Consider the following 111,635-nt stretch of genomic DNA (forward strand, 5'->3'; position numbering starts at 1 on the left):
CACCCCAACGAACAGGTCGAGACAGTGCTCGACTCGCTCTCTGAGGCAGTGTCGCTGCCGAATCCCTGATGCTGACGTCACTCAACTGGAGACGACAGGTCTTCCAGAGCGGTGATTCGATGCTGCCAGATTCGCCTGGTGTCACTCCGATTCGTGTCGCTAGTCGGCCGGTTGGACGACGACGATCCCATTGCTCTGAACAGTTACACCATGGCCAGCGAACTCGAACGAGACGGTAGTGACTCCGTCAGTCGAGTGACACCCACTGGAATCAAAGAGCGCATCGAGGGCGTCTGGGTCGACCGTATTGTATAACAGTTCGAGCGCCGTGGGCTCACGATTTGCCGCGATTGCGACAGTCTCGATAACCGCTGTACTCGGGGCCTGCGTCGACCAGTCGTACTCGGCTCGAATGACACCGTCCGCATCCGTACCCGGGCTGTGGTCGTCTCTCCTATCGAAGCCAGTCATGAGTGATACCGCCAGTACGTCGGTGCAGGCGTCTGGCCATGCAGATTACGGTAGTACAGGTTCACGCTGTCGATGGTCGAGTTGTTCTAGTGAATGCAGTCAATTTGGATTCTCCGTGTCGAGTCGCCAGGTGAAGATAGCCTTCAGAACCACGACCAGACTGTTCGTGTCACCCTCGCCCCAGATGGCGGTTTCCGACCGCGGGTCAGACGGACTCGCGTCCTCACCGTTGACGAGCGCGCTCACGAGAGTTTTTCGCCCGTCGACCATCATGAGTCGTCCCGCCGACGTGTCCGACCAGACCCACAGCGATTCGAACATCGTCGCGCCGGGAATCTCCTCTTGAATGTGTTCTTGGACCTCCGCCGACACCCCGGCGAGATGAATCGAAACACCCCGCTCTGCGGCCTCGCCCAACCCGTCGATTAACTCGTCCGTGAGGAGGTCCTCGACGGTCATGTAGACGAGTTCCTCTTCCGCGCTCGCGATGAACTCCAGAACTCGCTCCGTGACCGCCGTCTGCCCGTCTACCGTCCAGACGCCGCGTTGTTCGGCCCGTCGTTCGGTGGGTTCGAGTTCACTGAGCGCCGTCTGGAGGAGTTCCGCGCGGTGTTCTAGCTCGTGTACGAATGTCCCACTCGCGGTTTCGGCGGAGATTGCCCAGAACTGCTTGGGCGACGATTGGAGGATATCGACGAGTCCCCGGTCGTGTAACTCGTCGATTGCGTCGTATACTCGAGTGCGTGGCACCTCAGACACTTGGCTGACGTCTCTGGCTGTCCCCGTGCCGAGGCTCGCAAGCGCGACAAATGTCCGCGCGGCGTAAGCACTCAACCCGAACCGTTCGAGTTGCTGAATCGCGACGGACTGTGGGTCCTCGTCTGGATTGTTACTCATCGGTCAGGCGGATGTGGGTCATTGTGAGTCCAGCCACGGAGAGCGTCCGAGCGGAACGAAGCAGTGCGGTGGGTGGGACATAGAATTGGCCCGCGTACAGGTACAATGGTTGGCCTTCACCCGGTATACCTCTTTTGTGATTAAACGGGTGACACTCTATACTCTCGTGTATTCATGGTTCGATGCTGAGAAACCCAGAGCCGCCTCTTGTCACTAATATACTCACAAAACGGTTTTGCTGAATCCGCATATGAAGCGGTTCCAGACGCTTACACCTCCCATCTCACCTCTCGTCCACATTCTCTGTCCAAAACTGAGTGACAATACCTATCCGTATCGGGAGCAAACTAATTTGAGAATCACTGGGGAACACCCCGTGAGGTTGGGACACATGACTACTACTGACAGTTTGGAGGACGCAATCGAAGTCCTCCAGCAACTTGGCTTGAAAGAATACGAGGCGCGATGTTTCGTCGGCCTGTCCCGTCTCCACACGGGAACAGCAAAGCAATTGAGTGAGATGACGGAGGTTCCCCGAACGCGGGTGTACGATGCGATTAGAGTGCTGGAGGCGCAAGGCCTGGTCGAAATCCAGCACTCGAGCCCGCAGCGGTTCCGGGCGGTTCCGCTCGACGAGGCGACCGAGACACTGCGCGACCAGTACGAAGGTCGCGTCGAGCGACTCCACAATGCGCTGGACTCGGTCGAAATCATCGACGGAGACGAGGAGAAATCCGTCCAGCAGGTGTGGGCGATGTCCGGGCGCACCGCGATTGAAAATCGGACGGACCAACTCATCGAGAAAGCGTCCGAGGAGATTGTGCTGGTACTGGGCGACGAGTCACTGCTGACCGAGGAGCTCGTTGCCAGACTCAACGACGCCGTTGCCGACGTCGATCTTCTCATCGGCGCGCTGACGGAGTCGCTTCAAGACCAGATCCAAACGGCGGTGCCGGACGCCACGACGTTCATCTCTGGTCTCGAGTGGCTACACGGCGAGAACGCTTCCGAAGACGAGACGGCAATCGGCCGACTCCTCCTGACTGACCGCTCGACGATCCTCGTGAGTTCTATCATGCCCGGCAGCAAAGAGGAACAAGCAATCTTCGGCGAAGGGTTCGGGAATGGTCTCGTCGTAATCGCTCGGCGACTCATGGCTCAGGGGTTGTTGACCGCTCGTGACCCCAAGCAGTGATTTCTAGGGACGCGGCCATCGGCTGAGCCGTCACCAGATGCAACTATCAGAGGGTTCTTGATCACGTTCGTCGCAGAAACGGTCTTCTAGCAACTGGAGAGTGAGATACTCGCCATTGTCGATCGTGATGTAACACTCGTTGTAGACGAACGAGAGACGCCCACCCGTCCGAGGTGTTCCGTCGTATCGCGGGTCGAACAACGTATCTAACGCAGCGGGATCAACGACATCTGCCAGCGGTCGGAGGGAACGTGGTTCACGGCCTTCGACTGCGCTCACCGCGCGTACGACAGCCGTGCTGACCGATTCGTCCGGTCCGAGTTCGTACTCCACAATATAATGTGGTGCTGGACGATAAAAGACTACGTAGTATTTCACCCGGTTTATCAAAACAGGTTTCGGGAAGGCGGGCTTGATGTGCGTGTTGGCACCGTTCAGGGAGATGGGGTTCTACGTGACTCGCCAGACTGGGGCGACCCCCGTGATGTGGCATTACGAACTTGAATCGCGGGACGGTAACAGTTCGTTTCTCTCCTGTCTCGGGGTGGTGTACTTCAGAATCGCGTGGTCACCACGGGACCGGTCGTGCCGATAGCCGAACTTCTGGAGGACCTTGACGATTTCCCGGCCGGAGAAATCCCGCGAAACCATCACTCAGGAGTCGAACCACGGTGCGTCGGGTTCCGGGGCCGGCGTGTCGTCGTCGTCACGGGCCTCGTTCGTCAATTCGACCGCCTCGTCGAGGTTCGCTAACGCCTCCTGTCGGGTAGAGCCTTGACTTGCGACGCCTGCTTCCTCGTCGATGGCCGACCACCAGCCGTCGTCTTCCTCGATGAGGCGTATCTCGCGCCCGGTACTCATACACCAGTGTGAGTGGATGCACGGCGAAAGCGTTCGGCCGTCTTCACAAGTGAGCGTGTGACTATCTAAATTGCCCACGTCCTACTCGGTAGAATCACGTGAACCGAGTCCGGTACGAATCGAAACGAACTCTACGAGAGTTCGTGATTCGAGGGGGTACAATCCTACGCTGTCGAGCGATTAGAACAGCGACGGACCCGACGGGATTTGAACCCGCGACATCTTGGTCCGGAACCAAGCACTCTGTCCACTGAGCTACGGGCCCTCAGCGAACAGAGGTACACGACACCGACGTAAAACCATTGTGGAACCCACGCTGGCGGTCGATTACGTACCGGAAGCGTCGGCGTCGATGACGCTTTCTTTCCACGTACCACGGGTGAACCACGCCGTCGCTGCGATGGCTCCGAGAATCTGGCCGGTCGCCATCCCGAGCCAGATTCCCGTCTCGGCGAACCCGAGTTGGAACGACAGCAGGTAGACGATCGGGACGCGCCCAAGCCAGAGTGCGAGGAGCGAAAAGCCGAGTGCAGTCTTCGTGTTTCCGGCCCCGCGATAGGCACCGAGGACGACCTGCAACACGCCGATGAACCCGAACTCGAAGGCACGGATTCGGACGTACTGCACACCGAGGTCGATGGTCTGTTGTGCCGACGCGGTGCCAGTCGAGATGAAGAACCCGACGATAGGTTCGGCGAAGACGTAGGCGAGGACGCTGATGACGACCATCACACTCGCACCGACTTTCGCCGCCAACCAGACGGCACTCTCGGCGCGGTCGGGTTTCTGTGCACCGAGGTTTTGGCCGACGATCGTGTTGGTCGCACGGCCGAGACCGAGTGCAGGGAGGAACACGAGTGACGTGAGGCGGTTCCCGAGACCGAACGCGGCGACGACCTCTGGTGCGAAGGTGACGACCATCGCGGTGAGGGTGATGAACCCGAGTGCCGTCGCGGACTGTTCGATAGCACTCGGGACGCCGATATCGACGATTTTCTTGATGTATTCGAACTGCGGGCGGAAGTCGGCGAGTTGGACGTCGGGGCCGGCGGAGGTTCCGAAGATGACGTAGATGCCGATGACGGTGGCGACGCCACGCGAGAGAACTGTCGCGTAGGCCGCGCCCGCAACTTCGAGCCCCGTGAAGCCAGTCGCGGCGAGGAGGCTCGATTCGACCTCACGGAGACCGAGCATGCCGAACAGCGGATTCGACTCGAAGCCGAAGATGAAGATGGGGTCGATGACGACGTTGATGACGACGCTGATGAACATCACGACCATCGGTGCTCGAGTGTTGCCGTAGCCACGCATGAGCGCCGAGAAGACGAAGAAGCCGAAGAGGAACGGCAAGCCGAGGAAGAACACACGCATGTAGTCGCCGGCGAGGGGGACGACCTGTCCGGCCGTCGCGGGTGAACTCGGGAGGACGCCGAGCATGGCGTCGGTGGCGAAGAAGCCGATGATACCGACGGTGATGGCGATGAGGGTGATGAACGTGAGCGTCTGGCCGGCGACGGTTCCTGCGGAGCCTTCACTCTTTGCGCCGGTGTACTGTGCGACGAGCGTACTCCCAGCGACGGTGAATCCACCGCCGACGGAGATGAGGAGGAAGATGAGCGGGAACGCGAGGCTGATTGCGGCGACGGCGTCGGTCGAGAGTCGACCGAGCCAGACCGTGTCGGCCAGATTGTACGCCACTTGGAGGAGTTCGGTGACGATAATCGGCCACGCGAGTTCGAACATCGGGCGTTTGAGGTCACCTTCGGTGAGGGAACCTCCTTCGGGGACAGACACTGAACCTGTGAAACACGCGGCGTGCGTTTCAACCCGTCGATACCTGTCTTCGGCTACTGGACGTCCAGACGCGCCGTATCAGGAACCACGTACGGTATCAGGAACCACGTACGGTATCAGGAACCAATACCGTAGACGAGGGTCTCGACTCAGTCGGTGAGGAGAGGAAAAACGAAGTGGTGGGTCCGAGTCGTTACGGCGCTTCGCCAGTCTCGATGGAGAAGTCGGCCTTCGGGTAGGCCACACAGGTCAGGGTGTACCCGTTGTCCATCTCGCCTTCGGAGAGCGTCTCCTGCTTGAAGTGCGTCACGTACTCTTCGGCCGGGCCGTCCGTAATCTTCGCGGCACAGGAGACACACGAACCTTGGCGGCACGCGTACGGGAGGTCCATCCCAGCGTCTTCACCCTGGTCGAGGATGGTCTCGTTGCTCGCCAGTTCGATGGTCTCGCCTTGCTTGACGAACTCGACCTCGAAGTACTCGACTTCGTCTTCGGGCATGTCGGCGGGACTCGGTTCTTCTTCTGCCGCTTCCTCGCCTTCGAGTTCGGCACCTTCTTCGCCACCGGCGATTGCACCAGCGACCCCGCCACCACCGATGGAGCGGTTCATTGGTTCGGGGAAGTCGGTCTCCGGGACGGTCGCCGCACGGCGCTCGAGGACCTCTTGCGTGATGTCGGCGGTTGGTTCCCAACCGGTGCCCTTCGAGAAGTGCAGGGCGACGGTGAGGAGTACCAGGACTAATCCGGCCCCGACACCCACCAGACTGATGACTGCCATGAGGGCGGATATGGAGGGAGGGGTTAAGGAAATTGTGATTGTGTCGCCGTCTCGTGACGGGTGATTCTGCCACGGAGACGCCACGTTGGATGATATTCCCGAAATATTGTGGGGTGTCTCCCCTCGTGTCGATTCACGCGACTGTTCGTGTGCGTCGTTTACTCGTCTTTCCGCACGACTTCGTGACGACCGAAGCCGTACCGAAGCCGGTTGGCGAGACGACGCGAGAAACGGTCGTCGGCGCGCGACCCGAAGCGCTCTGCGAGTGACTGGTAGATGAGCGGAACGGGAACTTCCTGTTCGAGCGCTTCTTGAACCGTCCAGGTACCCGTCGAGCCACCGGAGATGTGGTCGTCGACGTCGCCGAGGTCAGTTCCTTCTTCGCGGAACGCTTCCTCACAGAGTTCGAGGAGCCACGACCGAATGACTGCGCCGTTGTTCCACGTACGGGCGACTGCTTCGAGGTCGAGGTCGTAGCGACCCTCTGCGAGCAGTTCGAAGCCCTCACCGTACGCCTGCATCAGCGCGTACTCGACGCCGTTGTGGACCATCTTCACGTAGTGACCGGACCCTGCTTCGCCCATTCGGTCGTGACCGGCGGGGCCGGTCGCGACGGCGTCGAAGACGGGCGTCATCTCGTCGTAGGCCCACTGTGGGCCACCAATCATGAGCGAGAAGCCGAGTTCGGCACCCGCGGGGCCGCCCGAGGTTCCGCAGTCGAGATACGCCGCGGAACACGCTTCGGCGCGACGAACCGACGCTTCGAAGTGCGAGTTCCCGCCGTCGACGACGACGTCGTTCTCGTCGAGGTGTGGGTCGAGGTCGTCGAGCGTCGCGTCCACCGCGTCGCCTGCGGGAACCATGAGCCAGATTCGCTTGTCGTCGCCGAGTCGGTCGGCGAGGTCTGCGACGCTGTCTGCGGGTTCGGCCCCCGCGTCGGCCGCTGCTGCGACGGCCTCTTCGGAGAGGTCGAAGGCGACGACGTCGTGCCCGGCATCGAGCACTCGGTCGACTACGATGCGTCCCATCCGGCCGAGGCCGATGACGCCTAGTTGCATACGACGGAGTCGTCTGCGGGGGGAGGTAGTGGTTGTGGTTTGGCCCGTCGGGCGGCACCGACGGGGCGACGGTGCACCCTCGGCCACGCCGTCGCCAGACGCCGACGTTTTTATTCCACCACGCGAGGTGCGCGTATGGACGAACGTATCTACGAACACGCCGAGGTGCTCGTCGATTGGAGCGCACGAATCGAAACTGGCGACGACGTCGTCGTCTCGGTCGGTGAGGGGGCCCACGACCTGGCCGTGGCCGTCGCTGCCGCACTCGGTGACCGTGGCGCGAACGTCGTCACGACGTACGCCTCCGAAGAGGTTCAGCGAGCGTACCTCCGCGCACACGACGGTGACTTCGAACTCCCCGACCACGAACTCGCGCTCTACGAGGCCGCAGACTCGGTGTTGTTCCTCGGCGGGACACGAAACTCGGCCACGTCGGCCGACGTGTCCACCGAGAAGCGACAGGCGTACGGCCGCGCCACGGAAGCGGTTCGTGAAGCACGCATGGACACCGACTGGGTCTCGACGGTTCATCCGACGCGCGCGATGGCCCAACAGGCCGGCATGTCCTACGAGGAGTACGCCGACTTCGTCTACGACGCCGTCCTCCGCGACTGGGAGGAACTCGCGGACGAGATGGCGAACATGAAAGAGATTCTCGACGCGGGGTCCGAAGTTCGAATCGTCAAAGAAGACACCGACCTCACGATGTCTATCGAGGGCCGAACCGCCGTCAACTCCGGGGCGTCAGTCGTCTACGACTCGCACAACCTCCCCTCTGGAGAGGTGTTCACCGCACCCGTCGAAGACGCCGTCGAAGGCGAGGTGTTCTTCGACGTGCCGATGACGCTCGAAGGCCAGCGTGTCGAGGACGTTCACCTCACGTTCGAAGGTGGTGAAGTCGTCGAGTTCAGCGCGGGACAGGGTGAAGACGCGCTGGCAGGCATCCTCGACACCGACGACGGTGCGCGCCGTCTCGGAGAACTCGGTATCGGGATGAACCGCGGTATCGACCGCTTCACCGACAGTATTCTGTTCGACGAGAAGATGGGCGACACCATCCACCTCGCCGTGGGGCGCGCGTACGACGCCTGCCTGCCCGAGGGCGAAACAGGGAATCAGTCTGCGGTTCACGTAGACATGATTACCGACATGAGCGAGGATTCGTTCATCGAAGTCGACGGTGAAGTCGTCCAGCGCAACGGTATCTTCCGGTGGGAATCGGGGTTCGAAGCGTAGTCAACTGCCACGTAGCCAACTGTGGCGCTCGGTCGTTCGAGAGCAAGTGCTCTATAAATAACAAAACGCAGTCATATCAGAGTAATAGACTACTATTCTGATTTGTTACACGGTAACTCGGTGCTTACTGAAGTCCGTCGACGGGGTAGTTTACGTATGACCGTATCTGGCCGAACGAGGCGGCGGTTCCTTCAACTGGCAGGGAGCGGGGCTGTGATTACGATTGCAGGCTGTCTCGGTGGGGGTGGTGGTCAACAGGGAACGGAGACGACCACTGAGGAGATGGAAGACGAACACGAGGAGGAACTCCCGGAGGGCGTCTCCGAAGAAGAGTTCGAGCGCGGGCCGGTCCCGGAACCCTATCGGATGGCACTGTCGCAAGCGAACGAACAGCGCGACCCCGAGATATTACTCTCCAAAGCAGACGTTCAGTTCCAAGAAGCCGACGACGCTTTCGAGGCAGGACTCGCGGTAGAAGGGACGAACTGCGGGAACTGTGCGGAGTACATCCCGGATATAAACGGCGACGGCTTCGGTGCCTGTGCGAAAGTCGAGGGGTACGTCGACCCAGAAGACTGGTGTGTGCTCTGGGAATCTATCGAAGAAGCGGAGGCAGAAAGCTAGTCTGGTATCTCACTCTTGTGCCACGCCGATGTTCTTCAACATCCCGCCACAGAGTGGACAGAGCTGTTCGTGGACGCCGTGGCCGGAGCGGTAGCCACAGACGATACACTCGTACCAGTTGCGCTCGACGAGTGCGACTGTCGGCCGTTCGACGAGTTCTTCGGTCCGCCGTTCGACCAGTTCGGTTGGCTCCGGTTCGACTAGTTCTCTCGTCTCGGCTTCGACGAGGTCTGCAGGCTCACGAGTGACGATATCTTCGGTCATGGGTCTCCCTATGCTGTGCTAGGAGTTAACTGTTGACATAGCCGCTCGAACCGGTGACCGTTCCGAAATCGGGCGTTTCGCCCCGATTCACTAGGACTGGTCCCCAGACGCGCTTTCGACGTACTTTTTATTGGCGAACGTTTTCATCCGCGCATGGCAGAATTCATGGTCGTCGTCGCCGACCCCGACTCCGGCGAGACCCACCAGTTCGACGTTGAAGGACAGGACGCAAACCGATTCCTCGGCCGCGACCTCGGTGACGAGGTCGACGGCGGTGCCGTCGGCCTCGACGGATTCACGCTCGAACTGACGGGCGGTTCCGACAAGGCTGGCCGTCCGATGCACCCCGAAGTGCCCGGTACGAGTCTCAAGGAAATCCTCAGCGAGGGCGGCATCGGCTACGCGCCGTCCCGTGACGGCGAGCGCAAGCGCGTCACCGTCCGTGGCCGCCAGGTCTCCGAAGAGACCGTCCAGATCAACGCAAAGGTCGTCGAAGGTGGCGACGTCGCCGCCGCACTGGCCGACGACGAAGACGAAGAAGCAGACGAATAAGCCTTCTCGCTTCTCTCTGTTCGTGCCTGAGCAACTACCCTCCGACCATCCGTCGGTCCAGACGTTCCGAGCGCACATCGCCCGTAGCGGCGGGACTCGCCGTCCCTGTCTGCGTGTCCCCGACGACGTCCCCGCCGAAGAAGGGGACTTCATCCGTCTTCACCTCGACGGGACGGCGTACCACGCCCGGCTCGCTTCTGACGCGTCTGGGTTCGTGATTCGTGGCGCGTACGACAACAAGCGACTCGCGCGCACGGCCGGCGAAGGTGAGAACCGACTCGTCGAGTGGTGTCGCGAGAACGACCGCGGGCCGGACGATGCAGTCGAGTTCGACGACCTCGACGGCGGGTATCAGTTCGGCCTCCGGGTGCCCGGTGTTCGAACAGTCTATCGCATCACAGAGCGTCCGAACGACTCGCTTTCGAGTATCGCCGAGAAGTTCGGGTTGTCCGACGAGTAACCGGACACTGGTCGGCACCTGAGCGCCCCCCACCCGAGAACGACGAGCGGATGCGCTATCGTGAGTGTCACTGCCGTTAGCGGCGCTTTGGTCTCTCTGTGTCCGGTCTCTCTTCTTCCATTCTGCTGCCTCTCTTCTTCCATTCTTCTCTTTCTGTCCTCTCTTCCTGTCGTGTGCCGAATCGCCGCCGAAACGTTCACAAAGTGATTAACAGTGTCATATATAGTCTATAGAGAATACTTATGTGGGGGTAACGACGAGTGGACAATCGACCGATGGTCTCTGAAAAACACCCAACGTCACGAGTGTGCACCGCTTCGTCACGCACCACTCACGCAGGAGGGCGGTGGTGAGTCGATGACGCAGGTCGACGTGGCGTCAGTCCCGATTAGCCCACAGATTACACGACTGTTCATCGCGGCCGCGCTCGGCATGTTTCTTGGCCTCGAACGCGAGTGGTCACAGAAATCTGCCGGGATTCGAACGTTCGCGCTGATGAGTCTCATCGGCGCGATCTCGATGACGGTCGGCAACGACGTCCTTCTCGCATTGGGTGGCATCCTCGTCTTGTTACAGACGGCACTCCTCGGTGCCGACGGACTCCTCGACGAGGAGAAACCCCGAAGCCTCTCGTTGACGACGTCTGCGTCGTTGTTCGTCGCCTACAGTTCGGGGGTGATGGTCGCTGCCGATTACGTTCTCGAAGGGGTAGTTCTCGTCATCATCTCGTCGCTCCTGTTGGTGCTGCGGCGCGAACTCCACCAGTTCGCGTGGGGGCTGTCGAAACAAGAAGTCAAGAGCGCCGCCGAGTTTGCGATTCTGGCCTTCGTCATCTACCCGCTCTTGCCCTCGGAACCTGTCGGCCCGTGGGACGCGATTCAGCCTCAACTCGTCTGGCTACTCGTCGTTGCCGTCAGTGGCCTTGGGTTCGTCAACTACGCGATCATGCAACGGTACGGGAGCAAAGGTATCGCGATTACGGGCTTCTTCGGTGGCTTAGTCAACTCGACTGCGGTCATCGGGGAGTTCGCGAACCGTGCCGAACGAAACACGGATATCCTCACACTCTCGGTCGGCGCAGTTCTGCTTGCAGACGCAGCGATGGCCGTCCGCAACCTGTTCCTCGTCGGTGTGTTCATCCCGGACGTCGTTCCCGAAGTAGGGACACCACTTGGCGTCATCGCAGTCGTCGGCATCGCGTCGTCGGTGTACCTCACCGACTGGGACACCGAACTGCACCTCGACTTCGACTCGCCGTTTAGTCTCTCGAACGCACTCAAGTTTGGAGGGCTGTTCCTCGTCATCCTCGTCGTCTCTGCGGGGGCACAGCAGTTCTTCGGTGCGGCAGGGTTGATTACCACGAGCTTCTTGGGTGGTCTCGTTTCGAGTGGGTCGACGACGACGACTGCCGTGACGCTCTATCTCGCCGGGCAGGTGTCAGCGAAGGTCGCCGCGGCCAGCGTCCTCGCCGGGACCACTGCGAGTATCATCGTCAAAATCGTCTTGGCTGCGAGTATCAATCGGTCACTGTTCAAACCCGTCGCAAAGATGAGCACGCTGCTCATCACGGTTGGAATGGTGAGTGGCGGGCTGTTATATCTGTTCTAACAAGATTTCTGTTGATTTCGATTAAGGGGAATAATTGAACTTTGGTACCGTATATATCGCTATATACTCATTCATAACGTTTATTAAGAATGTACCTTGTTGTGACGGTATAGCTATGGAGAAACGAAACATCAGTCGACGGTCTATCCTTTCAAGTAGTGCAGTTGCAATGACAGCAGGTCTCGCTGGATGTATCACTGGCGATACGAGCGAGAGTTCCGGCGGCGACTCCGGATCTGAGGGTGGCGACTCGTCTGGCGATTCGTCCGGTGACTCCGGGTCCGAACAGTCCTACGACTTCGACCCAGCGAACCCGACGTTCCCACAGCCGATGCAGGCGCTCATCCAGACGGGCTTCGAAACTGGCTCGCTCTCGGACCTCGAGAACATGGAATCGCGCGACGAACCCCGGTACGGCGACCCAGTGCAGGAGACGCCGTCTGACGAGGGCGAACTCCTCGACCCCGACAAACTCGCGTTCGCGATGACGCCGACCGAAGACCCGGCGGCGTACCGAACGACGATGCAACCGCTGATGGACAACATCGCGAAGGAGACGGGGAAAGAAGTCGAGTACTTCCCGCTTCAGTCCTACGCGTCCCAGGTCGAAGCGATGCGCTCCGAGCGACTCCACGTCGCAGGATTCTCGACGGGCCCAACCCCGTTCGCTGTCAACCTCGCGGGTGCCGTTCCGTTCTCGCTGCAGGTCTCCGAGGAAGGCGACTTCGGCTACCGCCTCTGGCTGGCCACGCAGGCTGACAACGACGAAATCGACGCACTCGAAGACCTCGAGGGCATGCGCGTCGCGCACTCTGAACCCTCGTCGAACTCCGGCAACCAGGCACCGCGCGCACTCTTCGCCAACCAGGGCGTCGTCCCCGGCGACGATTACGAAGTTGCGTACTCCGGCGGCCACGAACAGAGTGTCCTCGGCGTCGCCAACGGTGACTACGACGCTGCACCGGTCTGCAGTACGTGTGTCACGCGTGTCGCGAACTCCGGTAACCTCGACCCCTCGAAGATCAAGGTCGTCTGGGCGTCCAACCCGTTCCCGACGACCAGCTTCACGTACCGCTACAACCTCACGCCTGAGATTCAAGAGGGCATCCGCGCTGCGTTCCTCGACTACGACTACTCCGACACGCAGATCGCAGAGACGTTCGAAGGCCGTGGCAAGTTCACTGAAATCGACTACGCAACCGCGTACGACATCATCCTCCAGATTCAGGAGAACAACGGCGTCGAATACGAGACGGGCAACCTCGGCGAATAAGGCGCAGTCCGCAAAATCGAATTCACGCACCTCAAAATTTTATGCTGAACGTCAAAGACGTAGAAAAAGTATACGACTCCGGTGACCGTGCCCTCAAGGGCCTCTCGATGGAGGTCAGTGGCAACGAAATCGTCTCGATTATCGGCCCGAGTGGTGCCGGTAAGAGTACGCTCATTCGTTGTATCAATCGGCTCACCGAACCAACGTCGGGCGAGATTTGGCTCGACGACACCGAGATGACTGGCCTTTCGAGCAAGGAACTCCGTAAAACCCGCCGAGATATGGGGATGATTCACCAGGAGTTCAACCTCGTCGAACGCCTGACCGTGATGGAGAACGTTCTCTCCGGGCGACTCGGCTACATGAGTACCTGGGACGCGTTCCGACGAAACTTCGATAGCGAAGACATCGCCACCGCACGTGAAGTGCTCCGCCGTGTTGGCCTCGAAGGCGTCGAAAACAACCGCGCAGACGAACTCTCGGGTGGACAGCGCCAGCGTGTCGGTATCGCTCGCGCCGTCATCCAGCGGCCGAAGATTCTCCTCGTCGACGAGCCAACCAGTGCACTCGACCCCGAAACGTCGGTCGAAGTGATGGACCTCCTCACCGAGATTGCCCGTGAAGACGATATTCCCGTCCTCATCAACATCCACGAAGTCGACCTCGCGACGGAGTACGCTGACCGCGTCGTCGGTCTGAGCGACGGCGAACTCGTCTTCGAGGGTGCTGCAGACGAACTCGACGAACGCGCAAAGGACGTCATCTACCGTGGTGGCGAGACGCGAGAAGAGCGCGACGCCGCGAAGGCAGCGGCCAACCGGTCTGCAAGCGCGGGGGAGTAAGCGATGGCAACCCAATCCGGATCGATGGACGGCAGTTGGGAACGTCCAACTGCGTTCTACAACCGGACGACGAAGTACATCGTCTACGCCCTGATTACGGGGTTCGTCCTCTACAGCTTCTGGGACATTCGCGTCTCACCTGAGCGGTTCGTCCGTGGTATCGGCGCGGGTATCACCCTCGTCTCGAACATGCTGCCACCGGCAGTGACGCCGATGCAGTTGGACTTGATGGTTCAGGGGATTCTCGAGAGTATCCTCATGTCGATCATCGCGACGACACTCGGCATCATCGTCAGCGCACCTGTCGCGTTCATGGCGGCCAACAACCTCGCTCCCCGGCCAATCTACTTGGCTGGTCGGAGTATCATCGCCGTTACACGGTCGTTCCACGAACTCATCGTCGCCATCGTCATGGTGAAAGCGGTTGGTTTCGGTCCGCTTGCTGGCGTTCTCGCGCTCGCGTTCAAGACGGTCGGCTTCTTCGCGAAACTCCTCTCTGAGGAGATCGAAGATATCGACACGGGGCAGATGCACGCCATCGAAGCAGTCGGTGGGAGTCGGATGCAGGTGTACCTCTTCGGTGTCCTGCCGCAGGTCATCCCGCGCATCATCGGCTTGTCCATCTACCGTCTGGACATCAACCTCCGACACAGTACGGTCGTCGGCATCGTCGGCGCAGGTGGGATTGGGATTACCCTTCTCAACTCCTTCCAGAAGTACGACTACCAGTACAGTTCGATGATTATCCTCGTCATCGTCGCCATCGTCATGGTCGGCGAAGCGGCGAGTGCGTACGCCCGCCGGAGGGTCCAATAGATGTCGAACGAATCAGAACTGTCCCGGTCGAGTGGGACCGCAGAGTGGGAACGTTTCGATTCGCGCGAGCGACTTGTTCGCTATCTGCTCGTCTTGGGCACGCTCGTCGTCCTCGCCGTCTCCTGGCGGCAGATGGAGATCAACTACTCGTACGTCGCGTCTGCACCGACTGAAGTGATGGACCTCGTGACGCGGATGTACCCACCGAACGTCATGTACACCCGCGAGATCGTGGGCCCACTGCTCGAGACCATCAACATCTCGATTCTCGGGACGGCACTCGCGATCGTCCTCGCAATTCCGGTGGCGTTCCTCAGTGCGAGTAACACGACGCCCAACCGGTGGACGTACTTCCTCGGCAAGTTCATCGTCTCGTTCACTCGCTCTGTCAACGTCATCATCTGGGCGCTCATCTTCGTCGTCCTGTTCGGACCGGGTGCCCTCGCAGGCGTGCTGGCTATCGCAGTCCGCTCTGTGGGATTCACCGCGAAACTCCTCGGAGAAGCAATCGAGGAGATCGACCACGGTCCAGTCGAGGCAATCTCCGCGACTGGTGCATCGACGCTCGACACGTTCGTCTACGGCATCGTGCCGCAGATTAAGCCGGCGTTCATCAGTGTCGCCACCTTCCGGTGGGACATCAACGTCCGTGCGTCGACCATCATCGGATTCGTCGGTGCGGGTGGCATCGGTGTCGCCCTGCAGACGAACATTAACTACTTCAAATGGGACGCTGTGCTCACCATCCTCATCGCGATTCTCGGAATCGTCCTCGTGAGTGAGGGCATCTCCGCGTACCTCCGCGGAAAGGTGAGTTAAGACAGATGTTCGAGAGCGCACTCCTCGACCTCGATGGCACGGTCTACCGCAGCAACGACCTGCTTCCGGGGGCCTCCGAGGGAATCGACGCCCTTCGGGACGCGGGGGTGCGCGTCCTCTTCGTCTCGAACAACCCGACGCGAACCCGGTCGGCGTACGTCGAGAAACTCACGAACCTCGGCATCGAAGTGACCGTCGAAGACATCATCACCTCTGCGTGGGTGACTGCGACCTACCTCGCGACAGAACACCCCGAGAAGCGAGCGTTCGTCGTCGGAGAAGACGCCTTACGTGACGAACTTCGACGGGCGGGCGTCGCGATGACCGACGACCCGGCCGACACTGACGTCCTCGTCGCGTCGATGGACCGGTCGTTCGACTACGAGACGCTGACCGCCGCCCACGACGCACTCGACGACGAGACGCTCTTCGTCGCGACCAACCCCGACCGAACCTGTCCGGTCAGAGACGGCGAAATCCCCGACGCTGCAGGGATGATTGGTGCTATCGAAGGCGTCACTGGACAGTCACTCGACGCAGTCATGGGGAAGCCATCGTCGATTACCGCCGACGCGGCGATGCACCGACTCGATTCGGGGACGCCCGAGTCGTGTCTCATGGTGGGTGACCGCCTGGAGACAGACATCAAGACGGGCCTCGACGCAGGGATGCAGACGGCACTCGTCCTGACTGGCGTGACGTCTCGGCACGAACTCGACTCGGCACCGTACACGCCGGACTACGTCTTCGACTCGCTCGGAGACGTTCGCGAGTTGGTGTAAGAGCGTCGGCGCACGCAGTCTGGAGATACTGGCGCGTACCGACTCGAACGCGTCGCTGACGCGTACCGACCCGAAGACTACGCCGGTCGCACGTCCGCGAGAACTTCGAGAACCCCGTCTGCGTATTCGTTCTCGGTCACGTAGTCTGCTGCGTTGCGGGCCTCGTCGGCGGCGTTCGCTACGGCAGCAGCGTGGCCGGCAACTTCGAACAGTTCGACGTCGTTGGCCGAGTCGCCGATTGCGACGACCGATTTGGGGTCGATGTTCAGCGTCGAGCAGGCCGCTTCGAGTCCAATCCCCTTGTTCACGGTGGCCGATTTCACGTGATAGGCGTAGCCTGTATCGACGACAATCTGGTCGTTCGCAGTGGCGATATCTTCGAGTTCGTCGAGGGGAGTGGTACGGTTCACCGAGAGTTCCGTCTCTCGCCATCGGTTGTGGGTGTCGACGTCGCCCCACCCGGTTCCGTACCCCGCCTCGTCGAGTTCTTCTGTGACGCGCCGTGCGGCCGCGTCGTCGCCGACGATGGTCGCTTCGTCGTCGACGAGGACGACACCCCCGTTCTCGGCGATGACTCGCTCTGGGACGCCGATGAACTCACAGAGTGCGACGGGGTAGGGAAACGACTTCCCCGTCGCGATGATGACCGGCGCGTCCCACTCTCTGAGTGGGTCGAAGACGCGCGGGTCGATACCGCCGTCAGGGCGAGTGAGTGTGCCATCGATGTCGAGGGCGAGTGGCGGCGTCATACTGGCCTCGTCTGCGTGGTCGTGTGGTGGCGAATCGTGAACATGAGTGGACCCACGAAGTGGTGATATTTGACTGTCCTGTCTGTGGATTACGACGCTCGGACTCCACCACAACCTATCCCGCCGCAGATACATGCCGCTTTTACGGCGTGATTTCCCTAGACGGGATATGAGCAAGGTAACGGAGTACCTCGCGGGCGAGCGTCTCGACGACGTGGCGCTCTTTCTCACGCACGAGTATCTCGACAGTGAAGGCAAACTCCCGAACATGGGCGAGGAAGTCGAAAACGGCTACATCCTCGTCGTCCCCGGTGACGATGGCCGTCGCGCGTTCGCGGCGGGGACCGGAATGGACGCGATGCAGTTCGCCAAGACGGCGATGGACAACGACGGCGACATCGACCGTGACATGAGCGGTGGCGTCTGTCCCGACGCGGAACCCGACGAGAACCACGAGACGAAGTTCATCTTCTCGTTCGCAGAGGCACAGAACGAAGAAGTCGGCGGCATCTACGAGGAGGGCGACGTCATCCACGCCTACGCGAAGTGTACCTGCGGGACGGCGTACTCCGACCGCTGGGTCGTCGAGGAGTAATCCACCAGACGGCGGACTCGACAGTAACGTAGCCTACCGTTCCGTCTCGATATCTTCGTCTTCTTCGGGCATCTCGGCGACGCGTTCGAACGCGTTGAGGATGACTCGCTTCGTCGTCGCGCCCTGCGTCGTCCAGTGGTGAGCGTAGTCGAGCATGTCGTCGTAGATGTCGGGTTTGCACCCGGCGGCCTTCGGGTGGCCACCGCCGTTGACGAGGCCAGCGACTTCGTGGCAGCGTTCGAAGTCGTCGGACCCACGGATACTCGCACTGCCGGCGGGTTTGACGACGACTGCGGCGTCGGCGCCTTTCTCGCGAAGTGCGTCCGCAACTTCGTTTTGCGAACAGCGGCCGTAGGTGATGCCGATAGTCCAGTCTCCGACCGTCTTCATGTCGGCGCGGTCGACGGCCGCTTCGATGAGGTTCTCCTTTTCGACGCGTCGGTGGGCGATGTACTCCTCGACGACCGGCGGGAGGTCGGCACCGTAGGCACCGACGATAGCGACGTACTCCTCTTTCGAGGTCCAGTACGCGTAGTCCGCGAGGTCCTGACTTCGCTCGTCTTCGTTCAACCAGAGGTCGTGGTCGCGGGTGACTTCGGCGAGTTCGACGAAGCGCTCGTCGAAGTCGTAGTCGAGTTCGCGGAGTGCGACGTCGGTCGAACACTCTTCGTCGGACTCACCGACGACGAGTTCGACACCTGCGTCGCGGACCTTCTTCTCTACGTCGGGTTTCCACTGGTGGTGGTCGAACCACCGAATCTGGCCTGCTACCTCGGCGAGGGCTTCGAGTTCGTCTTCGACGTACTCGTATCTGTCCGGACAGAGGTCACAGACGAACACGTCGATTCCTTCGGGCGCGTACTCCGCGACGCGGAGCAGGTCGTCTTCGAGCGAGTACGGACTCGACCCGACGAGTGCGACCGACGATTTGGGCCGTTCTTCTTCCTCTTTTTCTCCCTCGTCGAGTTCGAGCGCGGCGTCTTCGTCGTCTTCGTCGTCGTCGGTTTCATCCTCGTCGCCGAGTCGCTCTTCGATGCGCGCTTCGAAATCTTCGACGTCGAGTGCGGCGTCGTACACCTCACGGATGAGTGCGACACACCCGAGGCCGTCGGCGTCGGTGTCGGTGACGACGGCGACCGACGCCTCTTCGAGTTTCTCTCTGGCGCGTTCTTCGGCACGCGATTCGTCGAGCGAGTCGGGATAGAAAAACCCTGCTCCTGGGAGGACAGATTTGCGGGGGAGCGAGAGTCGAGAACTGTCGATAAGCTCGTCTTCCATACCTGGGGGTCGGACGCGACGGGGAAAACTCCTGCCGATTGTCTCGCTGCGCGCCCGTGTGACTCAGTCGTGGCCGAGTTAGGCGGTTTCGTCTTCGAGCCCTTCGAGGAGCGTGTCGGTCGAGCCTTCTTCGAGTTGTCGGACCGTCAACACCGGCACCGGACAGGTGCGGACGACTCGCTCGGCGACGCTCCCGATGAGGAAGCGATTTTCGCCGTGTCGGCCACGCGTCCCCATCGCGACGAGGTCGGTGTCGACTTCGCGGGCGTAGTTCGCAATCTCGGCGGCAGGTCGGCCTTCCCGCACTGCGAAGGTCACGTCTCGTTCCGTCTCCGCCTGCACGTCTGCCAACGCCTCCTCGCTGCGTTCGTGAAGCGCCTCGCGCATCTCGTCGCGGAGTCGCTCCGGTGCAGTCTCTACGTCGCCAGCGTCCACGACGTACAGTGCGTGGACCGACGCGTCGAAGCGCTCGGCGAGGTCCACAGCGACGCGAATCGCCCGGCGAACGCTCGCAGAACCGTCTGTGGCGATGACGATGGTGTCGAACATATCCACGGATTCTGCGTGCGACGGTATAAAACCCGTCCGGGTCGGTGGCGCTGGCTCCGTGGAGTGAGTTTTTTGTCGTCCCCCGACGGAGGTGGGGACATGCCATCGCGCCCGCTCTCTATCGACCTCGTCCTCGTGCCGGTCGACCAAAGCGAGGAAGCGACGCGTGCAGTCAGATACGCCGTCGCAATCGCGGCCAAATACGACGCCGCAGTCCACGCTGTGCACGTTCTCGGAGAGGACGTCGTCCGTGCCATAGAGCAGGGCGTCGTCGACCAGGACGCCGTCGCCGAAGACAGCAAAGTCGTGACCGATACGGTCACCGACCTCGCCCACGAGACGGGCGTCCCTATCACGACGTCTGTCGCCTACGGATTCTCGCCGACGAGCAAACTTCGCCACCCTGGAAGTGTCGTCCTCGACACCGCAGAAGAAATCGACGCCGACTTCGTGGTCGTCCCGCGCGAACCCGTCTCGGGCGACCCCGGCGAAGTGCTCGCGAAGGCGGCCGAGTACGTCCTGTTGTACGCAAGCCAACCCGTACTGTCGGCCTGACGACGATTCCTACTCGTCCGGTTCGGCGAGGCGAATGGTCATCTCTAACTCGAAGCTCTCGGCGTCACTCGTCTCGAAGCCAACGTTCTGATAGAGGTTTACCGCCGCGCGGTTCCACCGTTCGACCGTCAACCACACCTTTTCGACGCCCGAGACGCGCCCGTGACCGAGCAGCGCCTTGATGAGTCGCGTCCCGATACCCGAGCGCTGGTAGGACTGGTGAACGAAGATGGCGAGTTCGTACGCATCACCGTCGGGGACGAGTGTCGCATGACCGGCCACTTCGTCGCCATCCCACGCGACGACGTTCAGACAGTCGTCGCCGAGGATGTTGTCTAACCAGTCGCGGATGCGGTCTTCTCGCCCCGGTGGGATACCCTGTGCCCGGTCTGCGGGGTCGAACGAATCGTACATCTCGACGAGTGCTTCCATCTCTTCGTCCGACCCATCGTAAGCTCGCACCGCTATGGTCCGCTCTTCTTTGTCGGTAAACGAGAGCGGTGGTGCTTCGTAGGGGTCCGCGACGGCGTCTGAGTAACTTCGGGTACTCATCGTACTAGAGTTACGGTCACGTGGGAGTTGAGGAGGACGAACTCCGCGATACTCCCGATCTGAATCTTCCCCATCGGACTCGTCTCACCGCCGCCCAGCACGATTTGGTCGAAGCCTTCGTTCTCTGCGAAGTCGACGAGTTCGCTTCCGGCGTCGCCTTCGAGGTGAAGGACGTCCGCCTCGATTCCGAGGTCGTCGAGGACGTCGGTCACTTTCGATTCGATGTCGTCTCGCGAGCGTTCGACAGACGGGTTCTCGACGATAGCGATGGTGAGGTCGTCGTCTGCGTCCGCTGTTCGTTCGACCGTCTTTTCGAGCGCTCGGATGGAATCGTCGCTGCCGCCGATTCCGAGCAGTACCTTCATGATTCCCACTGTCGCACGGGCGATAGAAAACGCTTGCCCGAATTTTCCACGCCTCACCCTGAGGCGGTGGTGTCCTCGTCGTCGCGGAACGCTTTTCGGCCCGGCCACGGTACCCCGCGGTATGACAGACGAGCACGGCGAATCCGACGGGATTCCCGCAGGCGAACGCGAGCGGGAAGACGTCGAGGGAGTGGGTGACGCGGGCGAACCCGACGACGATACGGTCGGCACCGACACGGTGGAAGACTCGGTCGAATCAGTCGGAGACGCCGAAGACGCCGAAGACGCCGAAGACGCCGTGGAATCCGATTTCGAAGCGGAAGCAGAAACAGAGTCAGACACCGAAGCGGGAGCAGAGTCAGACACCGAAGCGGGAGCAGAGTCAGACACCGAAGCGGGAGCAGAGTCAGACACCGAAGCGGAAACAGAGTCAGACACCGAAGCGGAAACAGAAGCAGAATCGGACACTGAAGCACAACCTCACGTCCCCAAAGACGTCCAGAAGTACGCCCGATTCAAGAAGGTCGATGGCGCGCAGTACGACCGCGTCAACGACTTCCTCCGCGACCGGACCTACGTGACTGCGCGCGAGTGGGCTATCGCACGGTTGTGTGCCGACTTCCGCACGGAGACGGGCGTCGAGATGACCAAAATCGGTGAGAACCTCCCCGAACTCGTCCCGTTCATGACCGACACCTACACCCCGCAGGCGGTCAACCAGGCACGGTCTGCGTTCCGCGACAAGGTTCGCAAGTCGGGTGCGACGTTCCTCTACGGCGCGATGTCCGGCTTTTTCACGGCCGAGGAACTCGACGAGATGATGTACGAGGTCACCGAAATCGCGAAGTTCCTCCTCGAAGTCGAGGGCGTCGACCTCTCGGTCGAAGAAGAACTGGAAGCCGAAGAGCGCATCTCCAGTGTCATGCGCGAAGTTCGCGAAGCGAGTACGGAACTGCGGAACGAAGAACTCTCGAACGACGATTAAGGGAACAACGGGTCGGGGTCGGACTGCACGAGTTCGACGCGCTGGTCGGCCTCGACGGGTCGGACGTACAACCGTAACTCGCTCTGTTCGCGGGCTTTCTGCGCCATCACGTCCACCGAGTCGAGCGCGTAGTAGAGCGGAACGACCACGGCTTTTCCTTCGTCGGCGGCCTGGACGACCGAGACGGCGAACACCGTCCCACCCTCACGGGCGCGATAGACGTCGTACCTGTCGAACGCGGCGCTCTCGGCCCACTCGGAGAGCGTCTCGAACTCCCGCCCTGGGACGAGTACGTCGAACCCGACGCGGTCGGTCGCGTCCGGAAGGTTCGCCGGCGGCAACACCGTCACGTCACCGGGGTGGAGGACGAGCGTCTCCCACCCTTCAGACTCGTACTCCTCGGCCGTCGATTCGGCGTCGTCGACGACTGTCTCCCAGAACTCGAGTACGCCTTCGAGTGCGTGCGGTTCGCCCGCGTTCGGACCACGACTCCGTGGCGGCGTCTGCTCGTCGGTCATGTGTGTCGTTCTCTCGGTGTGTCCGACGGGAAAAGGATTCGTTTGTCTCTCTGTGCGATACCGAACCCGGACCGCGGGTCAGTACCCCTACGCCCGAACGTTCTCGCCGGTGACGTCGCCGAACGAGTCGCCGTCCCAGACCAGCTCGCCGCGGAGCATCGTCCACTCGGGGAAGACGCCGGTGAACCCTTCGAACGGCGTCCACCCGCACTTCGAGTGGAGGTCCTCGCCGCGGATGTCGCGGGCGGCGTCGAGGTCGTAGAGGGCGAAATCGGCGTCTGCGCCCTCCTCGATGCGACCCTTCTGCGACAGGTCGAAGATATCCGCCGGATTCGTCGCGACCACGTCGCGGACGGTCTCGAGCGACAGGTCGCCTTCGACGGCCGCACCGAGGAGGAGCGGAACCATCGTCTCGACGCCGGGGACGCCACTCGGTGCGTCGAGGAGTGACTGGTCTTTCTCGTCGACCGTGTGCGGTGCGTGGTCGGTCGCAACCACGTCGATACGGCCGTCTGTGAGGCGCTCGAACATGGCTTCGCGGCGTTCTTCGGAGCGGAGTGGCGGGTTCATCCGGCCGTAGGTTCCGAGGTCCGAGAGGTCGTCACGCGAGAGGAACAGGTGGTGCGGCGTCACCTCACAGGTTGCACCGCCGTCGCGGGCGGCGTCGACGCCCTCGGGCGTGCTCGTGTGGGCGATGTGAATCTGTGCGCCCGTCTCGCCACCGACACGGACTGCACGTTCGACTGCCGCCGCTTCGGCCTCGGCACGGCGGTAGGCGCTCCACGCGTCGGCGTCGGCGTCGCGGCCGATTCCACCGAGGTCACCCTCGATAGCCGATTCGTCGAACAAGTCGGCGTCTTCGGCGTGGACGGTCACGGGGACGCCCGCTTTCCCCGCACGTTCGGCAGCGGTCGCGAACAGGTCGGCGTCGATGCCCATGTCTCCCGTCGAGTCGGCGAGGAACACCTCACCGAGGGCGAACAGTGGCCGGTCGAACAGACTCTCGGGGTCCCAGTCCGGCGTGACGCCACCGTTGATGCCGTAGTCGATACACGAGTTCACGGCCCTGTCGGCCTTCGCGTCGAACCCTGCACCGGTCGTCGTCGTCGGGTCGGTGTTCGGTTGGTCTGCAACCGTCGTCACGCCGCCTGCTGCGGCGCTCTGCGACCCGGTTTCCCACGTCTCTTTCTGTTCGAATCCCGGTTCTCGGAAGTGGACGTGGACGTCGATTGCACCCGGCAGAAGGAGCTTTTCGTCGGCGTCGATGGTGTCTTCGTCGGCGACCGAGTCGAGGTCACCGACTGCGTCGATGCGTCCGTCTTCGACGCGGACGTCCACCACGCGTCCGTCGGCCAGCGTCGCGTTCGCAATTCGCATAGGTTGGGGTGCCACGCGCCGACTCGTAAGTGCGGCGGTTCGGGAGATACACCCGAACGCTCATGGCTGGATATCGCTCGCGTCTTCGATTCGGGTCTCTGCGTCGCCGACGAAGACTGATTCGAGCGCCTCGCAGACCGCGTCTGAATCCCCTGGCCCACCAGCGGTGTCGACGCTCCCGACCGAGTCGGGGTCGAACGGCATGTCGATTCCCTCGTAGATTGGAACGAGAACGTCTGCGATTTCGTCGCGGTCGGTGACGACGACGACACCGGAGACCAACGCGGACGACTTTCTGACGCGCTGAGCGATGCCGCAGAGTTTCCCGCCGGCTTGGACCGAGTGGTCACCGGGACAAAACGAGTGAGGTGGCTCACCGCGTCGCGCAGGGACGCCGAGGGTTCGAAGCGCACGGACGACTGCCGTCGTGGCCGCCTCGTATCGCTCGTCGAGGCCGACACGGGTGTCGTCGATGGGGACCGCGTGGGCGAACGCGACGGTGGTTCCAGTGTAGGCGACGGCGCGTCCGCCGACGGAGCGTTCGAGCGCCGGGAATCCTCGTGATTCGGCGGCGGCGACTGCCTCGTCGTAGCGGGGTGCACGGGTGTCGCGCCGACCGAACGCAATCTGTCGGTGTGGCGTCCACGCACGGAAGGCGGGTTCACCCGTCTCGCCTGTCTCTCGGAGCATCGTCGCCGTGACCGCTCGGTCGGTCACACTGTCTCCTGCCCGGCCGCGGATGACGCGCATACGTGGCAGAAACACCCCGACGTACCTAAGAACATCCGTCCCGTCCCGACGACCATGCTGGGTCTCCCACGGTCGGTTATCGCCCCTTTCGAGCGGTTTTCGCTCTACAACTCGCCGTACCCTGCCCACGACAGCGGGTGCGCCATCGACCTCTACGTCGACGCCGACGACTCGGTTGCTCGGTCCCCCGTCGCGGGTGTCGTCCGCGAGACGCGAACCGTGCGCGCACCCGACAAACCGTACGCGCACGACGACGAGTATCTCGTCCTCGTCGACGTCGACGCTGAGGCGACCGGACTGCAGTGGACCGGCCCTGCCGACAGCGACCCACGCGAGGACCTCGTCGCCCGGATGCTCCACGTCGAACCGAGTGTTTCGGCAGGCGACACCGTCGAGGTGGGCGACCCACTTGGCCGACTCGTTCGGTCGGGGTTCTTCGCGCCGTGGGTCACGAACCACGTCCACCTCGGGTTTCGCCCGACGACGGCGAACCACCACCGCGCTCGTGGGTCGCTCCCGCTCTCGGTGGACGTGGCCGTCTCGCCACTCGACTGGGACGGCCGTGGAACCGTCGTCGAAGTCGGTGAGACGTACGTCGTCCTCGACCGACCGAGGCGCGAGGGCGACGCCGACACAGAGACGTTCGTCGGTCTCGGAAGCGACGAAGGCGTCGTTCTGGACGGTGGTCTCGCTCACTACGCACACGGCGGGACACTCTCACCCGTCACCGCCGACCAGTCGCTCTCGTTGCTCGGTGCCACCGTCGGCCGGGCGAGGGGGCGCGACGTTCCATGGGGTGAGTTCGACGTACTGGCGAACGGCGACCGAGCAACTGGGCTGTCGCTTTTTGCGTCACGCGGGACGTTCGGAACGAAAGTCGTCTATCCCGGTCACGATTTCACCCTCGGTGACGACGTTTCGGTCTCGATTCGACCGAGTGACGACCCGGTTCGACTCGGCTAACCTCTCGGTGTCGGACCTGTTCGGGAGTCGGTCTCTCGTGTCGACTGCGTGTGCCCGAACCCCGAGTTGGTATTCAACTGAGACGAATTCACTGTCGAACCTGAACTTAAGCACCTTGATAATGAAAGACATCGCCTCCGGAACCAATATGTTGCAATTTCCCTTACGCACCTGCGGTCGTGAGATACAGTAAGGCTCCCCAAAGAGAAATGTGGGAAACGAACAATGCCCCTTACAGTTGGGACGATGGGTGACGCCCCTCCCGTCACTGGCTACGAAGTCGAACTCGGGTGTCCACTCGACGGTTCGTATCTCGGTGCTGCGTTGGAGGACTCGGACCTCGAGATCGTGTTCGTTCCGGGCGTTCAAACCTCGGAGACGCCAGTTCCCTACTTCACCGCTCAGGGGCCAGACGTCGACGTCGTCGACGACCTACTCGAGTCACACGCTGGTGTCGAGGAGTACGAACTCGTCGCCGATGGACGAGAAGAACGACTGTATCGATGTCGGTGGGTGATAGAAGAAGACGGTATCATCTCGACGATTCGGACGCACGACGGAATCGTCAGACAGATGGAAGGGTCGAGCGATGGGTGGGTTCTGTCGGTCTTCTTCCCGACGAACGAACACGCCGCGCAGTTCCACGACGCGTGTCTCGAACAGCAGATAGCCATCGACATCCGTCGCGTCGAACGGTCGCGTCTCGACAGGCGACAACTTCCCAACTACGGACTCTCGGAAAAGCAACTGACTGCGCTCGAACTCGCGTTCGTTCGAGGCTACTTCGAGACGCCCAAAGAGAGTTCGCTCACCAACATCGCAGCGGAGATCGACATCTCCGAACAGGCGTTGTCACAACGACTCCGCCGCGCCCTCAACCATCTGGTCGAGTCGGCTATCGACGGCGGCGAATACGAGTCCACGAAAGAGTGAGACGCTGTGATGTTTGGGACGCAACGAATCACAGGGCGTGTCAGTAAGACGAATACCACAGAAGACGGTTCGTAAGCCGTCTTCGGTCGGCATCGCGTCTATTTTGGTGCCTCTGACGTGTAGAACATCTCACATACTTGGAATATAGATGTCTCTTGTCAGAGCAAGGGTTATTTAACCAACCGATGGTGAGCGGGGGGAGACGCTACGTCGGTACCGAACCAGTCGACGACGTCTCGGTCGGGATTACGCGTCGTCGAAGTAGTCGAGATACTGCTCGACGAACGTTCGGACGTCCTCGTACGTCGGTGGCGTTCCGTTGCGGACGAAGTAGCCTGCGACGGCGTTTCCAACGACGAGCGATTCTGCTCGCCCGAGGCCGAGAACGTGCCCGAGTGCGAGGCCAGCGTTGAAGTGGTCACCAGAACTCGTGGTCAACACAGGGTCGTCGGTGCGAGGGACGCCCACACGTTCGACACCCTCGTCGTCGACGAGGTACGCCCCGTCGATACCGTGACCGACGAACCGGGTAACTCCGAGGTGGTCGAACGCGGCGCGTGATTCTCGTTCGAACGTCTCTTCTTCTGTGCCCGCAAGTTGCGCGAGATAGCGCGTCTCGTACCGGTTCGCAGAGACGACGACGTCCACCACGTCGTCGAGTGCAGACACCTGGGCGACGCCTTCGGAGACGACGTCGGGTTCGCGCTTCCGGAGGTCACCGGGGTCCAAGAGAAGCGTCTCCGGTGGATTCGAGAGCGTCGGCCAGAGCTCTTCGCGGATTCCACGTGCGACGTCGGGGAGTTCGGGCATCTCTGACCAGTACCCCATCCCGAACAGTTCTGTCCCATCGACGAGTTCGGACAGTCGGTCGACTCCGACCTGCGATTCGAGCTGTGCCCAGTCGAGTCGAATCTGCACGCCAATCTCGGTGAGCATCAGTTTCCCGTCACTGAACTCGACGGCATCGGTGTATCCCGGCGACCCGAGCGTCTCCAGCGGGAACGCTCCGAACTCGTCGACGAACGGTTCTTCTGGTGGGTCACCGAGACACCCGACGATTGCTGGGTCGAACCCCATCTCTCCGAAGGCCCGAGCGAGGTGACTCACGTGTCCGCCGGTACGGACGCCCTCCTGAATCCACTCGAACGAGAGCGAACTCTCGGCTTCTACCGACGCGTTGACTCGGTCGGCGAACGCTGCCAACGTCGGGACTCGGTCGAACTCGTCTGCAGACTGTCGCTCGGAGACGACCTCGCGAACTCGGTCGATGTATCCGTCGAAACCGAACACGACGCGTCCGCCGTCGACCGACGGCGGGAGCGCGTCACGACAGGATTCGACCGCTCGTGTCGTCGTTTCGTCTGGTCGGTCCATACCCCGGAGTTGGCAATGGCCCGAATTAGGTTTTTACTCTGCTGGCGAGGTTCGCACCGGTTACGACTTCGGTTGCGTCGTGATTTCGAACCGTGCACCGCCGTCGTCACTGTCGGAAAACCAGACGCCCCACCCGTGGGCATTGACGACGCTCTGGACCACGTTGAGGCCGAATCCAGTTCCGTCGTCGCTCGTCGTGTACCCCGCTTCGAAGATTCGGCGCCGGTCGTCGGGCGAGATTCCGGGCCCGTCGTCTTCGACGTAGAACCCGATTCGGTCGTCGAGTGGGCCGATTCGAACTCTCACGTCGTCGCCACCGTGTCGAACCGCGTTGGACACGAGATTTTCGAGCAGTTGTTGTAGGCGTCCCTCGTGGGCGTCTATCGGTACGTCTCGTTCGATTTCGAGCGTCGCCTTCGGGGCGTCTGCTGCGGCAGTCTCCCACGCGTCTCTCGCGACTGTTTCGAGTGATAATCGCTCGACTTCCTCCACAGTCTGGCCATTTTGAGCCAACGCCAGCACGTCTTGGATGATTGCGCCCATCCGGTCGTGGGCGCGAGCGACCCGCTGGAGTGCGTCGCTGTCGTGTTCTTCGCGGGCGAGTTCGAGATAGCCCGTCGCGACGTTGAGCGGGTTCTGTAAGTCGTGGGAGACGGCCGACGCGAACGATTCGAGCTGTTCGTTCTGTCGGGCGAGTTCGCGCTCGCGTCTTCGGAGCAGTTGTTCGCGTTCGACTCGGTCGAGTGCCGCACGAGCGTTCGACGACAACACTTTGGCGAGCGCCACTCGCTGGTCTGCCAGCGTCCCTTCGGTTCGCGCCCCGACGAAGAAGACACCATAGTCGGGGATGGGGACGATGAACTCTTCTACCACGTCCTCACTCGGGTTGTACCGGCGTGGGTCCGAGTCGACCTCACCGTAGAACCGAACGTTCCCGGACTCGAACACCTCCCACGAGAGGCCTGTCCCCCGCGGTAACGTCGGTATCTCACCAAACACGTCTTCGGCCTGTTCGGTGAACTTCGTCGGAACGAGCGCATCGCGGGACTCGTCGTAGAGGAGCACCCCACAGAGGTCGTACTCGAGGACGTCGACGCCCGCCTCACAGACGACCTCGGCCACTTCTTCTTTGCTCGTCGCGGCGCTCAACCGCCGGGTCGAGGCGTGGAGGGCGTTGAGTCGTTCTTCGTATCGCTTTCGTTCCGTGATGTCCGACGAGAGGCCGACTACACCGGCGACCGCTCCCGTGTTGTCGAGGATCGGTGTGATGGCGAACTCGATGACGAACTCTCCGGTGGTGAGAGAGAGAGTCAACTCGAGTCGTTCGCCATCGCTCTCTCCCGCGAAAATCTCTTCGAGTACGTCGATGAGTCGTGTGTACTGGTCGTCGTCGAGGAGCCCATATTCACGTGCGACAGAGACGTGTTTGCCCACGAGTGCGTCGCGAGAGAGTTCGATTCGCTCCGACGCCGCTTCGTTGATGTACTGGATGACGCCGTTCTCGTCGCCGACGTAGGCACCCTGCTGGATGGACTCGACTATCGTCTCGTAGTGCTGGAGTCGCTCTTCGTAGGTCCGCCGTTCGGTGACGTCCCGAGAGGTGACGACGAATCCACCGGCCGACATCCCAGTGTGACTGGCACCCACCGACTCTAACCATCGCCACGACCCGTCTGCGTCTCGGTGACGATATCGGAGCGGTTCGTTGGCACCGTCTTCGCGTTCTACCGCGTCTTCGAACGCCGACATGACCATCTCCCTGTCGTCTGGGTGGACGAGGTCTTTGATGTGCGTACCGACCAACTCGTCTTGGTCGAATCCGAGGACGTCTTCGATAGACGGACTCTGGTATTTGATTCGCCCGTCGGCACCGACGAGCGTCACGACGTCTCGCGCGAGTTCGACGAGGCTCCGGAACTGGGCCTCGGTCCGTCGCTGGTCGGTCAGGTCACGAATCGCGACGAGGACGCCGTATCCGCCGCGATAGTCGATATCTTGGACGTTAGCCGAACACTGGTGAACCTGACCGTCTGTATCGACGATTCGAACGTCGTAACTTTCCGGGGCGTCGTCGCCACGTCGCCGACGCTCGGAGATATCGCTGACCTCCTCTCGGTCGTCGGGGTGAATGACGTCCAACACCGTCGTCCCGTCGAGTTCCTCGTCGGTGCGGCCGGTCAGGTCGGTGAGTCGGCGATTCCAGAACTGAAACTCGCCGTCCTGTGCGACGAAGATGGCGTCGTGGCTCTGCTCGACGATGGTACGGTACAGTGACTCCCCTTCTCGGGTCGAAATCACCTGCTCGGAGAACGTGATAGTCGACTCGACCCGACAGGCGAACGACTCTGCGTCTTCGACTACGCTCGCCCGCTCGATTCCGAATACACCGCCTCCGAGGTGCGCTGGAGTCGCGTCGTCCGGGTCGTCGACGAGGACGTACACTGGAATCGACCCGACGTGGTCGCGGAGGCTTGCCGCAAACTCCGTGTTCGAGTTCTCCTCGGGGACGTCGTCTACGACGATGCCTCCAACTGCATCGTCGAGCGTCTCGAAGACCACCGGTTTGCTAGCGGTGATTTCGACGTCGAACCCGCGTCGCTCGAGAGCGGCGGCGAGGAACGCGACATCTTCACCGACGAGGATGACGCGGGATTCGTTCATACTTCTACGAAATTCGGGTGTGGTATATATCTCACGCCCACTCTCACGGCACGTCGCCTCGCGACGAGATGCGGACCGTCGGTTACATGCAGTCCGGTCTACTGGTTCGAGATATGACCGACGAGTTCCCTGCCGAGGCGGCGGCCATCGTCCAACGGCATATCGAGGAGGAACACGGCTACCTCTCGTGGCTCAACACCCGCGTCGACGCCATCGAACGCGGCCGACTCGTGATGACGATTCCGTACGACGAGAAACTCACGAACACGGTTTCACCGCCCACGATTCACGGCGGCATCGCCGCGACGCTTATCGACACGGCAGGCGGTATCGCCCTCCGAACGATGCTCGACGACCCACTCACTGGCGGCGTCGCCACCATCAACCTCAACGTGAACTACCTCCGTCGCGCGTCTGGCGACTTGACGGCCGTTGCCGAAGTCATCCGTGCAGGTGGCAGCGTCGGCGTCAGCACTATCACCGTCGTCAGCACCGACCCGAAAGAAGACGCCGACATCGCGAGACGGCAGTCGCCTTCGACAGAGTGGGACGACGCCGTCGCCACCGGACAAGGCGCGTACCGACTGTTCAGAGAATAACGCGACTCCGCTCGCAGGGTTGGCCGCTCACTCGAACTCGATTTCGTCGAGCGTCGTCGTCTCACCGAACAACCAGTCTGCGTGGTCGACGGCGTACGTTTTGTGCGCTGGTTCGATGTACCCGAGGGCGTCCGTGACGAGGACAGGCCGATAGTCTCTGAGACCGGCACTGCCCGCAGTGTGGAGGACGCAGACGTTCGCGAGCGTCCCACAGATGAGCAGGTCGTCGACACCGTGCGCGTCGAGCCAGCCGTCTAACTGCGTCTGGTAGAACGCGTCGTAGGTGTGTTTCTCCAGGACGAGGTCGTCGTCGTGCACGTCGAGGTCGTCGTGTAACTCGGCGTCCCACGTCCCTTCGACGACGTGTTCACCCCACCGCTCGAACTCGTCGTAGTAGTGGGCGTCGTCGAACTGCTCCGGTGGATGTACGTCTTGCGTGTAGACGACGCGAGCGCCGGCCTCGCGGGCCATCGAGACGAGGTCGGTCACGGTGTCGATAGCCGTCTCGCTCGCCGGCGCGAACAGGCTCCCGTCCGGGTGGCAAAAGCCGTTCTGCATGTCGACGACGACGACGGCCGTTCGTGTCGGGTCGAGTCTCATAGCCGACTGTTTCGTTGGAACGACCAAAACAGTACACACCGTGCGGACTCGCCGCTTACGACTCGGCCATCGTCGCGGGCGCTGTCGGTTTCGGTACCTGAATCGGATAAGGTACTTCCCTCCTGAGGCTAACAGTACGGTATGCGAACGACTGGCTTACGCGCCATCTTTGTCGCTTTCCTCTTGCTTCTCGCTGGGTGCGCCGCTCCGACGGCGACACCCGGTGCGGCGGGGAGCGACAACGCTCCCCCCGCGACTCCAGCCCCCGACCGAGACGGGTTCGAAGACCCCGACACCGACGTGCTCGGGTGGGAGGACGGCTACTGGTACGACGAACCGATTGCAGTCGACCAATCTGACGGGCTGAACGACTCCGAACTCGAAGCCTACGTCGCCCGTGGGATGGCCCGTGTCGAACACATCCGGGAACTCGAGTTCCAACAGTCGGTCCCCGTCAACGTCATCTCTCGCGAAGACTACCGAAGCAGCAACGCAGACCGGTCTGGCTCTCCCGACTCGGAGTTCAATCGCTGGAACGACCAGGTGTGGGAAGCGCTGTTCATCACCGGCGAATCGACCGGGAGCGGAGAGGCTATCACCGAGACGACAGGCAGCGCTGTCCTCGGATTCTACTCACCGACAGACGACGAGATAAAGATCGTCACCGATTCGACTGGTGCGCCGACGATAGACAACGCCACGCTGATTCACGAACTCGTCCACGCGCTGCAGGACCAGAACTTCGACCTGACCGACGAGCGCTATCGCGGACAGACGCAGGACGGTGAGCTCGCAGTCAGCGGCGTCGTCGAAGGCGACGCGAAACTCGTCGAACTCATGTACACCGAACAGTGTGCGTCCGGCGCGTGGGACTGCGTGAGTACACCTGCTGCCAACGGTGGCGGCGGTTCGTCCGGAGACGGTGGCGGACCGAACCTCGGTATCCTCCTCACCATCTTCCAACCCTACTCCGACGGCCCCGTCTACATGAACGCGCTCTACGAGGACGGTGGCTGGGAGGCGGTCAACGACGCACTTCGCAACCCACCGGTGTCGTCCGAACAGACCATCCACGTCACCGACGAGGAACCGGTCCCCATCGCGTTCGAAGACGAAGGGACGAACGGGTGGGCGACGTTCCCCGAACAGGGTGTCGAAGGCTCTGACACCGTCGGTGAGGCGTCTATCTACGCCATGTTCTGGTACCAAGCCCGCGTGTCCGGTGCCGAGACGGTAGACCCGCGGTCTATCGTCGACACGAACGCGCAGTACGACACGTACAACTACGACGCTGCGGCCTCCGATGGCTGGGGGAACGACCGACTGTTCCCGTACCGCAACGAAGCGGGCAGCGAGACGGAGTATGGCTACGTCTGGGTGACGCAGTGGGACTCCGACGGTGACGCTCAGGAGTTCGAGGACGCGTATCTGAACATCCTCGATGCGAACGGTGCGACCCAGCAGGCAGACGGCATCTACGTCATCGAATCGGGTGAGTTCAACGACGCCTTCCGGGTCGTCCGAACCGGTGACCGTGTCGTCGTCGTCAACGGACCAGAACCCGCCGACATCGACGAGATTCGGCCGAGTCTCGCGTCGTAACCCAACTCCACACTGCCGGGACGCTTTTCTCTCCTCGCGTTCCGTCTCTGTCTATGAATCGGCCTCGTCTCGTCGCGATTTTCTCCGTGTTCCTCGTCGTCGTCTCGGGGTGTGCCGCACCCGTGGCGAACCCGGATGCGACGACCGGTTCCGAGAGCGACTGGTCGTGGCCGGACGACCCGCCGACGGACCGACTCGGGTGGGAAAACGGCTACTGGTACAACGAGTCTATCGACGTGAACCAGTCCGACGGCCTGAACGCGACCGAACGCGCGGCGTTCGTCAACCGGACGATGGCCCGCGTCGAGGTCATCCGCGAACTCGAGTTCACCGACCCGGTTCCAATCGAGGTCATCTCTCGCGCCGAATACCGCAACCAGTCTCGGTTCGACGGCGACGAAGACGACGAGTCGGAGGCGCTCCACGCCGACTGGAACGACCAGGTGTGGGAGTCCATTCTACTGGTCGGCGAAGACCGCACCATCGACGACGTGTTCGACGAACTCTACGGCGGCGCAGTCCTCGGCTACTACTCTCCTTCGGAGGACCGAATCGTCCTCATCAGCGACGATGGCGACCCTGCCATCGACCGCCGGACGCTCGCCCACGAACTGCACCACGCGTTGCAAGACCAGCAGTTCGGCCTCGACGGGTCGCCACCGACACAGGACGAACAACTCGCCGAAAACGGTCTCGTAGAGGGTGACGCCCGCTACGTCGACCGACTCTACGAGGAGCGCTGTGCAGACGACTGGGAGTGTGTCGCCCGTCCATCGAACACCGGGTCCGTCGGTGGGCCGTTCGACTACTCGGTCTTTTTGGTCATCTATGCACCCTACAGCGACGGGCCGACGTTCGTCTCGGCCCTCCGCGAACGCGGCGGGTGGGCGGCCGTCGACGACGCCTACGCGACGCCGCCGGTGTCCACCGAACAGATAATCCACCCAGAGGCGTACCCCGACGAACGACCCATCGAGGTACGTATCGAAGACCGGTCGTCTGCCGAGTGGGTCCGGTACGACCACGACCCGGTCGGTGACACCGTCGGAGAGGCGTCTATCTTCGCGATGCTCTGGAAACACGGGGCTATCGACCGAACCGACCTCAACCGGAACACGGGCGCCTACTCGGCGTACAACTACTCGGCAGGTCCCTCGAAGGGGTGGGGCGGTGACCTCGTCGTCCCGTATCGCCCGGCGTCTGACGCCGACGCCGCGGCGAATCCGAACCAACGCGCCTACGTCTGGCGAACCGTCTGGGACTCCGAGGCCGACGCCGAGGTGTTCGAGACCAAGTACGTGAAGACGATACTCCAACTCCGCCTCGGTGCGAAACGAGTCGCGCCGAACACCTACGTCCTCGAAGACGGCCCGTTCGCCGACGCATATCGCGTGAGACGGGACGGGGACACGGTCACTATCGTGAACGCGCCGACTGTCGAGGCGCTAGACGAAGTCCACCCTGACTGAGTCGTCGAAGAAAATCACTCTTCGACCCTCAGAACCGATTATGTACCTTTTTCATCGCGCGGGCGGAATCGTGGACAATGACTGAGTTCGACATCGTCGGTTCCGAGGCCATCCGCGAAGGCGTCGCGACCGACGCCTACTTCCAGCGGACCGAGGACACCCTCCGATACGCGGGAAAGAATCCGCGCGTCGTCGCCGAGGTGACCGCGGACCAGTTCCCCGACGGTGAGTTCGAGGTGTTCGCCGGTGTGAAAGACGCCGCGGCACTCCTCGAAGGTCACGACGTCGATGTCGATGCGATGCACGAGGGCCAACTCTTCGACGGCGGCCCAGTGATGCGCATCGAGGGTGACTACCTCGAATTCGCACGACTCGAAACCTCGCTTCTCGGGTTCCTCTCGCACGCCTCCGGCTGTGCGACGGCCGCCCTCGAAGCACGGGTCGCCGCACCCGAGACGCCGGTTTACTCGTTCGGTGCGCGGCACGTCCACCCGTCTATCGCCGCCATGGTCGAACGAAGCGCACTCGTCGCCGGCGTCGATGGCTTCTCGCACGTCGCCGCGGGCGAGATTCTGGGCAAGGAAGCGGTCGGGACGATGCCACACGCCCTGCTCATCGCCTTCGGCCGTGGGAATCAGGCCGACGCCTTCCGCGCCTTCGACGAGGCGGTTCCGGAAGACGTCCCACGAATCGCGCTCTGTGACACGTACGGCGACGAGACCGAGGAAGTCCTCCGCGCAGTCGAGACGCTCGGTGACCGCCTCGACAGCGTCCGCCTCGACACGACGTCGTCACGCCGGGGGAACTTCCGGCACATCGCCCGCGAAGTTCGCTGGGAACTCGACGCCCGCGGCCACGACGACGTCGGAATCTTCGTCAGCGGTGGCCTCGGCCCCGCAGAACTGCGGAACCTCCGTGACGTCGTCGATGGCTTCGGCGTCGGTGGCTACATCTCGAACGCGAACCCCGTCGACTTCGCGCTCGACATCGTCGAAGTGAACGGCGAACCGGCGGCCAAGCGCGGAAAACTCTCGGGCGTCAAAGAAGTCTACCGCACTGCTGACGGCGGCCATCACGTCGGCCTGCGGGGGACGCCTGGACCGACCGACGGCGACTCGCTGCTCGAACCGCTCATCCGTGATGGCGAACTCGTCCGCGAGTTCGACCTCGACGCGGCGACGAGACGGGCGCGTGAGGACGCTGAACGCGTTGGATTTGGCGACGAGTAGGTTCCTCAGTCGAGTATCTCTGTAATCTCCGCAGCGATGGCGGTTCCCCGCTCCTGATAGGTTTCGCTTCCTGGTTCGTACCAGAACGGCAGTCCCACGACAGACCGACCCATCGCAATCAGTCGATAGAGGTCGCGGCCGGGCATCTCTGCCGAGAACGGAAGCGGGTCGTAGAGCGCTTCTGTGACGGCACTCGTGTCGGGGGTGAACCGGGTCAGGAGGTACTCTACGTTCACTGCCGCGAACTCTGCGGGTGCCAGTTTCGCCCGCTCAAGGTCGATAACGCCCGTTAACCCGTCGAGGTGGTCGGGCGGAGTGCCATCGTGACTCAACAAATTCTGTGGGGAGAAGTCCGTGATGACGACGGACTGGGCGGGCGTCGCCGGGAGGCGGTCGGCGTTCGCACGAAGATACGCCCTCACGTCTGGAACCACTGATTGAATCCCCTCGTGTGAAGGTGGGTCCGAGTACAGTTGTGAGGCGTAGTCGAGGAACCACGACCGACAGTTGTCGTACTTTCCCACTGCACATGGTCCCCCTTGGCGCTGTTCGTGGCTGCGAATGTATCCGTATCCTTCGGCAGCGTGGTCGGGGATCGTCGCGGATGCGCCGATGACTTCCCCGAGCAGTCGAACCGCATCTAGGTCAGTGACGCGTGCTGTATCGAGGAATCCTTCGGCGAGTTCTTCGCCCGGCAGAAACTCCATGACGATCGCTGGCGGTCTGGTCTCGTCGTTCAGCTTGGCTCCGTACAGGGTCGGAACCGGAAGGTCGGTGTACGCTTCGAGCAGGCGATACGCTGCGATTCCAGCGCGAAAATGTGCTCGCGTCGAGTACGTCCCAAATTTGACCACAAATTTCGGTCTCCTCGAGTGGCGAGGGGTGACGAGATACACCTCGTTGAACCCAGTAGAGACTGACTCGATGGTCCACGCGCGTAGCAGTGAATCGTCGCGTACGGGAAGCGAATCGAGTTCCCGAAGGACGTGAACGACGTCCGACCGGTCGGTTGTCAACTCCTCATTCTCCATGGCGAGCGGACTCCGTGGGTGTGGATGGTCGATGCGTGCTGGCTGTCTTCGTCGTGTGACTGTGTTGTCCGTTCATCGTGGCGTATCGTGTCGATGTCGCTGTTCGGTCAGCAATCGGTTCAGAACGAGTCGGTCGGTTTCGACGGCCAGCGTCTGACTGCTATCTTACCAGCACACCAAACGTGAACGGGTCCACCCGACGCTGTGGAGTCGTACACGCATCGGATTGACCACTCGGAACACGATTCCGTCTTGAAAATCAACTGGTAAAAATATTGGGGTGGTGACAGTAGGCCTCACCGACCCCGAGAAAAGCGCACTTGCGCCGCTGTGTCGTAAGCGATGTACCACTCACTTGGTGAGTTAAAACTGCTCGCTGGATTTACAGCGCTTCGACGCTGCCGCCGTCGTGGCGCTCGCGGAAGACCTGCCCTTCGAAGAGGGTTATCATCGTGTCTTCGTCTTGCCACGCGAGTGGGGAGAGGCCCGACTTGCGACAGGCGTTCGTGAGGAACTCTTCTTTCGACCACCCGAGCTCGAGGGGGAGCGTCGGATACATCCAGCCGTGGGTGCCACCGGCGTCGATAGCGATGCCGTGTTTCCCGAGTTCGAGGTCTGCAACCGGGTCGTTAGTCAATGTGTAACTGTTGACGATGCAGACCGAGATGTTGAGGTTCGGTAGCTCCGGTGCCTCGATTTCCGTTTGGCACGAGTCGCCCGACGACGCTTTTATAGCGGCGTCGACGATCGCGTGGCCAAGTTGGTCTTTCCCACGATACGCGCCTGCACAGCCCCGGAGTCGTCCACGCCCACGCGTCGACTTGATACGAACGAACGCCCCAGTTCGTGCGTAAAACGCGTCACGCATACTGCCCGGTTGTTCTCTTTGCCCGTGAAGAACGTACGATTCGACCGATTCCCGCGCCAGTTCGACCGCCCGCGCCCCATCCTCGTAGGTGAGGTGTACGGTCTGCGCCTCGGACATACTACCAGTCACGGCCTGTACTGACTTCAACGCTTCCCTCGCGTGTTAATCAGTTGTTTGGTAGATTAACACTCCCATAATACTGCGGGCAACCATCACCGACCACCCCAATCGAACCGCTTATCCGGGGGACGAGACTAGAATAACCCGGCAGAGAGAGCCCAGTTCCCGTGCCCACAATCGGGCATGAGGAAAGTCCCCCCACCGTCTGGACAGGTGACCGGGCGCAAGCCCGGAGTCGGAGACGGCTGGCTCTGGAACAGAAACGACACCCCTCGACCTGACCGATGATGTGCGTGTGGCGACTTCGGTCGTCGCCGGTACGAACGAGGTAACTCGCCCGTACGCGAACCGACCCGTAAGGGAAGGGAGATAACCCACAGAGGGAAGACGGTCGAGAATGGATGGAACGGTGAATCCTCACCGGTGCAAGTCCGCGCCGTGAAGGTAGTCCGGACGGCGCGTCGGGTTCGCCCGGCGTGCCCTCGGGGGTCGCCCCGAGAAGGACGCGGACGCTTAGCCGAATGCTGGGACGAACAGAAGGGGGCTTACTCCTCTCAGCCGATTCTGAACGACTGAGCGACTGCGCTGCCCGGTCGTCGGCCCTCGAACCCCGCGAATTCTGTGCTGTGGACAAACATTCTTGCCGACTCGGCTCCCCCTCTCGTGTATGCGTGGTCTTCGGATTCTCCTCGTCTTCCTCGTCGCACTCGCCGGGTGTACGGCACCAGTCGTGCCGGACGACTCTCCGACAGTCACGACTGGGGCCGAGACGACGACCGACGCGCCTTCTGCGACGACGCCTGAGACGACGGCTGAGACGACCACCTCGACTGCGACTACGACTGAGACAGTGACGGTAACCGAGACAGCGGCTGTGACCGAGACAGCGACACCGGAACAGACGACCCGAGAGACGACCACGTATCCGCCTGCGTCGGGGTACGGCCCGTGGGGGTCAGACCCGGTCATCGTCGACGTGGAGGCTCCGAACGACGGCCGAGACTACGAGACACTCGTCCGTGAGGCGACGGTGTTCTGGGAGCAGAACGACGCGCGGTATCTCGGCTACGAAATCGAATACGCGGTGACCTCGGACGCTCGGAACCCCGACATCATCGTCCAGTTCTCCGACGAGATTCCAGAGTGTAGTGGGCAGGCAGACGCCGTCGGGTGTGCACCGTATATCACAGACAGACGGCAGATAGACCGCCCCGTCACGGTCTACGTCCGGACCGGATTCGGTGACGACTCGACCGTCGAAATCACCGAACACGAGTTGGGGCACACGCTCGGCCTCGCCCACGGTGACGAACCAGCGTCCCTGATGAACTCGTCGGGGATTCTCTACACGCTCCCGCGAACCAATGCCACTGAGAAGGCGTTCCCGTGGGACGACCCCGACTTTACGGTCTACGTGAACGACTCCGGTGCGAAAGACCCCGAGGCGGCACGCGACCAGATTCGACACGCCTTCGACTACTTCGCCGATGGTGCGCCGGGGATGCCCGACAATCTGACCTACACGTACGTCGACGACCCCGAGGCGGCGGAAATTCGGATTTCGTTCACTGAGGAGTCACCGTGTGGCGAAGGTGCTGCTTCGTGTGCCGCCGTCAGCGGGTACGACCCGGACGGCGACGACGCGGTGGAGACGTACGACCACTTCGAAGTCATACTCGTCGACTTGGACAGCGACGCCGTTGGCTGGCACGTCGGCTACTGGACCGCTCACTATCTCGGCGCAGAAGACGACGCCGACAAACCCGAACCCTTCCGAGACTCGACGTACTCCGAACGACGAAGCGAGTGGTGGACGTAAGGTGTCTCTCCTGTGGCCGAGCGATTCTTTGGGATAGGACGCGTAGCATGTGGTGTGATTCCCACCGACAGGCACGGCAACTCCCATCTCTCGTTCGACGAGGAGGTGTTTTACGAGGCACTCGCCGAGTTCGGCGGCACTCCCGGAGAGCGCCGCGTCGTCGCCCGACAGGCCCGCGACCTCGCTGACTCGGGGCAAGCAGAGGCAGACCGGGGTGCGGCGCTCACAGCAGACGAGATAATCCGAAACCTTCGCGATGCACCAGAGGGCGGCCCTGCAACGCGATGGAACTGGTGGCTCGGAGCGCTCGAAGCAGCCTACGGAAGCTACCGCGAGTTCCAGGTTCGTCGTATCCCCGAAACCTGACCCTGCCGACAGTCGCTGTTCTGCCCGCCTCACGAAGGCCGTGAAGTGGGCTCTTTGTTTTCTCTCACTCCCGACTGCCGAGCGTCGCGAGCGCATCGTCGAGGGCGTCGCGTGCCGCTTCGACGTGTTCGTCGGCGTCGGCGTCTTCGGTCTCGTCGACGTGTTCGAGAAGGTGTTCGACGTGTCCGAGGCGAGTCCGTACCACGTCGTCCGGAGGGAGTGGGCCGGACACGAGGTCGGTAGCGACGGCCTCCGCTTCGCCGAGCCATCTGCTGGCATCTTCTCGGACAGGGAGTGTCGCCGTCGCAGCGAGGTGTTCGTAGAGAGTCTCGACGAGCGACCGGAGGTCAGACGTTGCCATGGTCACGGGATGGTTCTGTGGCCGGAAAAACTGCCGTGCCGCCGAGACCGACGGGCAAAAGCCCCTCCAGTCGGTACGAACCAGCAATGAACCTCCAGTTCCTCGGCGGGGCCGGGGAAGTCGGACGCAGCGCGATACTCGTCAACGACTCGCTGCTCCTCGACTACGGGATGCTGACCGGGAACCCCCCACAGTTCCCCGTCGGGTCCGTCGACCCCGACGCAGTCGTCGTCTCCCACGGCCACCTCGACCACGTCGGGACAGTCCCCGCTCTCCTCTCCGGTTCCGAGTGGCCGGCAGTCCACTGGACGCCGCCGACCTACGAACTCGCACTGACGCTCGCACGAGACACACTCAAACTCCACGGTGGGACGTACGACTGTCCGTTTACGGAGACCCACATCAGGCGGATGACCCAACAGTCCGAACCGCACGACTACGGGGAGACGTTCGAGGCCGCCGGACACGAGGTCACGTTCTACAACGCCGGCCACATCCCCGGAAGCGCCCACGTCCTCGTCGACGACGGTGAGACGCGACTGCTCTACACCGCCGACTTCCACACAGACGACCAGCGGTTAGTTAGCGGGACCACCGGCCGGCCCAACGCGGACGTCGTCATCTGTGAGTCCACCTACTCCGACGTCGAACACGAGGACCGGTCGACCGTCGAAGAACGATTCGTCGAGTCCGTTCGGACGACTATCTGGCAGGGTGGCACCGTCGTCGTCCCCGCGTTCGCAATCGGCCGAACACAGGAGCTACTGATGGTGCTCGACGCCCACGACATCGACTGCTACGTGGACGGCATGGGCACACGCGTTCTCGAGATGCTCCGAAACCACCCCGAGTACGTCCGAGACCCGACGGCGCTCAAGCGGGCGAAGTCGAACGCGAGAATCGTCTCGGGGCGTGACGGCCAACGGCGACGCATCGCCCGGCAAAACACCGTCATCGTCACGACGAGCGGGATGCTCTCGGGCGGTCCGGCGATGACTTACATCCCCGAGATTCGGCGGGACCCGACGAACAAAATCTGTCTCACCGGCTATCAGGTCGAAGGAACGCCGGGTCGGGAACTCGTCGAACGTGGCCGGTGCGAACTCAACGGCGGTGTCGTCCCCGTCGCCGCGCGCGCCGAGATGTACGACTTCTCCGCTCACGCAGACAAACACGGCCTCCGTTCGTTCCTCGCAGCGTATCGAGAGACGCCCGTCTTCGTCAACCACGGCGACCGTTGTGCAGCGTTTGCTGAAGAGCTCCGAGCGGACGGATACGAAGCGACAGCGCCCGAGGTCGGTGCCGTCGTCGAGGTCTGAGGCGCACTCCTCCGTCCGAAGAATCAGTACTCTTCGCTCCGCGTCTTCGTCTGGCGCGTCTATTCCGCGTCTTCGTCTGGCACGTCTCGCATCGACCGACTCGCCGCGACACACGCCGAGACGCGGAGTCGCGTTCGCTGTGGGTGGAAGCGCTTGAGTACGGCCAAGGGCCCTCCTGATGGCGACTTTGAGTCCATACTTTTAGGTGGCCCTAAACAAGCATAGGCGTTCCGGTCGGAATCGCTCGACGAGAATGCCTGGATGTGGTCTCGTCTGGTCGGTCGAAGACGGCCACACGACCCCTCGACCCGTCACACCTCCTGTTCGGTGACTGTTCGTTACTGCCGATTTTCATTCTCTCACTGCCGTCTAGGCTGTGGCTAATGTTGTCACCCATTCTATAACTATGACCACTCACGGCGTCTGTTCTGTCAACCTTCCAAAATCACCTGAAACCACAAAAAATCAAATAAAACGACAATCGCCGTGACCGCCCGAATCGACCGCCCTACTGCCCGCACACCCGATGGTTCCAATCCGCCTCATCGTCATCGTCTCGCTCCTCGTTCTTCCAGTGATGGCGAGTGCAACCGTCGCGTTCTCTCCTGCGGCGGTTACCTCGTCTGCGAGCTTCGACAGTGGTGTGCACCTCTCAGATGAGGAACTCGCGTCTGAAGTGACAGAGACACCTGTCGGTCCGGAGTCCGGAATCTACGTGACTCCGACGACGGACGCTGTAGATAGGCCGCCGCTGAAGTCAGAACCTGTGTGGTCAGACTCCGACGGCGACGGTCTCGACGACCGGCTAGAATCGTCGGTCGGAACTGACGCATTTACCACCGATACCGACGGTGACGGCCTCGACGACTGGGACGAAGTGGTCAGATACCCAACCGACCCACTCAACCCCGATACAGACGGCGATGGCTTCTCCGACAGCATCGAGTACCGACTCGGACTCTCTCCAACCATCTCGGACGTGACCGACTCTCCAGACACAGACGGCGACGGCCTCTCCGACAGTGTCGAACGTCGAATCGGGACCGACCCGACAGTCCAAGACACCGACGGCGACAACCTCGGCGATGGCGTCGAAGTGTACGGGTCACCGCAGCAGTTCCCCGACGCGAACCCTCTCCGGAAAGACCTCTACTTCGAAGTCGACGCGTACTACACCGCCACGATAAACTGGACTGCGCTGAACAACACTGCCGCGTTCTTCGCGTCTGCACCCGTCGAAAACCCAGATGGTTCGACCGGGTTCGCGGTCCACTTCGTCGTCGACGAGACGGATTTGACGGCACTCCGGGTAGCCAACGTGAGCCATCCCGACAGGGTCGTCGCGGACTTCGACCGAGCGGGCCGTGGCTATCAGTACATCTTCGTCGCTGAGTCCGTCTTCATCGAGGACCGTCAGGTCCGTGCTTCAGCCAACATGGGTCGAATCGCCATCGACGGCCCCGACCAGACCGACCGACTCTACGTCCACGAAATCGGTCACTTGCTCGGTGTCCACGGGAGCGACAGTCCTGGCGTCGACTCCCACGCGTTGTCGATAGCGGAGTATCCGAGCATCATGTCCTACGAGTATCTCAACTCGAATCACCCGATTCAGATGGCTGCGGGGACCGAGTCCGCGGAGTCGAACGACGACTGGGACGACATCAGACGACGGTTCACCCGGTGGGTGGATACGAGCGAACTTGACCCTCCCGGCCACCGAGGGCAGGAAATAGCTGACGACGGTCGCTAATCGTTAGCCGGTCGTCGTTAGTCGCTAGTCGTTCGTCGAATCTCCTTCGAGGCGAGTCCGGCGCCGGTCGAACTCGTCGTCGTCGATGTCGCCTCGGGCGTAGGCCCGCCGGAGTTCTTCGAGTGCGTCGTCACCGCTTCCACCACTGTTCAGCGCGCGGAAGAGCCAGATACCGCCCCCGACGAGGACGGTGAGGACGAGTAGTTGACCGAAGAGACCCATCCCCCACATCCACCACGGGCTGGTCCCGCCGGTGCCGCCGTGCATCCACGTGTCGTGCATCCATCCGCCGCCCCACCCCATCGGGCCGCCACCGAAGACGCCCGACATCCCGAGGAGTGCGGGGAAGACGAACAGTGCCGCGAGCGCGAGCAGTACGATACCGATGAGTCGTGTCGAGTCGCGTATCGTCGTCATAGGTAGAATCACGGACGGCACTCCGCCGTCCACACATCGACATACGCCTGCAAGGTTTACGTCTCTTTTCGTTCAGCCAACCGTGTTATCTCTCAGTTCCTACTTTCGAATCCAAGGAAACCGAGTTCAAGAATTTTGGAATCGAGTGTCTCATCCCTACCCGTGCTGACCATTCGCGTCGCCGACGACCACGAGAGTCGTGACTCGACGAGCGGTCCAAGAGGACCGTTGTGCGTCAGTCACGACCCGTCACTGCTGTGTCGTAAGCCGTACAGGGAGTAGAGGACAGAGAGCATCCCGACCGCGACGACACCTGTCTGGATGGTTCCAGCCTGAAAGAGCGACAACCCGACGACTTCGAAGAGGACACCCTCTATGACCGCACCGAAACTGATGAACAGAAACCCGATTGCGACGAAGAGCATCGGCTTGCTATCGTACTCGGTGTATCCCTTGTACGCCTGGTAGGCGATGAGGAACCCGAGTGCCATCGTGACGACTTTCGCGACGACGAGTTCAATGTGCACGCTTACTTCCTCCTGATATCGTCCCAGAGACGTGTGAACCGCTCCGCCGCCGACTCGTCGTAGTCCAACTCGATTCGGAGTTCGCCGTCGGCCACGACCATCTCGAGGTGTGTGAGCTTCGCCTCGTAGACGCTGTGATGACTCCCGTCAGCGACGAGTTCCGTCTGTTCTTCGAGGAGGCGATGGTCCACCATCTCGTCCAGTCGCCGGTATATCGTCGACTGGGCGACACCGAACTCGTCGCTGAGTTCTCTGACCGACTGCGGAGTCCGACTCGTGGCGACGAGAATCGACCGAACGTACTCGTCCCCGAGCAGTTCGAGCAGTTCGTCCGGGTCTGAAGCACCTGACACACGTTTCTCACTCGGAGGTGCCTCGTATTGGTACTTAAACCCTCGCCGGATTTGCCGACTCGGCAAAACAGCAGTCCTTCATTACCACGTCCAGTTCGAACTACCATCTGTCGGGTGACCTACCCATGAACGATTCACTAACTCGGCGGAACGTCCTGAAGGCAACTGGAGGTCTCGCTGTGCTTGGTCTCGCAGGGTGTACGGGCAATGCGGCTCCAGAAGCCGGAAACGAGGTGTCGCACGAAGATTCCCACGACGACGAGACGGCGGCCGAACAGGCCACCGAGAGCGACGGTGGTCACGGACACGCTGGGGGAACGATTGGTGACCCCGCCGAACACGCGACGGTCACCATGCTGACCGAAGACGACAGCTACCACTTCCACCCTCACGTCGTCCACGTGAAAGAAGGCGGAACGGTCACGTTCGAACTCGAGAGCGGGACGCACACGGCGACTGCGTACCACCCGGACAACGACGCACCACGCCGCGTCCCAGAGGGAACCGACGCCTGGGACAGTGGAGTGCTCTCTGAGAGCGGTGCGACGTACGAAGTCACGTTCGACGAAGCCGGTGTCTACGACTACCACTGTGTTCCCCACGAGTCGGTCGGGATGATCGGGAGCGTCGTCGTCGGCGAACCACCACTCGATGGACCGGGAATGTCGCCTCCGTCGGACGACCTCCTCGAGGGCGTCCACGGTAAGGTGACCGAACTGAACGAGATGGTCGAACACGGCCTCGACGACGGTGGTCACGACGAGGGCGGTCACGAAGAGGGCGGTCACGAAGAGGGCGGTCACGATGACAGTGGTCAGGATGGCGGCCACGACGACGGCGGTCACGACGACGGCGACGACCACACCGAGTAGCTCTGTTCGGTTCAGCGAACCGACCTCATTTTCGTGTCTCGTTCGACCAGAACCTGGTCGCTGAACTCCATCCCCGTCCGTTCCATACTTGACCCCCGGTTGCGTTTCACCGGTATGACCGGGAGAGTGAACCTTCTCGTCGTCGACGAGAACGAACGAGTCGGAGAGCGCCTCGCCGCTGCGCTCCCCGACGTCGTCGATGGCGAGGCGACGACAGTACACGTCGAAACTGCCACCAGCATCGAGGCTGGCCGGTCCACACTCGAACGCTCACGAGTGGACTGTCTCGTGGTGTCGACCGAATTGGAAGATGGCGATAGAGGTTCACTCACGGCGGTGTTGCGAACCGACGGCGTGCCAGTCGTCTCGTACGAGCGTACGTCCCCATCAGATATCGACCTCGAAAACCTCGGACGGGCCGTCTCCAACGCCGTCCAGACCACGAACAAGTCACTCGACCATCGTGCACTCTTCGAATCGATCGACGTTGGAATCGCCGTGCGCGACCTCGATACACTCGAACTCATCGACATCAACCACCGCTATCTCGACATCCTCGGTGCCGACCAGGATACCGTCCTCACGACAGCACCCATCGACCTCACTGCGGACGTGCCGGGGTACACGGCGGAACGGGCACACACCGAAGTACAAACCGCACTCGAAACCGGCAGCAACGAGTTTCTCTGGCCGATGGAGAACGCCGGTGGCGAACTCATCTGGGTTCACGTGAGCCTCTCGACTGCAGAACTCTCCGGACACGAGTACCTCATCTCGACAGTCGAAGACGTGACCGAGGACCGAAGACGAGAACAGGAACTCGAGGCGTTCAAGAGCGCCGTCGCTGCCGTCGACGCTGGTATCGCACTCACCGAAGACGGTGAGCACGTCTACATCAACGACACGGGTGCGCGCATCTGTGGCTACGCTGATAGCGAGTCGATGCTCGGCCTCCCGTGGGGTGACCTCCACAGCGAAGCAGAGACTGACCGAATTCGTGACGTGTGCGACGAGGCACTCGAATCGGACGGACGGTGGCAAGGAGAGGTGACGATTCGACGCCCGGACGGTACCGACGTTCCGGTTCGTCTCACCCTCACGTCGCTGTCCGACGACCGCAACGTCGTGGTCTTTCAGGACCTCACCGAACAGAAGGAACGTGAGCGCGAACTCGAACGAAGTCGTGATTTCCTCGACCGAACACAGCGCATCTCGAAGGTCGGCGGATGGGAACTCGACCTGTTAGACGAGACGTTAGAGTGGACCGACCAGACGAAGCGCATCCACGGGGTTCCACAAGAGTACGTCCCGTCACTCGACGACGCGCTCGACTTTTACGCCCCCGACCAACGCGAGGAGGTTCGCACGCTGGTCGAACGCTGTCGCAACGAGGGGGCCACGTGGGAAGACGACTTCCGTTTCGTGACTGCCGATGGTGCCGAACGCTGGGTCCGAACCCGCGGTGAACCGGTCATCAGAGACGGTCGCGTCGTCGCCCTCAGGGGGACGATTCAGGACGTCACCGCCCGCCGCTCTCGTGAGCGAGAGTTAGAACGGATGAACGCCGAGTTAGAAGCGCTCAATCGAATCATCCGCCACGACATCAGAAACGACATGGCGGTCATCGTCGGGTGGGCGGAGTTACTCGACGACCACGTCGACGACGAGGGTCACGACATCCTCGCGCGCGTCCTCTCGACCGGCCGCCACACCATCGAGATAACCGAAGTCTCTCGCGACCTCATCGAGACGATGAGCGGCGACACAGTCGGGACGCATCCGGTCTCGCTCGTCGACAGTATCGAACGCGAACTCTCCGTTCGCCACGAGGCGTACCCGAACGCGACGTTCGAAATCGACGGCGAGATACCCGACGTCGCGGTTCGCGCCAACCCACTTTTGGCCTCGGTGTTCGGAAACGTCCTCGGAAACGCCATCAAACACAACGACTGCGATACCACAGTCACGCTCTCTGCACAGGTCGACGCGAGTGACGACGGTGACGACGTCGTCGTCGTCCGCGTCGCCGACGACGGTGTCGGTATCCCCGACAGTCGGAAAGAGGTCGTCTTCGGGAAAGGCGAGAAAGGCTTGGAAAGTTCCGGGACGGGACTCGGTCTCTACCTCGTGAACAAACTCGTCGAATCGTTCGGCGGGTCGGTTCGAATAGAAGACAACGACCCCACTGGAACGGTCGTCGTCATCGAACTTCCGGTCGCGTCGGCAGTGTAAGTAGTGTCTGTCGGCAGTGTCGGCAGTGGAAGCAGTATCAGTCGGCAGTGAAAGCAGTATCTGTCGGCAGTGGAAGCAGTATCGGGGGGTAGGTCGTCGCCTCTCCGCGTTTCCGGTTAGACGACGTCGGTCGGGTCGTGTGTCTCGGCCATCTCCTGTGCTGCGGCGGCGTAATTCGCTCGTGTCTCCTCGTCGCCGACGCGCCCTAACTCGTCTTCGGGAATCTCGATTGCGGCGTAGGTGTCGCGAATATCCGACTCGAAACTCGTCAGCGACCGCTCTTTTCTGTGATATCGGGTTCCGTCGGTCGTCGCGTAGACCAGGATGATGATGTTCTGTTCGTCGTCGGAGTAGGTTCGCTCGACCAACCACGCCTGTACGGTCTCGGACATAGTCGACGGTACGAACCGAACAGATGTAAATCGACTGTCGGAATTTAGCCGTCGATTCCGAGTTCGTCTAAGAGGGTCTCGAGGGTGTAACTCTGGAGTGCGCGGTGGCTATCGCGCATCGTCGAGATGACGAACGTCGAGTTCGTCCGGTCGACTTCTGGAATCGCTTCGAAGTCGTTGATGAGGCGTTCGACTCGGTCTGAGTCGGCGAGGTGGGCGATGACGATGAAGTCTGTCTCACCCATCGTGAAGTACAGTTGTGTGACGCCTTCTATCTCCAGCAGTTCGTTGCCGACCTCTTCGTACGGGCCACTGTAGTCAGCCAACACTTCGATGACGACGGTGACACCGAGTCCAAACGCCTCCAGGTCGATGTCGTAGAGGTCGTTCTCGATGACGCCGTCGTCTTTCAGGTTGTTCAACCGATAGTGAATGGTCGATACCGGGATACCGGTCGCTTCGTGTAACTTCTCGGGGCTTCCTGTACCGAGGTCCGCGATGGCCTTCAGCAGGCGCACGTCGCGTTCGTCCATATCTACACAGCACGTGGGACGGAACCTAAGTCTGTTTGCTGAGGGCTGTTTTCGCCACGCATTCGACAAACTCAGAATGTCAGGATTTATTTGAAATTAAACGCGGCAACTTGAGAAATGCTGAATGATAAATCCAATCAAATACGAATTCTTTGTAGAAGGATTTAACAACGTGCGCCGTTGAGGGTTGAAGCACATCCGACCATGACGCAACCAACTTGGAGAAACCTCCCGACGACCCCCCTGATGTTCGTCGTCCTTGCGGCGATGTGGGGCACGTCGTTCGTCGCCATCGAAGTCGGGTTGGAGTTCTTCCCCACGCTGACGTTCGCGGCGGTACGCTACGAGGCCGCAGGCCTCCTGATGCTCGCGTACGCCGTCTACTCCACCGACCGGTGGCGGCCCCAGACCAGAGACGAACTGCTCGCGACGGCAATCGGTGCGGTGTTCATCATCGCCGCGTACCACGGCCTCCTCTACCTCGGCCAGAACTACGTCCCCGGTGCCATCGCGTCGATAATCATCAGTCTCTCACCCATCCTGACCGCCGTCTTCGCGGCGCATATCCTCTCTGCAAACTCACTCGGAAAGACGGGTGTCTTCGGACTGCTCGCCGGATTCACGGGCGTCGTCCTCGTTGCCGACCCCGGTCCCGGTATCCTCGACTCTGCACAGGGACTCGGTATCGTCCTCATCTTCCTCGGCTCGGTCTCGTTCGCGCTCGGGTCCGTTCTCACTCGACCCCTCCGGACAGATTTACCCGTCCAGTCGATGCAGGCGTGGACGATGTTCGGCGGCGGTGTCATCCTCCACGTTTGGGGTCTGGCACGCGGCGAATCGATGGCCGCCATCGAGTGGGCACCGCTCGGTATCGCGTCGTTCCTCTACTTGACGCTCGTCTCGGGAGCGGTCGCATTCATGCTCTACTTCGAACTTCTCGACCGCATGGGACCGACGGAACTCAACCTCATCGGCTACGTCGAACCCATCGTCGCGGCACTCATGAGTTGGGTGCTCCTCGGTCACGCCATCGAGACGTCGGCGGTCGTCGGCTTCGGCGCTATCTTCGTCGGATTCGCGGCGATGAAAAAGCAAGCACTCGTCGACGTCGCCACCACGGTTCGGCGGCGTATCGCGGTCTGAGCGCAGTTTTTGTTTCTAGTACCCCGGCTAAAAGCCCGACTTTCTGAAAACTTTTGAGTACGTCCCGAATCGAGAGGGCGAATCTCACAGAGACGACAGCGTCAGTCGTCGTCGTCCGACCGATGCCAGAGCCACCCTGTGAGGAGCGCAGTCACCCCGGTTAGAGCGCCGCTCGTGAACGAAAACCCAGGGGTGCTGGTCGCCGACTCGGAGTTGGCAGTGGCTGGCTGTGTAGCCGAGTCCGTCGTGTCGGTTTGGGATGGGTCGGCCGTCGACGACTGCGTGCCGTTCGGCGTGGTCGTCGCTTCCTGTGACGAGCGCTTAGCACGAACGGCTTCCGAGCCGAGGACCGACAGCTGGTTGCTGACGACCTTTTCGACGTTACGCAACCAGTCCGGTAGGAGGTGATAACTATGCATGCCAAAGAGCGTGACTCGGCCGTCGCCGTGGCTCGCCGTGACGTACATGTCAGACCCAGCTGCGGACCCCTCCGCGTCGCTTCGCGATTGGAGTGGTCTTTCCTGATGGAACCACGCGTCGGAGTCCTCGGGGATGCTGGCGAGGACCGTCGATTCGGCGGGACGCTCCGCGATAGGCGTCCCCAGTTGGAACGTAATCTCGGAGACTCCACGTGTGAGCAGGTGGTCCGGATGCGTGGGTTCGACTTGGCGACGTTCCCCCTCGGGGAAGACGACGGGTCGACCCTGGAACCGGAAGCCGAACGTCTCGGTTAGCACGTCGATGCCGTCGTCGACGCCACCGCGGGCGAGTACGAGCAAACTCCCTCCGTCCTCGACGAACGATTCGGCCGCCTCGACCTCCTCCTCGAGGAACAGGAACTGCGCACGGCGGAAGGCGAGTGCCGGTGGAACGACGAGGATGTCGAGTTCGTCGAGTTCGCTTTCGCTCCAACTGTCGAGCATCCGGAAGTCGTACTGAGAGAAGGTGTCGCGGAGCGGAGCGAACGGGTCGTCGTCGTCGAACGTCAACTCCTGGGTGTGACTCATGTCGATGCCGACGACGGGAGGGCGGTGAGCCTCGGACAACTTTTCGCTCGCAGTTTGGGCCGCGTCGAACGCCTTCCCGTACGCGTTCGCTTCGAGGGCAGTCTCCGCGGCGTCGTGGTACACCTCGGCGCTGACGAACGCGTCTGCGAACTCACGGACTTCGTCTTTGGTTGTGGCCAGTTCGTTCTTCACAGTCGCAATCTGCTCGCGAGCGTTCGCTTCGGCGTCTGCGTTCACGAGCGCGTCGGCCGAGGGAACGAGGACGACGAACCCCCAGTCGGTGAGTTCCGGAACTGTGACGCCAACCTTCTGTCTGTCGACCGTCACCGAGAGGTCTGTGCTGCCCGTTGGACTGTAGTACCGGGCGGCCTCGACCGTGAAGTCGGGTTTCGGAATCGAGAGCGAGACGTCGGTCTTCGTGTCGAACGTGTCTGTCTCGACCGTATACTCGTAGTTGAGGACGTGGACGACGACCCGGTCGGGGTCTGACTGGACGTGTCTGCTCACGGAGAGCGTCTGGTCGTCGACGTCGGTCACCGACTGGACATCTGCAGATTCAAGCGTGTCTCGGAGTTCACCGGTGGTCTTCCCACGCTGGTTCTTGACGCTTCCAGGGTCGTCCGAGAGGACGGTCGCTCTGTCGTGTTCGAAGACTGTCGCGGTGTCGTCTCTGGGTTCGTACATCGCATCCCGTGAGGGTGGCGTCCCACTGGTGACGACGTGGCCACCGTCGTCGAGGTACGTTTCGAGTGCCGTCAGTTGGGCGTCGGTGACGCTGTCGAGGTTGGGGAGGACGACGGCGTCGTACTCGCGCAGCCGTTCGAGCTGGTCACCGTCGTCCCAGAGGCGGGGGTGTCCAAAGACGAGTACGTCGTAGGGTATCTGTGCCTCCCTGAGGAGTGTCGTCGTCCCGACGAAAGATTCGAGACGCGGGCTGTCGCCTTGCTGTCCGACGTCCCATTGTGGTTCGTGATTCCAGAGTACTGTCGGGAGCGACCACACGACGGCGACCCTGGTGTCGGAGTCGATATCGTCGAGGAAACGTTCGTGCGTCCAGAGGAAGTCGACAAACGACTGCAGGCGCTCCGGCACCGTCCCGTCCGCTCGAATCCAGTTGGTGAGTGTGTGTTCGTCACGGTACGCGGCCCCGCTCGTGAGCGGTATCTTCATCCGTGCGCCCATCGCGTACGACTCGGCGATTTGGAACCGCTTGAAGTTCGGATACTGTTCCTCGGGGTCGAAGCCGTCGAGCTTTGCTCTCTGAGAGGCGAGGGTTCCCTTGGCGGTGGTGGGTTTCGAGAACCGACCGATGGCCCGCGCCAGTTTGTAGTGATAGTCGATGGGCGGGTCGACTCGGGGGAAGTGTTCGAGATGGACAAAATCGAGGTAGTCACTGACGTACACGTTCGCAGCCTGGGGGTGACCGAAATATCCCATGTAGTGGTTCCCGGTGAGCTTGATGTCGCCGGCGTCCATCCGTTCCGGGAACAGTTCGTGGAGCCGTTCTCGACAGGTCGAGAAGAACTCCTTAATCCCCTGATGTTGGTGGAGGAGGTACTCGCGGAACACCGGGTCCTCGAACGGGTCACTACCGTCGGTCGGTGTCAGTCCTTCGTCGCGGAGGTGGCCCCGGATATCGAACGACGCAGGGTCGTCGATACCGAGCTCTTGGCGGTGGTCTGCGGAGAGCGATTCGAGGTGCGTCCTGAACGCGTCCCGCGCCCAGACGGAGAAATCGAGCCCGTGGACGCGGAAGGGACCGATGCCGTCTATCCAGAACGACGAGTAGCCTGCCGACAGCTTCTTTCGGGCGACGTACATCAGGATATCGGCGGCACCCGGTGCGAATACGGACGGAACGCCGTTCGTTTCGAAGGTGTACTCGATGCTGTGTGGCGTCCCATCGAACTGCTCTGCGAGGAGGCCCTTCGGGTGCTCGACAGGGGTGCCGTCCGGGAACCGCCAGTCGTAGGCGTCGAAGACGGCCTGGTACTTTTCGGCTGCGTCGTCGTTCGGGATGTTGATGGTGACGTTGCGGGCGACAGTTCCGGGGAGTCCCGTCTCCAGCGAGAACGCCAACTGTGCGTTCTGGCTCTTGTACGTCCGGATGTCGCCCTCGTCGAACGACATAACCGAATCCCAGTCGACCGTATCGGGATGGAACCGCTGGATGGTCCGTAGCCGCTCCCGGTGGGAAACCGGCACCCAGCCATTGACAGACGGGACGGTGAAGTACTGGTCGCCGTACTGGGTGATGAGGAACGGGTCGTCGGGTGCCGGAGGAATCGGCGCTCTCAGCCCCTCATCCGAGTCGCCGGAGGTCTGGTCTCTCCGAACACCCGTCGTGCCTAGCGAATCGCGCTCGAATTCGAGCCAAAAGGGTACCCCAACCGTCCCAGCGATGCCGCCCAGCATCGTTCGCCGCGAGAATTCTGAACAATCGCCACCCGTGCCATCGGTCTCGTCGCTCATCGTAGAATAACACAGTGCTATTGTCGGTTAACTTATATATGGTGGAACGGGCCACGTTTGCTGAGCTCACCCGCTGTAATCAGCACATCACGACTGCCAAAATCGAAAATTCCAACAGCGCTCTTTTTACTCCGTCTCTGCGGGCCGTCTGACCGTCGTCCCGAAGATTCGAGCCACGCTCTCGCGTTGGACCAGCAGGAAACCGGAGACGATGACGCCGAATCCGAGAATCGTCCCTGCCGAGATAGACTCGCCGAGGAACGCCCACCCGGAGAGCGTCGCGACGATCGGCATCGCGTAGGCGACGAGGTTCCCTCGAACTGGCCCTGCCTCGGCGAGGAGCGCGAAGTACACCGGGTACGCCGCTGCCGTCGCCGGCATGCCGACGTAGAGGATGGCCGCGACGATGGTCGGTGACCACGCCACCTGCGTGGGCGACTCGCCGAGTCCCAGACTCACGGCGTGGATACCGACGGCGGCGACCACCATCGCCCACGCGGTGAGCGGAATCGTCCCGATAGTCGGGCCGACGCGTTTGAGCAGAACGGTCCCGAACGCGACAGAGAGTGCCGCGCCGACGACGAGCGCCTGCCCGACGCTCCCCCCACCGAGGGCGCTCTCCGGACCGACGATGACGACGACGCCAGCGAGGCCGAAGAGGATTCCCACGGCGTCAACGGCGGAGATGCGCTCGTCGTCGAGGAGGAGCATCGCGAACACGGGGGAGACCACCGGCATGAGACTGTACATGACGGCGGCAGCACCGGTCGTCGCGTGTTGCTGACCGAGGAAGAGCAGCACGTTGTTCGCTCCGAGGACGAACGCGGCGCTCGCGAGGACACCGAGAACGTCGGCACGGCTACGCGGAAGCCAGTAGCCCCCGCGAACGGCGACGAGCGTCAAGAGGACGATAGCAGCGACGTCGACGCGGAAGGCCGCAAAGAGCACCGGTGGAATGCTTCCGATGGCGGCTTTGATACCGACGAACGAGGTGCCGAACAGCACCGCCGCCGCGACGAAGAGGACGAGGGTCCGGTGACGACTCACGCCACCACCCCCCGCGCTGTGACCGGCGTTCGATTCGCCGGGTGAGCGCGGGAGGTGGAGAACGGTCGACGGGCAATGCGAAGACTGCGTGAAGGCCTCGTCAATATCACATGCCACTATTCTGTGGTCGTGGTCATATGTCTATCGCTCTCGCAATTTGCTGGACGAATCCATATCGATTGTGAACGATTGGCTCGATTTGTGTGAAAAATCAAGATAAAAACCACCATGGTCTGTGTTGTCACTGGGCGCTAGCGACTAGTGAAACTGCTCGGCAGGAAACTACACTGTAGACCGTCGAATTCGAGAGAAAAGCGGACTGTGGGTCAGTCGTCGGTCGCCGCTTCGACTCGCTCGGCGTGTTTTTCGAGGTCGGCCGCCAGCGTCCGTGCCTCGTCGGGTGAGAGTATCACCCGGTCTGCGTGGGGTGGGAGCGTGTCGAGTTGTGTCCCGTCGAGTTCGAGTTCGAGTGTGATGGCGTCGGGGTCCTTCCGCGGCGAGGTGACGTCGAGCACCGCGAACGCGGATTCGTCGAAGCCGTGGCCTTCTGCGGTCCCTTCGAGTACGTCGAGGGTCGTGTAGGCGTTGACCTTCAGGATGCGGTCCATCTCAGTCGTCACTCGTGATGGGCGTCCCGTCGGCGAGACTCGGCGCGGGACTCCCGTCCAGACTGTCGTCTTCGGCGTAGGGATACCACGTGCGCTTCGTGTTGTGCATCATCGGGTCGTCGTAACTGGTCTCTTCGGGTTCGACCAGTTCGGCCAGTTCGTCGTCGTCGTGGCGGCGGACGAACTCGCGGAACGTCTCGTCGCCCTCGCGCTGGTCGTCGAAGTTGGCGAGGAGGTTCGCGATTGCACCCGGTACTTCGTCCACGGGGACGCGCTGGGTGACCCACCGGGCGAACTGCGGTTCTTCGCCGAGGCCGCCGCCGAGGCCGACGTCCAGTGCTTCGACCGGTTCGCCGTCTTTGCGCGTCTTCATGCCGCGGAGACTCACGTCCGCAATCTGCGGTTGCGCACACGAGGCCGTACATCCCGAGAGGTGGACGTGGAACTCGTCGACTCCGTCGGGAAGTTCGACGTTCTGCTTCAACCAGCGGGCGAAGCGTACCTGTCGGTTCTTCGTCTCTACGATGGAGAGCGAACAGAACTCGGTGCCCGTACAGGCGACCGACCCACGCATGAACGGCGAGGGGTCGGGCGAGTAGTGTTCCAGCAGGTCTGCTGCGAGGAAAGCGTCGAGTTTCTCGTCCGGCACGTCCGGGACGATGACGTTCTGACGCTGGGTTAGTCGGGCCGCACCAGACCCGTACTCCTCTGCGAGGTCTGCGAGTTCGATGACGTCGTCTGCGCCCATGCGTCCGACGAGGACGTTCAGGCCGACGAAGTTCGACCCGTCCTTCTGGTCGTGGACGCCGAGTAAGTCGTTGCGACCCTCGCCACCGGCGTTGTAGGTGTACTGGTCGCGTACGTCCTCGCCGGCAGTCTCCAGTTCGAAATCCACGTACTCTTCTTGGAGGACGCGGCGCAGTTTCTCGGGCCCCCACTCGTCGACGAGGAACTTGATGCGGGCGTTGTAGCGATTCTCGCGGTCACCGTGGTCGCGGAAGAGTGCCGAGAGCCCCCCAGCGACGGCGGGGGCGTCCTCGGGTGCGACCCACACGTCGATGTCGCGGGCGAAGCGCGGTTCGTTGCGGGCGAGCCCGCCACCGACGCGGACGTTGAAGCCAACCGTGCGCTCTCCACCTATCTCTTTGTACGCCGGTTCGAGCGCGAGGTCGTTGATGTCGCCCTGTCCCGACCCGTCTGGCGTGCCCGTCACCGACACCTTCCACTTCCGCGGGAGGTTCGAGTGGTCGTCGTTCCCTTTGAACGTCTCGTTGAGTTCTCGGATGACCGGCCACGCGTCGACGACTTCGGTGGCGTCGTCGCCGGCCATCGGGTTGCCGACGATGTTCCGCCACGAGTCGCCACACGCCTGCTGTGCCGAGAGGCCGTTGGCTTCGAGTTTCTCGAAGATGTCGGGGACGTCTTCGAGTTTTATCCAGTGGAGTTGAATCGACTGTCGGGTGGTGAAGTCGGCGTAGGCGTCACCGAAGAGAGGGTTCGTTCCCGGTCCCGTAGCGTACTCCTTTGCGACCTCACCGACCACACGGAGTTGTCCGGGTTCCAACCGGCCGTTCGGCGTCCCGATGCGCAGCATGAAGTACGACTCCTGGCCGTTCCGCTGGTGGTAGAGGCCCCACCATTTGAAGCGCTCGAACCACGCGTCTCGCTCGTCTTCGGGGATGGACTCCCACCCTTCTTCTGCGAATCGGAACAGGTGCTCTCGAATCTCGGTACCGTAGACTTCTGATTTCCACCGTTCGACGTCCGTAGGCATTCGTACGACTCACATGTGTGTCCCGACGTAAGGCCGCGAGCGTACCGTCAACCCTTCCCGGTGCTGGCAAACACAGGCAAAAAACACCTCCTAATCGTGGGCAGTCTCTCGAACCGCGAGTACGGACCGTTCGCGGTCGATATCGGTGAACTCGCCGTCCGAGAGTCGACCGACTGGAATCCATCCGGGAACGCCTGTCTCACCGCAGGCGATACACTGGCCGTACACTTTCGCGTCGATGGTTCGTCCGTCGACACCGACAGCGAGAACGTTCTCGACGACGAAATCGGGGAGGTCGCAGGCACAGAACGCGGGCGCATCGAGACGCCAGAGTTCGCTGACGCTCACCTCTCTCGCGTCGTTCACGGAGACCCACGCACCGTCGTCGAGGACGCGCAACGAGACACTCATAGCTCCCAGTCTGTGTTCTGGGTACCTATGCTGGACGGCGGACGCAATCCCCGCAGGAGGGCGCGACGGGACATCTCAGCACAAACTGGACTCTGTCCGGCGGTTTTGTCGTTCGAGCGCCGTCTGAGGTAGGGGCAACCCGTTCCGCTAGCCGGGAGTGGGGGTACACATTACAGGTGCGGATTCCCTTATCTGGATGCCTCCCAACTGTGCCGACGATGAGTGACCATCGAACCGCCGTCCGACAACACGCCTCCGCCGACGCCGCCCCCGAACTGTTCGACACCGAACTGGAGGAGTCGGCATGACTGGCGAGGCAGAACTCGAAACCGAGCGGACTACCGAATCCGAGAGCGAGACGGGAACAGCCGCCGAAGAGAGAGACGTCACGTCTCACCTCGACGACCTCGAAGACGGCGCTGGCTGTACCGAAATCTGGTCACACCTCTCGGAGTCACGAGAAGAGTGAGCGCTCGCGCGTGGTCCCCGCCACTCAGGGGGATATTTTTAACCGAGAACGCGGAACCGACTCGTAGATGACGAACGACGAACACCGACGCTCCCAGCGGGTCCCGGCCGACAGGCGAGAACCTGTCGGTGAACCTGTCGTCCGTGGCGACCCCGCTGTCACGGGCGAGCGCGCTCGCGAAGCGGTCGGATTCGACCCCACCGACCCCGAGAGTGTCGAAGAGGCCGCTCGAACAGTTCGCTCGTTCTCCGAATCCTCGGCGGGCGACGACCACGTCCTCATGCTCCGTGGTGCCGCCGCCTGTGCGGCCCTCGTCCGTGGCGTCGGGTCGTACAAACAGGCAGCAGAGATGGCCGGTGGCGACGTCACCGTCTCGTTCATCCGCAAGTGGGCCCGCGTCCACGACCTGCCGCAGTCGGTCCGTCGGCACGTCGCCCGCGGGCATATCGCGCCGACGGCGGCAAAGCACATCGCCCGCGTCTCCGGTGACGCACGACTCTACCTCGCGTGGGCGACGCTCGACGGCGACCTGACCGTCCGGGAAGTTCGTCGCCTCGCGAGTGAGGTCAACGACGGAACCTCGGCCGTCGACGCTCTCACCGACCACGGCGTCGACGTCGGGTCGCTCTCGGTGTCGCTCCCGCCTAGCGTCTACCTCGAACTGCGCCGTCGCGCCTCGTTAGAGGACGCTGAACCGGGCGACGTCATCGCCGACGCACTGACGGATTACTTCGACTGAAGGAACCGCCGTGCCGTCTCGCGAATCACGCCGCGAGCAGTCTCGACTTCGGCCCACTCTATCGTCTCGTCTGGGAAGTGTGCCTGGTCGATGTTCCCCGGACCGAAGACGACCGTCGGGATGCCCGCTTCGACGTAGAGTCGTGAGTCCGCGCCGTAGGTCGCACCCACCGGTTCGTCGTCGAGCGACTCGTCTCGGAGTGCGTCTCGAACTGCCCCGACGACTGGTTCGTCCGGGTCGATTTCGGCGGGTTCGAACTGGATGGAGAACCGCTCGAACGTCGGCGGGTGTTCGGAAAGCCACTCGTCGTCGGCGACGACTGACGCCAGTCGCTCCTCGAACGCCTGTTCGACGTCGGCGACGGTCTCTCCCGGTGCGACGCCCAGTCGCCACTCTGCGGTGAGCGTCCCCGCCACGCTCGACGCCCACGACCCCGCCTCGACGCGGCCGACACAGACTGGCCACGGAATCGGATAGTCGTACAACGGATGTGAGACGTGTTCGCTCCGCTCTGCTTCGAGTTCGAAGAACGCCTGCCGGATGGTCTCGAACTTGGGCAGCACGTCGACCCCACGCCACCGTGAGGCGGCGTGGGCGGTTCGCCCGGTCACGTGGAGTCGTTTCATCACCGTTCCCTCGGTGGCGACGACCGGTTTGAGTCGCGTCGGTTCGGCAACCAACGCGGCGTCGCGCTCGAACGGATACGGATTGTCGAGCGCGGCGGCGGCCGCGCCGATGCCGCCTTCTTCTTCACCGACGACGCTCTCGACGACGACCCGGCCGTCCACGTCGACGTCTCCCGACTCGACTGCCTCCTTCAGGTCGAGTGCGGCGAAGAGACACGCGGCGAGTCCCGACTTCATGTCGGCCGCACCGCGAGCGCTGACCGTCCCAGCGTCGTCGTCCCATCGAGGGAGGAACGGCTCGTGGGTCCACAGTTCTGCGTCGGCGGGGACCACGTCCACGTGCCCGTTGAGGACGAGGGTCTTCCCGGCGTCTGGCTCACCGAACTCGAGGACGCCCGCGACGCTCGGCCGGTTTATCGTGTCGATGTCGTCGGGGTCGTCGGGAAACGACGGATGGTCACTGAGTCGCCGCGGGTTGGCGCTCCACTCGTACGTCTCGAAGCCGAAGTCGTGCAGACGGTTCTTGAACCACGTCTGTGCGGGTGCTTCGGCCCGTGCGACGCTCTCGAACCTGAGGAATGTATCGACGAAGTCGCGCAGTTCCATACATGGTAGACGGCAACGGGGTACATAGAAAATGGGGGAACGAAAATAAACGCTTATCAGTATCCCCACTTAAAGAAAGTTCGAGGGCTGGTAGCTCAGTTAGGCAGAGCGTCTGGCTTTTAACCAGACGGTCGGGGGTTCAAGTCCCTCCCAGCCCGTTTCTACACTTCTGAGCGATTGCTGACCACACGGTTGGTATGCTGAGAGTAATCAGTTGGTGGCTCTCGTTGGTGCTGGCTGGTGGTTCTCTGTAGACATGTTGAAAATCACCAGCCATTGGTAGTTTGTTGCAGCAGTGCTGAATACAGGGTACGTATCTCGCAAAGATGAATCTGTAGAGGAGTGCCCTTGGAAAGCCAATGTGGTTCAAACAAAGAGACTAAATTCTTGTGGGTAATCTGAGGGGTTAATGGTTGGTTTTTCTCTCAGCACATTTGTTCCACACGAATTACACTTCGGCTACGAAGTGGGCAAAATAGAAGACCGCGATCGTATCTCAGAAGAGTACGGCATTCCATGGGATGCGCCATCCCCTCCGATAGCGGTCCAGTTTGCTTCTGAACAAGATACCTTACAACCAGTGTATCCAGAACTCTTGCAAACTTTCGTCCCGGGCGATTCAGTAAGACGGATTCGAGAGTCTGACGACTGGTTTTCCACATTCACAGACCTGGTCGATGAATCGCTCCAGAATTTGAAAGATGATACCTCCAACGATCCAGTCTCAGAACTACGACAGAAACAAGAATCAATGGAGGAGGACGGGCCATTTCAGGCGTACGGCCACGACCCAAAACGGTACTCCCCACAAGATTGGATAAAATCGGAGATAGCGACCACTGTTGCCCCAGTATTTCGAGGAACGGTCGAACCTGAGCAAGTTTTCTCAGAGGAAGTAGAGTACCGCGGCGAATCGATGACACCTCGTGATGGACGAAAAGAGGTTGTCGTCGAAAAACTATGCAACAATCCGAATGGGAGATTAGCTCGAGATATAGTGAAATTTGAGGTCGACGATTGCAGCGAGTTTTTCAAAGATGCTTGGACACCATCGCTCGTACTTAGAAGGCTAATGCATAGTGGTATAGAACCAACATCGATAGAGCATACCGTCGAATTCCCACGTGAGGCTCCTCCGTACGAGGAAACGATTTCTGTACTCATCGGTGTTTGATGATTCAACCGTCACTGGGAAATTGCATCGGGCGCTCGACCAATAGCCTGTAACGGTTACTCGGGGTTGCCGGATTAACCTGTACGCGCGTGAAGTGCACGATACGACGCGTTTACCGCTACCGGCGCTCTCACCGCTTCCGTATCTCCGCTTTGACCGGCGGTTCGACCACCGCGAGTTCGTAATACTCACCGTCCTTTCGGAACCCGAGGACGACCTCTTCGACGCCGGATTCTTCACCCAGCTCGATTTCGAGATGTTCGTTTGACATTTTCTACTATCGTGTCGTTGGCTATCAGATGGCAAAAGCGTTATTCGAAGACTGCGTGAGTGTCTGATTCAGTAAAACGACTGCTGAGTAGTCGATTCTCTCGGGGACGTACGAGTACCGCCTGCCACTCCATCGACGTCAAAAAAGAGGCCGCAAACGCGTGCCGTCGCCGTCTATCCTTGTTTGAACACGACGCCGCCGCCGGTCTTGGGGTACTCCCACGTGACGTTGTCGTGGGGGCATCCGAACCGACAGGTCCCGCATTCGAGACAGTTCTCGTAGGCGATGTGCGGGACACCGTCGCCGTCTTCTTCGACGGTCCAGACGGCCGCTGGACAGACCTTTGCACACTCGTTGGTGGTGCAGTCTGTACAGACGTCGGGATTTGCGACCCCGAGGTGCGACTCGCCTGCGTCACGATATTTGACCGTGTAGAGACGGTCCTCGATGCTTACGTCTGGAACCTGTGGTTGTGCCGTACTCATGATAACATCCTCCGGAAGCGCCACGCGCGTTTCGCAGCACCGAACCACCCACCTGCTGCTTCGAGGAGGCGGTCACGTGCCGCGTCGGTGTGTTCGTCTTTCGACGTGCGGTCCATGCTGAAGTACTCCGTCTCGGCGTCGGCGAGTGCCCGTGGGAGGTCCTCGAAGAGGAACTCGCGGTCGTCTGCGATGGTCTGTTGGAACCAGTCGTAGTGCCGCAGGTTCTCGACGACGAACGAGTTTTCGAGGTCACGCGGGTAGTCGGCCAGTGCCGCTTCGTCGCTGCGGTCGTCTGCGAGTGCAGAGACGATGGCCTTCCCGGCGTGGAAGCCACTCTCGACGGCCATGTTGGTCCCTTCGAGGTGGACACCGTTGTTCAGAACCAACCCGGCGGCGTCGCCGACGACGACGGCCCCGTCGTGGACGAGGTCCGGCATCGCGTCGGCCCCGCCTTCGGGGATGACGTGTGCAGAGTACTCGATGCGTCGGCCACCACGGATGAGCGGGGCGACCGCAGGGTGCGATTCGAAGGCATCGAGTGTCTCTTCGGGCGTCTGCCCCTGTGCGGCGTCTTCGACACGGTAGGCGACACCGACACTGACGGTCCGTTTGTTGGTGTAGACGAACCCACCGCCGACCGCTTGGCCGACAGCACCATCACCGAAGTAGTGGTAGGCCGCACCGGCGTCACCGTCGAGGCGGAACCGGTCGTCGATGGTGTCACGGTCGAGTTTGAACACTTCTTTGACCGAGACGGCCACGTCTTCGCGGTCCGGACTCTCTTTGAGGTCCGCGCCCTCGCTGACGAGCGAGTTCGCACCCTCTGCGAGGACGACCACCGGGGCGCGAATCTCGCCGTCCGGCCGGTCGGTCTCGACGCCGACGATTTTCTTTCCGTCGCGGATGAGGCCCGTCACCGTCGTCTCGGTGATGAGCGTCGCACCCGCTTCGACGGCTTGCTTGGCGAACCACTCGTCGAACCGCCGTCTGATGACGGTGTACGAGTCGTTGTGTGGCTCGTCGCGCCACGCACCGGGCCGCACCGAGACGGCCGTCTCGTCACCGTCAGCGGTGAGCATCGAGAAGCGTTTCTCGGCGATGTAGCGCTCGGTCGGTGCGCTGTCGATGTCGACCAACTCGCGGATAGTCGGCGTGTAGAGGACGCCGCCGAAGACGTTCTTCGTCCCCGGTGCAGGCCCGCGTTCGAGCATCAGCACGTCGAGCCCCTCGCGGGCCATCGTCAGCGCTGCAGCAGTCCCCGCGAGACCGGCACCGACGATGATAGCGTCGTAGGCGTCGTTGTAGTCTGGCGTCTCGGACACCATCTTCGGCAGTTGCAGGCTTTCTGCTCCGTTTGCGCTCATGCTGGTACCTCCTGTTTCTCACGAATCATCGCAGTCAGTTTCGGCAGGACTTCGTGGAGGTCACCGACGATTCCGTAGTCGGCGTGGTCGAATATCGCCGCGTTCGAGTCGGTGTTGATAGCAACGACGTAGTCGCTGTCGTTCATCCCCTCGAGGTGCTGGACAGCACCCGAGATTCCGGCGGCGATGTAGAGGTGCGGGCGGACGGTCTTGCCCGTCTGGCCGACCTGTCGTGCCGGTTCGACCCAGCCTTCGTCGACGGCGGCGCGACTGGCGGCGACTTCGCCACCGAGCGCCTCGGCGAGTTCGGCGATGGGCTCGAAGTTCCCCTCACATCCTGCACCACCGGCGACGACGACGTCGGCGTCGGTGATATCGACCACGTCGCCGACGACGCGTTCGATGACTTCCGAGAGCGTGTCTTTCTCCTCGACGACGACCTCGACTTCTTCGATGGCGTCGGCATCGACGTCCACCTCGCCAGGTTCGCTGGCGTCGAAGACACCGGCGCGGACGGTCGCCATCTGTGGACGGTGCGACGGACATTTGATGGTCGCCATCGCGTCACCGCCGAAGGTCGGGCGACTCGCGAGGAGTAACCCTTCGTCGTCGACGTCGAGTTCGGTACAGTCGGCGGTGAGTCCGGCGTGTGCCGGCACGGCGACGCGACCTGCGAAGTCGCGGCCGGTGTGCGTCCCGCCGATGAGGACAATACTCGGTTTACGCTCTTCGACCAGTGCGCGGAACTGCTCGCCGTAGGGGTCGGCACGGTACGGTTCGAACACTTCGTCGTCGGCGACCAGTGCGTGGTCGGCACCGCGTGTGAGTGCTTCGTCGGCGAGGTGGGCGACGTCGTGGCCCATCACGAGTGCGGTGAGCGGCTCGTCCATCTCGTCGGCGAGTTCGCGGCCTTTCGAGAGCAGTTCCCACGAGACGGGTGCTGCTTCGCCGGCGTGCTGTTCGACGAAGACCCAGACACCTCGATACTCGTCGATATCGACTGTCATTCAGAGTACCTCCATGATGTGTTCGTACAGTTCGTCGACGTCGTCGACGCGTTCGCGCTCACGCTCGACCGGCGAGGCGGTGTCCATGCCACCGACTTTGGTCGGTGAGTTCGCGAGTCCGACTCGGTCTTCGATGCCGAGGTCGGAGGCGTTCCACTCGACGGGTTCGAACTCCGTCTCGGCGAATATCTTCCGGTGTAACCCTGCCGGTCGCGGCCGGTTCGCACCGAACTCCATCGCCACGACGACGGGGAGTTTGGCCGCGACGCGTTCGTAGCCTCCCTCGACGTCTCGCTTTCCGACGAGGACGCCCTCGTCTGGTCGAGGTTCGAGCTCTTCGACGTAGGTGAGTTGCGACCACTCGTTGTGGGCGGCGATGCCTGGCGGGACCTGTCCGGTCGAAGAGTCGGTGCTCTCTTCACCACAGATGACGACGTCTGCGTCGAGTTCGTCTGCCGCCCTGGCGAGTGCGAGGCTGGTCGGCCACGTGTCACTCCCACCGAATGCGCGGTCGGTCAGCAGTACGCCGCCGTCAGCGCCGGCACCGACAGCCGTCTGGAGGACGGCCTTCGCCGGAGGTGGACCCATCGTTATCGCGGTCACTGTTCCCCCAACCGCTTCGCGGAGTGCGAGTGCGGACTCGACGGCGTTTTGGTCGGGTCTGTTCAGGACCGCAGGGGCGTCAGACCGGTTCAGCGTCCCTGTGTCGGGGTCGATCGTGACGTCGTCGGCGTCGGGTACTTGTTTGACGCAGACGACGATGTTCCATCCGTCATTCATGATTAGACGGCGCCGTCGTATGCGGCGCTCGGGACGAACTACGTACTCCGGATGTACATACCGGGGCGGTCATTCTCGAAAAATAGGAACGGAATGTGCGCTATTATTCCCTGGATATCCTACATCCCTTCAGGAGGGTCACCAATGTACACTCATATCCTCGTCCCAGTCGATGGCAGTCCAGAAGCCGAAAATGCGGCGGGTCACGCGGTGCATCTCGCCAACGCGGTTGGTGCAGAAGTGCACGCACTGTACGTCGCTGGCGACCAGTCTGCCGACGAATCGACAGCGAAAGCAGTCGCAGATTGCGGACGACGCGCCCTCGAAGAAGTCCGTGAGCACGCGGCGGAACACGACGTCTCAGTGGATACGACCGTCGCCGAGGGCGAACCCGCCCAGACGATTGCCGACTTCGCCGAGACGACCGGTGCGGACCTCGTCGTCATGGGGACCCACGGCCGCGACGGCGTCGACAGACTGCTCAACGGGAGCGTCGCCGAACGTGTCGGCCGCCAGGTCTCTGTTCCCGTGATGACACTTCGGCTAGGCGAGGGGCGGCAGTCGGTGACATCACCACTCGAAGCCCAACGAATCGCCCGTGAGAAACTCGAAGTTACGGGACACGAAGACGCAGTCATCGAGTCGCCGTCTCACCAGCGAACGGCGTGGGTCGTCCACGCCTCCGACGACAGAGGCGAGTACAATATCCACATCAACAGCGCGTCGGGACGGGCGAAAATCGTCCAACTCGGCTGAGAGCGCTCGTTTTCTACGCTTCGAGGTCCATCAACTCGGCCGCTTCGTCGAGGAACGACTCGGCAGCGAGTACAGTATCGGTTACTGTGAGCTCGCTCACGCCCGAGGGTAACTGAAGAAGAGATAACGGGACGGTAGTGCAATCGGCTACTTCATATAGTACATTACTCCCCATGTGATTTTCCGTGACTGCTCGTCAGCAACTCGGCTAGATGGACAACAGATTTTTATAATAGTTTCCTCGTCATGCACCGCTCAGCGATTAGAAACGAAGGGGTTGACTGGGAGTCAAGACCCCCACATCTAGGCCAACTCACTGTATGGGAAGTGAGGATATATATTTGTTGTACTCTCCCCGGAATGAGAAATTCAACCACCGATTTATTTCATAATGAGTCATAGTGCAAAATGGGCCATTGGGGCATTCAAACCCTCGAAAAGGGCATTCTATATTTTCACAAATTCCTCAGATTTAAGTACCTACTCTGCGTGGGTTAATACGTAGTCGAGCGGAGCAGGACTCCCCACATCTAGGCCGTGTGGACTGTTCCTCGTTCCGTCGGCTCGGGATCCAACCGTGACCACAAGTACTCCACACCCTATCGACAGTGACCACTCTACAACCACCGCCGCACATACCCACACACTCGGCGGCAGTTATACGACGCTGAATGGATTTCGGTGTCTCTGTCAGGAGGACGAATGAGCGTTAGTGCTCCGTCTCCGACAGAACACGGGCGTCTTCGGTACACCCAGCGGGCGGGCGTGACTGCCCCGCCAATTCACCAAGCGTGGACGGAAGGCGAATCAGTCGAACTCGGAACCCACCGTGATTACGAAACTGCACGGCTACACGAAGAGACTGGTGTAATCCTTCTCGAACGCGACCGGTGCATCATCACTGTGCTGTTAGCAGCGTACGAGAACATCGTATCAACTGAGTAATACCAAACAAAACCCAACAATGCTACGACAGAACCCACTTACCGATGCCGACATCGATTTCGAACCCCCTGCGACCTACCGAGAGCACCTCGCCATCCTCGAGGAACTCTACGCAGATCTGCATGGTGCGTCTCACCCACTCATCGCCGCCCGTGAACCGTACTCTCAAACTGACATCTCTCTCGGTGACTTATTCCCCACAGCGGTCATTAACACTCACTCAGAGCACGAGGACTGGGAAGGCGTCACAGAGGCAGGACCATACAACTCCAGTACTGTGAATAACAAGTACTCTGTGGCGTCTATGCCTCAGGAAGCACTTGATGAACTCGTCACCACAGAGACGGAGTTCGAGTCAGCCGCTACGCTGATCGATGCAGCCATCGATTTCCATCTCGCAGTAGACGAATAGTGCCAACTGTCGCCGCGAAACGACGCCGCCCACCGAACCGACCCCGGTGAGAGTGCGATTTGACCTTCTATTCGAGGTCCATCAACTCGGCCGCTTCGTCGAGGAACGACTCGTACACCGACATCGCGTCTTCTATCGGTTCGGGTTCGGTCATGTCCACACCCGCCGTCTTCAACACGTCGAGTGGGTACTCGCTTCCACCGAGCGCGAGGGCGTCGCGGTACTCTGCGGCGGCAGACTCGCCTTCGTCGCGGATGCGTTCGACGATAGCCGCGGCAGCAGAGATTCCTGTCGCGTACTGATAGACGTAGTAGGAGTAGTAGAAATGGGGTATTCGAGCCCATTCACGAGCGATGTGGTCGTCTGTCTCGGCCGGCGCGTAGTACTCGGCTTTCAGGTCGCCGTAGAGTTGGTCGAAGCGGTCCGGAGTGAGTGCACCGTCTGCCTCGACGATTTCGTGAATCTGGAGTTCGAAGTCCGCGAACATCGTCTGGCGGAACAGCGTCGAACGGAACCGTTCGAGATACTCGTCGAGGACGTGCATCCGGAGTTCGTCGTCTTCGACGTTCTCCAGCAGGTACTCGGTGAGGAGCGTCTCGTTGACCGTCGAGGCGACTTCGGCAGTGAAGATGTCGTACCCCGCGTCGTGCCACGGTTGGGCGTCGTTGGCGAGTTCGGAGTGCATCGAGTGGCCCAACTCGTGGGCGAGCGTGAACATCGAGGCGGCGTCGTCCTGGTAGTTCATCATGATGAACGGCTGGGTGTCGTAGGTTCCAGACGAGAACGCCCCCGCGCGCTTGCCGCGGTTCTCGTAGACGTCGACCCAGCGGGTTTCGAGGCCCTCGGCCATCCGCGACTGGTACTCCTCTCCGAGCGGTGCCACTGCTTCGACGATGTACTCTTTGGCCTGCTCGTACGAAATCTCCGGCCCGTGGCCACCGGTGAGCGAGACGTAGAGGTCCCACATCTGCAACTCGTCGGCACCGATAGCCGCTCGCTTCAGTTCGGCGTGCCGGTGGAGGTGCTCGAGGTTGTCACGAACGGTTTCGAGCAGGTTGTCGTACACTTCGACCGGCACGTTCGGACCGTCGAGTGCGGCCTGTCGGGCGGTGTCGTAGTTGCGGATGCGTGCTTTCTTCACGTCGGCTTTGACGCTGTTTTTCAGCGACGACCCGACGGTGTTTCGCACGTCTTTCCACGTGTCGTAGAACTCCTCGTGGACGGCCCGCCGGAACGCTCGGTCGGGGTGTTTCTGGAGTTTGGTGAAGTTCCCCTGCGTAATCTCGACGGACGTGCCGTCGGGCTTTTCGACGGTCGGAAACTCCAAGTCGGCGTTCGCGAGCATGGAGTAGATGTCGCTCGGCGAGCCAGTTACGTCAGAGAGGTCGGCGAGGACTGCTTCCACTTCGGCCGACCGCGTGTGTTCTTTCGTCCGAAGGACGTCGTCGAAGTGGTGTTGGTAGGCTTCGAGCGCCGGTTCTTCGGCGACGAACTCCTCGACTCCCTCACGGCCGAGTTCCTGTATCTCGGGGTCGAGATAGCTGACAGCGCTTCGCGCTTTCGACGCCAGTGCTTCTGCGCGTCCGGCCTGCGCTTGGTACTCTTGGTTTCGCGTATCTTCGCTGCTGCGAAGGTTGGCGTACGAGACGACCATCGAAACCTCGCGGAGCACCGACTCCATCGTCTCGAGGAGTTCGAGAAGCGTCTCGGGGTCCTCCGTCGAGCGCCCCTCGTACGCTTCGAGTTCGGGGATGCGCTCGGCAACGTCCTCGTAGGCGGCCTCCCACTCGTCGTCGGAGGTGTAGATGCTGTCGAGGTCCCATTTGTACTCCTCGTCGATGTCGCTCCGCTCGGGAACCGAACTCATGTCTCACCTGTCGTACGGGCGGGTGGTAAGCCTTGTCAATCGACTGCCGGCGAGGAGAAGAGTGGGCGAAGCAGCGTCGAGATTAGTGTCGTGTCGCTCTCGCTTGTCGTACCTGCGCACCGTCGCGGACCATATCCTCACAGTGAGGACAGACTCGCGGCTCTTCCATGCCCTCTGGTGCAAACACCCTCACATACCCTTCCGTAACGAAAGAACCGCAGTTCTGACATTGTGGCATGGTACCTCGCCGTACCACGTCGGATTAGTTAGAAGTTATGCACAACTTATATATCCATGTGTCTGACATGGGGCACAAACCACTTGGACTCCCACAGTGTGAGTGAGGCATGAACGACCTCTCTCCGGCGGCCCGTGCGGCGTTCGCTCGAACGTGGACAGACGGCAGACCGTGGGAGTTTCTCACCCAACTGACCGCACTCGGCGACCGGATGGCGGGCGGCGACGGCGACGCTCGTGCGGGCGACATCGTCGCGGACGCCTTCGCAGACGCCGGCGTCGAACACGTCGAGTTCGACACCTTCGAGATGGCACACTGGACGCGCGGCGAGACGACGCTCGAACTCACTGCTCCGGACGAGCGGTCGTTCGAGGCTATCGCACTCCCCTACTCCCCGGCGGCAGACGTCTCTGGCCCACTCGTCGACGCGGGATACGGGACGCCCGCCGAAATCGACGACCACGACGTCGAAGGCGCCATCGTCGTCGCCAGTACGACCACACCCGAAGGCGGACGGTTCGTCCATCGGGTCGAGAAGTTCAACTACGCCATCGACTCCGGTGCGAAGGGATTCGTCTTCGTCAACCACGTCCCTGGGCAACTCCCGCCGACTGGCACACTCCGATACAACGAAGAAGCAGTCGCACCCGCCGCTGGCGTGAGCAAAGAGACGGGTGCGTGGTTGCGTGAGTACGCGACCCGAGGAGGAGAGGCCCGCCTCACTATCGACGCCAGCACGGAACCCGGTGAGAGTCGAAACGTCGTCGGCCGAATCGGGCCAGACACCGACCGAGAACTCGTGTTCTGTGCGCACTACGACGCCCACGACACCGCCGAAGGTGCACTGGACAACGGGTGTGGCATCACCACTGTCGTCACTGCGGCCCGAATCCTCGCGGCGATGGACCTCGAACTCGGTATCCGCGTCGTCGGTGTCGGTGCCGAAGAAGTCGGCCTAATCGGCGCAGAACACCTCGTCGAGACACTGGACCTCGACGGCGTCGCCGCCGTGGTGAACGTCGATGGCGCGGGGCGATTCCGTGACCTCGTGGCGATGACGCATTCGTCCGACGCGATGGCCGACGTCGCCGAGACTGTCGCAGACGAGACGAGACACCCGATTCGCGTCGAGTCCGAACCCCACCCGTTCAGTGACCAGTGGCCGTTCGTCCGGGCGGGTGTCCCCGCGGTGCAACTCCACAGCGACAGCGGGGAACGTGGCCGCGGGTGGGGCCACACGCACGCGGACACACGAGACAAAGTAGACGACCGGAACGTCCGCGAACACGGGATGTTGGCCGCGCTTCTCGTCCGTGAACTCGCAGCGGCCGCTGCGGTCGACGAGATTCCGCGACTCGACGACGACGAACTCGTCGCCGCATTTCAGCAGGCAGACTTCGAGACAGGGATGAAGGCGGCGGGAATCTGGCCCACCGAGTGGGAGTAATCTCTTTCGGCGGCCTTCGTCTCACTCCGCACCGTCGATTCCATCCCGGATTCGCGTTCCGACGCGCCACCCGATTCGGTCTGCCAGCGCTCGCTCTGTGAACACTTCGACGGCGCTTTCGGCCGCGTCTGGGTCGACATCGAACTCGACACCCGGATACTCGACGGCCGTGAGGACGAGCGGTGTCGGCCGCGCAGGCGGCACACCGTCCGGTCCCTTCAGGTGTTCTGCGCCGAGTACGTCGGCTACCTTCGACATCGGGGCCGACCCCGACCCGACGACCTGAAGCAACGAGACCAGTCGGCGGACGAGTTCGCGGGCGAATCCACCCGCTTCGACACGGACGAGGAGAAAGTCGCCATCCCTGGTCAGGTCGCCGTCGATGGTTCGGACGGTGTTGTAGTCGTCGGGGGTGAGGTTGTGAAAGTCGTGTTCACCGCGGAGGGTGTCGAACGCCTCGGCGGCCCGTTCGTCGTCGAACGATTCGACCGGCGCGTAGAGGTCGTAGACGTACTCTCGACGGTTCGGTTGGTGTCTCGCGTGGAAGTCGTCGGGTACGTCGGCGGCGGCCCACGCTCTGACGGTTCCGGGGAGTTCGGAGTTCAACGCCCGTGGCGTACACCAGTCTGGGCACTCGAATGCGACGGTCTGTGCGAGTGCGGAGACGCCCGCGTCGGTTCGGCCGGCGGCGGCGTATCCCGTCGGCACCGCGTTCGACTCACAGACTCCGAGAGCACGACAGGCATCGAGAATCGCATCTTCGACGGTCGGGACGTCCGGCTGTCGCTGAAAGCCGTAGTACGGGCGGCCGTCGTAGGCGATACGGAACACGCGCATCGAAACGGAGTTCACCGCCGCTGTACTTAATCGGCCCACTCTGACGACGGCGTGTCTGTGTGGCTATGCGTCTTCTTCGAACGGTTCTTCCTCACCGCGAATGGTGAGGATGGGGACGTCCGTCATCCGAAGGACGCGTTCGGTGACGCTTCCGATGAGGTATCGCTCCAGTCCGCGACGGCCGTGGGTTCCCATGACGACGAGTTCGATGTCGTGTTCGTCAGCGTATCGGAGGATAGCGCGGTGTGGCGACCCGTGTTCGACGGCCGTCACGACGTCGACGTCTGCTCGTTGGACCACTTCGGCAGCCTCCAAGACGATCTTTTCACCTTCTTTTTCGTAGGCACGGACGAGGCCACCGGCGTCGAGTTGGGTCGCGTGGAGGACTCGCTCGTCGACGACGTAGACGACGTGAATCGTCGACCCGATGGTCGACGCCAGGTCGATAGCCTGTTCGAGGGCCGATTCACTCGGGGCACTCCCGTCGACGGGGACGAGAATCGTGTTGTACATCTCGGTTTTCGATATGCTGGGAGGAGAGAAAAGGACGTTCGCCAGAATCACTCTGCGAGAATCGACGCCTCGAGGTTCGTACGCGAGGAAATTCACTCCTCACGTGTCGGAGACGGACCGAATGCAGGGGCGTCTCTACTCGTAATCGACGTAGGTCGGTTCGTCCAAGTCGCCTGGGAAGTCGTCGACCGGTGCGGTCGTCTGGTCGCCAGACTCCATGTCTTTGATGGTCACTTCGCCGTTCTCTAAGTCACGTTCGCCGACGATGACGACGGTGCCGGCGTTGATGGAGTCGGCGTAGGACATCTGTGCGCCGAAACTCCGACCGGAGACGTCGACTTCGACGACGTTACCTGCGGCGCGGAGGTCACGGGCGATTCGTGAGGCGACGGTTCGGGTGTCGCCCACGGTGAGGATGTAGTACTCCGTCGTGAGTTCTTCTTCGGGCCAGACGCCGGCACGCTGACAGAGCAGTTGGAGTGGGGCGGCACCGATGCCGACACCGACCGCAGGCGTGGGTTGGCCACCGAACGATTCGATGAGGTCGTCGTATCGGCCGCCGCCGAACGCCGCACGAGAGACCTCGCCAGTCGAGTCGAAGCACTCGAAGACGACGCCCGTGTAGTAGTCGAGGCCGCGAGCGGTCGTCAGCGAGACGTGACAGAACTCGCCCGCACCGAAGTCCTCGGCCGCCGCGAGGACGTTCTGGAGGTTCTCGACTGCCGCCTCGACGTTCTCGCCGCCGAACTCTGCGATTTCGTCGAGGTCGCCACGTTCGAGGAGGTCGGCGAACTCGTCGGCTTGGTCGTACGAGAGACCCGCATCCGAGAGCAGTCCGAGATACTCTTCGCGTTCGACTTTCTCGGATTTGTCGACGGCGCGGACGGCGTCTCGAACGTCTACGTCGGCGTCGAACGACCGGAGGAGGCCGCCGAGGATGTCGCGGTGGGAGACGCGGAACTCGAAGTCGTCGGCGGTGAGGCCGAGGTCGGTCAGGGCGTCGGCCGCGAAGGCGAGAATCTCGGCGTCTGCCTCGGGTTCGGACGACCCGAAGATGTCTGCGTTCGTCTGGTAGAACTCGCGGAACCGGCCCTGTTGGACCTGTTCGTAGCGCCAGAACGGGCGCGTCGAGACCCACTTGATTGGCTTCGATAGCGCCTGCTGTTTGGCGACGACCATCCGGGCGACGGTCGGCGTCAACTCGGGGTTGAGAGTGACGTTGCGGCCGCCTTTGTCTTCGAACGCGTACAGTTCTTCGACGATTTCCTCGCCGGACTTGTCGACGTACATCTGCGTCCGTTCGAGGTACGGCGTCCCGATTTCGCGGAACCCGTAGCGAGCGGCGGTCGTCTCGACGGTGTCGAACACCTTGCGTCGAGCCGACATCTCCTCGGGGTAGAAGTCACGAAATCCCTTGAGTCGGTCGTACATGCCCAGTCGTTGGCGAAGGCTCCGCTTGAAACCTGTTGTTCGAGAGCGGTGGGGCGCGCGCTTCGTATTTATGTAGATACTATGCGGCGGTGTACTGCGCCGTTTCCGGACTTCTAGAGCACGACATCGAGGGTGAACGCCGACCGGTACTGTCATTTGAATGTATTACAAGTGTGGTGATAGTACACGCAAATGACGTCTTCTTGCTGTGATTCCGAACTACCACGCCATCTCGAATCTATGCTCACGAGTGACGCGTACGACTGGACCACCAGACGACCCGCGGAGACCGAAGACTACGAAGGACACACCACCTTCGATTCGAACACTACGCCCCGGTTGAAGGAGCGACAGAGACGATGAAGGACATCGGAAATCGGGTCATCGACAACAACGCTGGACTGTTAGGGGACGACAGAGAAGGAAGCGTCCTCGACGTGTTCGAACACTATCTCACGAAGGCAATCGAAGCCGACCGTGAGAACAGTTTCCGAATGGACATCGGGACCGGATTCCTCTTTTTCTCCGGGTTCGAAGCGATATCCGAAACGTTTCAGGAGCTACTCGAAACAGAGACCGTGAGCCAAATCGACGAACTGGAGTGGGGGACCGAAGCCCCCATCAGAGTCGTGATGGGTCCCGAAACGTCGAACCGGACGAAGTCGATTCTGCTCGCTCTCGTCACCGACCAAGTCATCGAATACGACGACGAGGCAATCGACGTGCTCCAGACGTTCATCAGAGACGGATTGATCGACTTTCGAGTCATCACTGAGCGGACCTTCCACCCCAAGCTGTACAGCTTCTACCTCCGTTCTGAGGTCCCAGATGACGTCTGGGCTGGTTCGGCTAACTTCAGTAGAAGTGGGCTTCAGAACAACATCGAACTCTCGGTGCAGATGCAGACCGGAAACCAAGACCGAGAGCTATTCCGAGAGTGGTTCGACAAACTGTGGGAACACGGTGAAGAGGACCTCGACGTGTTAGAAGTCCTCGAAACCGTCCAACAGAGTGACTACGTCTACCAGCCACCGTCTGTCTTCTTCGCGAAACTCGTTCGGTACCTCGACCGGGACTACTTGCTGGACAGTACGACTTCGGTCGATGGCTCTCCGCTTCTTGAGTACCAAAATTTGACGTACAACATCGTGATGGAGCGACTCCAGCGCTACGGGGGATACATCCTCTCGAACAGTGTTGGAACTGGCAAGACGTACGTTGCCGCACAGACTGCAGCGACCTATCAACGGCGGTCGCCAAATCAAGAGATCTTGGTTGTCGCGCCGTCGAGTGTGACCGAAGAGTGGAAATCGGTGTTCGAAGAGTTCGGCGTCGACGCGGACGCGGAGTTCCTCTCGATGGGGATGCTGCAGAAACAGCCACTCGAAGAGGCAACAGATGGTGACCGTATCTTCGATTACCGGGACTACACCGACCGATTTAGCTTGATTATCGTCGACGAGGCACACAACTTCCGGAACGACAGTAACCGCCGGAACAATCTGGAGGACATCGTTCGACAGAACCACGATGCCGACGTGTTGCTGACGAGCGCGACACCAATCAACATCAGTCCCGAAGACCTCTTTTCGTTGATCGACCTGTTCTACCGCGGACCGAGAGTCCAGCAGTTCGAGAAAGCGGGCTTGAAATCGCATTACGAGCGCACCCGACAGAAACTGAAGCAGTTAGACAACTACGACGACCTCAGCAGTGGCCTCATTCAGGACATCAAGCAGATAGAAAACGAGTTGTCCATCAAGATTACGTGGCGTATCATCCAAACGGAGTTCGAAGACGACCTTCGCCAGTTGGCGGGAGACGACGTCGAGTACGAGGACCCGGAAATCACAGAAGAAGAGTACGACTACCCCGCTCAGTACCAGAACGAAGTCTTCGACGAAATCGTTCCCTTCCTCGACCAACTCAATTACGAGCCTTCGAAGCTATGGGATGGGCAGGGATACCAGGACTTCGACAACCTGATTTTCCGGCACAAGTGGCGGTTGTATAAGCGACTGGAGAGCAGTCTCAAAGCGTTTCACGACAGCATCGACAATCTTCACAAGCGGTTTATTCTGTACTACGAGGCCATCGAACGGGACACGGCATTCGAAGAGAACGACGTTGCTGCGCTGTCTACCAGTATCGACCCGAACGAAGCGGCAAACGCGACGGACCTCGAACGACTCGGCACTGTCGTTTCCACCTACCGCTCTCTCGACCCGGACCTCCAACAGACCGTCCTCCGGAACTTACAGGCAGATATCGATCTAATCGAGCAGATGTTAGACCGAATCACGTCTGCGTTTGGCCGCGCGTCAACTATCCCCTACCCCGGAGACCGAAAGGTCACGAGACTTCGGTCGATTATCGAAGCGAAACTCTCTGAGGACAAACCGCTGGTCATCTTCTCGCAGTACAGTGACACAGTCGAATACCTGTACCAGAGTCTCTCTGCAGAGTTCGACGGCGTGCGGCGTATTCACGGAGGGTTATCAACTGACAAAGAGGAATTCGTCTCTACGTTCAACCGTGGCGAGTTCGACGTAATCATCACGACAGACATGTTGGCAGAGGGGGTCAACATTCCGCGTGCAGACGTCATCGTGAACTTCGACCTCCCGTACAACCCGGTCACACTCATCCAGCGGACTGGGCGGGCGTTACGGATTACGAACCCGAAGAAAGTCGAGGTTCACAACTTCCGTCCTGCGGGGTCTATCGACCGCGAACTCGAACTGTACGAGAAGTTGGACGCACGACTCGACACCATCCTCGACATCGTCGGGTTAGACTTCATCGTCTGGTTAATGGACGAGAAGAAAATCGAGCAGTTGCACAAAGACGAACGCGAAGAGTATCTGGAAAGCTTAGAAGAGTACAACGACACGATGGCTTCCTCGGACCCGAGTGAGATTGCCCCGGAGCAATCCCCACCGGAGGAGACACGGACGGACCGGGTTTTACGGCGAGCCATCGACACGTACAACTTGTCTCCGGACGACATCTCGGTGGTCTCAGCGTCCATAAATCGGCCCATATACACGACTCTTGAATCCGCCGGTGGACAGGACCAACCGACCGCTGACATCGACGCCGAAGTTCGTGAAACGCTCTTGTCAGGGTTTGCCATACTCGGTGAGACTGGCGGCGACCCGTCTGTCTGGACGCCGCTTCACCGGAGTGTGAAAGCAGGACCGAAAGGTGTGGGACTCACAGCGAGCGATACGGACACTATCGAAACGATTCGAAAAGAACGCCAAGAACAGTATAACCGAGAACGAGTGACTGCTGGTCAGTTAGGTCGTGCCGCGTCGCAACTGATCGACCTCGTATCGGACGTGCTAGGTCTGGTTTCGGATTCGGAGATGAAAGAGACACTCAGTGCTGTCCGAGAACGGTTAGAAGCAGACGCGTACACCGTTCCACAGCGCAATACTCTGGAGGACGCGCTGTCATCAATTCAAAAAGAGGACTACGGGTGGATGTCGAACCCGGACACCGAGATACGGAACTCATCGGAATGGCAAACAGTTATTCAATTATCGCAGAAAGGCACGAGTACTTCCGGAGAGAGCGAAGTAAAAGCCGTCATCAAATACCACACCAATGACTGACGCTGCAGACTACCCGACTACGCTAGACGCCACCCCCACGCACAGAACTGACGGTGGCTACGGATACGAGTACCTCGTCGACGCCGCGTACTTCGAAGAGCCAACGTCGGATACGGTCACGTACGACCCCGGCCACGACGTCACGTATCAGTTCAGTATCGAGGGGTCGGTGCGGATTGCATACTTCGAGTTCCCGATGTCGGCCGTCCCTCGGGACACGCCGAAGAAGATTACCCAGGAGTTGAAACGACGGACTCGACTGCAGTACTTCTGGTTCTTCGACCCGGAGACCAATCGAGTGCAGGTGTTCCGTGCGTCTCGGGGGAACTTCCAGTTCATCTACAACCCCGACCACCACACGTCGACGACGGCAGAGAGCAAGCGCGATAAGTTACGCCAGGTCCCGGACGATATCAACGCACTCTTCGATTACAAGGACGTCGTCGACCGTTTCTACCGAGAGCTGTGGGACCATCGCTCCGACCTCGCGAGTTCTCTCAGGACCAAGAGTGGTCACACGCTGAGCAAGAGAGAAGAACTCCTCTCTGCACAGCGTATCATCGACCGTCTGGTCTTCCTCTACTTCCTCGTCGAACGCGGCGTCGTCGTTCCGGTGAACGACTCGAAAGAGATGGTTCCTGGGAAGACAGACCGTGTGTTCGACACGCTCGTGGGCGAACACGACGACTTCTGGGCGCTCCTTCGGACCATCTTCTTCGACCGATTGAACTCCAAAACCACTGACGACATCAAATTCACCGGGTCGTACTGGCTCCACGTCCCGTATCTCAACGGTGGACTGTTCCAACCCGAGGACCTCGAAACCACGGCGGGCGAACTCGTCTCGGAAGACGAAGAGCTAGTCGTCGAGGACTTCGATTGGGAGGCCCTCGTCAGCGAACTCAACGAGTACAACTGGCTTCTGGATGGACTCGAGGGGACGGACGAAGACGAAGCCGACACCGTTGGAAACCTGACCCCTGCCGTCCTCGGCTACATCTACGAGAAGTTCGTCATCTCGGTGAGTAAAGTCGGTGACGACGTTCGTCTGAGTGACCTGGACGCGTCGGAACGAAACGACCTGTTGTCGGAAGGAAACAGCGAAGTCGGCGCGTACTACACGGGCGAGGACATAACCGACTTCAAGGCCCGTCGGGCGTTGTGGGAAGGGTTGCTGGAGAAGTTCGACGAAGACCTCGGTAGTGGAGCGGTACCCAACGAACTGAACGTCACCGACCTGTACAGACCGGGCAACGAGCAGTCTGGGCGAATCGAGTCGGACCAAAAAGACGGGTTCGACGTCCTCTACGAGGAGTACAAGACGTCCGAGGAGGTTCTGGAGTACGTCGATTCGAAGTTGACGGAACTGAAGGTGTGCGACCCCGCCGTCGGGAGCGGTTCGTTCGCGCTCGCGGTGGCGAACACGCTGTTCGAGTGGCGCTCGATGTGCCGACCCGACACCGACGAGTACGTCCTCAGACGCCAGATAATCGCACAGAACATCTTCGGTGTCGACATCCTGGAGGGAGCGACAGAGATCTGCAAGTTGCGTCTGTGGCTGTGGCTGATTAGTGCGACACCGGTAGACACGACCGAAGGCGCACCCGTCGACGAGCGAGACGAGATTCCGCCGCTCCCCGACATCACGTTCAACATCCGAACAGGGAACAGTCTCCTCGGGTTCACCGACACGGCTGCTGTGACCGGGAAAGAGCAGTACACGCTCGATTCTCTGACGATGAAGGACCGACTCAGAACGTATGGGCGAGACGTCGGTGACTACAGGGAATCTGCCGACCCCGAAAAACAGACGAAGCGCGAACTCGAACGCCGGCACGACGAACTGAAATCGGAGCTCGACGAGTGGTACGCAGGTGCACAGAGCGACTCGAACAACAACCGCCTCACTATCGCCGACCACGTCGACGACGTCGGGTCGGCGTGGGACAGTCTGAACGCCGCGCCGCAGTCTTCGACGACGCTCAGTGTCAAAATCCCGGATGGGATTCCCGACTCTATCGACGAGTATCTGGTGCAGAACGGCTTCACCACGTACAAATACAAAGCTCGGTTGGATAGTCCGACACTCGAGAAAGACGACGTCGAGAAGATTTTCGACCACCTCCGACAGCACTTTTCGGACCCCGAGGATTGGAGCGTCCTCGTCGAACGAGAGTACGCTGGGCAGGACTTCCGCGACGACAAACTGGACGCGTGTCACTGGCCGCTCGAATTCCCGCAAGTGTTCGTGGATAACGGCGGGTTCGACGTCGTCATCAGCAACCCACCGTACGGTGCGTCTCTCAGTCCTGAAGAAGAGCCACTGCTGAAGACCGAGACCAACTACGAGTGTCAGGGGACGAACGACTCGTGTGAGTGGTTCTACGAACGGGCGTTGGACCTCGTCCACGACCGGGGTGTCATCTCCTACATCGTCAGCAAGAGTATCGCCTTCTACAGTTCGTGGTCCGACATCCGCGGACGACTGCTCGAGGAGACCGAGTTCAAACACATCTTCGACGTCGGCCTTGGATTCGTCGGCGTGAATCTGGAGACCATCGCCATGGTCAACACGCTCGGCGGTGACGGCCGGCGAAGCACTCCGACGGTGCACCGAAGCAAAGACCTCCGAAGTACGACTGCGAACCAACCGGTCCACCTGGGATGGGTCGACCAAGCGTTCATGATGGATTCGAAGACCATCATCTTCCGACCCGTGACTGACGACCAGAGCGACGTCTTGGAGCGCCTGCTCTCACACGGACGGCGTCTCGGTGACGTGATGTCCACCGACGACACGACGAGGCAGTTGTACATCCCGGACAGTACGAAGAAGAACCTCGACGACGGCGACGACCACTACATCAACAAGAACCCGTGGGTCCAGGAGTTCTACTTGGAGGACATCTGGCACAAAGACCTCGGCGACTACCGCGACTCAGTCGACGAATACGCCGTTCCGCGCGTCATGCTGAAAGTCCTCCGAGGGACCCGACTCCGTGCGTGGGTCGACCCAGAGGGCGAAGTGGTCGGGACGGAAAAGCTCGTCAACGTTCCACTCGAAGAGAGCAGTCCGGAAGAGATTGCGTTCGTGTACGCTGCACTGAACCACCCATGTGCGTCTTTCTACCTCCAGAAAGCGATTTTCTCGGAGACGACAGAGACCGCACGGGTGATGGACGGTCAGTACTCGAAGCCGATTCCGATTCCCGACGTCTCAGAAGCTGTCGAAACGGCTGTTGCACACCTCGCGTGGACGCTCACGATGGCGAGACAACTGGACCACGACTCGAACCGCGACCTCACGGACGACGTCGACACCATCCACTCCGGCCTCGACGCGATTCTCGGTGCACTGTACGTGGGTACGTCGTCCGAAACGGTCGACCGCTGGTGTGACACGGTGGAGACGACCGACCCTGATACCGAACGCGTCCACGAACTGTTTGGAGCGTTCTACACCGAGCGGTTCGCCACTCGGAACGGGCGTCCAGACCAGTACTGGAACGAGATTCAGTCGCTCGTCGAAGAGACTGTCGAGACGGTCTCACAGTGGGACACCGACGAGATTACGACATCGCGCGAGATGGACGTCGTCGAAGCGGTTCTCTGATTCGAGTCGGTGACTGGTTACCCGACGACCGAAACGAGCGTCCCCACGTCACCGATTGCGATGAGTGTGACGCCGGCGACGGCGAGAAACGCCGCGACGAGGCGGGTCCCGAACTGCGATTCACGGAGAATGACACCACCGAGAACGACGGCCACGACGGCCTGCGTGTTGATGATCGGCGACCCGATACTGGCCGGAATCAGCGAGAACGCCACCGAGGTGACGTGTTCGCTCCCGGCGACGACGAGGCCCATGACGGCGAACCTCGGTAGGTGGCCCCGAACCGATTGCCAGTCGCGGACGGCGAGTGGGAGCAAGACGAGCGCCCCACCGACGAAGAGAATCGGAACCCACAGCGACGTCGGGATGGACAACTCTTGGAGGGAGACCCGTTTTCCGACGTCGCTGACGGCGTAACAGATGGCGCTGGCGAGGGCAAACTGCGCCGGCCGAGAGTTCGCTGCCCGGCGAAGCGGGTCGAAGAGCTTTCCACCCTGGTAGTTGGTAACGTACACTGCCAACGTCGCGACGGCAACACCGACGAGTTGGAGCGCAGTCAGGTGCTGTGAGAGCAGAACGATTTCGATGGGCAAGACGAATACGGGGACGAGTTTGTTTATCGGCGCGACGTACGACACGTCACCGCCGTCGAGGGCTTCGACGAAGAGGACGAACCCGAGGCCGATGAAGACGATGGTGATGAGGACGACACCGACGCCGACGAGTCCGAGTTCGGAGAACGTTGGTATCGGCGCGGCGTCGAGCCTCGTCGCAGTGACGGGTGCGTACCACGTGACTGCGAACATGTTGATGACGACTGCGAGTTGCGCCGCGGAGTATCCCTGGAAGTAGCGTTTGAGGCCGAAGATGTAGACACCCCACCCGAGGGCAGCGAGAATGGCGAAGAGGATACCGGGGTCCATAGTTCGTCTGGCACCTTCGGAGAAGAAAAGCGACGTGATGCACGCCCGCCGACTGGCGAGGTGCGAGTCGAACAACCGACGCTGTCGCCGTCGCGACCTGCTTACCGGCGACCGTGGACGTAACTTTGGATGTGGTCGGGGAAGACTTCCTCGACGGCTTCGGCACCGTACTCGTCGGCGATGAGTCGTCTGAGTTCTCCCTCGTAGTCTGCCTTGGGTATCTCTTCGGACGGCCCCGTCTCGACGTCGAGGTGGGACTCGACGAGACGGTCGACCGCACCGCGGCCAAAGCCCGAAAGCGGTGAGAGGTAATCGACGCCGTGGCGGTCTTCGAGACTCTGTGCCTGTGCCCGTGAGATGGACGGGACACGGTCGTCACGGCGTGTGCCGTCGGCGACGGCGTCGAAATCCAGTCCACAGACGGCTTCCAGGGCGTGTTCGTGGACCGTCTGGATGCCGTTTCGTGGGTAGCCGTCTTCGACCATCCGCGTGGCCGCCTCGTCGGCGACTTCGCGGTCGAGCTCGAGCGTCTCGAACTCGTATCCCAGTTCGAGTGCCGCGTCTCTGGCGTGTTGCCAGTCGTCGGTGACGTCGAAGTGCGCCGTCACGAGCGTGACGTCGTAGAACGTATCGAGAAGCAGTGCGGCGAGCGAGGAGTCCTTGCCGCCGCTGTAGAGGAGCGCGAGTTCCACGTGTTACCGGCGTCGAATGTTGAAGCTCTTGGACTCCGGCTGGAGTTCTTTCAGGAGCGCTTTCATCTTGTCGTCGTCGATGCGGCCCTGAATACGGCCGCTCTGGGCGAGGGCGACGATTTGCCGTTCGACCTGTTCTGCGAAGTCCGGTTTGGACATCTGGACCGCGTTGAGTCGCTGGCGTGCTTCGTCGGTCAGGAACTGTTTGAGGAGGGCCTGTTTCTGCTGTTCGGCACGCTGCTGGGCTGCTTCCTCGGCTTGTTGCTGCTCTGCAGAGCCTTGCTGTCCAGCCTGCTGTTCTTGGAGCTCTTGCATCTTCTTCCGTCGAAGCTCCTCCAGTCGCTCATCGTCTGGGCTGCCACTCATACACTAGCGCACGGTCTGATGTCTGAAAACCATTACGGACCGGTCTACAGACCGCTCTCTCCGGGTTTGCGGCCAAAGAAGAACTCTCGGTGTGTCGGTGTCGTCTACGCGTAGCGTTCGAGTTCCGGGCGGTCGAGTTCGGCGAGAACGTCGGACGCGGCGTTGTCGAGGAAGCTGCTCCCCTCGGCGGTGATGCGGCGACCTTCGCCCTTGGCGGTCTCGATGAGGCCTTCGTCTTCGAGCTGCTGGAGGAGCTTACGGATGACCTTCTTGCTGCCGGTGTCGCTGTGTGCGCCTGCGACACTGTATCGGTTCGAGCCACGCTTGAGGCCACCGTACTCGGTGGAGAGGCGGTCGACACCGATCGGACCGTTCATGGCGACTTTGCGGAGCAGGCTCGCACCACGGATGAACCAGAAGTTGTCCTGCTGTGGGGGCAGTTCACGGGTCTGACCGGTCTTTGCGAAGGCCATCCAGTCAGGTTGCTCGATACGGTCCTCGAGTCGTCCGGCTACCTCGTCGATGAGGGCGTCCGCCGGGACGTCATAGATGGTTACCATGGGTATGGGTTCTTAATCGCGGCGTTTAAAGGCATCGTATTCGCCTGATACGGGCAGTTGAAGCCTCCTGCGCACCGGTCGGCATGTGTTGGTCCCGCATCCCACGATGTCGGCTCGCCACCCCCGTGATGTCGGTTCCTCACCCCACGATGTGGCCGTTATGCTCGCCACTCGCGAGCACTCTCGAGGCCCAACACGAGGCCGCCGACGAGTGTCGGAACCCAGTAGATGAAGCCACGGAAGAGGACGACACCGGCAGTCGCCACGTCGAACGAGACGGCACCACTGGCGGCCGCGACGAGGATAGCGAGTGTCCACTCGATGCCGCCTGCCCCGCCGGGAAGCGGCGTGACGCCGGCGATTGCACCGATTGGAACGACGAACAGCGCGATCGAGAAGGCGATGGGTGCGCCGATGGCGTGGAACGCGACCCAGAGGCCGACCATCTGGAACAGCCACCCGAGGCCAGACAGTCCCAGGGCGACTGCCAACCCGCGTGGATTCCGGCCGACGCGTTCGATAGCTCGGAAGAACCCGTTGATTCTGCGTTCGACACCGTCTGTCGACGGGACGCGCACGCGTGGAACGTATCGTGCGACTCGCTGAATGATCGGCGTCAGTGCGTCGATGAGTTTCCGTTCGAGTTCGTACCGTCGCTGCCAGACGATGTAGACGGCGGTGGGGACGCCGATGGCGAGTCCGACGACGGCGACCAGAGCGATTTCGAGGTTTCGGCCGAGCGTGACTTCGGTCGCGTAGTAGCCCGCACCGATGAGGGCGATCGTGATAGACGGGACGAAGTTTATCGTGTCCACGCTGGCGATAGCCGCGAGTCCCGTCTCGTACTCGGTGTCGGCACTCCGCGAGATGAGGAGTGCGGTGACGGGTTCGCCACCGGCCTGTCCGAACGGGGTGATGTTGTTCGAAAACATCGCTCCGGTGAAGACGAGGAACGACCGCAGAACGCTGATGTCGACGCCGAGAACCCCGAGTACTGTCTTCAGGGAGGTCCCCCACGTCACCAACCAGAGTATCGTGATGACGAACAACCCCGCCACGAAGGCCGGACTCACCATCGTCAACCGATTGATGAGTTCGTCGACGCCCGCGAAGTAAAACAGGACGGCGAAGACGACGAACGCTGCGGCGAACCCCAGTATCGTCGCTCGAATATTCTCGCGGGCCATCTGCCCGAAGTGGGTCCACGAAAGGCATTAACCCACCGGATTACACGGACGAACTCGGGTGTGTCTGCCGACTGTTCCGAGAGCTACCTGGATAGATGGACATTTCTGCCGGGGGAGACACGGTCGGTGTATGGACGAGCGCACCGCCCTTCGACTGCTCGCCGCGGACCTCCCCGGTGCCGGTGACGACGCTGCAATCGTCGACGACCTCGTCGTCACGACCGACATGCTTCACGAGGCCACCGACTTCCCTGCTGGGACGACTCGCTACACTGCTGGGTGGCGAGCAGTCGGCGCATCGCTGTCGGACGTGGCCGCGATGGGGGCGACGGCGACGTGTGCAGTCGCTGTCTACGCCGCTCCAGAACTCGACGAGGCGGAACTCGGAGACTTCGTACAGGGCGCACGCGACGTGTGTGAGGCCGTCTCCGCAGAGTACGTCGGCGGTGACCTCGATACACACCACGAGTTTACGGCAGTGAGTACGGCTATCGGCCGCACTGACGACCCGGTGCTTCGGTCCGGTGCAACTCCGGGTGACCTTCTCTGTGTGACGGGCGAACTCGGCCGCTCGGCCGCCGCAGTGCGCCTGTTCGACGCTGGCGAGGTAGAACGTGCCAACGACCTGTTTCGGTTTACCCCGCGCGTCGACGCCGGTGTCGAACTCCGCGACACCGCGACGGCGATGATGGACTCCAGCGACGGACTCGCCCGGTCGGTCCACCAACTCGCAGAAGCGAGCGATTGTGGGTTCGAACTCGACTGGGACGCGCTGCCGGTTCACGACGCTGTCGAGACGGTCGCCACCGACGACACCGACCACCGCGACCTCGCCGCGTACTTCGGCGAGGATTTCGAACTCGTGTTCACGATTTCAGAAGACGAACTCGACGCTGCCCGTGCCGAAATCGACGTGCCACTCACTGTCGTCGGACGGGCGACTACTGGGTCAGAAGTCGTCGCAGACGGTGAGGCGGTTCCGGACCGTGGATACACCCACGGCGGTGACTGAGCTTCGAAAACTGGTTTTGGGACACCACCCCACTGCGTCTCCTCACGCCGGAATCACTTGAATCGGCACGAGGAGGAAACACGCCGCCCCGAGTGCGAACGTGAACAGGCCGACAGCGATGCGGCCCGGTCCGAGCGGTGTCTCGTCGACTGGGTCTGCAGGGCCGTTGTAGGCGATGAACGTCGAGAGGAGGCCCCAGAAGAACCAGAGGCCGACGGATTCGTTGATGCTGAGGCCACGGACGTAGTAGAGGTAGCCCGCGATACCGAACAGGAACAGCGGGACGGCCGCAGCGAGAGATTCCTGTCGTTCTCCGAGCATCGCACGGACCATGTGACCGCCGTCGAGTTGGCCGACCGGGAGCAGGTTGAGGACGGTGAAGAACATCCCGACCCACCCGCCGATGACGACGGGGTGGACGACGGTCCGGGGGTCAGGGTACTCGGTCGGTTGGCCGAGTGCCGCGGCGATGGCGTCGAGCAGCGGCGGGTTGTTGAAGACGATGACGTCACTGGAACTCGAGAACGCCCACGCCGGGACGGTCAGCGGTTCGAGTGAGAGGCCGATGACGGTGACGACGATGGTGGCCGCGAGTCCGGCGAGCGGGCCTGCGACACCGATGTCGAACAGCGCCTTTCGATTCGGCATCTGCCCCCGCATGCGGATAATCGCCCCGAGCGTCCCGAACGGGAAGATGAACGGGATGAGATACGGGAGTGAGACGTTGACACCGTGGTACTTCCCCATGAGATAGTGGCCGAGTTCGTGGACAGAGAGGACACCGAGGACAGCGGCGGTGAAGGGCCACGCTTGGAGCGCTAACAGTGGATTTGCGGTCAAGTCGGAGAACGGTACGTAGTACCACCCCACCGCTCCGACGAACAACGTCGAAACGATGGTCGCGACGAAGAGCGCGAGGTTCTTCCACGGGAACCCGTCGATACCGGTCGAGATGGGTTCGGCGACGACGATGTCGGTACCACCGAACCCCGTCGTCTGTGCTTGCACTTCGTACCCTGCCTGACGGAACGCAGGCCACACCTCCCGAACGAGCATCTGTTCGGGGACGAGCGACTCACCGTAGTAGACGAGTCGTCTCCCGTCGGTCCGTGTTTCCTGTACGTCGAAGACCGTACGAAGTACCTCGACCGGCGGTCCGTCCGCCGATTCGGCCTGTTCCATTGCCACTCGGTAGGCGTGCGACGTGCATAAATCCCGTGACGAGACGTTTCGCTCACGCTGTATCAGTCACGAGTGACGGGTGAGTTCCCTAAAATCGGGGACTAGCAGAGAGAAGAGTTGGGGGTCGACCCAACAGGTAGTGGTGTTTAGGGCGGGTGTGTGTCGATGATGTTCGGCGGGCAGTGGTCGTGGCAGGCGGGTGGTGGTGGTGAACGGGTGGTGGTGAACGGGTGGTGGTGGACGGGTGGTGTTCTGTGAGTCGAGATGGGGTCTCTCGGGGTGATTCGGGCGGGTTTTCGGCTCGTTCGTCGTTCAGGCAGCAGATTCGACACGCCACGTGGTCGCACTCGTGTACGACCACTTCTCGATGGTCAGCTCCGTCGCGGAATCGCGGAGCTTGACCATCAGCGCGCCGATCTCTTTGGGAGAGAGACCGACGTCGTCGGCGATGAACTTGCTCTTGAAGTACATCTCGCCATCTTTGGCACGTTCGAGCAGATACTGCTTGAGACGGTCTTCCTTCGAGCTGCCATCGGTGGAGGGGGATGCTGTAACGCTCATCTGGTACACCTCACTCCTTCATACCTCCCATAAGGTGTTATAAAGGAAGGAACGTTGAGATTAGTTCGACCGCTTTCAGCTTGAATCCACGAAAAGAGTCCATTTTACAACTCTTCTAGAAACGCTTAGATATTTTATAACGCCATTTAGGAGATTTATTCGCAACATAATATACTAAATGAATGTGTCTCAAATATGCCTCGAATGTGGTTAGAAAAACACCATTTCACGGCAAAATCGACCCCAATCAGCACCGAATGTGGGGTCGCCGGAGTCGGACGAGTCGACCGGGACCAAGTCGGTGACTCAGCGGTCGTGTACCCAGAACTCCTCTTCGACGGTCGTCTCCTTCTTGAATATCGGAACTTCGTCCTTCAGTCGGTTGATGCCGTCTTCGACGGTTTCGAACGCCTCGGTCCGGTGTCCTGCGAGGACGACGACGAACACGATGTCCTCACCGTCTTCGATGCGGCCGACGCGGTGGTGCATGACGACCCGGTAGACGCCGTCTCGCGCTTCGAGTTCCTCCGATATCGTCGCCATCTTGGCCTCTGCGACACCGTCGTACTTCTCGAATTCGAGTGTGACCGTTCGTGCGTCGCCTTCGGCGTCTTTCGCGCGGACTCGCCCGGTGAATGTCGCAATCGCACCCGCGTAGTCTGCCTGTGGGTCGTCTTTTATCTGCTCGACGAGCGACTCGAGTGTGACGTGCGGTTCGAAGGATTCGACCTCGGCCGCGAGCTCGTCGACGTCGATGTCGTCGACGTCCTCCGCTTCGGTGACGACGTTCGTGGCGTCTGTGCCGCCGAGTGATACCGTCGGGACGCGCGCCTCGGGGAATCCGGTGAGGAGCGCGAAGTCGTACTGCGCAGCGAGTTCGTCGAGAAGCGAGTCGAGCGTCCGGTCGTCTCCGCCACCCATCCAATCTCCGTCGGGTGTGAGCCCGTACGAACCGCTGACTCCGTCGGTCGTCTCTGACTGCCTCGCGGTGCCCGGAAGCGATTCGACGGTGGCGACACGGCCGTCCAGTTTGGGAGCGAGTCGCTCACAGAGGACGGTTGCCCCCGGACCGACCACGCCAAGTACGTACATACAGAGGCTCACGGCCCGCGTCGCTTTAAGATTGCTCCGGTTCTCAGGAGATTTCTCGGGTTACGCCGTTGGTCCGATTAGGCCGGACCGTCGCCGGTCGGCCGAGTCCGATAGAGATACAGCGAGATGCCTGCACCGAGAAAGCCCAGCGACGTGGCGACCCACGGTGCGAGCGCGCCGACGAGCGTGTCGGCCGTCGCGGGGAGTGTATCGTACTGCCAGAGCGCCCACCCGATGGAGAAACACGCCACGACGACCCAGTAGAGGCCGGTTCGACTGTCGAACTCGCCTCGGTAGTACCGGACGAAGAGCGCCCCGAGGGCGAGTCCCCACCCGACGACGATGAAGGTGATCGTCTCTACGGTGACCAGTCGCATACCCGTAGTCGCCGCGAGACTGGTTTAAACCCCCCGACACGGGTGTCTCGCACTTGATAACCCTTAAGACGCGCTCACGGATACCCGTGTGCAATGAGAGTCGTCATCTCCATCGGCGGAAGCGTACTCGCGCCGGACCTCGACCCAGAACGTGTGGAAGGCCACGCGTCGGTCGTCGAAGCACTCGCGCGAGAGGGGTGTGAAATCGGTGCCGTCGTCGGCGGCGGCGGTGTCGCCCGCGATTACATCGGTGCGGCCCGCGACCTCGGTGCGAACGAAGTCCAACTCGACCAAATCGGTATCGACGTGACCCGAATCAACGCCCGTCTGTTGATCGCGGCGCTCGGTCCGCAGGTCGACCCGAAGGTCGCCCACGACTACGAAGACGCCGGCGACGCCATCCGTCGCGGCGACATCTCCGTGATGGGCGGCGTCATGCCGGGGCAGACGACCGACGCCGTCGCGGCGGCGTTCGCCGAATACGTCGACGCCGACCTGCTCGTCTACGCGACGAGTGTCGACGGCGTCTTCAGCGCCGACCCCAAGAGCGACCCCGACGCGACCAAGTTCGAAGAGATGGCCGCGGGTGAACTCGTCGACGTCATCGCCGACATCGAGATGAGCGCAGGCTCGTCTGCGCCGGTCGACCTGTTAGCCGCGAAACTCATCGAACGCGCGAAGATGCGGACCATCGTCCTCGACGGAACCGACCCCAAACGCATCGAACCCGCGGTTCTCCGCGGCGAACACTCGGGGACCGACATCATCCCGGAAGGCGGCGACGAACCGACCTACTGGGCCCAGTGAGATGACGACGGACGAAGACACCTCCGACGCGGCCGCCGACGACTCGCCCGACGCCTTCGACGACGCGGGCGGTTCGAGCGACGACCACCGCGATTTCTGGGCTGACGACGTTGCAGACGAAATCGAAGCACGAGACCCCGACGAGCCAATCGTCATCAAGGGCGGCGTCTCGCCGTCTGGCGTCGCCCACCTCGGCAACTTCAACGAGATTATCCGCGGCTACTTCGTCGCCGAAGTGCTCCGCGAACGCGGTCACGAGGTTCGCCAGGTCTTCACGAGTGACGACAAGGACCCGCTCCGCAAACTCCCCCGCAAACTCGCCGACGAAGACGGAAACATCGTCGGTCTCGGCGAAGTCGATGCCGGCGCACTCGGGCGCAATCTCGGCAAGCCTTACACGTCGATTCCGGACCCGTTCGGTGAAGAGGAGTCCTATGCGGCCCACTTCGCCGCCCTGCTGAAAGCCGACGCCGACCGTCTCGACATCCCAGTCGAGATGCTCTCGAACACGGAGATGTACGAGAACGGCGAGTTCGACCCTGTCGTCGAGCACGTCCTCGAGAACATCGACACCGCACGTGAGGTGCTCGCGAAGTACCAGTCGAAAGTCGACGCGGACTACGTCCCGTTCAACCCCGTCTGTGAAGAGTGCGGGAAGATTACGGAGACCGTCACGTCGGTCGATACCGAGGCTGGAACCGTCGACTACGTCTGTACCGACATGACCGTCGGCGACAACACCATCGACGGCTGTGGCCACGAGGGAACGGCGACGTTCCGCGAGGGCAAACTGCCGTGGCGCTTCGAGTGGCCCGGCCAGTGGCAGGTCCTCGGCGTCGACTTCGAACCGTTCGGCAAGGACCACGCCGAAGGGTCGTGGCCCTCCGGCAAGGATATCGCGGAGAACGTTCTCGAGTTCGAACCACCGATTCCGATGGTCTACGAGTGGTTCACGCTCAACGGCGAAGCGCTCTCGTCGTCGGCCGGGAACATCGTCACCGTCTCGGAGATGCTCGAACTGCTCGAACCCGAGGTGCTCCGGTACTTCTTCGCGCTCAACCCGCGGAAGGCCCGTGACCTCGACCTCTCGCGTCTCGACCAACTCGTCGACGACTTCGACCGCTTCGAACGCGCCTACTTCGGCGACGTCGACGACGAGAACCTCACGCGGTTCGCCAAGCGCGCCTACCCGTTCGTCGTCGACGAGGTGCGCGAAGACCGCGTCCGACTTCCGTACACGTTCGCTGCCGTCCTCGGGATGACCGACGACGAGGACCTCCGCAAGCAGATGGCCACGAACGAAGGCTTCTTCGACGACGACACGCCCGACGACGTGGTCGAAGAGGCACTCGCTCGTGTCGAACGCGCCCGTCACTGGGCCGAGAAGATGGACAACGCGTACAACTACCGCCTCCAGGTCGACCTCCCCGAGTTCGACTTCGACCCAGCAGTCGAGACGGCACTCGACGAACTGGCCGACTTCGTCGAGGAGAACCACGACGGCGAGGCGATTCAGGGCGAAATCTACGAGACTGCCCGTCGCAACGACATCGAGATGGGCGACTTCTTCGCCGCCGGCTATCGCCTCTTCTTCGACGCGACACAGGGTCCGCGTCTCGGTGAGTTCCTCGGGGAACTCGAACAGGACTTCGTCGTCACGCGCCTCCGTCGCGAGGCCTGACGTCGCTGTCACGTCCGACGCGACCACCCACGCCAGTCAGTTTTCTTCTATCGCGTCGATGACGACCGCTCCCACGACGAGGAGTCGAGGGTCGATGTCGTCGCGTTCGAGGTCGATGGAGTAGGTGTCGCGCAGTGAGAACTGCTCGTCGATGGCACCGACAGAGTCGCCGGTGGCGTTCTCGACGCGGTACGAAAACGGGATGAGCGTCGTGATGAACCGGCGGGCGACGGCCATCGGTACGTTGTCCTCGACGATTCGGCCGACCACAGACCCGTTCGAGTCGAGCAGTTGGTAGGTGTGTTTCGCGAAGGAGAACGCCCCGCGTTTGACTGCGCCCACGCGGTCACCAGTCTGGCTATCGACGATATCGTACGCCGCCGACACGTCGAGGACGCTGTCTGCTTTCACGCGAAAACGTTCTTCGCCCGTCTCGTAGTCGTCGAGTCGGAAGTCCTCTTTCAGTTTGAACTTCTTCTTCTTCGCAGAGAGAATCGGTGTCTCGTCGCCTGGGCCCTCGGCTTCGTAGACGACGTACTTGGTGCCGATAGAGACCTTCTGGCGGACTTCGTAGGTGGAACTCTCGAACATGGGTTCGGATGGTTCCGTCTTGGGTTAAAGACCTTCTGGGGGACGACTTATGTTCTCGTCGGGTGTACTCTCGGTACGGTTCGCTCTCCCCGAGCGACCCGTTTGCGGCCCCGCCGCAGTGACCTCATATGTCTCTCATCGACTTCATCAAGGCTGTCGAGGAATCGCAAGAAGAGTTCGACGTCGAATTAGAAGAGTTCGACGCCGACTCCGAACAGGCAGCGACTGCTGACGACTCGTCCGGTGGTCGGTCACTCGGACGCCTCTTCCTCGTGGTCGTCCTCCTCGCTGGTGCGGCGTACGTCGTCTACCGACTCCGTTCGTCGGCTGGCAACGAGTCGTTCACCGATATCGAACTCGGTGCCGAGAGCGCCGACGCAGGCGTGAATGAGGCGGCCGACGACGCGACCGTCTCCGTCGAACACGACCCTGACGACGAGACGACAGGCGACGAAGCGGCACCTGAGGAGACGGAGTCGGAGTCGGACACCGAAGACGACGCCGTCGAAGTCGAAATCGAGTCGCCGGACGACGACTCCGACGACGACGCGTAAGGATTCGACCCGACTGGAATGCCGTACCCCGAAGTGGAGTACCGTAACCCGAACGCCTTTTGGCGCGCGACGCTTCCATTCGGGCGATGAACACGCTGCTGTGGATCCTCGCTGGATTCATCGCTTACTCTCTCCTCGCGGCGCTGTTGCGTGCCCGCGGGATTCTCCCCGAGTACGTCCGCGTACAGGGCCCTCTCACGACAGTTCACACGCGTCGCGGGCGAGAACTACTCGATAGACTCGCCGAACCCAAGCGGTTCTGGCGGGCGTGGAGTAACATCGGTCTCGGAATCGCCCTCGTAATCATGGTGGGGACGTTCGTTCTCCTGTTGTTCCAGGCCATCCTCATCGTCCAGAACCCGCCTGCACCGTCGCAGGTCAACCAACCGCAGAACTTCCTCGTCATTCCCGGCGTCAACGACTTCCTCCCGCTTTCGGTCGCTCCGGAGATTCTCTTCGGCCTCCTCGTCGGTCTCGTCGTCCACGAAGGTGGTCACGGCGTCCTCAGCCGTGTCGAAGGAATCGACGTGGAGTCGATGGGCCTCGTCCTGCTGACGGTTCTCCCTGTCGGTGCGTTCGTCGAACCGTCCGAAGAGAGCCAACGCCGTGCCGACCGCGGCGGGAAATCCCGGATGTTCGCCGCCGGCGTCACCAACAACTTCGCCGTGACCGTCGTCGCGTTCGCGTTGCTGTTTGGTCCCGTCATCGGGTCCATCTCTGTCGCCCCCGGCATCGCCGTCGCCGGTGCGTACGCCGGGTCGCCCGCCGACGCCGCCGGTATCGGCGGTGGCGACCGAGTGACGGCTATCGACGGGACGTCGGTCAACACGACACAGGAACTCGACGCGGCGTTGCTCGCTGCCGACGACCGAACGGTGACAGTAGAGGTCGATGGCGAGCGAACCACGTCGCTGACGCGCGAACTCATCGTCGCCGGGTCGGTCGCTGGCAACCCGGCGAACCTCACTGTCGAATCCGGCGGTGACCCGATTCGCGTGACTGCGGTCAACGGGACGCCCGTCTACACGCGCGCCGGATTCGAAGCCGCCGTCGGTGACTCTCGATTCGCCAGTCTCGACACGTCTGCCGGTGAGCGAACGATTCCGGTCGGCGCGTACATCACGAACATCGCCGAAGACCAACCGTTGCACAACGCGACGGAGTCGACCGCACCGCTCATCGTCACGAACTTCGACGGCAAGCGCATCACGTCGTCGACCGACCTCCAACTCGCACTCGACGAGACCGACCCCGGACAGACCGTCCCGGTCGAAGTGTACAAAGACGGGGAGTTCCGCACCGTCTCGGTGACGCTCGGTGAGAACCCACAGGACGGAAACGGCTTCCTCGGCGTCAACATCTTCGACGGAACGAGTGGACTACTCTTGACGGACTTCGGGACGCGTGAGTACCCCGCTGGGACGTACCTCTCGCTCCTCGGCGGTGACGGCGGCGACGGAACTGGTGGCGTCGCCAACGCCTTCGGCGGGTCACCCCTCCAACTCGTCTACGTCTCGCTGCTGTTACCGCTCGCGTCTGTCGTCCTCGGCATTCCCAACTTCCCCGGATTCACTGGCGAGGTCATCAACTTCTACCAGGTGGGTGGCCCCTTCGGATTCCTCGGCGGCGGTGTCTTCATCTTCGCCAACCTGCTGTTCTGGACGGCGTGGATAAACCTCCAACTGGGACTGTTCAACTGCATCCCTGGCTACCCACTCGACGGGGGTCGAATCCTTCGGACCGGCACAGAAGCCATCGTCTCGCGACTCCCAGTGGACGACCGACACACCGTCGTCCGAACGATTACGACGTCCATCGGATTGACCATGCTGGCGTCGCTCGTACTCATGATATTCGGTCCGACGCTCCTCGGCGGATAAGGCCGGCAATTCGGCAGAGTGGGGGGCCGAAAACGGCTGTTCGTACCCACTGGAACGACTCGCAACTTCAATACCGGATGAATCCTAAGGCCCCTGTATGGTAGAGGCCCCACAGACCGACGAGGGCTGGTTCGCGCTGCACGACTTCCGAACCATCGATTGGGACGCGTGGCGGAACGCACCCGAACACGAACGGAAGCGAGCAATCGACGAAGGCGTCGCCTATCTCGACGCGCACGAAGCGGTCGAAGACGACGAAGAAGGTACTTCGGCAGTCTTCTCCGTCCTCGGCCACAAGGCCGACTTCGTCGTCGTCCACTTCAGACCGACGCTCGACTCCCTCTCTCGCGCCGAACGGAAATTCGAACAGACCGCGTTCGCCGCGTACACGGAGCAACCAACCTCCTACGTCTCCGTCACCGAAGTGTCGGGGTACGTCTCCGACGACTACTTCGAGGGCAACGAAGAGGACGTCGACACCGGACTCCTCCGGTACATCGAGGGCAAACTCAAACCCGACATTCCGGACGACACCTACATGTCCTTCTATCCGATGTCGAAACGCCGCGGCGAAGAACACAACTGGTACGACCTGTCGTTCGACGAGCGCCGCGAACTCATGTCCACCCACGGCGACACGGGCCGCAAGTACGCCGGCAAAATCAAGCAGGTCATCGCTTCGTCGGTCGGATTCGACGACTGGGAGTGGGGTGTCACCCTCTTCGGCGACGACCCGACGGACATCAAGGACATCGTCTACGAGATGCGGTTCGACGAAGTGTCGAGTCTCTACGGCGAGTTCGACCAGTTCTACGTCGGCCGTCGGTTCCCGCCGTCTGACCTCGGTGCGTTCCTCGCGGGCGACGCCGTCCCGACCAGCGAGTTCGGCGACGAATCACACCACCACGCCCACGCGCATGGAGAGGGTGGACACCACGGCGACGGAAGCCACCACGGTGAAGGCGAACATCACGGCCACGGTGACGACGACTCTGACGACGACTCTGACGAGGACATCCGCGACGAACTCGAAGACCTGAACATCTACGGGGGCAAGCCGCACGGCGAAGACGTCTACGCCACGGTGCTGTACTCCGAGGCCGACCCAGACGAACTGTTCGACGAAGTCGAAGGGCTTCGCGAGAACTTCGACCACTACCCGACGCACGTCAAGACGGCCGTCTACGAGGCCAGCGACCGCGACCGGACTGCTGTCGTCTCCATCTGGGAGAAGCCCTCGTCGGCCGAGACGGCCGCTGGATTCCTCTCGGAACTCCCCGACATCGTCGAGCGCGCCGGTGAAGAGTCCGGATTCGGCACGATGGGGATGTTCTACACCGTCAAACCCGACTCCCGAGAAGACTTCGTCGAGAAGTTCGGCGTCGTCGGTGGCCTCCTCGGCGACATGGACGGGCACTTCGATACGGACCTGATGGTCAACGTCGAAGACGAGAACGACATGTTCATCGCCAGTCAGTGGCGCTCGCAGGAAGACGCCATGGGCTTCTTCCGCTCGGACGCCTTCCGCGACACGGTCCAGTGGGGCCGTGACGTGCTTGCGGACCGACCGCGACACGTGTTCTTGGCGTAAGGCTGTTTAGCGCCGGAAAAGGGTTTTTTTGCAGTCTTACGCGAGAGCGGCGCGGACCTCTCTCAGTTTCGGGTGGAACTTGTCCGTTCCGAGGAGGTACGCAAAGTAGAGTACTGCCGCACCCATGACGACTGCCCACGCACCGAATCCGAGGTCACCGTGCTGGACGGTCAGCAGTGCGAATCGCTCGATGTAGGCGCCGGCGAGTGAGAGGACAGCGCTTCCGAGACCGAAGACGAGCAGTTCGAGGAGGTCGGGTAGGAGTTCGACGAATGACGGTCGCATTACCTGCCCCCACTTCGTCGGTCGCTGTGTCTCTTTTGGTCTGGTTACGCTTCCGCGCGTTCCCGCTCGGTTTCCCGCCGCGAGGCATATCCGCGGGCCGAGTCGAGCGTTTCTGTCTCGAGCAGTCGTTCGACCTGGTCCTCGAACGCTTCATCGGTTAGCTGGCCGCGGGCGTACCGTTCACGGAGTTCGTAGAGCGCACGTTCTGGGTCTGTGTCGTCTTCGAGAGGTTGTGAGTTTGGTCGGCCACGAGCGGCCGAGAGAAAATCCATCGTGTACGAGTAGACGACGGCGATGAGACTCCCGATACCGAAGAACCAGATAAACGCCGTCAGGAATGACCCGCCGTTGAGCAGTGCAAACCCCCCGAGGATGACTCCGAGTGCGAGTCCAAACTGAAGCGGGTGCTCGTGGGCGAAGCCACCCACCCCACGCTCGCGGAGGATATCGAGCGAAGACATGACAGATTATTCACAACCTGCCGAAAAAAGCGTTCGGGGAACGCTTTCGGGTCAGCGCCCGCGACGGACGTAGTCCGCGACACCGAAGACGCCGGTCAGCAGGGTCGTGACTATCCAGCGACCCGCGTCGTCACCGCGTTTTCTCGCGTCGAGTCGGACCAGCCACGCGAGGGCGACGTGTGCGACTGCCGTGAGGCCGAGGAACGTCCCGAGTCGCACGGTTAGGCTTCGTTGCGTGCGCCTTCGGCGACGCGCTTGTCGAGGCCGGCGTCACGGATGTCGTCGCCGCCGACGGACGAACGGAGTGCGTCCATCCCGTCGAAGCGGTCGATACCGAAGTTGTCGGCGTAGAGGTCGGCGACGCGCTGCATCTCGTCGTCCGAGAGTTTCGGCACGTCGGACGCGGCGGCCCACTCGGTGATGTCGTCTTTCGTGCGGAAGGTGGGCGTGACCGCTGCCGTGGCGTCGAAGCCGAGGAGCCACGCGATAGCGGCCTGTGCCATGCTTCGCTCTCCGTCGCGTTCGAGGAAGCGGAGCGTCTCTAATTTCTCCCAGCCAGTCTCGTACCACTCGTCGGGGCGGAAGCCACGGTGGTCACCGCTGCCGAGTTCGGTTTCGGGACGGACCTGCTCGTTCAGGAGGCCCGAGGAGTGCGGGACGCGAGCGATGAGGCTCGTTTCCGACCCAGTCTCCTCGATGGTGTCGAGGAAGTGGTTGCCGACTTCCTGTTCGAACATGTTCCAGACGATTTGGAGCGCGTCGAACTCCTCTGTGATGGCCATATCGCCTTCGGCGAGCCAGCCGATGGAGGGACCGAGTGCCCAGCCAGTCGACTTGATGAGGCCTTCTTCTTTCAGTTCGTCCAGTGTTTCGAGGACGTCGGGCGTGACCTCCTCGACGTTCGCGTTGTGGAGTTGCAGCAGGTCGACGTACTCCATGTCGAGTCGTTCGAGACTCTTCTCGGTCGCCTCGCGGACCCACTCGCCAGTGATTACTTTGGGGAGTTCGCCGTGGCCGGCCTGCGGGTTGTTGTAGAAGTCGTAGCCAATCTTGGTCGCGACGGTGACCTCGTCACGGTCGTCTGCGAGGGCCTCACCGACGACCTCTTCGGAGTGGCCAAGACCGTACACGTCTCCCGTGTCGAAGAACGTGATTCCCTGGTCGATGGCGTGGTGAATCATCTCGATGGAGTCTTCGTCAGAGCGGTCACCCCACCAGTCGGTCCCGACGACCCAGGCACCGAAGCCAACCTCGCTGACTTCGATACCGGAGGTCCCGAGTTCGCGGTAGTGCATAGACGGCCCTTAGAATCCTGGTGACTTATTGGGTGTGTTTCGTTCCCGCAAGCGCTCGTTCTCACTCGCGCTCGAATTTGCGTGTCCGTGACTGTGTTCGCACGAATCCGCAGATTCATGGCCGACCATCACCAACTGCGCCGACAATGGAAGAACTCTCCGTCCGCGTTGGGTTCGTCGTCGTCACCGAACTCACGGACGAACAGCGTGCAGCACGAGACTGGGCGGCGACGATTGCGACCGTCGAGACCGTCTCGCTCGACGCACTCGCTGATGGAGCAGTCGACCTCTCCGCGTTCGACGTCGTCTGGTGGCACAGTGACCACCACCTCGACACAGAACGACGCGAACTCGCCGCCGAGTGCGCCGACACACTCGACACGTACCTCCAGGGTGGTGGTGGCCTCCTCCTCACGCTGAACGCGCTCACGGCAGTCGACGTGCTGGGTATCGACCCCGTCACACCCGACGCAGTCGGCACCGAGAGTTCACCGCACCCCACGGGACTGTTGACCAAGTCGATTCACGCCGACCATCCGTTGTTCGAGGGATTCGACACGCTCGGCGTCCACATGCAACCGCCCGAGTCGCCCCGCCCGTTCGCTCGCTACGAACTGTTGCTCCCGGAAGACGGCACGATTCTGGCGAGCGTCGTCCACGGCGACGACTACCTCGTGAACCTCAACTCGGCCGTCGAGTGGCAGCGTGGCGAGGGCACGGTGTACGGTATCGGTGCCGAGGTGTCGTTCCTCTCGCACCACGGCCACGACTTCGAGACGATGGGGTCGAACGAACACGTTCTCCGAAACGCACTCGCACTCCTCGGCGGCGAGACACACCGCCGACCGGCGTTCACTGACCGACCGACCGACCCCTCGGGATTCGCAGCGATGCGTGACCGTCTCGCCGACGACCACCACCGCCCTCGCTACCACCTCGCCGGCCCAGCGAACTGGGTGAACGACCCGAACGGCGTCATCCAGTACGACGGCACCTACCACATGTTCTACCAGTACAACCCCGGTGGGCCGTTCCACGGGTCGATTCACTGGGGACACGCGACGAGTGAGGACCTCGTCCACTGGGAGGACCACCCGGTCGCCCTCACACCCGACCCGGACGGCCCGGACCGAGACGGGTGTTGGTCCGGGTGTGCCGTCGTCGACGACGACGGGACGCCGACGATTCTCTACACGGGTGGTCGCGAACACCACCAACTCCCGTGTCTCGCGACGACGGCAGACCCGATGCTCCGGTCGTGGGACAAAGACCCCGACAACCCGATTATCGAATCTGCCCCCGACGATATCGACGTCCTCGGGACCGACGACTGGGAGGCGGAGTTCCGCGACCACGCCGTCTGGAAGGTCGGCGACGAGTGGTACCAACTCATCGGCTCTGCACTCTCCGACATCGGTGGTGTGGCACTTCTCTACCGCTCGTCCGACCTCCGCGAGTGGGAGTACGTCGGTCCGCTCCACTCCGGAACCGAAGGTCACGGAACCGTCTGGGAGTGTCCCGAACTCCTCGAATTCGACGACTACGACCTCCTCCACGTCTCGAACTACGAGGACGTTCGGTACTTCGTCGGAACCGCCGACCTCGACGCCCCTGATTTCGACGTAGACGACGAGGGACTGCTCGATTACGGTGATTTCTACGCCCCGCAATCGACCGTCGCAGACGACGGTCGGACGCTCTCGTGGGGATGGATAAAAGAGACCCGCGGCGTCAACGCGCAGTGGCACGCCGGGTGGTCGGGCCTGCTCTCACTCCCGCGAGAACTCTCGGTCGACGAGACGGGGACGCTCCATCAGCGACCTGCACGTGAACTGGAGGCCCTCCGTGGCCGGCACGTCGAACTCGACGGTCTGTCTCTCGACGACCGAACCCTCGACGTCGGGGGTCGAACGTCACTTCCACTCTCGGGCAACGCGTACGAACTAGCTGTCGACGTCACTGTCGAAGACGGCGGTGTGTTCGAACTCGGTCTGTTCGAATCGCCCACGCGATTAGAGCGAACCATCGTCCGCTACGACGGTTCACGAGTCACCGTCGATAGAGAACACAGCAGTCGTCACCACGACGTGGACCGCGAATCGCGTTCGATGCCAGTCGATGGGGAGTCGCTGTCGCTCCGGGTCTTCGTCGACGGGTCCGTTCTCGAACTGTTCGCGAACGACGGCTCTTGTCTCACGACGCGCGTCTACCCAGTTCGCCCGGACGCTGACGGTGTCTCCGTCGCCGCGGTGAGTGATTCGCCAGAGGGGACTGTCGAACTCGATGGGTTCGACGCGTGGGAACTCGACGCGGCGTTCGAGGCGCGAAAACGAGAGTGACGAGTTCGGAAGACGTGGCGGTTAGTAGCCGCCGTCGTCGCCGTCGCGGGCCGCCCCGTCCCACCACGATTCTGGGAGTGCCTCACGCCGAAGCGGGAGGTGTCCGTGGTCGAGCGTTCCGACGATGTCTGTCTCGGTGCCGTCGACTCCGATTCGGACCGTCGGGGCGAGCGTGCCACCGAACCGTCGCATCTGTTCTTCGGGTGGCAGCAGCGACACGTCGTCGAGGCTCGGTCGGTTGTAGTCGAAGTAGTTGAAGAAGGACGTGACGAGGAGTTCGTCGCCGTGGTCGTAGACGAGCCACGAGTACGATTGGAAGGGTGCGTTCTCCGGGTTGGTGAGGACCAGTCCGTGGCCGTTCAGCGGTTCGTAGTCGCCGCGTAAGTCGTCGGCGACGAAGCCATAGAGTGCGTCGTAGCCTTCGAGTCCGGGAGCGAAGGTGTGGACGTGACTCGAGATGAAGAGATAGTAGGTGCCGTCGCGGACGACGAGATGTGGGCGTTCGAGTTCTTGATTGACGCAGACTGCGTCCAACAGCGGTGGTCGGAGTTCGAACTCGGTCGGGTCTCCTGTCGGTGAGTGGGCGATGCCGATACTGCCGTTGAACTCCTCCCAGACTGGGTCGTCGCACGCGCCGGTTCCCTCGGGGACGGGCGTGTTCGCCTCGAAGAGGAGGTACGTCTCGCCGGACTGTGGGTCCTCGTAGAACCACGGGTCGCGGAACGTGTATATCATCCCGCGGGATTGGTCTTCGCGTTCGTACCAGTCGCCGTCGGGTGTGAGGATGACGCGGTGGTCCCACGGGCCATCGATACGGAGTTCCGAGTCGTCGGTGTGGACGGTGCCACCCGTCGCGAGTGCGATACGCTGTGTGTAGGTTAGTTCGTCGGCGCCGTCTTCGCCGGCCGCAGTGTAGTAGAAGTAGACTTCGCCGTCGTCGCCGTCGGGGTCGTACATGGCCGACCCGGCCCACTGTCGTTGACCGAGTGTCCCGTCGTCGAAGATTCGGCCACCGGTCGTCCAGTTCTCGCCGTCTGTCGAGTAGAAATACCGAATGGTCGCTACGTCGTGGCGCTTCCCCGGAAGGAGGTCAGACGGCGACGTGAGCGCGAAGATGACGCGACGGCCGTCGATTTCCGCGATAGAGCCGTCTCGATTGCGGAGCAACCACGTGTCCCAGATGTGGAGGTCTTCGTCGAGGCGTTCGTCCGGTGGGTAGATGATTGGCGCGACGTTGGAGTCGTCGCGGTGGAGTCCCTCGGCGTGCGCCCGCGTCCACGCCGGAGTCTCTCGTGTGAATCCTTCACTCATAGGTTGACGAACTTTCTCGGGTGGGATATGTTTCACCATTTCTCGACGACGACTACTACTGAGATAGTGGTTCGTTTCTACCGCGCCAAATCCAGCGAATAGTACCGTTTCGTCGGCTATCGCGGCCGATGCACAACCGAACCCATTTGAACGTCGACGGCGAACGAGGTGGTAATGACGAAGGTCCACGTTTCGCTTCCGGACGACGCTGAGGAGGGCCTCCAGGCCTTCATCGACGACGTAGACGAACGTCTCTCTTCTGACGAAGAGACGTGCCGGGTCGTCCAAGAGACACTCGTCGACCTCTTCGGTGACCGGGAAGCGTGGGAGCGTTGGCAGCGTGGAGAATCCGTCTCACCGGCCACACGAGTCAGACTGCAGGGATACGACCCGTGTAACGCCACCCTCGAAGCCGAATATTACGCCGAGAAAGACGACGAGAAGTTCAAGAAGTCGAAGTATCTCCAGTGGCTCTGGCGACAGTTCGACGCGACACCGATGGCAGACAACGTCGATTTCGCACTCCGGTTCCGACAGATGCTCGCGAACCACCTCTTCGAAGACGCGGGTGACAACCTCCGAATCTTCAAGGGTGTCACGTTCTCGTACGGCCACAACATCACGGTCGGTGACAACACCGTCATCCACGACGACGTCCACCTCGACGACCGGGGAAAGCTCACCATCGGTGACCGCGTCTCTATCTCCGACGACGTACACATCTACAGTCACGCTCACGACGTCGTCGACCAGACCGAAGTTCGCAACTACCACACGACCATCGGTGACGACGCTCGCATCACCTACGCGGCGATGGTGAACGCCGGAAACCACGTCGGGAAGAACGCTATCGTCGGTGCGCGTGCAATCGTCCAGGGAGACGTTCCCGCCCACCACATCGCCGTCGGCGCACCAGCCAAGAGCGTGAAGGTAAAGCCCGGTTTCGAAGACGTGGCCGAACCACTCGACGCCGGTGACGAACGACTGGCCGACGACCGAGAGATACCCTACGACCTGCCGGACAACATCGACGTGTTCGACGAGTTTGGCCGTGACGTTGGCGGCCCCGTACAGCCTCACCGAACCGAATAGGCCGCCGTCGTCGGTCGTCCTCACCGACTCGTGTTTTGTCCTTTCGACGCCACTTGTCCATTCGATCTACTTCTGACCCACGACGCTCCGGAATCGGGTGCCACGGGTGACGAGGGTGACGGTCGTGACACCTGACCGAAGAACCGATATAGCATGCTAACGTAAGTCAAGGTGTGATGGACGTCTGGGGTTGGATCGTCGTTTACGCCCTCGGATTGACCCTGCTCCAGCTACTGGTCTATCGGTATCTCGTAAACGGCGGCGAACCGACGATCGGTGACGGCTCGGGTCGAGACTCCGACCGGATGGACCGGTACGTCCACCCCGAAATCGCGTCCTCGTTCGACGAACGGGCCCGGTCGCGTGTTCGAGTAACTCCGACGGGTGAGCGAATCTGTCCGGACTGTGGGGCCGAAAACGAGGCAGACACGACGTTCGACCTCTGTTGGAACTGCACGCGACGGCTTCACTGACATGTGGCCGTACCCATTTTACGCCCCCCTCCCAATCGTCGAGTAGTATGGCCGAAACCACTGATTTCCACGACGAACTCGACGCGCTCGCACGCGAACTCGAGGAGGCGATTTTCGAGTTCGACGCGGCGCTCGAGCGTCACGCGAGGGTTCGACAAGGTGCCCAGAGTCCCTCGCTCAACCCTCATTCGGTCGAATTCGACGACGTACAGGAACTGTTCTTTTGACACTGAGACAGGCGAGAGTCTACTCTCTGTGAGAAGATGCGCCGACCGGGTGTTCACTGAGCGATGCGAAGTGAACGTCGACGAGACCCCGACCCGTCAGAACTGAGCAAACTGGAGGTTTGCGAAGGTCGGTCGGCAAGCGACCGAAGGGAGTACCGCGAGTGAAACGAGTGGTACGTCGGTGAGGCTCTGCCTCACCGGAAGTGCGCCGACCGGGAATTGAACTGACGTCCGAGAACCTGCACTCCGTGCAGAACCTCGGTCACGTTCTATTCCCTCTGGGTCGCATGCACCCTCGACAGAAACGAGCAACACGCAGAGCGGTTGCTCGTTCGTTGTCTCAGTAGAAATGCGCCGACCGGGAATTGAACCCGGGCTTCGAGCTTGGGAAGCTCGTGTCCTACCACTGGACCATCGGCGCTCGTTGCACTCGCTTCGTGCATCACACCGCTTCGCGCTGTGATACATCGGCGCTCATTACATTCGCCCCGTGTGTTGCCTCACTGCGTTCGCCAACACATCGGCGCTCGTTGCGCTCTCTTCGAAGCAAAAATTCGTAGACAGCGGGGGCACTTGAACGTAGCGCTTCAGTAGACTGGGCTCCATCGAAACTGGACGCCCGTCCACTCTCTTTCGGTAACGAGTGACTATTTGCCGTCTCAGTTCTAATCGGAGTTCAATGACTGACATCGACGTTCTCTCGGATGGTGCGCCACTCGACCTTCGACTCTCGGACGACGAACTCGAAGCCCACCGCGAACACATCACGTCGTTCATCCGCGACACTGTCGACGCGGCAGGCGCCGACGGCGCGGTACTGGGTCTTTCGGGTGGTATCGACTCGACACTCACTGCGTTCCTCGCTGTGGAAGCCCTCGGTGAAGACGGGCTCCACGGACTCGTCATGCCGAGTGTGGCGAACGCCGAAGATATGATGAGCGACGCAGAGGGCGTCGCCGAGATGCTCGGTATCGAGTACGACGTCGTCGAGATACAGCCCATCGCGGAGAAATTCTTCGACACGTTCCCCGAGGCGGCGAACAACCGCATGGCCGCCGGCAACGTCTACGTCCGCACCCGTGGCGTCCTCAACTACTTCGTCGCGAACCACGAGAACCGTATCGTCCTCGGCACCGGAAACCGAGCGGAGGCGATGACGGGCTACTTCACGAAGTACGGCGACCAGGCGGTCGACTGCAACCCTATCGGGAACCTCTACAAGCAACAGGTCCGCCAACTGGCCGCCCACGTCGGCGTCCCCGAAGACCTCGTGTTGCAGACGCCCTCGGCCGAGATGTGGAGCGGCCAGACCGACGAGAGCGAACTCGGACTCACCTACGACGTCCTCGACGCGATTCTCGCCCTCCACGTCGACGGCCCGCTCTCGATGTCCGCCACCGTTCGCCACCTCGGCGTGAGCGAACAACAGGTCGACCGCGTCGTCGAACTCGTCAAACGGAGCGCACACAAGCGCTCGATGCCGCCCGCTCCGACCGAATTAGACCTGTAGTTACTCTTCTCTCGACGACGCGATGTCGTCGACGTTTGCGTCGTGGAGTGCGGCGAACCCCTCCGCTTCCGCTCGAAGGCGTTCGTCGTCACCACGCCGGTCCCGCAGGCGTTCTTTGATGATTCGGAGCGACTGGTGGTCGTTTTCGGCCATCGCGGCCGCGACGTCGTAGGGGTCGTCGACGATTCGTGAGACGAGACCCATCTGGAGTGCTTCGTCGGCGTCGACCACTCGGCCGGAGAGCGAGAACTCCAGTGCGTGTCCCTCCCCGACGATGCGTGGTAATCGGACGGTTCCACCCCACGCACCGAAGAGTCCGATTCTGACACCCGGTTCGCCAAGCGTCGCTCTGGGGGTCGCGACCCGCACGTCGCAGGCGAGTGCGAGTTCGACGCCGCCGCCACGGGCCGCCCCGTCGATACCGGCGACGACGACTGCGGGTGAGTTTTCGATGGTGTCTGCGACGCGTTGGCCCTGCCGGGCGAACTCCTCGGGGTCCGAGAGCGCAGCGACGCTGTCGAGGTCGGCACCGGCACAGAAGGCCGGACCGCTCCCGCGGAGGAGGACGACCGGTGCGTCGGCGTCGTCGATTGCGGTCTCTAAGGCGTCGAGGTCTCCCGGTCTGAGTGCGTTTCGTCGTTCTGGTCGTTCGAGCGTTACGACCAAGAGGTCACCCTCGTCTGTCGTCCGTATCATATCCCCGTTGTGCCGTGGTTTTCCAAAGGTCTTTGGCCTCCCAACCGTAAGTCTCGGCCGATGGACGACGCCGTGCGAGCCCGTGAGGCTGCGCGTGAGGCCCTGTCGGATATCGAACCCGATGCCCTACGCGTGGCGCTGGACGAACGCCTCGACGCCGCCTCCTTGACACCAGCGGTGCTCACGTTCGTGAGCGCGCGGGCTGTCGAACCCAACGTCGACCTAAACGGCATGGCGACGCGTGCCGCTGGAGTGCAACTCATCTACGAAGGGCTTCGACTCACTCGATTGCTTGCTCACGACGAACCGTGGACACACCTCGAATCCTCCGAGGAAGACACCGAGGCCGACCTGGATATCCTCGCCGCAGACGTGCTCGTCTCGCGCGGTTTCTATCTCCTCGCCCGGACCGAAGCGGCGGACCACGCCGTCGAGACGGTCCGCGCATTCGGTCGCGACCAGACGCGACTCCGGTCTGCTCCGGAAGACGACCGTGCTGTCCTCGACAGGAACCTCGAAGTGAACATCTGTACGCTGGTAGTCGTCGCTGGGACGACTGCCGTGGGGTCGCCACCACCTGCCGCACTCGTCGAGTACGCGGCGGGACTGGCGAAGACGCAAGATGGGTGCTTGCCACCTGCCGCAGAGACGGTGTCCGAAGCGACCGTCGAGCGTATCGCGGCACTGTATCAGGGTGGCGCTGGCGACGACCCAGTCACCTCGACGGCGGACCGATAATCGACATACGCTACCACGGTTCTGCCTCGCTCCGAATCGAAACCCCTAAAGAGTAACCCGGACAACGAATGATTGCCTGCCTGGGTAGCTTAGCGGTAAAGCGCGTCCTTGGTAAGGACGAGAGCCCGGGTTCAAATCCCGGCCTAGGCTTTTCCACAAATCAACGTTCTGAGCGGTGTGTCTCTGCGAACCGAGACGACGTCTGACTAACGGTGAACCCAGACTGAACGACCGAGCGTTCAGACTCCAGACCACCTACGCCAACTTAGAGTTCATCGCACACGAGACGGCGACGACCGACGAGGTCGTCCCACGACTCGAACGGAAAGAGCCAGCCCCAGAGACGACTCACTGAACCGCGTCAGCCCCTCCCCGTTTCATCGCGGCCGAACCCCCGAGCGGGGGTGAGGATGGTGTGTGAGGGACTCACTCGCCGAAACGAATTACCTGTTGGATGACTAACTACAAAGCATGAATTTCAGTCGTAGAGACTGGTTACGTGTGGTAGGGTCGGTCAGCCTTGCGGTCGGTGTCGCAGGCTGTTCGTCGAGTTCTGGTGGGGCCGACGGCGGGAATCAAGAGGCTAACACGGCCTCTGATTCGACACCGAAATCCACGACTTCAACCCCAACTCCAACCGAAACGGAAACCCAGACTGAGACTGCGTCCGCGGATTTCGGTGACTCAGAAGAGACAGAGACACCAACGGAGAAGGGGAAAAATCCCGCCGCAACCGACGAAAAAGGCACCGTCGCAACAGACAAACAGGCGGACGGGCTCACGTTTGTGGACCACTATCACTACACGATGAATGGCCTGCAGGGTGTCGCTGGGGTGGTCGAAAACGAGAGCGACACGGAGTTCGAAACCGTGACTGTCCACGCGACGGTCGAACCGGGGGACGCCGGTCCGTACTCGAGAGACCTGAAGTGGTCGCTCCCTGCCGGCGAAACCCAGCGGTTCCAGTTCAAATTCGGCGACGACGCTCCCGAAACCGTCGAGTCGTACACGATCTGGGCGACAGGGAAGAAGTAGCCGAAGGCAGAGCGATCGACGGCGAGCGGTGGGGTCTCCTCTTGTCTCGACTCACTCCGAAGAATCGCGTATCGAGCGCTGCCGTCGTCCTTCGGGGCCCTCGGACAGCTCCGCGTGTTCTGGTCTCCGTCCTGTCTCTGGTGACTGGTCAGTGCCACCTGCGAAGTCTTCTTCGAGACTCGGACGGGGAGGGTCACGTCGGGTGTTCGGGCCGAACTGGCAGAAAAAAGCGCGAGGTGTCTATCCTTACGTCACGGTGTGATAACCGCTCGTCCCTCGATTTCTCCGTGTTCGAGGCGTTCTGCGACGGTGTTCACCTCGTCGAGGCCGAACCGCGTGGTACGGAGTTCGACGTCACCGCGTTCGACTAGTGCCACGAGTTCTTGGAGCTCTGTATAGCGACCGACGAGCGTCCCGCGGAAGGCGAACTCGCCGTTGACGAGCGCTTGTGACGGTTCGTGGACGTGGCCTCCGTAGCCGATGATGTGGTGGTCACCACCCGCGGCGACGATGTCGGGTGCGTATCCAGTCGTCTGGTCGGCACCGACGAAGTCGAGAACTTGCGCTGCACCGGTGCCGTCGGTGAGTGCGTCGACTTCCGCCACGACGTCGTCTCGTGTCGGATTTATCGTGTGGGTCGCCCCGAGTTGTGTGGCCAAGTCCAGTGCCTCGTCTTTGATGTCGACGGCGACGATGTCGGGCGCGCTCATCGCGTCTACGCACTGCAAGCCGATGTGGCCGAGTCCGCCGATGCCGATGACGACGGCAGTGTCGCCCGGATTGAGTTCGTGAACCGCCTTCTTGGCGGCGTGATAGGCGGTGATTCCGGCGTCGGCGTGCGGGGCGATGTCTGTCGGGTCGACGCCGTCCGGAAGTGGGATGACGGCGCGTTCGTTCGTGAGCAGGTACTCTGCGAACCCGCCGTCCGTGGTGAGACCGTTGAACTTGTTGTTCTCACAGTACATGTCTTCGCCCTGTCGGCACGGGCGGCAGATTCCACACGTCTGGACGGGGTGGCAGATGACTGGGTCACCCTCCTCCACCAACCGAACTTCGTCGCCCGTCTCGACGACCGTCCCCGCGTTCTCGTGACCGAGCGTCATCGGAAGCGGTTGGTCGACGTACTCTGCCCACATCCCCTCGATGATGTGGTTGTCTGTTTGGCACCACCCTGCACCTTCGACTTCGACGACGACGCCGTTCGACGCCGTGACCGTCGGCCGGTCTACCTCGTCGATCTGCAGGGCTTCGCTCATCTCGTCGGTATATGCGTGTAGCCGTGCGGCTTCCATGGCAACAGGTATCAAATTATTGTTCATTCACAATAAGTCTCCTCGCTAGCGCGGGTTGGGACGAAAAACAGGTCGCAGGTAGCCGTCGTTTCAGCCGGTGTGACCGTCATCTCAGCCGAGTTCGGCCGTCGTCTCGGCCGGTGCGGCCGTCGTTTCGACCGAATTCAGCAGTCGTCCCAGCCGAGTTGGTGGAGTCGAGCGACGCGCTTCTCCGTCGCCGGATGTGGCGCGAACCGGCGTCCAGAGGTCGCTGTTGTGGCCGAATAATTTCGCCGCCCACGACAGACATTTACACACAGGGTCTGTCACGAATCGTATGGCACGGGTCTCTCTTCGGGCACACCCAACGCGCTGGCGATGGGTGCTATGGGCGCTTCTCGCGACCGGATTCCTCCTCGTCAGCTTTCATCGTGTGACGACTGCAGTCCTCGCAGACGACCTCTCACGGACGTTCGACACGACCGGCGCAGAACTCGGGATGCTCCACGCGTCGTTCTTCTACATCTACGCTGGCTTGCAGTTGCCGTCGGGCATCCTCGTAGACCGTGTCGGGTCGCGTCGCGTCGCTGCTGCGGGCCTCGCCGTGATGTCACTCGGCGTGTTCGGCTTCGCACTGGCCCCGACCTACGCGATCGCGTTCGTCTCACGGGCGGTGTTGGGCCTCGGCGGGAGCGTCCTCTACACGGCGACGCTCCGGTTCCTCGCCAACTGGTACCGGCCGGACGAGTTCGCCACGATGACTGGGTGGACGATCGCTGCGGCAGGGATGGGCGGCGTGTTGGCGACCACACCGTTGGCTATCGCCATCGACAGCGCGGAGTGGCAGTCGGTTCTCGTCGCCATCGGTCTCGGTGGGGTCGGTCTCGCAGTGATGACGTTCTTCGTGGTTCGTGACCGCCCGAGCGACGCCGGATTCGAACCGTTGGACGGCGTCCATCCGTCGACGACGAGAATCGAGTTTTCGACCGTCGTCACGAACACCAAACGAGTCCTCCGAGAAGGCGAGACGTGGTTGATGGGGACGATGCTGTTCGTCGTCTTGGGGACGAACTTCACCGTCCTCGGTCTGTGGGGCGTCCCGTACATCGCGGACCTCTACGACGTCTCCGTTCGGACGGCGTCGACGTTCGTCTTCGTCGGCAACGTCGGATTCCTCTTGGGGTCGCCAATCATGGGGACGCTCTCGGACCGACTGGGCCACCGAACCGAAATCATCCTCGGGTCGTGTGTCGTCTTCACGCTCGCGTACAGTCTCATCTTCCTGTTCGTGACACCGCCGTTGCTCGTCGCCGGCGGGTTGCTCTTCGTCGCCCTGTTCGTCATGGGTGGCGTCCTCATCGCCTTCACCGTCGCAAAAGAGCGTCACGCCGCGACGGCGAGTGCGACTGCGACCGGTGCGATAAACAGCATGGGCTACTTCGGTGCGGCCATCTTCCCTGCAGTGATGGGGTACGCACTCGACACCTACTGGACCGGTGAAATCGTCGCCGGTGCCCGCGTCTACACACCAGCAGGCTACCGCGTCGCGTTCGGTATCGCAACCGCTGCAGGCGTGGTCGCTGTCGTGTGTGCGTACCTCCTCCACCGGCGGGAGTCACGCGCCGAGGCGGCACCAACCGGACACGCCGAACCGAGCGACTGAAAACGTAGTGTCTCGCCTGACCGAGGTCCGCCGTCTCTCTACGCGTCGTCCTCGCTTTTCTGACGGTAGGCCAGTTTCGCAACCGTCTGTTCGAGCACCGTCTCGCGGATGTCCAGAACCGAGAGCACTGTTCTCGCTTCCGCGTTCGTCAACCCATAGCAGTCGAACACTGCCGCGTCGAGTTCCATCTGCGCCGTCGCTGTCGCGTCGTCTATCTTCACGATATCCGCTGGGTCTGTGTCTCGCTCTCGCGCGCGTCGTGAGTCGTCCCAGTCGTCACCGGCCCCGAACGAATCTCTCACCTCACGTATCGTGTGTACAGCGAACTCGACGGGCGACTCCTCACCGACTGGAACTGCTGTCTTCTCCAGCACGTGCCCGAGGTGCTCGACTTTGGCTCTCGACTCCAAGAGTGACTGCACCGACAGATAGACCACCTGGAGCAGTTCGCGGTTCCGAAACTCCGCCCTGAGAAGTTCGTGTTCGACACTCCCTTCGAGGCCGTAGACGACCATCGCCGGGTCGGCAGTCGAACCGACGACTTCGAACGCGGAATACTCCCGTTCGAGAACAGCCGTATCGCTCTCTGGAGCGACCGAACAGGAGACGATAGGTGTCTCGGATTCGCTCTCAGAGTGGGGTGTCTCACCGTCTTCCGAAAGAATCTGTGTGAGACTTCGCGTTTCGGTCGTTCCGCGCTCCCTGTGTCGGTCCCAGAGGCGCCGAAACTGCAGTCGCTCGGCCGCGAGGCGCTCTAACTTCCGGACGAGCGGTGTGAGCTCTGTGGTCCCCTCGATAGGAAGCCCTCGGAGTTGTGTCAACGACACTCTCGGGAACAGGTCCTGACTCATCTTCTCGCCCGTGACGAGCGACGCCAGATAGAGCAGGCGACTGTTCAACAGTCCGAGCAGGTGTTCGTAGTCGTAGGTGTCGTCGGTCAAGACGACCGAAATGACGGACTTGGGAAACAGCAGCGTGTCCGTAGAGCGTGTGGCTATCAGCCCGATTTCGGCCTCCGACGGAACCTCTCGCACGAGGAGTTTCTCTCCGTCGAGAAATCGCCGTGGTGGGATTCTGAAGAACGCAGCGCTGGTGTCGACGTACCGGTCTTTCGACCGGTCGAGATGGTATCTCGTGAGTGCGTCTGCCCGAGTGTCTGTGACGTAGTCGTCGCCGACGTTCGTCTCCGAGTGAAACACTTCGTTCTGGATTTGTGCGTCGCTGTGGAGGGTTCTGTGATAGAGTTGGTAGCCGACGGTCAGGTCGGCTATCTCGCGCAACTTCACCGCCTCCGCATCCATCTTGGAAACGACCGATTTCTCTGACGTTCCGACGTACGGGTTGACGTGATACGCTGGCGGGGCGATGTCCGTCACCTGGATGGTCCGAACCTCTCGGAAGGTTCCGGTTGGCTCGATATCTCCGACGCGAATCTGTGTGTTCTCGATATCCGCCGAGTGCCCGTCTGTCTGTGGGGTGTTCTTGTCCACGACGACTGCGATACTGTTCTGGCCGACGCCGGCAA

General features: G+C 61.6%; 114 protein-coding genes, 4 tRNA genes and 1 other RNA gene (2 of these 119 only partly in view). 54 read left to right on the forward strand and 65 right to left on the reverse strand.

Annotated elements, in window-relative coordinates:
* Window positions 1–69, forward strand: the end of a protein-coding gene (locus GJR99_RS10240; protein WP_151111817.1) for a DUF7344 domain-containing protein. Its footprint begins 267 nt before the window's first position; only the last 69 of its 336 coding nucleotides appear in the window; the start codon falls outside the window, past its left edge; it ends in the stop codon at window positions 67–69.
* Window positions 70–159: 90 nt separating this feature from the next.
* On the opposite strand, the gene GJR99_RS17920 is transcribed toward GJR99_RS10240, so the two are convergent.
* Both GJR99_RS17920 and GJR99_RS10245 read right to left on the reverse strand, forming a co-directional pair.
* On the reverse strand, window positions 160–471 hold the full coding sequence (locus GJR99_RS17920; protein ID WP_151111819.1) for a HalOD1 output domain-containing protein: 312 nt from the start codon (window positions 469–471) through the stop codon (window positions 160–162).
* 99 nt (window positions 472–570) lie between these two features.
* A complete protein-coding gene (locus GJR99_RS10245) occupies window positions 571–1,368 on the reverse strand; it encodes a TrmB family transcriptional regulator (protein WP_151111821.1) in 798 nt (265 codons plus the stop codon).
* Between the two features lie 391 nt (window positions 1,369–1,759).
* Between GJR99_RS10245 and GJR99_RS10250 the strand changes: the two genes are divergently transcribed.
* Complete coding sequence (locus GJR99_RS10250; protein ID WP_151111823.1) at window positions 1,760–2,563, forward strand: TrmB family transcriptional regulator; 804 nt, start codon at window positions 1,760–1,762, stop codon at window positions 2,561–2,563.
* A gap of 30 nt (window positions 2,564–2,593) precedes the next feature.
* Here GJR99_RS10250 and GJR99_RS10255 read toward each other — a convergent pair whose 3' ends face one another.
* From GJR99_RS10255 to gnd, 7 genes are all read right to left on the reverse strand, one after another.
* Window positions 2,594–2,941, reverse strand: coding sequence for a HalOD1 output domain-containing protein (locus tag GJR99_RS10255; protein ID WP_323849366.1), 348 nt, complete (start codon window positions 2,939–2,941; stop codon window positions 2,594–2,596).
* A 114-nt stretch (window positions 2,942–3,055) separates the two neighbouring features.
* Complete coding sequence (locus tag GJR99_RS17925; RefSeq protein ID WP_225317613.1) at window positions 3,056–3,214, reverse strand: type II toxin-antitoxin system HicA family toxin; 159 nt, start codon at window positions 3,212–3,214, stop codon at window positions 3,056–3,058.
* Window positions 3,215–3,217: 3 nt separating this feature from the next.
* Window positions 3,218–3,424, reverse strand: coding sequence for a type II toxin-antitoxin system HicB family antitoxin (locus GJR99_RS10265; protein WP_151111827.1), 207 nt, complete (start codon window positions 3,422–3,424; stop codon window positions 3,218–3,220).
* Window positions 3,425–3,616: 192 nt separating this feature from the next.
* Window positions 3,617–3,689 (reverse strand) — tRNA-Arg (locus GJR99_RS10270).
* Window positions 3,690–3,751: 62 nt separating this feature from the next.
* Window positions 3,752–5,218 carry an MATE family efflux transporter gene (locus GJR99_RS10275; protein WP_305037511.1) on the reverse strand — a complete coding sequence of 489 codons (1,467 nt, stop codon included), beginning with the start codon at window positions 5,216–5,218 and terminating at the stop codon, window positions 3,752–3,754.
* A 193-nt stretch (window positions 5,219–5,411) separates the two neighbouring features.
* Window positions 5,412–5,996, reverse strand: a complete 585-nt coding sequence (locus GJR99_RS10280; protein WP_151111829.1) for a 2Fe-2S iron-sulfur cluster-binding protein — start codon at window positions 5,994–5,996, stop codon at window positions 5,412–5,414.
* A 158-nt stretch (window positions 5,997–6,154) separates the two neighbouring features.
* Window positions 6,155–7,054 (reverse strand): phosphogluconate dehydrogenase (NAD(+)-dependent, decarboxylating), encoded by a 900-nt coding sequence (gnd, locus tag GJR99_RS10285; RefSeq protein ID WP_151111831.1) that lies wholly within the window; start codon window positions 7,052–7,054, stop codon window positions 6,155–6,157.
* Window positions 7,055–7,189: 135 nt separating this feature from the next.
* Between gnd and GJR99_RS10290 the strand changes: the two genes are divergently transcribed.
* Together GJR99_RS10290 and GJR99_RS10295 are read left to right on the forward strand one after the other, a co-directional pair.
* Window positions 7,190–8,290, forward strand: a complete 1,101-nt coding sequence (locus tag GJR99_RS10290) for an aminopeptidase (protein ID WP_151111833.1) — start codon at window positions 7,190–7,192, stop codon at window positions 8,288–8,290.
* A gap of 156 nt (window positions 8,291–8,446) precedes the next feature.
* A complete protein-coding gene (locus GJR99_RS10295; protein WP_151111835.1) occupies window positions 8,447–8,914 on the forward strand; it encodes a hypothetical protein in 468 nt (155 codons plus the stop codon).
* Window positions 8,915–8,923: 9 nt separating this feature from the next.
* Here GJR99_RS10295 and GJR99_RS10300 read toward each other — a convergent pair whose 3' ends face one another.
* Window positions 8,924–9,178 (reverse strand): rubrerythrin-like domain-containing protein, encoded by a 255-nt coding sequence (locus GJR99_RS10300; protein WP_151111837.1) that lies wholly within the window; start codon window positions 9,176–9,178, stop codon window positions 8,924–8,926.
* Window positions 9,179–9,331: 153 nt separating this feature from the next.
* Between GJR99_RS10300 and GJR99_RS10305 the strand changes: the two genes are divergently transcribed.
* From GJR99_RS10305 to GJR99_RS10340, 8 genes are all read left to right on the forward strand, one after another.
* Window positions 9,332–9,730 carry a 30S ribosomal protein S6e gene (locus tag GJR99_RS10305; protein WP_151111839.1) on the forward strand — a complete coding sequence of 133 codons (399 nt, stop codon included), beginning with the start codon at window positions 9,332–9,334 and terminating at the stop codon, window positions 9,728–9,730.
* Between the two features lie 22 nt (window positions 9,731–9,752).
* On the forward strand, window positions 9,753–10,190 hold the full coding sequence (locus tag GJR99_RS10310) for a DUF7112 family protein (protein WP_151111840.1): 438 nt from the start codon (window positions 9,753–9,755) through the stop codon (window positions 10,188–10,190).
* A gap of 357 nt (window positions 10,191–10,547) precedes the next feature.
* Window positions 10,548–11,798, forward strand: coding sequence for an MgtC/SapB family protein (locus GJR99_RS10315; protein ID WP_151111842.1), 1,251 nt, complete (start codon window positions 10,548–10,550; stop codon window positions 11,796–11,798).
* Between the two features lie 169 nt (window positions 11,799–11,967).
* Entirely contained in the window at window positions 11,968–13,071 is a 1,104-nt protein-coding gene (gene phnD, locus GJR99_RS10320; protein WP_151111844.1) for a phosphate/phosphite/phosphonate ABC transporter substrate-binding protein, read from the forward strand.
* 41 nt (window positions 13,072–13,112) lie between these two features.
* Window positions 13,113–13,913, forward strand: coding sequence for a phosphonate ABC transporter ATP-binding protein (gene phnC, locus GJR99_RS10325; RefSeq protein ID WP_151111846.1), 801 nt, complete (start codon window positions 13,113–13,115; stop codon window positions 13,911–13,913).
* A gap of 3 nt (window positions 13,914–13,916) precedes the next feature.
* Entirely contained in the window at window positions 13,917–14,729 is an 813-nt protein-coding gene (gene phnE / locus GJR99_RS10330) for a phosphonate ABC transporter, permease protein PhnE (RefSeq protein WP_151111848.1), read from the forward strand.
* On the forward strand, window positions 14,730–15,548 hold the full coding sequence (gene phnE, locus GJR99_RS10335; protein WP_151111850.1) for a phosphonate ABC transporter, permease protein PhnE: 819 nt from the start codon (window positions 14,730–14,732) through the stop codon (window positions 15,546–15,548).
* 5 nt (window positions 15,549–15,553) lie between these two features.
* The gene (locus GJR99_RS10340; RefSeq protein WP_151111852.1) at window positions 15,554–16,330 is read left to right on the forward strand and encodes an HAD-IIA family hydrolase; all 777 of its coding nucleotides are present in this window, start codon (window positions 15,554–15,556) and stop codon (window positions 16,328–16,330) included.
* Between the two features lie 77 nt (window positions 16,331–16,407).
* Here the strand turns inward: GJR99_RS10340 and GJR99_RS10345 are convergent, their stop codons facing one another.
* Window positions 16,408–17,079: a phosphoglycolate phosphatase gene (locus GJR99_RS10345; protein ID WP_151111854.1), complete on the reverse strand. Its 672-nt coding sequence runs from the start codon at window positions 17,077–17,079 to the stop codon at window positions 16,408–16,410.
* Window positions 17,080–17,248: 169 nt separating this feature from the next.
* Here GJR99_RS10345 and GJR99_RS10350 point away from each other — a divergent pair, with 169 nt between their 5' ends.
* The gene (locus GJR99_RS10350) at window positions 17,249–17,674 is read left to right on the forward strand and encodes a DUF5807 family protein (RefSeq protein ID WP_151111856.1); all 426 of its coding nucleotides are present in this window, start codon (window positions 17,249–17,251) and stop codon (window positions 17,672–17,674) included.
* A gap of 33 nt (window positions 17,675–17,707) precedes the next feature.
* On the opposite strand, the gene GJR99_RS10355 is transcribed toward GJR99_RS10350, so the two are convergent.
* Window positions 17,708–18,952: a DHH family phosphoesterase gene (locus GJR99_RS10355; RefSeq protein ID WP_151111858.1), complete on the reverse strand. Its 1,245-nt coding sequence runs from the start codon at window positions 18,950–18,952 to the stop codon at window positions 17,708–17,710.
* Between the two features lie 78 nt (window positions 18,953–19,030).
* The gene (locus GJR99_RS10360) at window positions 19,031–19,501 is read right to left on the reverse strand and encodes a universal stress protein (RefSeq protein WP_151111860.1); all 471 of its coding nucleotides are present in this window, start codon (window positions 19,499–19,501) and stop codon (window positions 19,031–19,033) included.
* Between the two features lie 99 nt (window positions 19,502–19,600).
* Here GJR99_RS10360 and GJR99_RS10365 point away from each other — a divergent pair, with 99 nt between their 5' ends.
* On the forward strand, window positions 19,601–20,056 hold the full coding sequence (locus GJR99_RS10365; RefSeq protein ID WP_151111861.1) for a universal stress protein: 456 nt from the start codon (window positions 19,601–19,603) through the stop codon (window positions 20,054–20,056).
* Window positions 20,057–20,065: 9 nt separating this feature from the next.
* On the opposite strand, the gene GJR99_RS10370 is transcribed toward GJR99_RS10365, so the two are convergent.
* Together GJR99_RS10370 and GJR99_RS10375 are read right to left on the reverse strand one after the other, a co-directional pair.
* The gene (locus GJR99_RS10370) at window positions 20,066–20,608 is read right to left on the reverse strand and encodes a GNAT family N-acetyltransferase (RefSeq protein WP_151111863.1); all 543 of its coding nucleotides are present in this window, start codon (window positions 20,606–20,608) and stop codon (window positions 20,066–20,068) included.
* The gene (locus GJR99_RS10375; RefSeq protein WP_151111865.1) at window positions 20,605–20,973 is read right to left on the reverse strand and encodes a universal stress protein; all 369 of its coding nucleotides are present in this window, start codon (window positions 20,971–20,973) and stop codon (window positions 20,605–20,607) included. The genes GJR99_RS10370 and GJR99_RS10375 overlap by 4 nt, the downstream gene beginning before the upstream one ends.
* A gap of 121 nt (window positions 20,974–21,094) precedes the next feature.
* On the opposite strand from GJR99_RS10375, the gene GJR99_RS10380 reads away from it, so the two are divergent.
* On the forward strand, window positions 21,095–21,958 hold the full coding sequence (locus tag GJR99_RS10380) for a DUF5806 family protein (RefSeq protein ID WP_151111867.1): 864 nt from the start codon (window positions 21,095–21,097) through the stop codon (window positions 21,956–21,958).
* Here GJR99_RS10380 and GJR99_RS10385 read toward each other — a convergent pair.
* The 3 genes from GJR99_RS10385 to GJR99_RS10395 all read right to left on the reverse strand — a co-directional run bounded on the left by GJR99_RS10385 (window position 21,955) and on the right by GJR99_RS10395 (window position 24,603).
* Complete coding sequence (locus GJR99_RS10385; protein ID WP_151111869.1) at window positions 21,955–22,476, reverse strand: DUF7529 family protein; 522 nt, start codon at window positions 22,474–22,476, stop codon at window positions 21,955–21,957. The two genes, GJR99_RS10380 and GJR99_RS10385, sit on opposite strands and share 4 nt — an antisense overlap.
* A gap of 87 nt (window positions 22,477–22,563) precedes the next feature.
* A complete protein-coding gene (locus GJR99_RS10390; protein WP_151111871.1) occupies window positions 22,564–23,853 on the reverse strand; it encodes a dihydroorotase in 1,290 nt (429 codons plus the stop codon).
* Window positions 23,854–23,913: 60 nt separating this feature from the next.
* A complete protein-coding gene (locus GJR99_RS10395; protein WP_151111873.1) occupies window positions 23,914–24,603 on the reverse strand; it encodes a lipoate--protein ligase family protein in 690 nt (229 codons plus the stop codon).
* A 54-nt stretch (window positions 24,604–24,657) separates the two neighbouring features.
* On the opposite strand from GJR99_RS10395, the gene GJR99_RS10400 reads away from it, so the two are divergent.
* Both GJR99_RS10400 and GJR99_RS10405 read left to right on the forward strand, forming a co-directional pair.
* On the forward strand, window positions 24,658–25,566 hold the full coding sequence (locus GJR99_RS10400; protein WP_151111875.1) for a hypothetical protein: 909 nt from the start codon (window positions 24,658–24,660) through the stop codon (window positions 25,564–25,566).
* Between the two features lie 225 nt (window positions 25,567–25,791).
* Window positions 25,792–26,499, forward strand: a complete 708-nt coding sequence (locus GJR99_RS10405) for a helix-turn-helix domain-containing protein (RefSeq protein ID WP_225317614.1) — start codon at window positions 25,792–25,794, stop codon at window positions 26,497–26,499.
* Between the two features lie 246 nt (window positions 26,500–26,745).
* On the opposite strand, the gene GJR99_RS10410 is transcribed toward GJR99_RS10405, so the two are convergent.
* Window positions 26,746–27,873, reverse strand: a complete 1,128-nt coding sequence (locus GJR99_RS10410) for a PfkB family carbohydrate kinase (RefSeq protein ID WP_151111877.1) — start codon at window positions 27,871–27,873, stop codon at window positions 26,746–26,748.
* Window positions 27,874–27,933: 60 nt separating this feature from the next.
* Window positions 27,934–30,534 carry a PAS domain S-box protein gene (locus tag GJR99_RS10415; protein ID WP_151111879.1) on the reverse strand — a complete coding sequence of 867 codons (2,601 nt, stop codon included), beginning with the start codon at window positions 30,532–30,534 and terminating at the stop codon, window positions 27,934–27,936.
* Window positions 30,535–30,647: 113 nt separating this feature from the next.
* Here GJR99_RS10415 and GJR99_RS10420 point away from each other — a divergent pair, with 113 nt between their 5' ends.
* Window positions 30,648–31,133 (forward strand): PaaI family thioesterase, encoded by a 486-nt coding sequence (locus GJR99_RS10420; RefSeq protein WP_191967105.1) that lies wholly within the window; start codon window positions 30,648–30,650, stop codon window positions 31,131–31,133.
* A 27-nt stretch (window positions 31,134–31,160) separates the two neighbouring features.
* On the opposite strand, the gene GJR99_RS10425 is transcribed toward GJR99_RS10420, so the two are convergent.
* Window positions 31,161–31,733 (reverse strand): cysteine hydrolase family protein, encoded by a 573-nt coding sequence (locus GJR99_RS10425; RefSeq protein WP_151111881.1) that lies wholly within the window; start codon window positions 31,731–31,733, stop codon window positions 31,161–31,163.
* A 141-nt stretch (window positions 31,734–31,874) separates the two neighbouring features.
* On the opposite strand from GJR99_RS10425, the gene GJR99_RS10430 reads away from it, so the two are divergent.
* The 3 genes from GJR99_RS10430 to GJR99_RS10440 all read left to right on the forward strand — a co-directional run bounded on the left by GJR99_RS10430 (window position 31,875) and on the right by GJR99_RS10440 (window position 36,033).
* The gene (locus tag GJR99_RS10430) at window positions 31,875–33,335 is read left to right on the forward strand and encodes an Hvo_1808 family surface protein (protein ID WP_151111883.1); all 1,461 of its coding nucleotides are present in this window, start codon (window positions 31,875–31,877) and stop codon (window positions 33,333–33,335) included.
* A 53-nt stretch (window positions 33,336–33,388) separates the two neighbouring features.
* Complete coding sequence (locus tag GJR99_RS10435; protein ID WP_151111885.1) at window positions 33,389–34,804, forward strand: Hvo_1808 family surface protein; 1,416 nt, start codon at window positions 33,389–33,391, stop codon at window positions 34,802–34,804.
* A gap of 77 nt (window positions 34,805–34,881) precedes the next feature.
* Window positions 34,882–36,033 (forward strand): nicotinate phosphoribosyltransferase, encoded by a 1,152-nt coding sequence (locus GJR99_RS10440; RefSeq protein ID WP_151111887.1) that lies wholly within the window; start codon window positions 34,882–34,884, stop codon window positions 36,031–36,033.
* A 5-nt stretch (window positions 36,034–36,038) separates the two neighbouring features.
* Here the strand turns inward: GJR99_RS10440 and GJR99_RS10445 are convergent, their stop codons facing one another.
* Complete coding sequence (locus GJR99_RS10445) at window positions 36,039–37,064, reverse strand: phosphotransferase family protein (protein WP_151111889.1); 1,026 nt, start codon at window positions 37,062–37,064, stop codon at window positions 36,039–36,041.
* A 382-nt stretch (window positions 37,065–37,446) separates the two neighbouring features.
* A complete protein-coding gene (locus tag GJR99_RS10450) occupies window positions 37,447–38,049 on the reverse strand; it encodes a TIGR00296 family protein (RefSeq protein WP_151111891.1) in 603 nt (200 codons plus the stop codon).
* Window positions 38,050–38,198: 149 nt separating this feature from the next.
* Between GJR99_RS10450 and rnpB the strand changes: the two genes are divergently transcribed.
* The 3 genes from rnpB (at window position 38,199) to GJR99_RS10465 (ending at window position 40,237) form a co-directional block, all read left to right on the forward strand.
* Window positions 38,199–38,612: RNase P RNA component (gene rnpB, locus GJR99_RS10455), an RNA gene on the forward strand.
* Window positions 38,613–38,719: 107 nt separating this feature from the next.
* Window positions 38,720–39,871, forward strand: coding sequence for a zinc metalloprotease (locus tag GJR99_RS10460; protein WP_151111893.1), 1,152 nt, complete (start codon window positions 38,720–38,722; stop codon window positions 39,869–39,871).
* A gap of 54 nt (window positions 39,872–39,925) precedes the next feature.
* Window positions 39,926–40,237 carry a hypothetical protein gene (locus tag GJR99_RS10465; protein ID WP_151111896.1) on the forward strand — a complete coding sequence of 104 codons (312 nt, stop codon included), beginning with the start codon at window positions 39,926–39,928 and terminating at the stop codon, window positions 40,235–40,237.
* Window positions 40,238–40,301: 64 nt separating this feature from the next.
* On the opposite strand, the gene GJR99_RS10470 is transcribed toward GJR99_RS10465, so the two are convergent.
* Window positions 40,302–40,598, reverse strand: a complete 297-nt coding sequence (locus GJR99_RS10470) for a hypothetical protein (RefSeq protein ID WP_151111898.1) — start codon at window positions 40,596–40,598, stop codon at window positions 40,302–40,304.
* 86 nt (window positions 40,599–40,684) lie between these two features.
* On the opposite strand from GJR99_RS10470, the gene GJR99_RS10475 reads away from it, so the two are divergent.
* Window positions 40,685–41,917 carry an MBL fold metallo-hydrolase gene (locus GJR99_RS10475; RefSeq protein ID WP_151111900.1) on the forward strand — a complete coding sequence of 411 codons (1,233 nt, stop codon included), beginning with the start codon at window positions 40,685–40,687 and terminating at the stop codon, window positions 41,915–41,917.
* A 59-nt stretch (window positions 41,918–41,976) separates the two neighbouring features.
* Here GJR99_RS10475 and GJR99_RS17470 read toward each other — a convergent pair whose 3' ends face one another.
* A complete protein-coding gene (locus GJR99_RS17470) occupies window positions 41,977–42,114 on the reverse strand; it encodes a hypothetical protein (protein WP_191967106.1) in 138 nt (45 codons plus the stop codon).
* 329 nt (window positions 42,115–42,443) lie between these two features.
* Here GJR99_RS17470 and GJR99_RS10480 point away from each other — a divergent pair, with 329 nt between their 5' ends.
* On the forward strand, window positions 42,444–43,670 hold the full coding sequence (locus GJR99_RS10480; protein ID WP_151111903.1) for a thrombospondin type 3 repeat-containing protein: 1,227 nt from the start codon (window positions 42,444–42,446) through the stop codon (window positions 43,668–43,670).
* A gap of 24 nt (window positions 43,671–43,694) precedes the next feature.
* On the opposite strand, the gene GJR99_RS10485 is transcribed toward GJR99_RS10480, so the two are convergent.
* The 3 genes from GJR99_RS10485 to GJR99_RS10495 form a co-directional block, all read right to left on the reverse strand.
* Entirely contained in the window at window positions 43,695–44,087 is a 393-nt protein-coding gene (locus tag GJR99_RS10485) for an SHOCT domain-containing protein (RefSeq protein ID WP_151111905.1), read from the reverse strand.
* A 239-nt stretch (window positions 44,088–44,326) separates the two neighbouring features.
* A complete protein-coding gene (locus GJR99_RS10490; protein ID WP_151111907.1) occupies window positions 44,327–44,614 on the reverse strand; it encodes a DUF7521 family protein in 288 nt (95 codons plus the stop codon).
* 2 nt (window positions 44,615–44,616) lie between these two features.
* Window positions 44,617–44,967 (reverse strand): winged helix-turn-helix domain-containing protein, encoded by a 351-nt coding sequence (locus GJR99_RS10495; RefSeq protein WP_151111909.1) that lies wholly within the window; start codon window positions 44,965–44,967, stop codon window positions 44,617–44,619.
* Between the two features lie 125 nt (window positions 44,968–45,092).
* Here GJR99_RS10495 and GJR99_RS10500 point away from each other — a divergent pair, with 125 nt between their 5' ends.
* Together GJR99_RS10500 and GJR99_RS10505 are read left to right on the forward strand one after the other, a co-directional pair.
* On the forward strand, window positions 45,093–45,839 hold the full coding sequence (locus tag GJR99_RS10500; RefSeq protein ID WP_151111911.1) for a plastocyanin/azurin family copper-binding protein: 747 nt from the start codon (window positions 45,093–45,095) through the stop codon (window positions 45,837–45,839).
* Window positions 45,840–45,953: 114 nt separating this feature from the next.
* Entirely contained in the window at window positions 45,954–48,071 is a 2,118-nt protein-coding gene (locus tag GJR99_RS10505; protein WP_151111913.1) for a PAS domain S-box protein, read from the forward strand.
* 116 nt (window positions 48,072–48,187) lie between these two features.
* On the opposite strand, the gene GJR99_RS10510 is transcribed toward GJR99_RS10505, so the two are convergent.
* Both GJR99_RS10510 and GJR99_RS10515 read right to left on the reverse strand, forming a co-directional pair.
* On the reverse strand, window positions 48,188–48,463 hold the full coding sequence (locus GJR99_RS10510; protein WP_151111915.1) for a hypothetical protein: 276 nt from the start codon (window positions 48,461–48,463) through the stop codon (window positions 48,188–48,190).
* Window positions 48,464–48,507: 44 nt separating this feature from the next.
* Window positions 48,508–48,996: an Lrp/AsnC family transcriptional regulator gene (locus tag GJR99_RS10515; RefSeq protein ID WP_151111918.1), complete on the reverse strand. Its 489-nt coding sequence runs from the start codon at window positions 48,994–48,996 to the stop codon at window positions 48,508–48,510.
* 204 nt (window positions 48,997–49,200) lie between these two features.
* Here GJR99_RS10515 and GJR99_RS10520 point away from each other — a divergent pair, with 204 nt between their 5' ends.
* The gene (locus tag GJR99_RS10520; RefSeq protein ID WP_151111920.1) at window positions 49,201–50,139 is read left to right on the forward strand and encodes a DMT family transporter; all 939 of its coding nucleotides are present in this window, start codon (window positions 49,201–49,203) and stop codon (window positions 50,137–50,139) included.
* A 101-nt stretch (window positions 50,140–50,240) separates the two neighbouring features.
* Here GJR99_RS10520 and GJR99_RS10525 read toward each other — a convergent pair whose 3' ends face one another.
* The 5 genes from GJR99_RS10525 to GJR99_RS10545 all read right to left on the reverse strand — a co-directional run bounded on the left by GJR99_RS10525 (window position 50,241) and on the right by GJR99_RS10545 (window position 57,458).
* Window positions 50,241–53,618: a type 1 glutamine amidotransferase family protein gene (locus tag GJR99_RS10525; RefSeq protein ID WP_151111922.1), complete on the reverse strand. Its 3,378-nt coding sequence runs from the start codon at window positions 53,616–53,618 to the stop codon at window positions 50,241–50,243.
* A 126-nt stretch (window positions 53,619–53,744) separates the two neighbouring features.
* Entirely contained in the window at window positions 53,745–54,665 is a 921-nt protein-coding gene (locus GJR99_RS10530; RefSeq protein ID WP_151111924.1) for a DMT family transporter, read from the reverse strand.
* Between the two features lie 326 nt (window positions 54,666–54,991).
* On the reverse strand, window positions 54,992–55,273 hold the full coding sequence (locus tag GJR99_RS10535; RefSeq protein WP_151111926.1) for a DUF6360 family protein: 282 nt from the start codon (window positions 55,271–55,273) through the stop codon (window positions 54,992–54,994).
* A gap of 1 nt (window position 55,274) precedes the next feature.
* Window positions 55,275–57,047, reverse strand: a complete 1,773-nt coding sequence (locus GJR99_RS10540) for a nitrite/sulfite reductase (RefSeq protein WP_151111928.1) — start codon at window positions 57,045–57,047, stop codon at window positions 55,275–55,277.
* A 90-nt stretch (window positions 57,048–57,137) separates the two neighbouring features.
* Window positions 57,138–57,458, reverse strand: coding sequence for a hypothetical protein (locus GJR99_RS10545; RefSeq protein ID WP_151111930.1), 321 nt, complete (start codon window positions 57,456–57,458; stop codon window positions 57,138–57,140).
* Between the two features lie 304 nt (window positions 57,459–57,762).
* Here GJR99_RS10545 and GJR99_RS17475 point away from each other — a divergent pair, with 304 nt between their 5' ends.
* On the forward strand, window positions 57,763–57,927 hold the full coding sequence (locus tag GJR99_RS17475; protein WP_191967107.1) for a hypothetical protein: 165 nt from the start codon (window positions 57,763–57,765) through the stop codon (window positions 57,925–57,927).
* 67 nt (window positions 57,928–57,994) lie between these two features.
* Window positions 57,995–58,666: a DUF7119 family protein gene (locus GJR99_RS10550; RefSeq protein ID WP_151111932.1), complete on the forward strand. Its 672-nt coding sequence runs from the start codon at window positions 57,995–57,997 to the stop codon at window positions 58,664–58,666.
* Here GJR99_RS10550 and GJR99_RS10555 read toward each other — a convergent pair.
* A complete protein-coding gene (locus tag GJR99_RS10555; protein WP_151111933.1) occupies window positions 58,654–59,898 on the reverse strand; it encodes a M20/M25/M40 family metallo-hydrolase in 1,245 nt (414 codons plus the stop codon). The genes GJR99_RS10550 and GJR99_RS10555 overlap by 13 nt on opposite strands.
* Window positions 59,899–59,982: 84 nt before the next feature.
* Between GJR99_RS10555 and GJR99_RS10560 the strand changes: the two genes are divergently transcribed.
* Both GJR99_RS10560 and GJR99_RS10565 read left to right on the forward strand, forming a co-directional pair.
* Window positions 59,983–60,056, forward strand: a tRNA-Lys gene (locus GJR99_RS10560).
* A gap of 251 nt (window positions 60,057–60,307) precedes the next feature.
* A complete protein-coding gene (locus tag GJR99_RS10565) occupies window positions 60,308–61,072 on the forward strand; it encodes a hypothetical protein (protein WP_151111935.1) in 765 nt (254 codons plus the stop codon).
* Between the two features lie 130 nt (window positions 61,073–61,202).
* Here the strand turns inward: GJR99_RS10565 and GJR99_RS10570 are convergent, their stop codons facing one another.
* The 5 genes from GJR99_RS10570 to GJR99_RS10590 form a co-directional block, all read right to left on the reverse strand.
* Window positions 61,203–61,343: a hypothetical protein gene (locus GJR99_RS10570; RefSeq protein WP_154325979.1), complete on the reverse strand. Its 141-nt coding sequence runs from the start codon at window positions 61,341–61,343 to the stop codon at window positions 61,203–61,205.
* 173 nt (window positions 61,344–61,516) lie between these two features.
* Complete coding sequence (locus tag GJR99_RS10575) at window positions 61,517–61,828, reverse strand: ferredoxin family protein (protein ID WP_151111937.1); 312 nt, start codon at window positions 61,826–61,828, stop codon at window positions 61,517–61,519.
* The gene (locus GJR99_RS10580; RefSeq protein WP_151111939.1) at window positions 61,825–63,192 is read right to left on the reverse strand and encodes an FAD-dependent oxidoreductase; all 1,368 of its coding nucleotides are present in this window, start codon (window positions 63,190–63,192) and stop codon (window positions 61,825–61,827) included. Before GJR99_RS10580 ends, GJR99_RS10575 begins: the two co-directional genes overlap by 4 nt.
* Window positions 63,189–64,199: an electron transfer flavoprotein subunit alpha/FixB family protein gene (locus GJR99_RS10585; RefSeq protein WP_151111941.1), complete on the reverse strand. Its 1,011-nt coding sequence runs from the start codon at window positions 64,197–64,199 to the stop codon at window positions 63,189–63,191. Before GJR99_RS10585 ends, GJR99_RS10580 begins: the two co-directional genes overlap by 4 nt.
* Window positions 64,200–64,979, reverse strand: coding sequence for an electron transfer flavoprotein subunit beta/FixA family protein (locus GJR99_RS10590; RefSeq protein WP_151111943.1), 780 nt, complete (start codon window positions 64,977–64,979; stop codon window positions 64,200–64,202).
* A 144-nt stretch (window positions 64,980–65,123) separates the two neighbouring features.
* On the opposite strand from GJR99_RS10590, the gene GJR99_RS10595 reads away from it, so the two are divergent.
* The 3 genes from GJR99_RS10595 to GJR99_RS10605 all read left to right on the forward strand — a co-directional run bounded on the left by GJR99_RS10595 (window position 65,124) and on the right by GJR99_RS10605 (window position 67,092).
* A complete protein-coding gene (locus GJR99_RS10595) occupies window positions 65,124–65,735 on the forward strand; it encodes a universal stress protein (RefSeq protein WP_151111945.1) in 612 nt (203 codons plus the stop codon).
* Between the two features lie 702 nt (window positions 65,736–66,437).
* Complete coding sequence (locus tag GJR99_RS10600; protein ID WP_151111947.1) at window positions 66,438–66,680, forward strand: hypothetical protein; 243 nt, start codon at window positions 66,438–66,440, stop codon at window positions 66,678–66,680.
* Between the two features lie 19 nt (window positions 66,681–66,699).
* Window positions 66,700–67,092 carry a hypothetical protein gene (locus GJR99_RS10605; RefSeq protein ID WP_151111949.1) on the forward strand — a complete coding sequence of 131 codons (393 nt, stop codon included), beginning with the start codon at window positions 66,700–66,702 and terminating at the stop codon, window positions 67,090–67,092.
* Between the two features lie 67 nt (window positions 67,093–67,159).
* On the opposite strand, the gene pepF is transcribed toward GJR99_RS10605, so the two are convergent.
* Together pepF and GJR99_RS17975 are read right to left on the reverse strand one after the other, a co-directional pair.
* Window positions 67,160–68,959 (reverse strand): oligoendopeptidase F, encoded by a 1,800-nt coding sequence (pepF, locus tag GJR99_RS10610; protein ID WP_151111951.1) that lies wholly within the window; start codon window positions 68,957–68,959, stop codon window positions 67,160–67,162.
* A gap of 82 nt (window positions 68,960–69,041) precedes the next feature.
* Window positions 69,042–69,197, reverse strand: coding sequence for a DUF7563 family protein (locus GJR99_RS17975; RefSeq protein WP_449271629.1), 156 nt, complete (start codon window positions 69,195–69,197; stop codon window positions 69,042–69,044).
* Window positions 69,198–69,306: 109 nt separating this feature from the next.
* Here GJR99_RS17975 and GJR99_RS10615 point away from each other — a divergent pair, with 109 nt between their 5' ends.
* Complete coding sequence (locus tag GJR99_RS10615; RefSeq protein WP_151111953.1) at window positions 69,307–70,644, forward strand: M28 family metallopeptidase; 1,338 nt, start codon at window positions 69,307–69,309, stop codon at window positions 70,642–70,644.
* Between the two features lie 21 nt (window positions 70,645–70,665).
* Here the strand turns inward: GJR99_RS10615 and truA are convergent, their stop codons facing one another.
* The 3 genes from truA to hisS all read right to left on the reverse strand — a co-directional run bounded on the left by truA (window position 70,666) and on the right by hisS (window position 73,425).
* Entirely contained in the window at window positions 70,666–71,481 is an 816-nt protein-coding gene (truA, locus tag GJR99_RS10620) for a tRNA pseudouridine(38-40) synthase TruA (RefSeq protein ID WP_151111955.1), read from the reverse strand.
* Window positions 71,482–71,544: 63 nt separating this feature from the next.
* Complete coding sequence (locus GJR99_RS10625) at window positions 71,545–71,994, reverse strand: universal stress protein (protein WP_151111957.1); 450 nt, start codon at window positions 71,992–71,994, stop codon at window positions 71,545–71,547.
* A 135-nt stretch (window positions 71,995–72,129) separates the two neighbouring features.
* Window positions 72,130–73,425, reverse strand: coding sequence for a histidine--tRNA ligase (gene hisS, locus GJR99_RS10630; RefSeq protein ID WP_151111959.1), 1,296 nt, complete (start codon window positions 73,423–73,425; stop codon window positions 72,130–72,132).
* 359 nt (window positions 73,426–73,784) lie between these two features.
* Here hisS and GJR99_RS10635 point away from each other — a divergent pair, with 359 nt between their 5' ends.
* Window positions 73,785–77,045, forward strand: coding sequence for a helicase-related protein (locus tag GJR99_RS10635; RefSeq protein WP_151111961.1), 3,261 nt, complete (start codon window positions 73,785–73,787; stop codon window positions 77,043–77,045).
* On the forward strand, window positions 77,038–80,658 hold the full coding sequence (locus GJR99_RS10640) for an Eco57I restriction-modification methylase domain-containing protein (protein ID WP_151111963.1): 3,621 nt from the start codon (window positions 77,038–77,040) through the stop codon (window positions 80,656–80,658). Before GJR99_RS10635 ends, GJR99_RS10640 begins: the two co-directional genes overlap by 8 nt.
* A 17-nt stretch (window positions 80,659–80,675) precedes the next feature.
* On the opposite strand, the gene GJR99_RS10645 is transcribed toward GJR99_RS10640, so the two are convergent.
* The 5 genes from GJR99_RS10645 to GJR99_RS10665 form a co-directional block, all read right to left on the reverse strand.
* Window positions 80,676–81,581, reverse strand: a complete 906-nt coding sequence (locus tag GJR99_RS10645) for a DMT family transporter (protein WP_151111965.1) — start codon at window positions 81,579–81,581, stop codon at window positions 80,676–80,678.
* Between the two features lie 101 nt (window positions 81,582–81,682).
* A complete protein-coding gene (locus GJR99_RS10650) occupies window positions 81,683–82,273 on the reverse strand; it encodes a DUF7411 family protein (protein WP_151111967.1) in 591 nt (196 codons plus the stop codon).
* A gap of 3 nt (window positions 82,274–82,276) precedes the next feature.
* The gene (locus GJR99_RS10655) at window positions 82,277–82,639 is read right to left on the reverse strand and encodes a DNA-binding protein (protein ID WP_151111969.1); all 363 of its coding nucleotides are present in this window, start codon (window positions 82,637–82,639) and stop codon (window positions 82,277–82,279) included.
* A 104-nt stretch (window positions 82,640–82,743) separates the two neighbouring features.
* Window positions 82,744–83,199: a 30S ribosomal protein S19e gene (locus GJR99_RS10660; protein ID WP_151111971.1), complete on the reverse strand. Its 456-nt coding sequence runs from the start codon at window positions 83,197–83,199 to the stop codon at window positions 82,744–82,746.
* A gap of 158 nt (window positions 83,200–83,357) precedes the next feature.
* On the reverse strand, window positions 83,358–84,386 hold the full coding sequence (locus tag GJR99_RS10665; RefSeq protein ID WP_151111974.1) for a lysylphosphatidylglycerol synthase transmembrane domain-containing protein: 1,029 nt from the start codon (window positions 84,384–84,386) through the stop codon (window positions 83,358–83,360).
* A 130-nt stretch (window positions 84,387–84,516) separates the two neighbouring features.
* Between GJR99_RS10665 and thiL the strand changes: the two genes are divergently transcribed.
* The gene (gene thiL / locus GJR99_RS10670) at window positions 84,517–85,398 is read left to right on the forward strand and encodes a thiamine-phosphate kinase (RefSeq protein WP_151111976.1); all 882 of its coding nucleotides are present in this window, start codon (window positions 84,517–84,519) and stop codon (window positions 85,396–85,398) included.
* A 42-nt stretch (window positions 85,399–85,440) separates the two neighbouring features.
* Here thiL and GJR99_RS10675 read toward each other — a convergent pair whose 3' ends face one another.
* From GJR99_RS10675 to GJR99_RS10690, 4 genes are all read right to left on the reverse strand, one after another.
* Window positions 85,441–86,580, reverse strand: coding sequence for a site-2 protease family protein (locus tag GJR99_RS10675; RefSeq protein WP_151111978.1), 1,140 nt, complete (start codon window positions 86,578–86,580; stop codon window positions 85,441–85,443).
* Between the two features lie 312 nt (window positions 86,581–86,892).
* Window positions 86,893–87,141 carry a DUF7123 family protein gene (locus GJR99_RS10680; protein WP_151111980.1) on the reverse strand — a complete coding sequence of 83 codons (249 nt, stop codon included), beginning with the start codon at window positions 87,139–87,141 and terminating at the stop codon, window positions 86,893–86,895.
* Between the two features lie 306 nt (window positions 87,142–87,447).
* Complete coding sequence (locus GJR99_RS10685; protein ID WP_151111982.1) at window positions 87,448–88,233, reverse strand: molybdopterin synthase; 786 nt, start codon at window positions 88,231–88,233, stop codon at window positions 87,448–87,450.
* Window positions 88,234–88,310: 77 nt separating this feature from the next.
* Window positions 88,311–88,610, reverse strand: coding sequence for a hypothetical protein (locus tag GJR99_RS10690; RefSeq protein WP_151111985.1), 300 nt, complete (start codon window positions 88,608–88,610; stop codon window positions 88,311–88,313).
* 93 nt (window positions 88,611–88,703) lie between these two features.
* Between GJR99_RS10690 and pyrH the strand changes: the two genes are divergently transcribed.
* Together pyrH and lysS are read left to right on the forward strand one after the other, a co-directional pair.
* Window positions 88,704–89,417, forward strand: coding sequence for a UMP kinase (gene pyrH, locus GJR99_RS10695; RefSeq protein ID WP_151111987.1), 714 nt, complete (start codon window positions 88,704–88,706; stop codon window positions 89,415–89,417).
* 1 nt (window position 89,418) lies between these two features.
* The gene (gene lysS, locus GJR99_RS10700) at window positions 89,419–91,098 is read left to right on the forward strand and encodes a lysine--tRNA ligase (RefSeq protein ID WP_151111989.1); all 1,680 of its coding nucleotides are present in this window, start codon (window positions 89,419–89,421) and stop codon (window positions 91,096–91,098) included.
* 36 nt (window positions 91,099–91,134) lie between these two features.
* On the opposite strand, the gene GJR99_RS10705 is transcribed toward lysS, so the two are convergent.
* On the reverse strand, window positions 91,135–91,689 hold the full coding sequence (locus GJR99_RS10705) for an LURP-one-related/scramblase family protein (protein ID WP_151111991.1): 555 nt from the start codon (window positions 91,687–91,689) through the stop codon (window positions 91,135–91,137).
* A gap of 128 nt (window positions 91,690–91,817) precedes the next feature.
* On the opposite strand from GJR99_RS10705, the gene GJR99_RS10710 reads away from it, so the two are divergent.
* The 3 genes from GJR99_RS10710 to GJR99_RS10720 all read left to right on the forward strand — a co-directional run bounded on the left by GJR99_RS10710 (window position 91,818) and on the right by GJR99_RS10720 (window position 95,714).
* Window positions 91,818–92,243 carry a hypothetical protein gene (locus GJR99_RS10710; RefSeq protein ID WP_151111993.1) on the forward strand — a complete coding sequence of 142 codons (426 nt, stop codon included), beginning with the start codon at window positions 91,818–91,820 and terminating at the stop codon, window positions 92,241–92,243.
* 86 nt (window positions 92,244–92,329) lie between these two features.
* Entirely contained in the window at window positions 92,330–94,123 is a 1,794-nt protein-coding gene (locus tag GJR99_RS10715) for a site-2 protease family protein (protein WP_151111995.1), read from the forward strand.
* 97 nt (window positions 94,124–94,220) lie between these two features.
* Entirely contained in the window at window positions 94,221–95,714 is a 1,494-nt protein-coding gene (locus GJR99_RS10720) for a heme-binding protein (RefSeq protein ID WP_151111997.1), read from the forward strand.
* 36 nt (window positions 95,715–95,750) lie between these two features.
* Here the strand turns inward: GJR99_RS10720 and GJR99_RS10725 are convergent, their stop codons facing one another.
* From GJR99_RS10725 to GJR99_RS10735, 4 genes are read right to left on the reverse strand one after another with little or no spacing between them, the layout of a single operon-like run.
* On the reverse strand, window positions 95,751–95,999 hold the full coding sequence (locus tag GJR99_RS10725) for a hypothetical protein (protein WP_151111999.1): 249 nt from the start codon (window positions 95,997–95,999) through the stop codon (window positions 95,751–95,753).
* 44 nt (window positions 96,000–96,043) lie between these two features.
* A complete protein-coding gene (locus GJR99_RS10730; protein ID WP_151112001.1) occupies window positions 96,044–96,460 on the reverse strand; it encodes an SHOCT domain-containing protein in 417 nt (138 codons plus the stop codon).
* Between the two features lie 51 nt (window positions 96,461–96,511).
* Window positions 96,512–96,679: a hypothetical protein gene (locus tag GJR99_RS17480; protein ID WP_191967108.1), complete on the reverse strand. Its 168-nt coding sequence runs from the start codon at window positions 96,677–96,679 to the stop codon at window positions 96,512–96,514.
* 2 nt (window positions 96,680–96,681) lie between these two features.
* Window positions 96,682–97,755, reverse strand: a complete 1,074-nt coding sequence (locus GJR99_RS10735) for an aldo/keto reductase (protein WP_151112003.1) — start codon at window positions 97,753–97,755, stop codon at window positions 96,682–96,684.
* A 146-nt stretch (window positions 97,756–97,901) separates the two neighbouring features.
* On the opposite strand from GJR99_RS10735, the gene GJR99_RS10740 reads away from it, so the two are divergent.
* The gene (locus GJR99_RS10740; protein WP_151112005.1) at window positions 97,902–100,094 is read left to right on the forward strand and encodes a glycoside hydrolase family 32 protein; all 2,193 of its coding nucleotides are present in this window, start codon (window positions 97,902–97,904) and stop codon (window positions 100,092–100,094) included.
* Window positions 100,095–100,115: 21 nt separating this feature from the next.
* On the opposite strand, the gene GJR99_RS10745 is transcribed toward GJR99_RS10740, so the two are convergent.
* Window positions 100,116–101,405 (reverse strand): glycoside hydrolase family 68 protein, encoded by a 1,290-nt coding sequence (locus GJR99_RS10745; protein ID WP_151112007.1) that lies wholly within the window; start codon window positions 101,403–101,405, stop codon window positions 100,116–100,118.
* A 174-nt stretch (window positions 101,406–101,579) separates the two neighbouring features.
* Between GJR99_RS10745 and GJR99_RS10750 the strand changes: the two genes are divergently transcribed.
* From GJR99_RS10750 to GJR99_RS10760, 3 genes are all read left to right on the forward strand, one after another.
* Window positions 101,580–102,497 carry an acyltransferase gene (locus GJR99_RS10750; protein ID WP_151112009.1) on the forward strand — a complete coding sequence of 306 codons (918 nt, stop codon included), beginning with the start codon at window positions 101,580–101,582 and terminating at the stop codon, window positions 102,495–102,497.
* Window positions 102,498–102,673: 176 nt separating this feature from the next.
* Complete coding sequence (locus GJR99_RS10755) at window positions 102,674–102,970, forward strand: DUF7577 domain-containing protein (RefSeq protein ID WP_151112011.1); 297 nt, start codon at window positions 102,674–102,676, stop codon at window positions 102,968–102,970.
* Window positions 102,971–103,017: 47 nt separating this feature from the next.
* Window positions 103,018–103,197: a hypothetical protein gene (locus tag GJR99_RS10760; RefSeq protein WP_151112013.1), complete on the forward strand. Its 180-nt coding sequence runs from the start codon at window positions 103,018–103,020 to the stop codon at window positions 103,195–103,197.
* A gap of 350 nt (window positions 103,198–103,547) precedes the next feature.
* On the opposite strand, the gene GJR99_RS10765 is transcribed toward GJR99_RS10760, so the two are convergent.
* A tRNA-Gly gene (locus GJR99_RS10765) sits at window positions 103,548–103,618 on the reverse strand.
* 258 nt (window positions 103,619–103,876) lie between these two features.
* On the opposite strand from GJR99_RS10765, the gene GJR99_RS10770 reads away from it, so the two are divergent.
* The gene (locus tag GJR99_RS10770) at window positions 103,877–104,707 is read left to right on the forward strand and encodes an NAD+ synthase (protein ID WP_151112015.1); all 831 of its coding nucleotides are present in this window, start codon (window positions 103,877–103,879) and stop codon (window positions 104,705–104,707) included.
* Here the strand turns inward: GJR99_RS10770 and GJR99_RS10775 are convergent, their stop codons facing one another.
* On the reverse strand, window positions 104,708–105,403 hold the full coding sequence (locus tag GJR99_RS10775; RefSeq protein ID WP_151112017.1) for an enoyl-CoA hydratase/isomerase family protein: 696 nt from the start codon (window positions 105,401–105,403) through the stop codon (window positions 104,708–104,710).
* 60 nt (window positions 105,404–105,463) lie between these two features.
* Here GJR99_RS10775 and GJR99_RS10780 point away from each other — a divergent pair, with 60 nt between their 5' ends.
* The 3 genes from GJR99_RS10780 (at window position 105,464) to GJR99_RS10790 (ending at window position 107,176) form a co-directional block, all read left to right on the forward strand.
* Entirely contained in the window at window positions 105,464–106,141 is a 678-nt protein-coding gene (locus GJR99_RS10780; RefSeq protein ID WP_151112019.1) for a DUF7114 family protein, read from the forward strand.
* A gap of 78 nt (window positions 106,142–106,219) precedes the next feature.
* Window positions 106,220–106,291 (forward strand) — tRNA-Thr (locus GJR99_RS10785).
* Between the two features lie 351 nt (window positions 106,292–106,642).
* Entirely contained in the window at window positions 106,643–107,176 is a 534-nt protein-coding gene (locus tag GJR99_RS10790) for a hypothetical protein (protein ID WP_151112021.1), read from the forward strand.
* 251 nt (window positions 107,177–107,427) lie between these two features.
* Here GJR99_RS10790 and GJR99_RS10795 read toward each other — a convergent pair whose 3' ends face one another.
* Entirely contained in the window at window positions 107,428–108,468 is a 1,041-nt protein-coding gene (locus tag GJR99_RS10795) for an NAD(P)-dependent alcohol dehydrogenase (RefSeq protein WP_151112023.1), read from the reverse strand.
* 316 nt (window positions 108,469–108,784) lie between these two features.
* On the opposite strand from GJR99_RS10795, the gene GJR99_RS10800 reads away from it, so the two are divergent.
* Entirely contained in the window at window positions 108,785–110,110 is a 1,326-nt protein-coding gene (locus GJR99_RS10800) for an MFS transporter (protein WP_151112025.1), read from the forward strand.
* A gap of 38 nt (window positions 110,111–110,148) precedes the next feature.
* On the opposite strand, the gene GJR99_RS10805 is transcribed toward GJR99_RS10800, so the two are convergent.
* Window positions 110,149–111,635 carry the 3' portion of an Eco57I restriction-modification methylase domain-containing protein gene (locus GJR99_RS10805; protein ID WP_191967109.1) on the reverse strand. It continues 1,693 nt past the right edge of the window, so 1,487 of the gene's 3,180 nt are visible here — the last part of the coding sequence; its start codon lies off the right edge, out of view; the stop codon is at window positions 110,149–110,151.

The organism is Haloferax marinum, assembly GCF_009674625.1.
Classification (GTDB): Archaea; Halobacteriota; Halobacteria; order Halobacteriales; family Haloferacaceae; genus Haloferax; species Haloferax marinum.

Excerpts from the sequence above, each read along its gene's own strand:
- GJR99_RS17920 (WP_151111819.1), bottom strand. The coding sequence starts at position 471 with ATGACTGGCTTCGATAGGAGAGACGACCACAGCCCGGGTACGGATGCG.
- GJR99_RS10570 (WP_154325979.1), bottom strand. The coding sequence starts at position 61,343 with ATGTCAAACGAACATCTCGAAATCGAGCTGGGTGAAGAATCCGGCGTC.
- GJR99_RS10680 (WP_151111980.1), bottom strand. The coding sequence starts at position 87,141 with ATGAGCGTTACAGCATCCCCCTCCACCGATGGCAGCTCGAAGGAAGAC.
- GJR99_RS10440 (WP_151111887.1), top strand. The coding sequence starts at position 34,882 with ATGACTGAGTTCGACATCGTCGGTTCCGAGGCCATCCGCGAAGGCGTC.
- GJR99_RS10540 (WP_151111928.1), bottom strand. The coding sequence starts at position 57,047 with ATGCCTACGGACGTCGAACGGTGGAAATCAGAAGTCTACGGTACCGAG.
- GJR99_RS10375 (WP_151111865.1), bottom strand. The coding sequence starts at position 20,973 with ATGAAGGTACTGCTCGGAATCGGCGGCAGCGACGATTCCATCCGAGCG.
- GJR99_RS10595 (WP_151111945.1), top strand. The coding sequence starts at position 65,124 with ATGTACACTCATATCCTCGTCCCAGTCGATGGCAGTCCAGAAGCCGAA.
- GJR99_RS10625 (WP_151111957.1), bottom strand. The coding sequence starts at position 71,994 with ATGTACAACACGATTCTCGTCCCCGTCGACGGGAGTGCCCCGAGTGAA.
- GJR99_RS10710 (WP_151111993.1), top strand. The coding sequence starts at position 91,818 with ATGTCTCTCATCGACTTCATCAAGGCTGTCGAGGAATCGCAAGAAGAG.
- GJR99_RS10405 (WP_225317614.1), top strand. The coding sequence starts at position 25,792 with ATGCCCCTTACAGTTGGGACGATGGGTGACGCCCCTCCCGTCACTGGC.
- GJR99_RS10655 (WP_151111969.1), bottom strand. The coding sequence starts at position 82,639 with ATGAGTGGCAGCCCAGACGATGAGCGACTGGAGGAGCTTCGACGGAAG.
- GJR99_RS10660 (WP_151111971.1), bottom strand. The coding sequence starts at position 83,199 with ATGGTAACCATCTATGACGTCCCGGCGGACGCCCTCATCGACGAGGTA.
- GJR99_RS10575 (WP_151111937.1), bottom strand. The coding sequence starts at position 61,828 with ATGAGTACGGCACAACCACAGGTTCCAGACGTAAGCATCGAGGACCGT.
- GJR99_RS10760 (WP_151112013.1), top strand. The coding sequence starts at position 103,018 with ATGGCCGAAACCACTGATTTCCACGACGAACTCGACGCGCTCGCACGC.
- GJR99_RS10280 (WP_151111829.1), bottom strand. The coding sequence starts at position 5,996 with ATGGCAGTCATCAGTCTGGTGGGTGTCGGGGCCGGATTAGTCCTGGTA.
- GJR99_RS10470 (WP_151111898.1), bottom strand. The coding sequence starts at position 40,598 with ATGGCAACGTCTGACCTCCGGTCGCTCGTCGAGACTCTCTACGAACAC.
- phnE (WP_151111850.1), top strand. The coding sequence starts at position 14,730 with ATGTCGAACGAATCAGAACTGTCCCGGTCGAGTGGGACCGCAGAGTGG.
- GJR99_RS10550 (WP_151111932.1), top strand. The coding sequence starts at position 57,995 with ATGACGAACGACGAACACCGACGCTCCCAGCGGGTCCCGGCCGACAGG.
- GJR99_RS10315 (WP_151111842.1), top strand. The coding sequence starts at position 10,548 with ATGACGCAGGTCGACGTGGCGTCAGTCCCGATTAGCCCACAGATTACA.
- phnD (WP_151111844.1), top strand. The coding sequence starts at position 11,968 with ATGACAGCAGGTCTCGCTGGATGTATCACTGGCGATACGAGCGAGAGT.
- GJR99_RS10380 (WP_151111867.1), top strand. The coding sequence starts at position 21,095 with ATGACAGACGAGCACGGCGAATCCGACGGGATTCCCGCAGGCGAACGC.
- GJR99_RS10645 (WP_151111965.1), bottom strand. The coding sequence starts at position 81,581 with ATGGACCCCGGTATCCTCTTCGCCATTCTCGCTGCCCTCGGGTGGGGT.
- GJR99_RS10725 (WP_151111999.1), bottom strand. The coding sequence starts at position 95,999 with ATGCGACCGTCATTCGTCGAACTCCTACCCGACCTCCTCGAACTGCTC.
- GJR99_RS10430 (WP_151111883.1), top strand. The coding sequence starts at position 31,875 with ATGCGAACGACTGGCTTACGCGCCATCTTTGTCGCTTTCCTCTTGCTT.
- GJR99_RS17470 (WP_191967106.1), bottom strand. The coding sequence starts at position 42,114 with ATGGACTCAAAGTCGCCATCAGGAGGGCCCTTGGCCGTACTCAAGCGC.
- GJR99_RS10665 (WP_151111974.1), bottom strand. The coding sequence starts at position 84,386 with ATGGCCCGCGAGAATATTCGAGCGACGATACTGGGGTTCGCCGCAGCG.
- GJR99_RS10745 (WP_151112007.1), bottom strand. The coding sequence starts at position 101,405 with ATGAGTGAAGGATTCACACGAGAGACTCCGGCGTGGACGCGGGCGCAC.
- GJR99_RS10250 (WP_151111823.1), top strand. The coding sequence starts at position 1,760 with ATGACTACTACTGACAGTTTGGAGGACGCAATCGAAGTCCTCCAGCAA.
- GJR99_RS10425 (WP_151111881.1), bottom strand. The coding sequence starts at position 31,733 with ATGAGACTCGACCCGACACGAACGGCCGTCGTCGTCGTCGACATGCAG.
- GJR99_RS10295 (WP_151111835.1), top strand. The coding sequence starts at position 8,447 with ATGACCGTATCTGGCCGAACGAGGCGGCGGTTCCTTCAACTGGCAGGG.
- GJR99_RS10385 (WP_151111869.1), bottom strand. The coding sequence starts at position 22,476 with ATGACCGACGAGCAGACGCCGCCACGGAGTCGTGGTCCGAACGCGGGC.
- GJR99_RS10525 (WP_151111922.1), bottom strand. The coding sequence starts at position 53,618 with ATGAGCGACGAGACCGATGGCACGGGTGGCGATTGTTCAGAATTCTCG.
- GJR99_RS10580 (WP_151111939.1), bottom strand. The coding sequence starts at position 63,192 with ATGAGCGCAAACGGAGCAGAAAGCCTGCAACTGCCGAAGATGGTGTCC.
- phnC (WP_151111846.1), top strand. The coding sequence starts at position 13,113 with ATGCTGAACGTCAAAGACGTAGAAAAAGTATACGACTCCGGTGACCGT.
- GJR99_RS10300 (WP_151111837.1), bottom strand. The coding sequence starts at position 9,178 with ATGACCGAAGATATCGTCACTCGTGAGCCTGCAGACCTCGTCGAAGCC.
- truA (WP_151111955.1), bottom strand. The coding sequence starts at position 71,481 with ATGCGCGTGTTCCGTATCGCCTACGACGGCCGCCCGTACTACGGCTTT.
- GJR99_RS10585 (WP_151111941.1), bottom strand. The coding sequence starts at position 64,199 with ATGACAGTCGATATCGACGAGTATCGAGGTGTCTGGGTCTTCGTCGAA.
- GJR99_RS10460 (WP_151111893.1), top strand. The coding sequence starts at position 38,720 with ATGCGTGGTCTTCGGATTCTCCTCGTCTTCCTCGTCGCACTCGCCGGG.
- GJR99_RS10640 (WP_151111963.1), top strand. The coding sequence starts at position 77,038 with ATGACTGACGCTGCAGACTACCCGACTACGCTAGACGCCACCCCCACG.
- GJR99_RS10350 (WP_151111856.1), top strand. The coding sequence starts at position 17,249 with ATGAGCAAGGTAACGGAGTACCTCGCGGGCGAGCGTCTCGACGACGTG.
- hisS (WP_151111959.1), bottom strand. The coding sequence starts at position 73,425 with ATGTACGACCGACTCAAGGGATTTCGTGACTTCTACCCCGAGGAGATG.
- GJR99_RS10515 (WP_151111918.1), bottom strand. The coding sequence starts at position 48,996 with ATGGACGAACGCGACGTGCGCCTGCTGAAGGCCATCGCGGACCTCGGT.
- GJR99_RS10605 (WP_151111949.1), top strand. The coding sequence starts at position 66,700 with ATGCTACGACAGAACCCACTTACCGATGCCGACATCGATTTCGAACCC.
- lysS (WP_151111989.1), top strand. The coding sequence starts at position 89,419 with ATGACGACGGACGAAGACACCTCCGACGCGGCCGCCGACGACTCGCCC.
- GJR99_RS10395 (WP_151111873.1), bottom strand. The coding sequence starts at position 24,603 with ATGCGCGTCATCCGCGGCCGGGCAGGAGACAGTGTGACCGACCGAGCG.
- GJR99_RS10420 (WP_191967105.1), top strand. The coding sequence starts at position 30,648 with ATGACCGACGAGTTCCCTGCCGAGGCGGCGGCCATCGTCCAACGGCAT.
- GJR99_RS10510 (WP_151111915.1), bottom strand. The coding sequence starts at position 48,463 with ATGTCCGAGACCGTACAGGCGTGGTTGGTCGAGCGAACCTACTCCGAC.
- GJR99_RS10685 (WP_151111982.1), bottom strand. The coding sequence starts at position 88,233 with ATGTACGTACTTGGCGTGGTCGGTCCGGGGGCAACCGTCCTCTGTGAG.
- GJR99_RS10480 (WP_151111903.1), top strand. The coding sequence starts at position 42,444 with ATGGTTCCAATCCGCCTCATCGTCATCGTCTCGCTCCTCGTTCTTCCA.
- GJR99_RS10450 (WP_151111891.1), bottom strand. The coding sequence starts at position 38,049 with ATGTCCGAGGCGCAGACCGTACACCTCACCTACGAGGATGGGGCGCGG.
- GJR99_RS10370 (WP_151111863.1), bottom strand. The coding sequence starts at position 20,608 with ATGAGTACCCGAAGTTACTCAGACGCCGTCGCGGACCCCTACGAAGCA.
- GJR99_RS10500 (WP_151111911.1), top strand. The coding sequence starts at position 45,093 with ATGAACGATTCACTAACTCGGCGGAACGTCCTGAAGGCAACTGGAGGT.
- GJR99_RS10615 (WP_151111953.1), top strand. The coding sequence starts at position 69,307 with ATGAACGACCTCTCTCCGGCGGCCCGTGCGGCGTTCGCTCGAACGTGG.
- GJR99_RS10795 (WP_151112023.1), bottom strand. The coding sequence starts at position 108,468 with ATGGAAGCCGCACGGCTACACGCATATACCGACGAGATGAGCGAAGCC.
- GJR99_RS10360 (WP_151111860.1), bottom strand. The coding sequence starts at position 19,501 with ATGTTCGACACCATCGTCATCGCCACAGACGGTTCTGCGAGCGTTCGC.
- GJR99_RS10740 (WP_151112005.1), top strand. The coding sequence starts at position 97,902 with ATGGAAGAACTCTCCGTCCGCGTTGGGTTCGTCGTCGTCACCGAACTC.
- thiL (WP_151111976.1), top strand. The coding sequence starts at position 84,517 with ATGGACGAGCGCACCGCCCTTCGACTGCTCGCCGCGGACCTCCCCGGT.
- GJR99_RS10365 (WP_151111861.1), top strand. The coding sequence starts at position 19,601 with ATGCCATCGCGCCCGCTCTCTATCGACCTCGTCCTCGTGCCGGTCGAC.
- GJR99_RS10435 (WP_151111885.1), top strand. The coding sequence starts at position 33,389 with ATGAATCGGCCTCGTCTCGTCGCGATTTTCTCCGTGTTCCTCGTCGTC.
- GJR99_RS10400 (WP_151111875.1), top strand. The coding sequence starts at position 24,658 with ATGCTGGGTCTCCCACGGTCGGTTATCGCCCCTTTCGAGCGGTTTTCG.
- GJR99_RS10750 (WP_151112009.1), top strand. The coding sequence starts at position 101,580 with ATGACGAAGGTCCACGTTTCGCTTCCGGACGACGCTGAGGAGGGCCTC.
- GJR99_RS10355 (WP_151111858.1), bottom strand. The coding sequence starts at position 18,952 with ATGGAAGACGAGCTTATCGACAGTTCTCGACTCTCGCTCCCCCGCAAA.
- GJR99_RS17925 (WP_225317613.1), bottom strand. The coding sequence starts at position 3,214 with ATGGTTTCGCGGGATTTCTCCGGCCGGGAAATCGTCAAGGTCCTCCAG.
- GJR99_RS10770 (WP_151112015.1), top strand. The coding sequence starts at position 103,877 with ATGACTGACATCGACGTTCTCTCGGATGGTGCGCCACTCGACCTTCGA.
- GJR99_RS10415 (WP_151111879.1), bottom strand. The coding sequence starts at position 30,534 with ATGAACGAATCCCGCGTCATCCTCGTCGGTGAAGATGTCGCGTTCCTC.
- GJR99_RS10780 (WP_151112019.1), top strand. The coding sequence starts at position 105,464 with ATGGACGACGCCGTGCGAGCCCGTGAGGCTGCGCGTGAGGCCCTGTCG.
- GJR99_RS10590 (WP_151111943.1), bottom strand. The coding sequence starts at position 64,979 with ATGAATGACGGATGGAACATCGTCGTCTGCGTCAAACAAGTACCCGAC.
- GJR99_RS10775 (WP_151112017.1), bottom strand. The coding sequence starts at position 105,403 with ATGATACGGACGACAGACGAGGGTGACCTCTTGGTCGTAACGCTCGAA.
- GJR99_RS10600 (WP_151111947.1), top strand. The coding sequence starts at position 66,438 with ATGAGCGTTAGTGCTCCGTCTCCGACAGAACACGGGCGTCTTCGGTAC.
- GJR99_RS10485 (WP_151111905.1), bottom strand. The coding sequence starts at position 44,087 with ATGACGACGATACGCGACTCGACACGACTCATCGGTATCGTACTGCTC.
- GJR99_RS10735 (WP_151112003.1), bottom strand. The coding sequence starts at position 97,755 with ATGCACTACCGCGAACTCGGGACCTCCGGTATCGAAGTCAGCGAGGTT.
- GJR99_RS10555 (WP_151111933.1), bottom strand. The coding sequence starts at position 59,898 with ATGGAACTGCGCGACTTCGTCGATACATTCCTCAGGTTCGAGAGCGTC.
- GJR99_RS10565 (WP_151111935.1), top strand. The coding sequence starts at position 60,308 with ATGGTTGGTTTTTCTCTCAGCACATTTGTTCCACACGAATTACACTTC.
- GJR99_RS10475 (WP_151111900.1), top strand. The coding sequence starts at position 40,685 with ATGAACCTCCAGTTCCTCGGCGGGGCCGGGGAAGTCGGACGCAGCGCG.
- GJR99_RS10690 (WP_151111985.1), bottom strand. The coding sequence starts at position 88,610 with ATGCGACTGGTCACCGTAGAGACGATCACCTTCATCGTCGTCGGGTGG.
- GJR99_RS10340 (WP_151111852.1), top strand. The coding sequence starts at position 15,554 with ATGTTCGAGAGCGCACTCCTCGACCTCGATGGCACGGTCTACCGCAGC.
- GJR99_RS10505 (WP_151111913.1), top strand. The coding sequence starts at position 45,954 with ATGACCGGGAGAGTGAACCTTCTCGTCGTCGACGAGAACGAACGAGTC.
- GJR99_RS10755 (WP_151112011.1), top strand. The coding sequence starts at position 102,674 with ATGGACGTCTGGGGTTGGATCGTCGTTTACGCCCTCGGATTGACCCTG.
- GJR99_RS10535 (WP_151111926.1), bottom strand. The coding sequence starts at position 55,273 with ATGGACCGCATCCTGAAGGTCAACGCCTACACGACCCTCGACGTACTC.
- GJR99_RS10800 (WP_151112025.1), top strand. The coding sequence starts at position 108,785 with ATGGCACGGGTCTCTCTTCGGGCACACCCAACGCGCTGGCGATGGGTG.
- GJR99_RS10520 (WP_151111920.1), top strand. The coding sequence starts at position 49,201 with ATGACGCAACCAACTTGGAGAAACCTCCCGACGACCCCCCTGATGTTC.
- GJR99_RS10720 (WP_151111997.1), top strand. The coding sequence starts at position 94,221 with ATGGTAGAGGCCCCACAGACCGACGAGGGCTGGTTCGCGCTGCACGAC.
- pepF (WP_151111951.1), bottom strand. The coding sequence starts at position 68,959 with ATGAGTTCGGTTCCCGAGCGGAGCGACATCGACGAGGAGTACAAATGG.
- GJR99_RS17475 (WP_191967107.1), top strand. The coding sequence starts at position 57,763 with ATGACTGGCGAGGCAGAACTCGAAACCGAGCGGACTACCGAATCCGAG.
- GJR99_RS10635 (WP_151111961.1), top strand. The coding sequence starts at position 73,785 with ATGAAGGACATCGGAAATCGGGTCATCGACAACAACGCTGGACTGTTA.
- GJR99_RS10390 (WP_151111871.1), bottom strand. The coding sequence starts at position 23,853 with ATGCGAATTGCGAACGCGACGCTGGCCGACGGACGCGTGGTGGACGTC.
- gnd (WP_151111831.1), bottom strand. The coding sequence starts at position 7,054 with ATGCAACTAGGCGTCATCGGCCTCGGCCGGATGGGACGCATCGTAGTC.
- GJR99_RS10730 (WP_151112001.1), bottom strand. The coding sequence starts at position 96,460 with ATGTCTTCGCTCGATATCCTCCGCGAGCGTGGGGTGGGTGGCTTCGCC.
- GJR99_RS10305 (WP_151111839.1), top strand. The coding sequence starts at position 9,332 with ATGGCAGAATTCATGGTCGTCGTCGCCGACCCCGACTCCGGCGAGACC.
- GJR99_RS10715 (WP_151111995.1), top strand. The coding sequence starts at position 92,330 with ATGAACACGCTGCTGTGGATCCTCGCTGGATTCATCGCTTACTCTCTC.
- GJR99_RS10290 (WP_151111833.1), top strand. The coding sequence starts at position 7,190 with ATGGACGAACGTATCTACGAACACGCCGAGGTGCTCGTCGATTGGAGC.
- GJR99_RS10265 (WP_151111827.1), bottom strand. The coding sequence starts at position 3,424 with ATGAGTACCGGGCGCGAGATACGCCTCATCGAGGAAGACGACGGCTGG.
- GJR99_RS10675 (WP_151111978.1), bottom strand. The coding sequence starts at position 86,580 with ATGGAACAGGCCGAATCGGCGGACGGACCGCCGGTCGAGGTACTTCGT.
- GJR99_RS10410 (WP_151111877.1), bottom strand. The coding sequence starts at position 27,873 with ATGGACCGACCAGACGAAACGACGACACGAGCGGTCGAATCCTGTCGT.
- GJR99_RS10705 (WP_151111991.1), bottom strand. The coding sequence starts at position 91,689 with ATGTTCGAGAGTTCCACCTACGAAGTCCGCCAGAAGGTCTCTATCGGC.
- pyrH (WP_151111987.1), top strand. The coding sequence starts at position 88,704 with ATGAGAGTCGTCATCTCCATCGGCGGAAGCGTACTCGCGCCGGACCTC.
- GJR99_RS10245 (WP_151111821.1), bottom strand. The coding sequence starts at position 1,368 with ATGAGTAACAATCCAGACGAGGACCCACAGTCCGTCGCGATTCAGCAA.
- GJR99_RS10445 (WP_151111889.1), bottom strand. The coding sequence starts at position 37,064 with ATGGAGAATGAGGAGTTGACAACCGACCGGTCGGACGTCGTTCACGTC.
- phnE (WP_151111848.1), top strand. The coding sequence starts at position 13,917 with ATGGCAACCCAATCCGGATCGATGGACGGCAGTTGGGAACGTCCAACT.
- GJR99_RS17975 (WP_449271629.1), bottom strand. The coding sequence starts at position 69,197 with ATGCCACAATGTCAGAACTGCGGTTCTTTCGTTACGGAAGGGTATGTG.
- GJR99_RS10345 (WP_151111854.1), bottom strand. The coding sequence starts at position 17,079 with ATGACGCCGCCACTCGCCCTCGACATCGATGGCACACTCACTCGCCCT.
- GJR99_RS10545 (WP_151111930.1), bottom strand. The coding sequence starts at position 57,458 with ATGAGTGTCTCGTTGCGCGTCCTCGACGACGGTGCGTGGGTCTCCGTG.